The 115,343-nt window shown below is 70.3% G+C and carries 102 protein-coding genes and 1 tRNA gene (1 of these 103 cut by a window edge); 58 read left to right on the forward strand and 45 right to left on the reverse strand.

Translation table 11 applies throughout. The features are described 5' to 3' along the window. Positions 1–58: 58 nt before the first annotated feature. Genes CJ226_RS02865 through CJ226_RS02880 form a run of 4 tightly spaced genes read left to right on the forward strand, consistent with a single transcriptional unit; the run spans position 59 to position 4,160 of the window. On the forward strand, positions 59–985 hold the full coding sequence (locus tag CJ226_RS02865; RefSeq protein ID WP_062633640.1) for an ABC transporter permease: 927 nt from the start codon (positions 59–61) through the stop codon (positions 983–985). Beyond that, entirely contained in the window at positions 978–1,922 is a 945-nt protein-coding gene (locus CJ226_RS02870; RefSeq protein ID WP_062633642.1) for an ABC transporter permease, read from the forward strand. The genes CJ226_RS02865 and CJ226_RS02870 overlap by 8 nt, the downstream gene beginning before the upstream one ends. Next, entirely contained in the window at positions 1,919–3,592 is a 1,674-nt protein-coding gene (locus CJ226_RS02875) for an ABC transporter ATP-binding protein (protein WP_062633645.1), read from the forward strand. The genes CJ226_RS02870 and CJ226_RS02875 overlap by 4 nt, the downstream gene beginning before the upstream one ends. A gap of 1 nt (position 3,593) precedes the next feature. Continuing rightward, positions 3,594–4,160, forward strand: a complete 567-nt coding sequence (locus CJ226_RS02880; protein WP_102208254.1) for a PH domain-containing protein — start codon at positions 3,594–3,596, stop codon at positions 4,158–4,160. A gap of 7 nt (positions 4,161–4,167) precedes the next feature. Here CJ226_RS02880 and CJ226_RS02885 read toward each other — a convergent pair whose 3' ends face one another. Further along, the gene (locus tag CJ226_RS02885; RefSeq protein ID WP_231868182.1) at positions 4,168–4,974 is read right to left on the reverse strand and encodes a CPBP family intramembrane glutamic endopeptidase; all 807 of its coding nucleotides are present in this window, start codon (positions 4,972–4,974) and stop codon (positions 4,168–4,170) included. A gap of 128 nt (positions 4,975–5,102) precedes the next feature. Between CJ226_RS02885 and typA the strand changes: the two genes are divergently transcribed. Then, positions 5,103–7,016: a translational GTPase TypA gene (gene typA / locus CJ226_RS02890; protein WP_025102945.1), complete on the forward strand. Its 1,914-nt coding sequence runs from the start codon at positions 5,103–5,105 to the stop codon at positions 7,014–7,016. A 186-nt stretch (positions 7,017–7,202) separates the two neighbouring features. Next, positions 7,203–8,087, forward strand: coding sequence for a phospholipase (locus CJ226_RS02895; RefSeq protein ID WP_180964517.1), 885 nt, complete (start codon positions 7,203–7,205; stop codon positions 8,085–8,087). Positions 8,088–8,196: 109 nt separating this feature from the next. On the opposite strand, the gene CJ226_RS02900 is transcribed toward CJ226_RS02895, so the two are convergent. Continuing rightward, positions 8,197–8,745: a helix-turn-helix domain-containing protein gene (locus CJ226_RS02900; protein WP_102208255.1), complete on the reverse strand. Its 549-nt coding sequence runs from the start codon at positions 8,743–8,745 to the stop codon at positions 8,197–8,199. A gap of 105 nt (positions 8,746–8,850) precedes the next feature. Between CJ226_RS02900 and CJ226_RS02905 the strand changes: the two genes are divergently transcribed. The 6 genes from CJ226_RS02905 to CJ226_RS02930 all read left to right on the forward strand — a co-directional run bounded on the left by CJ226_RS02905 (position 8,851) and on the right by CJ226_RS02930 (position 13,255). Beyond that, complete coding sequence (locus CJ226_RS02905) at positions 8,851–9,561, forward strand: AzlC family ABC transporter permease (protein ID WP_025102950.1); 711 nt, start codon at positions 8,851–8,853, stop codon at positions 9,559–9,561. Continuing rightward, positions 9,558–9,872 (forward strand): AzlD domain-containing protein, encoded by a 315-nt coding sequence (locus CJ226_RS02910; protein WP_102208256.1) that lies wholly within the window; start codon positions 9,558–9,560, stop codon positions 9,870–9,872. Before CJ226_RS02905 ends, CJ226_RS02910 begins: the two co-directional genes overlap by 4 nt. A gap of 40 nt (positions 9,873–9,912) precedes the next feature. Then, positions 9,913–10,323 carry a hypothetical protein gene (locus tag CJ226_RS02915; protein ID WP_060922743.1) on the forward strand — a complete coding sequence of 137 codons (411 nt, stop codon included), beginning with the start codon at positions 9,913–9,915 and terminating at the stop codon, positions 10,321–10,323. A gap of 9 nt (positions 10,324–10,332) precedes the next feature. Then, the gene (gene fdxA, locus CJ226_RS02920) at positions 10,333–10,653 is read left to right on the forward strand and encodes a ferredoxin (protein ID WP_017203330.1); all 321 of its coding nucleotides are present in this window, start codon (positions 10,333–10,335) and stop codon (positions 10,651–10,653) included. A 9-nt stretch (positions 10,654–10,662) separates the two neighbouring features. Next, positions 10,663–11,775, forward strand: a complete 1,113-nt coding sequence (dapC, locus tag CJ226_RS02925) for a succinyldiaminopimelate transaminase (RefSeq protein ID WP_102208257.1) — start codon at positions 10,663–10,665, stop codon at positions 11,773–11,775. Between the two features lie 190 nt (positions 11,776–11,965). Beyond that, on the forward strand, positions 11,966–13,255 hold the full coding sequence (locus CJ226_RS02930) for a citrate synthase (RefSeq protein ID WP_025102954.1): 1,290 nt from the start codon (positions 11,966–11,968) through the stop codon (positions 13,253–13,255). Positions 13,256–13,334: 79 nt separating this feature from the next. On the opposite strand, the gene CJ226_RS02935 is transcribed toward CJ226_RS02930, so the two are convergent. Then, positions 13,335–14,702 carry a DEAD/DEAH box helicase gene (locus tag CJ226_RS02935; RefSeq protein ID WP_102208258.1) on the reverse strand — a complete coding sequence of 456 codons (1,368 nt, stop codon included), beginning with the start codon at positions 14,700–14,702 and terminating at the stop codon, positions 13,335–13,337. Between the two features lie 237 nt (positions 14,703–14,939). Beyond that, entirely contained in the window at positions 14,940–15,893 is a 954-nt protein-coding gene (dapD, locus tag CJ226_RS02940; protein ID WP_102208259.1) for a 2,3,4,5-tetrahydropyridine-2,6-dicarboxylate N-succinyltransferase, read from the reverse strand. A 66-nt stretch (positions 15,894–15,959) separates the two neighbouring features. On the opposite strand from dapD, the gene dapE reads away from it, so the two are divergent. The 3 genes from dapE to CJ226_RS02955 all read left to right on the forward strand — a co-directional run bounded on the left by dapE (position 15,960) and on the right by CJ226_RS02955 (position 18,499). Next, entirely contained in the window at positions 15,960–17,033 is a 1,074-nt protein-coding gene (dapE, locus tag CJ226_RS02945; RefSeq protein WP_025102957.1) for a succinyl-diaminopimelate desuccinylase, read from the forward strand. Continuing rightward, a complete protein-coding gene (locus CJ226_RS02950; protein WP_062633666.1) occupies positions 17,015–18,232 on the forward strand; it encodes a hypothetical protein in 1,218 nt (405 codons plus the stop codon). Before dapE ends, CJ226_RS02950 begins: the two co-directional genes overlap by 19 nt. Positions 18,233–18,325: 93 nt before the next feature. Then, positions 18,326–18,499 (forward strand): DUF3117 domain-containing protein, encoded by a 174-nt coding sequence (locus tag CJ226_RS02955; RefSeq protein ID WP_071328210.1) that lies wholly within the window; start codon positions 18,326–18,328, stop codon positions 18,497–18,499. Positions 18,500–18,580: 81 nt separating this feature from the next. Here CJ226_RS02955 and CJ226_RS02960 read toward each other — a convergent pair whose 3' ends face one another. Further along, on the reverse strand, positions 18,581–19,219 hold the full coding sequence (locus CJ226_RS02960) for an O-methyltransferase (RefSeq protein ID WP_025102959.1): 639 nt from the start codon (positions 19,217–19,219) through the stop codon (positions 18,581–18,583). Between the two features lie 90 nt (positions 19,220–19,309). Between CJ226_RS02960 and CJ226_RS02965 the strand changes: the two genes are divergently transcribed. Then, the gene (locus CJ226_RS02965) at positions 19,310–19,684 is read left to right on the forward strand and encodes a twin-arginine translocase TatA/TatE family subunit (RefSeq protein ID WP_102208260.1); all 375 of its coding nucleotides are present in this window, start codon (positions 19,310–19,312) and stop codon (positions 19,682–19,684) included. 9 nt (positions 19,685–19,693) lie between these two features. Here the strand turns inward: CJ226_RS02965 and CJ226_RS02970 are convergent, their stop codons facing one another. Genes CJ226_RS02970 through CJ226_RS02985 form a run of 4 tightly spaced genes read right to left on the reverse strand, consistent with a single transcriptional unit; the run spans position 19,694 to position 23,118 of the window. Further along, the gene (locus CJ226_RS02970) at positions 19,694–20,188 is read right to left on the reverse strand and encodes a YcxB family protein (protein WP_102208261.1); all 495 of its coding nucleotides are present in this window, start codon (positions 20,186–20,188) and stop codon (positions 19,694–19,696) included. Positions 20,189–20,210: 22 nt separating this feature from the next. Continuing rightward, entirely contained in the window at positions 20,211–21,332 is a 1,122-nt protein-coding gene (locus CJ226_RS02975; RefSeq protein ID WP_102208262.1) for an Mrp/NBP35 family ATP-binding protein, read from the reverse strand. After that, complete coding sequence (locus CJ226_RS02980) at positions 21,329–21,850, reverse strand: DUF1003 domain-containing protein (RefSeq protein WP_102208263.1); 522 nt, start codon at positions 21,848–21,850, stop codon at positions 21,329–21,331. Before CJ226_RS02980 ends, CJ226_RS02975 begins: the two co-directional genes overlap by 4 nt. After that, entirely contained in the window at positions 21,850–23,118 is a 1,269-nt protein-coding gene (locus CJ226_RS02985; RefSeq protein WP_025102964.1) for a magnesium transporter MgtE N-terminal domain-containing protein, read from the reverse strand. Before CJ226_RS02985 ends, CJ226_RS02980 begins: the two co-directional genes overlap by 1 nt. A gap of 87 nt (positions 23,119–23,205) precedes the next feature. Here CJ226_RS02985 and CJ226_RS02990 point away from each other — a divergent pair, with 87 nt between their 5' ends. Both CJ226_RS02990 and CJ226_RS02995 read left to right on the forward strand, forming a co-directional pair. Next, entirely contained in the window at positions 23,206–23,934 is a 729-nt protein-coding gene (locus CJ226_RS02990; RefSeq protein WP_062633670.1) for a general stress protein, read from the forward strand. Continuing rightward, positions 23,931–24,605, forward strand: coding sequence for an alpha/beta family hydrolase (locus CJ226_RS02995; protein WP_102208264.1), 675 nt, complete (start codon positions 23,931–23,933; stop codon positions 24,603–24,605). Before CJ226_RS02990 ends, CJ226_RS02995 begins: the two co-directional genes overlap by 4 nt. Positions 24,606–24,638: 33 nt before the next feature. Here the strand turns inward: CJ226_RS02995 and CJ226_RS03000 are convergent, their stop codons facing one another. Continuing rightward, a complete protein-coding gene (locus tag CJ226_RS03000; RefSeq protein ID WP_102208265.1) occupies positions 24,639–26,060 on the reverse strand; it encodes an aminopeptidase P family protein in 1,422 nt (473 codons plus the stop codon). Between the two features lie 35 nt (positions 26,061–26,095). Continuing rightward, positions 26,096–27,118 carry an endonuclease/exonuclease/phosphatase family protein gene (locus CJ226_RS03005; protein ID WP_102208266.1) on the reverse strand — a complete coding sequence of 341 codons (1,023 nt, stop codon included), beginning with the start codon at positions 27,116–27,118 and terminating at the stop codon, positions 26,096–26,098. A gap of 114 nt (positions 27,119–27,232) precedes the next feature. Between CJ226_RS03005 and CJ226_RS03010 the strand changes: the two genes are divergently transcribed. Beyond that, a complete protein-coding gene (locus CJ226_RS03010) occupies positions 27,233–28,096 on the forward strand; it encodes a PHP domain-containing protein (protein ID WP_102208267.1) in 864 nt (287 codons plus the stop codon). A gap of 62 nt (positions 28,097–28,158) precedes the next feature. Then, complete coding sequence (locus CJ226_RS03015) at positions 28,159–29,067, forward strand: DUF817 domain-containing protein (RefSeq protein WP_102208268.1); 909 nt, start codon at positions 28,159–28,161, stop codon at positions 29,065–29,067. A gap of 6 nt (positions 29,068–29,073) precedes the next feature. Here the strand turns inward: CJ226_RS03015 and CJ226_RS03020 are convergent, their stop codons facing one another. Next, positions 29,074–30,594 (reverse strand): DEAD/DEAH box helicase, encoded by a 1,521-nt coding sequence (locus CJ226_RS03020; RefSeq protein ID WP_062633681.1) that lies wholly within the window; start codon positions 30,592–30,594, stop codon positions 29,074–29,076. Between the two features lie 193 nt (positions 30,595–30,787). On the opposite strand from CJ226_RS03020, the gene CJ226_RS03025 reads away from it, so the two are divergent. Further along, complete coding sequence (locus CJ226_RS03025) at positions 30,788–31,501, forward strand: ferritin-like fold-containing protein (protein WP_060923156.1); 714 nt, start codon at positions 30,788–30,790, stop codon at positions 31,499–31,501. 1 nt (position 31,502) lies between these two features. On the opposite strand, the gene CJ226_RS03030 is transcribed toward CJ226_RS03025, so the two are convergent. After that, complete coding sequence (locus CJ226_RS03030; protein ID WP_102208269.1) at positions 31,503–31,790, reverse strand: hypothetical protein; 288 nt, start codon at positions 31,788–31,790, stop codon at positions 31,503–31,505. A gap of 7 nt (positions 31,791–31,797) precedes the next feature. Then, a complete protein-coding gene (locus CJ226_RS03035) occupies positions 31,798–32,022 on the reverse strand; it encodes a DUF3107 domain-containing protein (RefSeq protein WP_025102974.1) in 225 nt (74 codons plus the stop codon). 151 nt (positions 32,023–32,173) lie between these two features. On the opposite strand from CJ226_RS03035, the gene CJ226_RS03040 reads away from it, so the two are divergent. Both CJ226_RS03040 and CJ226_RS03045 read left to right on the forward strand, forming a co-directional pair. After that, the gene (locus CJ226_RS03040) at positions 32,174–35,383 is read left to right on the forward strand and encodes an ATP-dependent DNA helicase (protein ID WP_102208270.1); all 3,210 of its coding nucleotides are present in this window, start codon (positions 32,174–32,176) and stop codon (positions 35,381–35,383) included. After that, the gene (locus CJ226_RS03045; RefSeq protein WP_102208271.1) at positions 35,380–38,865 is read left to right on the forward strand and encodes an ATP-dependent DNA helicase; all 3,486 of its coding nucleotides are present in this window, start codon (positions 35,380–35,382) and stop codon (positions 38,863–38,865) included. The genes CJ226_RS03040 and CJ226_RS03045 overlap by 4 nt, the downstream gene beginning before the upstream one ends. Here the strand turns inward: CJ226_RS03045 and CJ226_RS03050 are convergent. Next, a complete protein-coding gene (locus CJ226_RS03050) occupies positions 38,811–40,157 on the reverse strand; it encodes a hypothetical protein (protein WP_257996468.1) in 1,347 nt (448 codons plus the stop codon). The genes CJ226_RS03045 and CJ226_RS03050 overlap by 55 nt on opposite strands. 65 nt (positions 40,158–40,222) lie before the next feature. Here CJ226_RS03050 and nudC point away from each other — a divergent pair, with 65 nt between their 5' ends. Continuing rightward, positions 40,223–41,104, forward strand: coding sequence for an NAD(+) diphosphatase (gene nudC / locus CJ226_RS03055; RefSeq protein WP_102208273.1), 882 nt, complete (start codon positions 40,223–40,225; stop codon positions 41,102–41,104). Then, positions 41,101–42,822 carry an ATP-dependent helicase gene (locus tag CJ226_RS03060; protein ID WP_102208274.1) on the forward strand — a complete coding sequence of 574 codons (1,722 nt, stop codon included), beginning with the start codon at positions 41,101–41,103 and terminating at the stop codon, positions 42,820–42,822. The genes nudC and CJ226_RS03060 overlap by 4 nt, the downstream gene beginning before the upstream one ends. An 820-nt stretch (positions 42,823–43,642) precedes the next feature. On the opposite strand, the gene CJ226_RS03070 is transcribed toward CJ226_RS03060, so the two are convergent. Further along, the gene (locus tag CJ226_RS03070) at positions 43,643–45,043 is read right to left on the reverse strand and encodes a zinc-dependent metalloprotease (RefSeq protein WP_102208276.1); all 1,401 of its coding nucleotides are present in this window, start codon (positions 45,041–45,043) and stop codon (positions 43,643–43,645) included. Positions 45,044–45,161: 118 nt separating this feature from the next. Here CJ226_RS03070 and CJ226_RS03075 point away from each other — a divergent pair, with 118 nt between their 5' ends. The 3 genes from CJ226_RS03075 to CJ226_RS03085 all read left to right on the forward strand — a co-directional run bounded on the left by CJ226_RS03075 (position 45,162) and on the right by CJ226_RS03085 (position 50,352). Further along, positions 45,162–46,253 (forward strand): PDZ domain-containing protein, encoded by a 1,092-nt coding sequence (locus CJ226_RS03075; RefSeq protein ID WP_102208277.1) that lies wholly within the window; start codon positions 45,162–45,164, stop codon positions 46,251–46,253. Positions 46,254–46,327: 74 nt separating this feature from the next. Continuing rightward, entirely contained in the window at positions 46,328–49,234 is a 2,907-nt protein-coding gene (locus CJ226_RS03080) for a UPF0182 family protein (RefSeq protein WP_102208278.1), read from the forward strand. 227 nt (positions 49,235–49,461) lie between these two features. Continuing rightward, complete coding sequence (locus tag CJ226_RS03085) at positions 49,462–50,352, forward strand: N-acetyltransferase (RefSeq protein WP_102208279.1); 891 nt, start codon at positions 49,462–49,464, stop codon at positions 50,350–50,352. A gap of 414 nt (positions 50,353–50,766) precedes the next feature. Here CJ226_RS03085 and CJ226_RS03090 read toward each other — a convergent pair whose 3' ends face one another. From CJ226_RS03090 to CJ226_RS03130, 9 genes are all read right to left on the reverse strand, one after another. Next, positions 50,767–51,087, reverse strand: a complete 321-nt coding sequence (locus CJ226_RS03090; RefSeq protein ID WP_090586853.1) for a hypothetical protein — start codon at positions 51,085–51,087, stop codon at positions 50,767–50,769. Between the two features lie 527 nt (positions 51,088–51,614). After that, the gene (locus CJ226_RS03095; RefSeq protein ID WP_062637304.1) at positions 51,615–52,532 is read right to left on the reverse strand and encodes a carbohydrate ABC transporter permease; all 918 of its coding nucleotides are present in this window, start codon (positions 52,530–52,532) and stop codon (positions 51,615–51,617) included. Positions 52,533–52,540: 8 nt separating this feature from the next. Next, positions 52,541–53,521, reverse strand: a complete 981-nt coding sequence (locus CJ226_RS03100) for a carbohydrate ABC transporter permease (protein ID WP_062637302.1) — start codon at positions 53,519–53,521, stop codon at positions 52,541–52,543. Positions 53,522–53,528: 7 nt separating this feature from the next. Next, the gene (locus CJ226_RS03105) at positions 53,529–54,449 is read right to left on the reverse strand and encodes a phosphodiesterase (protein ID WP_062637300.1); all 921 of its coding nucleotides are present in this window, start codon (positions 54,447–54,449) and stop codon (positions 53,529–53,531) included. Positions 54,450–54,467: 18 nt separating this feature from the next. Continuing rightward, entirely contained in the window at positions 54,468–55,298 is an 831-nt protein-coding gene (locus CJ226_RS03110; protein WP_005052798.1) for a tyrosine-protein phosphatase, read from the reverse strand. After that, the gene (locus CJ226_RS03115; protein ID WP_062637299.1) at positions 55,295–56,647 is read right to left on the reverse strand and encodes an extracellular solute-binding protein; all 1,353 of its coding nucleotides are present in this window, start codon (positions 56,645–56,647) and stop codon (positions 55,295–55,297) included. The genes CJ226_RS03110 and CJ226_RS03115 overlap by 4 nt, the downstream gene beginning before the upstream one ends. Before the next feature lie 50 nt (positions 56,648–56,697). Continuing rightward, the gene (locus CJ226_RS03120) at positions 56,698–57,837 is read right to left on the reverse strand and encodes an ABC transporter ATP-binding protein (RefSeq protein ID WP_062637296.1); all 1,140 of its coding nucleotides are present in this window, start codon (positions 57,835–57,837) and stop codon (positions 56,698–56,700) included. A gap of 102 nt (positions 57,838–57,939) precedes the next feature. Further along, on the reverse strand, positions 57,940–58,530 hold the full coding sequence (locus CJ226_RS03125) for an SIS domain-containing protein (protein WP_005052796.1): 591 nt from the start codon (positions 58,528–58,530) through the stop codon (positions 57,940–57,942). Beyond that, complete coding sequence (locus CJ226_RS03130; protein WP_164743636.1) at positions 58,446–58,919, reverse strand: MurR/RpiR family transcriptional regulator; 474 nt, start codon at positions 58,917–58,919, stop codon at positions 58,446–58,448. The genes CJ226_RS03125 and CJ226_RS03130 overlap by 85 nt, the downstream gene beginning before the upstream one ends. Before the next feature lie 60 nt (positions 58,920–58,979). Here CJ226_RS03130 and CJ226_RS17780 point away from each other — a divergent pair, with 60 nt between their 5' ends. After that, a complete protein-coding gene (locus CJ226_RS17780) occupies positions 58,980–59,330 on the forward strand; it encodes a hypothetical protein (RefSeq protein WP_005052795.1) in 351 nt (116 codons plus the stop codon). 116 nt (positions 59,331–59,446) lie between these two features. On the opposite strand, the gene CJ226_RS03135 is transcribed toward CJ226_RS17780, so the two are convergent. Next, positions 59,447–59,656 (reverse strand): hypothetical protein, encoded by a 210-nt coding sequence (locus CJ226_RS03135; protein ID WP_045245741.1) that lies wholly within the window; start codon positions 59,654–59,656, stop codon positions 59,447–59,449. Positions 59,657–60,024: 368 nt separating this feature from the next. On the opposite strand from CJ226_RS03135, the gene CJ226_RS03140 reads away from it, so the two are divergent. The 3 genes from CJ226_RS03140 to CJ226_RS03150 all read left to right on the forward strand — a co-directional run bounded on the left by CJ226_RS03140 (position 60,025) and on the right by CJ226_RS03150 (position 63,690). Beyond that, the gene (locus tag CJ226_RS03140; protein WP_045245681.1) at positions 60,025–61,278 is read left to right on the forward strand and encodes an ISL3 family transposase; all 1,254 of its coding nucleotides are present in this window, start codon (positions 60,025–60,027) and stop codon (positions 61,276–61,278) included. 183 nt (positions 61,279–61,461) lie between these two features. Beyond that, positions 61,462–62,730 (forward strand): IS110 family transposase, encoded by a 1,269-nt coding sequence (locus CJ226_RS03145; RefSeq protein ID WP_374754502.1) that lies wholly within the window; start codon positions 61,462–61,464, stop codon positions 62,728–62,730. 117 nt (positions 62,731–62,847) lie between these two features. After that, on the forward strand, positions 62,848–63,690 hold the full coding sequence (locus CJ226_RS03150) for a universal stress protein (protein ID WP_102208280.1): 843 nt from the start codon (positions 62,848–62,850) through the stop codon (positions 63,688–63,690). A 15-nt stretch (positions 63,691–63,705) separates the two neighbouring features. On the opposite strand, the gene CJ226_RS03155 is transcribed toward CJ226_RS03150, so the two are convergent. Next, on the reverse strand, positions 63,706–64,581 hold the full coding sequence (locus CJ226_RS03155; RefSeq protein WP_257996472.1) for an aminoglycoside phosphotransferase family protein: 876 nt from the start codon (positions 64,579–64,581) through the stop codon (positions 63,706–63,708). An 87-nt stretch (positions 64,582–64,668) separates the two neighbouring features. Beyond that, positions 64,669–64,742 (reverse strand) — tRNA-Met (locus CJ226_RS03160). A gap of 78 nt (positions 64,743–64,820) precedes the next feature. Between CJ226_RS03160 and CJ226_RS03165 the strand changes: the two genes are divergently transcribed. After that, complete coding sequence (locus CJ226_RS03165; protein ID WP_102208282.1) at positions 64,821–65,630, forward strand: carbon-nitrogen hydrolase family protein; 810 nt, start codon at positions 64,821–64,823, stop codon at positions 65,628–65,630. 10 nt (positions 65,631–65,640) lie between these two features. Here the strand turns inward: CJ226_RS03165 and CJ226_RS03170 are convergent, their stop codons facing one another. Then, on the reverse strand, positions 65,641–66,843 hold the full coding sequence (locus CJ226_RS03170; protein ID WP_102208416.1) for an aminotransferase class I/II-fold pyridoxal phosphate-dependent enzyme: 1,203 nt from the start codon (positions 66,841–66,843) through the stop codon (positions 65,641–65,643). A gap of 95 nt (positions 66,844–66,938) precedes the next feature. Here CJ226_RS03170 and CJ226_RS03175 point away from each other — a divergent pair, with 95 nt between their 5' ends. Genes CJ226_RS03175 through CJ226_RS03185 form a run of 3 tightly spaced genes read left to right on the forward strand, consistent with a single transcriptional unit; the run spans position 66,939 to position 71,230 of the window. Next, the gene (locus tag CJ226_RS03175; RefSeq protein WP_257996473.1) at positions 66,939–68,498 is read left to right on the forward strand and encodes a S1C family serine protease; all 1,560 of its coding nucleotides are present in this window, start codon (positions 66,939–66,941) and stop codon (positions 68,496–68,498) included. Positions 68,499–68,543: 45 nt separating this feature from the next. Next, positions 68,544–69,797, forward strand: coding sequence for a CDP-glycerol glycerophosphotransferase family protein (locus tag CJ226_RS03180; protein WP_102208283.1), 1,254 nt, complete (start codon positions 68,544–68,546; stop codon positions 69,795–69,797). Further along, positions 69,794–71,230, forward strand: a complete 1,437-nt coding sequence (locus CJ226_RS03185; RefSeq protein WP_102208284.1) for a CDP-glycerol glycerophosphotransferase family protein — start codon at positions 69,794–69,796, stop codon at positions 71,228–71,230. Before CJ226_RS03180 ends, CJ226_RS03185 begins: the two co-directional genes overlap by 4 nt. A 9-nt stretch (positions 71,231–71,239) precedes the next feature. On the opposite strand, the gene CJ226_RS03190 is transcribed toward CJ226_RS03185, so the two are convergent. After that, a complete protein-coding gene (locus tag CJ226_RS03190; protein WP_062633817.1) occupies positions 71,240–72,265 on the reverse strand; it encodes a glycosyltransferase family 2 protein in 1,026 nt (341 codons plus the stop codon). 150 nt (positions 72,266–72,415) lie between these two features. Here CJ226_RS03190 and CJ226_RS03195 point away from each other — a divergent pair, with 150 nt between their 5' ends. From CJ226_RS03195 to CJ226_RS03220, 6 genes are all read left to right on the forward strand, one after another. Next, the gene (locus tag CJ226_RS03195) at positions 72,416–73,696 is read left to right on the forward strand and encodes a CDP-glycerol glycerophosphotransferase family protein (protein WP_102208285.1); all 1,281 of its coding nucleotides are present in this window, start codon (positions 72,416–72,418) and stop codon (positions 73,694–73,696) included. Further along, positions 73,693–74,463, forward strand: coding sequence for a biotin--[acetyl-CoA-carboxylase] ligase (locus CJ226_RS03200; protein ID WP_102208286.1), 771 nt, complete (start codon positions 73,693–73,695; stop codon positions 74,461–74,463). The genes CJ226_RS03195 and CJ226_RS03200 overlap by 4 nt, the downstream gene beginning before the upstream one ends. A gap of 58 nt (positions 74,464–74,521) precedes the next feature. Continuing rightward, positions 74,522–75,070 (forward strand): PH domain-containing protein, encoded by a 549-nt coding sequence (locus tag CJ226_RS03205; protein WP_102208287.1) that lies wholly within the window; start codon positions 74,522–74,524, stop codon positions 75,068–75,070. A gap of 66 nt (positions 75,071–75,136) precedes the next feature. Then, a complete protein-coding gene (locus tag CJ226_RS03210) occupies positions 75,137–76,261 on the forward strand; it encodes a 5-(carboxyamino)imidazole ribonucleotide synthase (protein WP_062633718.1) in 1,125 nt (374 codons plus the stop codon). Between the two features lie 120 nt (positions 76,262–76,381). Beyond that, positions 76,382–76,849 carry a 5-(carboxyamino)imidazole ribonucleotide mutase gene (gene purE / locus CJ226_RS03215; RefSeq protein ID WP_062633819.1) on the forward strand — a complete coding sequence of 156 codons (468 nt, stop codon included), beginning with the start codon at positions 76,382–76,384 and terminating at the stop codon, positions 76,847–76,849. Then, positions 76,846–78,300, forward strand: a complete 1,455-nt coding sequence (locus tag CJ226_RS03220; protein ID WP_062633720.1) for an LCP family protein — start codon at positions 76,846–76,848, stop codon at positions 78,298–78,300. Before purE ends, CJ226_RS03220 begins: the two co-directional genes overlap by 4 nt. Positions 78,301–78,478: 178 nt before the next feature. Here the strand turns inward: CJ226_RS03220 and CJ226_RS03225 are convergent, their stop codons facing one another. Beyond that, entirely contained in the window at positions 78,479–79,048 is a 570-nt protein-coding gene (locus CJ226_RS03225) for a hypothetical protein (protein WP_062633722.1), read from the reverse strand. Between the two features lie 142 nt (positions 79,049–79,190). Then, a complete protein-coding gene (locus CJ226_RS03230; protein WP_102208288.1) occupies positions 79,191–80,954 on the reverse strand; it encodes a DUF4012 domain-containing protein in 1,764 nt (587 codons plus the stop codon). 122 nt (positions 80,955–81,076) lie between these two features. Between CJ226_RS03230 and CJ226_RS03235 the strand changes: the two genes are divergently transcribed. Next, complete coding sequence (locus tag CJ226_RS03235) at positions 81,077–82,150, forward strand: glycosyltransferase (protein ID WP_102208289.1); 1,074 nt, start codon at positions 81,077–81,079, stop codon at positions 82,148–82,150. 56 nt (positions 82,151–82,206) lie between these two features. Here the strand turns inward: CJ226_RS03235 and CJ226_RS03240 are convergent, their stop codons facing one another. Both CJ226_RS03240 and CJ226_RS03245 read right to left on the reverse strand, forming a co-directional pair. Continuing rightward, the gene (locus CJ226_RS03240; protein ID WP_102208290.1) at positions 82,207–82,941 is read right to left on the reverse strand and encodes an ABC transporter ATP-binding protein; all 735 of its coding nucleotides are present in this window, start codon (positions 82,939–82,941) and stop codon (positions 82,207–82,209) included. After that, the gene (locus CJ226_RS03245; protein ID WP_062633730.1) at positions 82,925–83,794 is read right to left on the reverse strand and encodes an ABC transporter permease; all 870 of its coding nucleotides are present in this window, start codon (positions 83,792–83,794) and stop codon (positions 82,925–82,927) included. The genes CJ226_RS03240 and CJ226_RS03245 overlap by 17 nt, the downstream gene beginning before the upstream one ends. 184 nt (positions 83,795–83,978) lie before the next feature. Between CJ226_RS03245 and CJ226_RS17970 the strand changes: the two genes are divergently transcribed. Beyond that, complete coding sequence (locus CJ226_RS17970; protein ID WP_102208291.1) at positions 83,979–85,904, forward strand: DUF6541 family protein; 1,926 nt, start codon at positions 83,979–83,981, stop codon at positions 85,902–85,904. A 69-nt stretch (positions 85,905–85,973) separates the two neighbouring features. Here the strand turns inward: CJ226_RS17970 and CJ226_RS03255 are convergent, their stop codons facing one another. Further along, positions 85,974–86,858, reverse strand: a complete 885-nt coding sequence (locus CJ226_RS03255) for a glycosyltransferase family 2 protein (protein WP_062633734.1) — start codon at positions 86,856–86,858, stop codon at positions 85,974–85,976. Between the two features lie 100 nt (positions 86,859–86,958). Here CJ226_RS03255 and CJ226_RS03260 point away from each other — a divergent pair, with 100 nt between their 5' ends. Further along, positions 86,959–87,699, forward strand: a complete 741-nt coding sequence (locus tag CJ226_RS03260; RefSeq protein ID WP_102208292.1) for a glycosyltransferase — start codon at positions 86,959–86,961, stop codon at positions 87,697–87,699. 4 nt (positions 87,700–87,703) lie between these two features. Here CJ226_RS03260 and CJ226_RS03265 read toward each other — a convergent pair whose 3' ends face one another. From CJ226_RS03265 to CJ226_RS17975, 5 genes are read right to left on the reverse strand one after another with little or no spacing between them, the layout of a single operon-like run. After that, the gene (locus CJ226_RS03265; protein WP_146008192.1) at positions 87,704–88,963 is read right to left on the reverse strand and encodes a hypothetical protein; all 1,260 of its coding nucleotides are present in this window, start codon (positions 88,961–88,963) and stop codon (positions 87,704–87,706) included. Next, entirely contained in the window at positions 88,960–89,889 is a 930-nt protein-coding gene (locus tag CJ226_RS03270) for a glycosyltransferase family 2 protein (protein WP_102208294.1), read from the reverse strand. Before CJ226_RS03270 ends, CJ226_RS03265 begins: the two co-directional genes overlap by 4 nt. Next, entirely contained in the window at positions 89,886–90,263 is a 378-nt protein-coding gene (locus CJ226_RS03275; protein WP_062633739.1) for a DUF2304 domain-containing protein, read from the reverse strand. The genes CJ226_RS03270 and CJ226_RS03275 overlap by 4 nt, the downstream gene beginning before the upstream one ends. Then, entirely contained in the window at positions 90,260–91,000 is a 741-nt protein-coding gene (locus CJ226_RS03280; RefSeq protein ID WP_062633740.1) for a glycosyltransferase family 2 protein, read from the reverse strand. Before CJ226_RS03280 ends, CJ226_RS03275 begins: the two co-directional genes overlap by 4 nt. Before the next feature lie 49 nt (positions 91,001–91,049). Next, positions 91,050–93,311 (reverse strand): hypothetical protein, encoded by a 2,262-nt coding sequence (locus CJ226_RS17975; RefSeq protein ID WP_180964518.1) that lies wholly within the window; start codon positions 93,309–93,311, stop codon positions 91,050–91,052. Between the two features lie 107 nt (positions 93,312–93,418). On the opposite strand from CJ226_RS17975, the gene rfbA reads away from it, so the two are divergent. The 9 genes from rfbA (at position 93,419) to CJ226_RS03330 (ending at position 104,877) form a co-directional block, all read left to right on the forward strand. Further along, positions 93,419–94,291: a glucose-1-phosphate thymidylyltransferase RfbA gene (gene rfbA / locus CJ226_RS03290; protein WP_102208295.1), complete on the forward strand. Its 873-nt coding sequence runs from the start codon at positions 93,419–93,421 to the stop codon at positions 94,289–94,291. Then, positions 94,288–95,286 carry a dTDP-glucose 4,6-dehydratase gene (gene rfbB / locus CJ226_RS03295; protein ID WP_062633745.1) on the forward strand — a complete coding sequence of 333 codons (999 nt, stop codon included), beginning with the start codon at positions 94,288–94,290 and terminating at the stop codon, positions 95,284–95,286. The genes rfbA and rfbB overlap by 4 nt, the downstream gene beginning before the upstream one ends. 6 nt (positions 95,287–95,292) lie before the next feature. Continuing rightward, positions 95,293–96,708: a bifunctional dTDP-4-dehydrorhamnose 3,5-epimerase family protein/NAD(P)-dependent oxidoreductase gene (locus CJ226_RS03300; protein WP_062633747.1), complete on the forward strand. Its 1,416-nt coding sequence runs from the start codon at positions 95,293–95,295 to the stop codon at positions 96,706–96,708. A 110-nt stretch (positions 96,709–96,818) separates the two neighbouring features. Further along, positions 96,819–98,876: an acyltransferase family protein gene (locus tag CJ226_RS03305; protein WP_062633749.1), complete on the forward strand. Its 2,058-nt coding sequence runs from the start codon at positions 96,819–96,821 to the stop codon at positions 98,874–98,876. Positions 98,877–98,946: 70 nt separating this feature from the next. After that, positions 98,947–100,083, forward strand: a complete 1,137-nt coding sequence (glf, locus tag CJ226_RS03310; RefSeq protein ID WP_062633751.1) for a UDP-galactopyranose mutase — start codon at positions 98,947–98,949, stop codon at positions 100,081–100,083. A gap of 11 nt (positions 100,084–100,094) precedes the next feature. Beyond that, positions 100,095–101,996, forward strand: a complete 1,902-nt coding sequence (locus CJ226_RS03315; protein WP_062633753.1) for a glycosyltransferase — start codon at positions 100,095–100,097, stop codon at positions 101,994–101,996. 42 nt (positions 101,997–102,038) lie between these two features. Continuing rightward, complete coding sequence (locus CJ226_RS03320; RefSeq protein WP_062633755.1) at positions 102,039–102,830, forward strand: ABC transporter permease; 792 nt, start codon at positions 102,039–102,041, stop codon at positions 102,828–102,830. Further along, positions 102,830–103,585 (forward strand): ABC transporter ATP-binding protein, encoded by a 756-nt coding sequence (locus CJ226_RS03325; protein ID WP_102208296.1) that lies wholly within the window; start codon positions 102,830–102,832, stop codon positions 103,583–103,585. The genes CJ226_RS03320 and CJ226_RS03325 overlap by 1 nt, the downstream gene beginning before the upstream one ends. 98 nt (positions 103,586–103,683) lie before the next feature. Further along, positions 103,684–104,877 carry a polysaccharide pyruvyl transferase family protein gene (locus tag CJ226_RS03330; RefSeq protein WP_146008193.1) on the forward strand — a complete coding sequence of 398 codons (1,194 nt, stop codon included), beginning with the start codon at positions 103,684–103,686 and terminating at the stop codon, positions 104,875–104,877. Between the two features lie 30 nt (positions 104,878–104,907). On the opposite strand, the gene CJ226_RS03335 is transcribed toward CJ226_RS03330, so the two are convergent. From CJ226_RS03335 to CJ226_RS03345, 3 genes are read right to left on the reverse strand one after another with little or no spacing between them, the layout of a single operon-like run. Then, positions 104,908–105,489 carry a hypothetical protein gene (locus tag CJ226_RS03335; RefSeq protein WP_102208298.1) on the reverse strand — a complete coding sequence of 194 codons (582 nt, stop codon included), beginning with the start codon at positions 105,487–105,489 and terminating at the stop codon, positions 104,908–104,910. A 4-nt stretch (positions 105,490–105,493) separates the two neighbouring features. Then, positions 105,494–106,456, reverse strand: a complete 963-nt coding sequence (locus tag CJ226_RS03340) for a glycosyltransferase family 2 protein (RefSeq protein WP_062633763.1) — start codon at positions 106,454–106,456, stop codon at positions 105,494–105,496. Continuing rightward, positions 106,453–108,363: a glycosyltransferase gene (locus CJ226_RS03345; protein ID WP_062633764.1), complete on the reverse strand. Its 1,911-nt coding sequence runs from the start codon at positions 108,361–108,363 to the stop codon at positions 106,453–106,455. The genes CJ226_RS03340 and CJ226_RS03345 overlap by 4 nt, the downstream gene beginning before the upstream one ends. A gap of 145 nt (positions 108,364–108,508) precedes the next feature. Between CJ226_RS03345 and galE the strand changes: the two genes are divergently transcribed. Further along, the gene (gene galE / locus CJ226_RS03350; RefSeq protein ID WP_102208299.1) at positions 108,509–109,498 is read left to right on the forward strand and encodes a UDP-glucose 4-epimerase GalE; all 990 of its coding nucleotides are present in this window, start codon (positions 108,509–108,511) and stop codon (positions 109,496–109,498) included. 10 nt (positions 109,499–109,508) lie between these two features. Here galE and CJ226_RS03355 read toward each other — a convergent pair whose 3' ends face one another. Then, the gene (locus CJ226_RS03355; RefSeq protein WP_102208300.1) at positions 109,509–110,807 is read right to left on the reverse strand and encodes an O-antigen ligase; all 1,299 of its coding nucleotides are present in this window, start codon (positions 110,805–110,807) and stop codon (positions 109,509–109,511) included. Next, positions 110,804–112,219, reverse strand: coding sequence for an O-antigen ligase (locus CJ226_RS03360; protein ID WP_062633770.1), 1,416 nt, complete (start codon positions 112,217–112,219; stop codon positions 110,804–110,806). Before CJ226_RS03360 ends, CJ226_RS03355 begins: the two co-directional genes overlap by 4 nt. 68 nt (positions 112,220–112,287) lie before the next feature. Between CJ226_RS03360 and manA the strand changes: the two genes are divergently transcribed. The 3 genes from manA to CJ226_RS03375 form a co-directional block, all read left to right on the forward strand. Further along, a complete protein-coding gene (manA, locus tag CJ226_RS03365; protein ID WP_102208301.1) occupies positions 112,288–113,415 on the forward strand; it encodes a mannose-6-phosphate isomerase, class I in 1,128 nt (375 codons plus the stop codon). A 154-nt stretch (positions 113,416–113,569) separates the two neighbouring features. After that, positions 113,570–113,887 carry a WhiB family transcriptional regulator gene (locus tag CJ226_RS03370; protein WP_062633774.1) on the forward strand — a complete coding sequence of 106 codons (318 nt, stop codon included), beginning with the start codon at positions 113,570–113,572 and terminating at the stop codon, positions 113,885–113,887. 82 nt (positions 113,888–113,969) lie between these two features. Next, positions 113,970–115,343, forward strand: partial view of a glycosyltransferase gene (locus tag CJ226_RS03375; protein WP_102208302.1) — the start only. It continues 1,587 nt past the right edge of the window; the window shows 1,374 of its 2,961 coding nt (coding positions 1–1,374); it begins with the start codon at positions 113,970–113,972; its stop codon lies beyond the right edge, outside the window.

Consider the following 115,343-nt stretch of genomic DNA (forward strand, 5'->3'; position numbering starts at 1 on the left):
CCGCCTCACAGGCTGTGTTCGGCTCGCTTTCTTTGCCCCTCAGAGAAGGGACAAGCGGATGCTCGGTTACATTCTGAGACGTCTTCTGCAGGTGATCCCGGTCTTCTTCGGAGCCACCCTGCTCATCTATTTCCTGGTGTTCGCCATGCCCGGCGACCCCATCCTCGCCCTCTTCGGCGACAAGACCCCGAACCCGGCTGTCATCGAGCAGCTCCGTGAGCAGTACCACCTGAACGACCCATTCCTCGTCCAGTACTGGTACTACATCACCGGGGTGTTCCAGGGCGACCTCGGGACGACCTACTCCGGTCGCCCGGTGTCGACGGTCCTGGCGGCGACCTTGCCCGTGACGGGACGCCTGGCCGTCATGGCCATCGGCATCGAGTTCGTGCTCGCCATCGTCATCGGCACGATCTCCGCTCTGCGGAAGGGCAAGTTCTTCGACAACGTCTCCCTCATGGTGGCTCTCGTCGCGATCGCCATTCCGATCTTCGTGGTCGCCTTCCTGGCGCAGTACTTCCTCGCCATCCGACTCGGGTGGTTCAAGCCCACGGTCGGAGCGGACAACGACTGGGGCGGACTCTGGCTCCCTGCCATCGTGCTCGGGTTCAGTCTCTACGCCGTGAGTATGCGGCTCATGCGGAGCTCCGTCATCGACACCCTCAATCAGGACTGGGTGCGTACCGCCTACGGCAAGGGGCTCTCGCGCAATCGCGTGCTCCCCGTGCACGTGCTGCGAAACTCCCTCATTCCCGTCATCACCAACTCGGCCACCAACTTCGGTGTCCTCCTCGTGGGGGCCACCGTCACGGAGGGCATCTTCAACGTGCCGGGTGTCGGCAACACCCTCTTCGAAGCGATCCGACGGGGCGAGGGCCCGACGGTCGTCTCGTTCGTCACGGTCTTCGTCATCCTGTACGTCTTGGTGAACCTGCTCATCGACCTGCTCTATGGTCTGCTCGACCCGAGGATTCGATATGTCTGATCCCACGACCCAGAAACACTTCGTCGCCCCTGTCGAGACGGAGTCCATCAACGTCGATGCCGTCCGAATCTCCGACAAGCCGAGCAATCTCTGGCGCGATGCGTGGCGCGACGTGCGCCGCCGCCCGCTCTTCTGGTTCTCGGTGGTCCTGGCGGTGGTCTTCCTGCTCATGGCCGTCTGGCCGACGCTGTTCACATCGACCCCGCCGAACAGCGACTGCCAGCTCTCCAACAGCAACGGGGGCCCGACGGAGGGCCACCCGCTCGGATTCACGTTCCAAGGGTGCGACATCTACGCCCGGATCGTGTGGGGCTCGCAGACCTCGCTCGCGGTGGGCCTCATCGCCACCGTCATCTCCTCGATCCTCGGCCTGATCATGGGAGCCCTGGCAGGTTTCTACGGCGGCTGGCTGGACTCGGTCCTGTCCCGCGTCGGCGACATCTTCTTCGCGATCCCCTACATCCTCGCCGCCGTGGTCGTGATGACGGTGCTGAAGGACGCGCGCTCGGTCTGGACGCTCGCTCTCGCCATCGGCGGGTTCGCGTGGGCCTCCACGGCGCGAGTCGTCAGGGCGGAGATCCTCCGCGTGCGGCAGGCGGACTTCGTCATGGCCTCTCGGGCCCTGGGGCAATCCAAGTTCCGAGTCCTCCTCAGCCATGTCGTTCCGAACGCGATCGCACCCCTGCTGGTCGTATCGACTCTCGGCCTGGCGGCGGCGATCGTCGCGGAGTCGACATTGTCGTTCCTCGGGGTCGGGCTCGGCAGCGAGGTCATGTCGTGGGGTAATGACATCGCCAGGGCACAGGCTTCGCTCCGCGTCGCTCCGATGTCACTCATCTATCCGGCGCTCGCCCTCACCCTCGCGGTGCTCGCGTTCGTCACCCTGGGCGAGCTCATCCGAGACGCCCTCGACCCGAAGGCGAGGGCTCGCCGATGAGCGACCGCACCACCCCACAGATGCCGCTGCTGAGCGTGCGCGACCTCACCGTCGCGTTCCGCACCCAGGGCGGAATGCGCGAGGTCCTGCACGGGGTCACGTTCGACGTGATGCCCGGTGAGACCGTGGCCATCGTCGGCGAGTCCGGCTCGGGCAAGTCGACCACGGCGACCGCCATCGTCGACCTGCTCCCGGGCACGGGAACGATCACGGGCGGGTCCATCACGCTGGAGGGCCGCCCGCTGACAGGGCTGAGTCGGCGCGACATGGAGGCGGTGCGCGGCCGAGACATCGGCTTCGTCCCGCAGGACCCGATGTCGAGCCTGAACCCGGTGTGGAGCATCGGCTTCCAGGTGAAGGAGGCCGTCCGTGCCAACGGCGTCGCCCAGGGGCGCGCCGCGGTGAAGGCCCGGACGATCGAGGTGCTGCAGCAGGCCGGGCTGGCGGATGCCGAGCGGCGCCTGCACCAGTATCCGCACCAGTTCTCCGGCGGTATGCGCCAGCGCGCGTTGATCGGGATCGGGCTCGCGGCCGACCCGAAGCTCCTCATCGCCGACGAGCCGACCTCGGCTCTCGACGTGACGGTGCAGCGGGTCATCCTCGACCACATGGCGTCGCTCACGCGCGACAAGGGCACCTCGGTGCTGCTGATCACGCACGACCTGGGACTCGCGGCCGAACGCGCCGAGAAGATCATCGTCATGAACGGCGGCAACATCGTCGAGGCGGGTCCCAGCCGGCAGATCCTGGAGAACCCGCAGCACCCGTACACGAAGCGACTGGTCGCCGCGGCGCCCAGCGTCGCCTCGCAGCGGATCCAGGCAGTCGTGGAGGACCGGGGCATCGAGACGCTCGACGACCTGGCCGACATCCCGCCGACGGTCCGCGTGGCCGGCCTGACCAAGGACTACAAGATCCGGCAGGGCAACTTCCGCAGCGAGGCGTTCCGGGCGGTGGACGACGTGTCGTTCGAGATCCCCCGGGGAAAGACGCTGGCCCTCGTCGGCGAGTCGGGTTCGGGAAAGTCCACGGTCGCCAAGATGGTCCTCAAGCTGGAGGAGCCGACGAGCGGGACGATCGAGATCGACGGACAGGACGTGTCCCATCTGTCGAACGCGCAGTCGTTCGGACTCCGCCGGCGCATGCAGCCGGTGTTCCAGGACCCCTACGGGTCGCTGGATCCGCTGCGGAACATCGGCAACACCATCGCGGAGCCGCTGCAGATCCACGGCGTCGGCGACCGGGCCTCGCATCGGGCTCGCGTGGAGGAGCTCCTGGAGCAGGTCGCCCTGCCGCAGGCGCTGGCCACGCGCTACCCGAACGAGCTCTCCGGCGGACAGCGGCAGCGCGTGGCGATCGCGCGGGCGCTGGCCCTCAAGCCCGACATCATCGTCCTCGACGAGGCGGTGTCGGCGCTCGACGTGCTCGTGCAGGACCAGATCCTGCAGCTGCTCGCCGAACTCCAGTCGGAGCTGAACCTGACGTACCTCTTCATCACGCACGACCTCGCGGTCGTCCGGGTCTCCAGCGACCTGGTCTGCGTGATGGAGAAGGGCAAGGTCGTCGAGCAGGGGACGGTCGACGAGATCTTCGCGAACCCGCAGCAGGAGTACACGGATCGTCTGCTGCAGGCGATCCCCGGTGCCTCGATCCCGCTCGGCGGCCTCTGAGGTGGCATCTCCCGGACACCCCGAGGGCGCACGGACCTACCGTGCGCCCTCGGGCACCGTCGTCTTCGTCCTCAGCATCCTGCTGGTGCTGTTTCTGCTCGGGGACACCGTCGTCAACGGCAGCGTCGTGCAGGCGCTTCTCGTGGCGCCCTGGCTGCTGCTCGGTCTGTGGATCGTGTACGAGACGGCTTTCGTCTCCTTCGTCCGCGTGGATCAGGACGGGGCCGTGGTGCAGAACCTGCTGCGTCGCACGACCGTCGGCTGGGCGCATGTGCAGGACATCGACATGCGCTGGCAGCTCGAGTTCACGCTGGACGACGGCCGCAGCCTGAGCTGCTGGGGCGGACCGGCGAAGGCGCGTCCGCCCCGTCCGTCCCGCGAGGAGGACGCTGAGGTGAAGGTGCCGTCGGCTCTGCGGGTGCTCACGAGCATCCGCGACCTGTGGAGCGCGGCACCCTCGACGGCGGACGCCCCGATCCGACGCAGCTGGGACGGCCCGGCCCTCATCGCCCTCGCCGTCATCGTGCTGTGGGCCGTCGCGGCGCTCGTCGTCGTCAACCTCGGCTGAGCGCGCCTCAGCCGGGAAGACCGAACAGGGCGGGCCAGGTCGCCGCGGCCCAGGGGTAGCCGACGAACGCCGCCGCGTCGATGAGGAAGTGCGCCACCAGGAACGGCAGCAGCCGACCGGTGCGGTGATAGAGCCACCCGAAGAGCAGTCCCATCGCGAGGTTGCCGATGAACGCGCCGGGCCCCTGATAGAGGTGGTACGTCGCACGGAGCACGGAGGTCGAGACGATGATCGTCCACGGCGACCATCCGAGCTGCCGCAGGCGGGCGAACAGGTACCCGAGCACGACGAACTCCTCCTGGAGCGATGCGCGGGCGGCGGCAAGCAGGAGGATCGGCACGGTCCACCAGTGCGCGTCCAGACCCGCGGGGTTCACGGCCACGAACAGTCCGAGCGCCCGCCCGCCGAGGTAGAGCGCCAGCCCCGGCACGCCGATGGCGAGAACGAGGAGCACGCCGCGGCCGACGTCGCCGGCCACCCGGGTGCCGTCCAGGCCGAGGCGCTCCAGGTGCGGGCGACGGCGCTGCCAGAGCAGGAAGCAGACGAGGAGCACCGGCACCAGGGCGAAGCCGATCGACAGCACCTGGTAGATGAGGTCGAACACCTCCCGGTCGCTGCGGGAGGGGTTGAGGGTGGCGGTCTGATCTGCGAGAGGCGTGTCGTCCGTGAGTCGATAGGCGAGCTGCACGATCGCGTAGATCGCGGACTGGCCCAGTCCCAGGGCGAGCACGATGGCGATCTCCCACCACAGGCGTGCCCGACCCTCACGCGGTTCGTCGCGCCGGATGGGCGCGGTCGACGGCGTCTGCGGCACCGGGGGAGTCGGGTCGGGGAGGGTCACGGGACGATGGTACGACGTGCGTTCAGGAACCCGATCCGCGCGTACGTTATCCTGGAACGTCGGCTTCCCGGCGCAACCCCACACTCTTTGAGGACCCTTGTATGGCGCACGCCCTCCGCTCTGACCTCCGCAACGTCGCAATCGTCGCCCACGTCGACCACGGCAAGACCACGCTCGTCGACGCGATGCTCCGCCAGACGGGCTCCTTCGGCGAACACTCGCACGTGGAGGAGCGCGCGATGGACTCCAACGATCTGGAGCGCGAGAAGGGCATCACGATCCTCGCCAAGAACACGGCGATCACCTACAAGGGCAAGCACGCCGGCGGCAAGGAGATCACGATCAACGTGATCGACACCCCCGGCCACGCCGACTTCGGTGGTGAGGTCGAGCGCGGCCTGTCGATGGTCGACGGCGTCGTGCTGCTCGTGGACGCGAGCGAGGGCCCGCTGCCGCAGACCCGCTTCGTGCTGCGCAAGGCACTCGAGGCGAAGCTCCCCGTCATCCTCCTGGTCAACAAGACCGACCGTCCGGACGCCCGGATCGCCGAGGTCGAGGAGGAGGCGCACGACCTCCTGCTGGGCCTGGCCTCCGACCTCGTCGACGACGTGCCCGACCTCGACGTCGACGCGCTGCTCGACGTGCCGGTGGTCTACGCCTCCGGTCGCGCCGGTGCCGCGTCGCAGAACCGTCCCGCCGACGGCTCGCTGCCCGACAACGACGACCTCGAGCCGCTGTTCGAGGCCATCCTCGAGCACGTCCCGGCCCCGGCCTACGACGACGAGGCCCCGCTGCAGGCCTGGGTCACGAACCTGGACTCCAGCCCCTTCCTCGGTCGCCTCGCCCTGCTGCGCGTCTTCAACGGCACGCTCAAGAAGGGCCAGACGGTCGCGTGGGTCCGCTCCGACGGCTCGACCAGCAACGCCCGGATCACCGAGCTGCTGAAGACGCGCGCCCTGGAGCGCTACCCGGCCGAATCCGCCGGCCCCGGCGACATCGTCGCCATCGCCGGTTTCGAGGACATCACGATCGGCGAGACCATCGCCGACCCCGAGGACATCCGTCCGCTGCCGGCCATCACGGTCGACGACCCCGCGATCTCCATGACGATCGGCACGAACACCTCGCCGCTCATGGGCAAGGTCAAGGGGCACAAGCTCACCGCCCGCATGGTGAAGGACCGCCTGGACCGCGAGCTCATCGGCAACGTGTCGCTCAAGGTCGTCGACATCGGCCGTCCCGACGCCTGGGAGGTGCAGGGCCGCGGTGAGCTGGCCCTCGCGATCCTCGTCGAGAACATGCGCCGCGAGGGCTTCGAGCTCACGGTCGGCAAGCCGCAGGTGGTCACCAAGAAGATCGACGGCAAGGTCTACGAGCCGTTCGAGCACCTGACCATCGACACGCCGGAGGAGCACCTCGGCGCGATCACGCAGCTCCTCGCGAACCGCAAGGGTCGCATGGAGAACATGACCAACCACGGCACCGGCTGGGTGCGCATGGAGTTCGTCGTGCCCTCGCGTGGTCTCATCGGCTTCCGCAGCGAGTTCCTCACGACCACCCGCGGCACGGGTATCGCCAACGCGATCTCGCACGGCTACGAGCCGTGGGCGGGGCAGATCACCACGCGCCAGAACGGCTCGATCGTGGCCGACCGCTCGGGTGTCGTCACCCCGTTCGCGATGATCGCGCTGCAGGAGCGCATGTCGTTCTTCGTGCAGCCGACCGAAGAGGTCTACGAGGGCATGGTCATCGGCGAGAACTCGCGCGCCGACGACATGGACGTCAACATCACCAAGGAGAAGAAGCTCACCAACATGCGCTCCTCCACGGCCGACAACTTCGAGTCGATGACGCCGCCGCGCATCCTCACGCTGGAGGAGAGTCTGGAGTTCGCACGCGACGACGAATGCGTCGAGGTGACTCCGGAGAAGGTCCGCATCCGCAAGGTGATCCTCGACCAGACCGTCCGCGGTCGCGAGGCCTCGCGTCTCAAGCGTCAGGACGCGAACGCCTGATCGCACCGCACTCCTTTCGAGAGGGCCCCACGCCGCCGCCTGGCCGCGTGGGGCCCTCTCTCATGAAAATCCCAGGTGAGGGCTAGTTTTCGTTCAGGTTGATGACGCAGACTCGTTGACTTGCGCCCGGGGCGAGCTCCCGATGAGTCCCCGATATGGGCGTACGACGACCCGAAAGTCAAAGCCTTGCTTCAGAAGACCCGTGCGCTTCGGCGCGCCTCCGACGCGGCAGCCGCTCGCGCCACCGTCACCCGTACACCCCTGATCGCCCTCGGCGCCGCCACGGTCGCGCTCGTCGGCATCACCCTCAGCGTCGGCCTCGCCTCTGCCCCGGCCGCCGGCGCCGAGCGCTCCGACGCCGTGTCCGCCGTCACGAGCCACGACCTCGGCACCGAGCCCCTCAGCCGCATCGCCGATCAGGCCGTCATGACGGTCTCGAACGCGACCGATGCGGTCGCCGCGGCGAAGAGCCTGTCCACGGAGGTCGCCGCGTCTGGCCTCGACGTAGGCGCGGCGGCGTCCGTGGACACCACCGCTCTCGAGGACGACCTGGAGACCCTCGCCGATCGATCCACCCTCCCGCTGGTCCTCATCACCGTGACGGCCGAGCGGGCCGAAGCTGAGACCGAGAAGGTCGTGACGGCCACCGCAGACCTCCAGGAGGCCTTCACGGCCGCGCAGGAGAAGAAGGCGGCCGAGGACGCCGCCCGCGCCGCCGAAGAGCAGGCGGCAGCCGCGGCGGCCGCACTCGCCGCCGCCAACACACCGGACGGCGCTCGAGCCACGGCGCGGCAGATGATGGCGGACCGCTATGGCTGGGGCGGGGACCAGTTCTCCTGCCTGAACTCGCTGTGGAACAAGGAGTCCGGCTGGAACTACCAGGCGTACAACAACGACGGGGGAGCGACCGGCATCCCGCAGGCGCTGCCCGGCAGCAAGATGGCCACCGCGGGTGCCGACTGGCAAACGAACGCCGCCACCCAGATCGCCTGGGGCCTCAAGTACATCGCCGACGCCTACGGCGCCCCGTGCAGCGCGTGGGGACACTCCCAGGCCATGAACTGGTACTGAGCCGCAGAGCTTCTCGTCGACCCGGCCCCTTGTGGGCGAACCGGCCCCTTGCGTACGAACGCAAGGGGCCGGTTCGGCTGCAAAGGGGTGGGTCGAGGGTGTGAGAACCTCAGCGGAGCTCGGAGATGAGCACGGCGCTCGTGCCGGGCGCGATGGCCTCGAAGACGTGCGCGGCGTCGCCGGCATACGTCAGGTAGTCGCCCGGGTTCAGCACCACGGCATCCTCGGGCGGGCCGACCCGCGCCTGCCCGGCGATGAGGATCACGTGCTCGATCGTGCCCGCATGGTGGGGGTCCGAGCGTCGGGGGTCGCCGGGCTCCGCCTGGATGAGGTACACGTCGCGCCGGGCGCCCGGAGGGCTCGCGGAGAGGAGAGTGGCGCTGTACGCGGCGGCGGAGGACGGCACCCCCGCGAGGTCCTCCGCCCGGATCAGTGTCGGGGCGTTGGCCTGCTGGTCGACGAGCACCGCGAAGGGCACGCCGAGCGCGACGCCCAGCGCCCACAGCGTCTCGACGCTCGGGTTGCCGGCACCGCTCTCGAGCTGGGAGACCGTCGCCTTGGAGATGCCGGCCCGCCGGGCGAGCTCGGAGACGGACAGGTTCGCCGCCTCGCGCTCGCGGCGGAGCGTGCGGGCGATGCGGGTGCGGAGATCCTCCATGCGTTCATCATGGCAAACGATCGTTCGCTTGACTATGCATCGGGGCATGTTCAGAATGATGATCGTGTGTTCAGTGAAGCGAACGTCGTGGCGGAGCGGACCTCGATGACCGCCGAGCGTGAGGTGTGGCGCGAGGCGCTCGGCGTGGTGCTCGCGACGAGCGCCTACGGGATCTCCTTCGGCGCGCTCGCCGTGGCGGCCGGCCTCGACGTGTGGCAGACATGCGTGCTCAGTCTCCTGATGTTCACCGGGGGATCGCAGTTCGCCTTCGTGGGCGTCTTCACTGCCGGCGGACTGGCCGCCCTGCCCTCGGCGATCGCGTCCGCCGCCCTGCTCGGGGTGCGCAACGTCGCCTACGGGATGCGCATGTCGCCGGTCGTCGGCGGGGGACCGGCACGACGAGCCCTCGCCGCGCACTTCACGATCGACGAGTCCACCGCCGTGGCGATCGCGCAGGACGACCCGCGCCTGCGCCGGGTGGGATTCTGGGTCACGGGTGTCGGCATCTTCCTCGGCTGGAACCTCACCACGCTCGTCGGTGCGCTGGTCGGCGACGTGCTCGGCGACCCGAAGGCCTGGGGTCTGGATGCGGCGGCGGCCGCGGCGTTCCTCGCCCTGCTGTGGCCGCGTCTGCGTCAACGGCAGGCGGTCGCCGTCGGGATCGCGGCCGCCGTGATCGCGGCCGCCCTCACCCCGTTCCTCCTGCCCGGACTCCCGGTGCTCGTCGCCGCTCTCGTCGCGATCGTCGTCGGATGGTTCAACTGGCTCGGAACGCCGCGACCCGCGGGCGCCGGCGAAGGGGAGGGGTCCGCATGACCCTCTGGAGCGCCATCCTCCTCGCGGCCCTGATCTGCCTCGCGCTGAAGGCCGTGGGCCATCTCGTGCCGCCGAAGGTCCTCGAAGCGCCGCGCCCTGCCCGTATCTCCGATCTCCTCACCGTCGCGCTGCTTGCCGCCCTCGTCGCGGTGCAGTCGCTCGGCGACGGGCAGGCCATCACCGTCGACGCGCGTGTCCCCGCCCTGCTCGTCGCAGCGGGACTCCTCTGGCTGCGGCAGTCGTTCCTCGTGGTGGTGGCCGCCGCCGCCCTCGTCGCCGCGCTGCTGCGGCTGTTCGGTCTCGCCGCCTGACACGTCGTTCCGCCGGATAGCGCCCGGGTAGGATCGGGGGGTGCGCGGGAAGTGGTTGTCGAGGGTGCTGTCCTGGGTGGCTGCTGCCCTAGTGGGTGGGGTCTACGGCGTGGCCGGGACCATCGCACACAGCGTCATGTGGGGGCCGATCCCGATCGGCCTCATTGTCGCCGCCATCGCCTGCGCCGCGATCCTCATCGCCGTCCGTGCGCTCACCCACGACCGGGGAGCGGCCGTGGCCGCCGGTCTGGGGATGCTGGGCATGATCGTGCTCATCTCGGGCGTCGGCCCCGGCGGCTCCGTCGTCGTGCAGGACACCCTCGCCGGGCGCATCTGGACGTATCTCGCCGCCGGCATCGTGCTGCTCGTCATCGCGTGGCCGTCGTTCTCCCGGCAGCCGGTCCGCCCCGCCACGCCGTCCTCGGAGGAACCCGAGGTCCACGGGTCGTAGACTGAGGGGGTGACGTATGTGATCGCCCTCCCGTGCGTCGATGTCAAGGATCGCGCCTGCATCGACGAGTGCCCCGTTGACTGCATCTACGAGGGCGAACGGTCGCTCTACATCCACCCCGACGAGTGCGTGGACTGCGGAGCGTGCGAGCCGGTGTGCCCGGTCGAGGCGATCTACTACGAGGACGACCTGCCCGACGAGTGGCAGGACTACTACAAGGCCAACGTCGAGTTCTTCGACGAGATCGGCTCGCCCGGCGGCGCCGCCAAGGTCGGCGTCTACCCGTTCGACCACCCGATCATCGCCGCGCTCCCGCCGCAGGGCGAGTAGGCCCGCTCCGTGAGCGTCCGCGACCTCGCCGACTACCCGTGGGACGCCGTGGTCCCGTATCGTGAGCGCGCCGCCCGGCACCCGGGCGGTCTCGTCGACCTCTCCGTCGGCTCCCCGGTCGACCCCACGCCGGAGATCATCCGTCGGGCCCTCGCCGCGGCGACCGACGCCCACGCCTACCCTCAGACCGTCGGCACCCCCGCGCTCCGGGAGGCCATCGTCGACTGGTACGCCCGCCGCCGCAGCGTCCCGGACCTCCGGGTCGACAACGTGCTGCCGACGATCGGCTCCAAGGAGCTCGTCGCGCTCCTGCCCACGCTGCTGGGGCTCGGCGCCGGCGATATCGTGGTGCATCCTCGCGTCGCCTACCCGACGTATGAGGTCGGCGCGCGGGTGGCAGGGGCGACACCTCTCGCGGTCGACGACCCGGCGGAGTGGCCGGAGGGCGCCAAGCTCATCTGGATCAACACCCCGGGCAACCCCGACGGCCGCACCTGGACGGTCGACGAGCTCGCCGCGGCGGTCCAGCGGGCGCGGGAACTGGGTGCCGTGCTGGCCAGCGACGAGTGCTACGCCGAGCTCGGCTGGGACGGCCCCTGGACGGACGAGGCCATCCCGTCGGTGCTCGACCCCCGGGTGACCGGCGGCACGCGGGCGAATCTGCTCAGCGTGTACTCGCTGAGCAAGCAGTCCAACCTCGCGGGCTATCGGGCGGCCTTCGTGGCCGGCTGCGCCCGCGTGGTCGGTGAGCTCCTCGCCGCGCGCAAGCACCTCGGCCTCATGCCGCCCGCGCCGGTGCAGCAGGCGATGATCGTCGCCCTCGGTGACGACGCACACGTCGCGGCGCAGAAGGAGCTCTACCGTGAGCGGCGGGCGCTGCTGCTGCCCGCCGTCGAGGCTGCCGGCTTCCGCATCGACGGCTCGCAGGCCGGGCTGTACCTCTGGGCGACCGAGGGGCGCGACGCCTGGGAGTCGATGGCGCGTCTCGCCGACCTCGGGATCCTCGCGGGCCCCGGGCACTTTTACGGCGCCTCGTCGCCTGCGCACGTGCGGCTGTCGCTGACGGCGCCGACCGATCGCGTCGCGGAAGCAGCGCGACGCCTGCGCGGCGCGGATCTGTAGGATCCCTCCCTGGTGCAGCCATCCCTTTGGCGGTTGTCACAGTAGGCCTGCGTGACGACTAGGCTGTAAAGGCGATTCGGTCGGCACCCGGCCCGGCGCTCGGCGCCAGAGATATCGCCAGTTCCGGCTTGATCAAGAACTTGCTGACGCCCGCGATGCCGGGGCGATCAGACAGAAGGAGGAGGTCCGCGTGAGCGCTGCGGCAGACCAGACGGCGAAGCTGACGATCGGCGACACCACCGCCGAATTCCCCCTGGTGCGCGGTACCGCGGGCCACGACAGCATCGACTTCTCGACGCTGACCCGTCAGACCGGTTACACCGGGCTCGACTACGGCTTCGTCAACACCGCCTCCACGAAGTCGGACATCACCTTCATCGACGGAGACAAGGGCATCCTGCGCTACCGCGGCTACCCGATCGAGCAGCTCGCCGGCAGCACCAGCTACCTCGAGGTCGCGTGGCTGCTCATCTACGGTGAGCTCCCGTCCGCCGGAGAGCTGGCCGAGTTCGACGAGAAGATCCGTCGGCACACGCTGCTGCACGAAGACCTCAAGCGCTTCTTCTCGGCGCTGCCGCACACCGCGCACCCCATGTCGGTGCTCTCCTCCGCCGTCGCTGCCCTGTCGACGTACTACGAGGGGCAGACCGACCCGCACAACCCCGAGCACGTCGAGCTGAACACCATTCGCATGCTCGCCAAGCTGCCGGTCATCGCCGCCTACGCGCACAAGAAGAGCGTCGGCCAGGCGTTCCTCTACCCGGACAACTCGCTCGGCTTCGTGGAGAACTTCCTCAAGCTGAACTTCGGCGTGAACTCCGAGCCGTACGAGATCAACCCGACCATGGTGAAGGCCCTCGAACTGCTGCTCATCCTGCACGAGGACCACGAGCAGAACGCCTCGACCTCCACGGTCCGCCTCGTCGGCTCGACGGGAGCCAACCAGTTCGCCTCCGTCTCGGCCGGCATCCAGGCCCTCTCCGGGCCCCTGCACGGTGGTGCGAACGAGGCTGTGCTGACCATGCTCGGCCAGATCCGCGACTCGGGCCAGAGCGTCTCCCGGTTCGTCGAGCGGGTGAAGAACAAGGAAGAGGGCGTGAAGCTCATGGGCTTCGGGCACCGGGTCTACAAGAACTACGACCCGCGCGCCAAGCTCGTCAAGGAGGCCGCGGACGAGGTGCTGAGCTCGCTCGGCGTCACCGACCCGCTCCTGGACCTCGCGAAGGAGCTCGAGGAGATCGCCCTCGCGGACGACTACTTCCGTGAGCGTCGTCTGTATCCGAACGTCGACTTCTACACGGGCGTGATCTACAAGGCGATGGGCTTCCCCACGCGGATGTTCACGGTCCTCTTCGCGATCGGACGCCTGCCCGGCTGGCTCGCCCAGTGGCGCGAGCTCCAGCTCGACCCGCAGACGAAGATCGGCCGTCCGCAGCAGCTCTACACCGGGTCGCCGGAGCGCGCTTTCCCGACGCGCTGAGCGCGGCGCCGCAGACGCCGAAGGCCCCCTCGCACCGGAGTGCGAGGGGGCCTTCGTCGTCGTCAGGCGCGAGCCGGGATCAGCGTCCCTGGCCGCCGCGCGCGCCCTGGCGGCCCTGGCCGCCCTGGCGCTGCGCACCCGGCGCGCCCTGGCCGGCCGAGCGCGGACGGCGACGACGGCGGGAGGGCGGGGTGGTCGCGGTGCTCTTCTCGCCGCCCGCGGGCCGCTGCTTCGCAGAGCGCTGCTGCTGCGGCTGCGGGGGAGCGGGGCGCACGTGCGGAGCCCGCTCGGGGACGAGCTCGGTGACGGCGTCGGCGGTGAGGTTCTCCAGCGGTGCCGTGATCGCGGCCTTGCGCAGGAGGTCCTTCACGTCGCGGCGCTGCTCAGGCAGGACCACGGTGACGACCGTGCCGGCGGCGCCGGCGCGCGCCGTGCGGCCCGAGCGGTGCAGGTAGGCCTTGTGCTCGACGGGCGGATCGACGTGGACGACGAGGTCGACGTTGTCCACGTGCACACCGCGCGCCGCGACATCGGTCGCGACGAGGACGCGGACGCCCCCGTCGGCCGGGTCGGTGGAGAAGGCGCCGAGGTTGCGCTCCCTGGCGTTCTGGGACAGGTTGCCGTGCAGGTCGACGGCCGGGATGCCGGCGGTGGTGAGCTGCTTGGCGAGCTTCTTCGCCTGGTGCTTGGTGCGCGTGAAGAGGATGCGACGGCCGGTGCCCGAGGCGAGATCGCGCACCAGCGCGGTCTTGTTCTCGGGGGAGTCGACGACGAGCACCCGGTGGGTCATCTCGCCGACGGGCACGCTCGCCTCGTCGACCTCGTGGCTGACGGCGTTCGTGAGGAACCGGCGGGCGAGGGTGTCGATGCCGCGGTCCAGCGTGGCGCTGAAGAGCAGGCGCTGACCGTCGGCGGGCGTCGCCGACAGGATGCGGGTGACGCCGGGGAGGAAGCCGAGATCGGCCATGTGGTCCGCCTCATCGAGCACGGTGACCTCGATCGCGCTGAGACGCACGACCTGCTGCTTCATGAGGTCTTCCAGACGGCCGGGGCAGGCGACGACGATGTCGACGCCGCCCTGCAGCGCCTGCTCCTGCGGACGCTGGCTGACGCCGCCGAACACGGTGGTGACTCGAAGGCCGACGGCCTCCGCGAGCGGGGCGACGGTCGCGGCGATCTGGGTGGCGAGCTCGCGGGTGGGGGCGAGCACGAGGCCGCGGGGAAGGCCGGAACGGCGCTTGTGGCCGGAGGCCGCCAGGCGGGCGACGAGCGGGAGCGCGAAGGCGATGGTCTTGCCGCTGCCCGTGCGTCCGCGACCGAGGAGGTCACGGCCGGCGAGCGAGTCGGGCAGGGTATCGCGCTGGATCGCGAACGCCTCGGTCCTTCCGGAGGCGGCGAGAACGGTGGCGAGCTCGGCGGGAACGCCGAGATCGAGGAAGGAAGGCATGCAGAGAACTCCGTCAGCGCACGAGAACGGCGCGGGATAGTGGGGTGAGGTGGGCGAAGACGCAGCGAGTGCGCGTCCGTTCGCCGTGCGAATGGCCAGTTCGGGCTGGAGAGGGGAGCGCGGACGCTCGCTTCGGTCCTCGGAGACCCCTAGACGACGACGATGCTGACCGGCCGGCGGCGCGGGCAACGGAGCCAGTCTACCAGCGGAGACCGGTCGAAGGCTGCAGGCGGGCTGTCAGGCGTGGAGCGCCTCGTTGAGCGTGACGCCGACGCCGGCGCGGCGGACCGCCTCGACGGCACCCGTGAGGGAGTTGCGACGGAAGAGGAGGCCGTCCTGGCCCGAGAGGTCGGCGCCCTTGACGGTCTTCCGTCCGCCCTCGGCCGTCGCAGGACCATCGGCGAGCACGATCTTCGTCCCGGCGGTGACGTAGAGCCCGGCCTCCACGACGCAGTCGTCGCCGAGGGAGATGCCGATGCCGGCGTTCGCGCCGAGAAGCGTGCGGGCGCCGATCGACACGCGATGCGACCCGCCGCCGGAGAGCGTGCCCATGATCGAGGCGCCGCCGCCGATGTCGCTGCCGTCGCCGACCACCACGCCCTGCGAGATGCGCCCCTCGACCATCGAGGCGCCGAGGGTGCCGGCGTTGAAGTTGACGAAGCCCTCGTGCATGACCGTGGTGCCGGGGGAGAGGTGGGCGCCGAGCCGCACGCGCGAGGCGTCGGCGATGCGCACCCCGGCGGGCTGCACGTAGTCGGTGAGACGAGGGAACTTGTCCAGGCCCTGGATCTGGATCCCGGCGCGCTGGAGCTGCGGACGCAGGCGCGCGGCATCGGCGGGGAGCAGCGGGCCGGCATTGGTCCAGGCGACGTTCGGCAGATGACCGAAGATGCCGTCGAGGTTGAGGGCGTTCGGCCGCACGAGCAGGTGCGACAGCGCGTGCAGACGCAGATAGGCGTCCGCGGTGGAGGCCGGGGCGGCGTCCAGGTCGATCGTGAGCTCGACCACCGCGAGGGTGACGTCGCGGCGCTCGTCCGGTCCGGTCTGTGCGTCGAGCGCGGTGCGCGCGGCGACGACCTCGGTCTCGGACGGCGCGGACGAGCGGACCTCCGGGTACCACGCGTCGAGGACCGTGCCGTCGCTCGCGGTGGTCGTCAGGCCGAGTCCCCAGACAGATCGTGCGTCGCTCATGCCTCCACGGTATCGCGCCGACGACGGTGTCCCGTCCCGCATGACGGGCATCAGTAGGCTGGGGGCATGGTGCTCGATCTGACCGCGTCCTCCGCCGACATCACCCGCGCGATCTGCGACGTCCCGAGTGTTTCCGGCGACGAGAAGACACTGGCCGACCTGATCGAGGAGGCCGTGTCCGGTCTGCCGCACCTGGAGGTCATCCGGCACGGCAACACGGTCGTCGCCCGCACGGATCTCGGTCGGGCGCAGCGCGTCGCGATCGCCGGGCACATCGACACCGTGCCCCTCAACGACAATCTGCCCACGCGCGACATCGAGATCGACGGCGTGCCGTATCTGTGGGGTCGCGGCACCGTCGACATGAAAGCCGGGGTCGCGGTGCAGCTCAAGCTGGCCGCCGAGCTCACCGACCCCGCGATCGACGTGACCTGGATGTGGTACGACAACGAGGAGGTCGCGGCCTCCCTGAACGGCCTCGGGCTTCTCGCCGCCGCGCGTCCCGACCTGTTCCAGGCCGATTTCGCCATCCTCGGGGAACCGTCGAACGGCCAGGTCGAGGGCGGGTGCAACGGCACGCTGCGAGCGATCGTGCGGACCACGGGCGTCCGCGCGCACAGCGCCAGGGCCTGGATCGGTGAGAACGCGATCCATCGCGCGGCGCCCATCCTCACCCGGCTATCCGAGTACCGGGCCCGGGAGGTGCTGGTGGAGGGCCTGCTCTATCGGGAGGGGCTCAGTGCGGTCCGCATCGCGGGTGGAGTCGCGGGCAACGTCATCCCGGACGCCTGCGAGGTCGAGGTCAACTACCGCTTCGCGCCGAACAAGTCCGCGGCCGACGCCGAGGCCCACGTCCGGGCGGTCCTCGCCGGCTTCGACGTCGAGATCACGGATGCCGCCGAGGGCGCCCGCCCCGGGCTGGACGCCGACATCGCGCGCCGGTTCGTCGCGGCGGTTGGCGCGGAGCCGCAGCCGAAGTACGGATGGACCGACGTGGCGCGCTTCTCGGCCCTCGGCATCCCGGCCGTGAACTACGGGCCCGGTGACCCGCATCTCGCCCATCACGACGAGGAGCGTGTGCCGCTCGCCCAGATCGACGCCGTCGAGCGGGGTCTGCGCGCATGGCTCACGTCGCACTGACGCTCGCACGGCGCTGGGCGCGGATGCCGCTGGCTCTGCGCATCGGCATCATCTACGTCCTCGCACGGGTCGTGACGACCGGATTCCTCATCGCCGCGGCCTCCCTGTCCACGGTATTCTCGCGCTTCGGCGGCGACGCCGGTCTCGTGGACTTCGTCCTCGGATGGGATGCCCAGTGGTACTGGCAGGTGGCGGTGCACGGCTATCCCGCCGACCTCCCGCTGACCGACGACGGGGAGGTGGCCGAGAACGCGTGGGCCTTCATGCCCGTGTTCGCGTACGCCGCGAAGGCGCTGGGCTTCCTGTTCGGCTCCTGGGGCGCCGGAGCGCTCGTGCTCGCGCTCGTCGCCGGCTACCTGGCCTGTCTCGCCCTGCATCGTCTGCTCCGCGACCGCATCGGGAACGCGGCGGCGCTGTGGGCCGTCGTCTTCTTCGCCGCCGGCCCCCTGGGCGCCCTGTTCCAGGTCGGCTACGCGGAGACGCTCTTCCTGCTGCTGCTCTTCCTCGCGCTGGACGCGACGATCCGCCGGAACTACGCCTGGCTGTACGTGCTGATCCCGGTGCTGGGGTTCACTCGCCCCGGAGTGCTCGCCTTCGCCCTGTACCTCGGCCTGCACGGGATCCTCCGCTGGACGCACCGTCGCACGGATCCGCTCGGGGGCAGGGAGGTCGTGCACATCGTCGCCCTCGGCGCACTGGCGACGGCGACCGGGTTCGCGTGGCAGGTGATCGCCGGTGTCGTGACCGGGGACCCCGGCGCCTACCTCGCCACCGAGCTCGCCTGGCGCCGGCACTGGGTCACCGGGGGCGTCGAGGGGTTCGTGCCCTTCGAGGGCTGGGTGCAGGCATCGCAGTTCTGGTTCGAGCTGTGGGGCCTGCCGGCCGGCTGGGGGCCGGTCGCGCTCATCGTGCTCGTGGTCGCGGCGGCCGCCGCGCTGCTGCTGTCCCCGCAGGTGCGGGCGCTCGGCCCCGACCTCCGTCTCTGGAGCGCGAGCTACCTGCTCTACCTGCTCGCGGTGTTCTTCCCGCAGTCGAGCACGTTCCGCCTGCTGCTGCCCCTCAGCCCGGCGTGGGGTGCGGTCGCGGTGCCCCGGTCACGAACCTGGCGCCTGGGGGTGCTGGCGCTGTGCCTCGTCGGCCAGTGGGTGTGGATCTACCACGTGTATGCCCTCGGCAGTACGTTCTGGCAGGTGCCCTGACGACGCGGGGGAGCGGATTGTGTCCCCGTGACGTCCACGGCGCGGTCGCACCCGATAAACTCGTCCCATACCACCGGAGGAAAGGGAGCCACGATGGCAGCGATGAAGCCGAGGACCGGAGACGGACCCATGGAGGCCGTGAAAGAGGGACGACTCATCATCGTGCGTGTTCCGCTCGAAGGAGGAGGCCGCCTGGTCGTCTCCGTGAACGACGCCGAGGCCAAGGAGCTTCACGACGTGCTCGGTGCCGTCGTGGCCCCGGCCTGATCGTACCTGGTCCGCTGCAGCGCGACCGAAGAGGGCGAGGGATCCGCGGATCCCTCGCCCTCTTCGCGTCGGCGGACCCGGTCAGGCCCGGTCGTCGAGGCGGATCAGCTGCAGCAGGCCCTCGCCCGCGGGCGAGACCGTGGCCAGCACCGCCGAGGATTCCTGCGTCTCCTGGACGAGCGATCGGTAGGCGGAGGTGACGTCGTCGCGCTGGACAGGGTCGGCCACCCGGCCCCCGGCGAGGATGCGCGGCACGAGCACCAGGCCGCCGGTGCGGGCGAGGCGGAGACCATGCGAGACGTACTCGATGACGTTCTCGGGGTCGGCGTCGACGAGGACGATGTCGTACGACGCCTCGTTCATGCGGGGGAGCACGTCGATCGCGCGGCCGGCGATGAACCGCGCGCGGGTGGCGGGCACCTTCGCGTCCGCGAACGCCTGACGGGCGGCGGCGAGGTGCTCGGGCTCGTTGTCGATCGAGGTCAGCACCGCGTTCGGGGCCCCGCGCAGCAGCCAGAGTCCGGAGACACCGGCGCCGGTGCCGATCTCGACGATGGAGCGCGCCGTTCCGGCGGCGGCGAGCACGGCGATCTGCGAGCCGACGACCGCGCTGATCGGGGCCGCTCCGAGCTCCACGGCGTGGGCGCGAGCGCGGGCGATGGTCTCCGGCTCGACGATGGACTCGCGAAGGAAGCGCGCGTTGGCGTCGTGCTCGCTCATGACCTGCCTCTCCCTGCGTGCATGGCTGATGTGTCCAGGGTATTCGCTCACCGCGCGCAGAGCCCGCAGGCGCGGCGGTAGCCTGGTCACATGACGTTCGGCCTCACCTTCGAGAAGCTGCTGCTCATCGGCCTGATCGCGGTGCTGATCATCGGCCCCGAGCGTCTGCCGCGTGCCGCGGAGGCCTTCGCGAGCATCGTGCGCAAGGCCGGCGAGTACATCCGCGACACGAAGTCCCGTGTGCGCGAGGAGATGGGACCGGAACTCGACGACGTGGACTGGCGCAAGCTCGACCCGCGGCAGTACGACCCCCGGCGGATCATCCGCGACGCGCTCCTCGAGGAACCGGAGCCCGCGACCCCCGCGCAGGCGACGGCGACGATCGCCGAGCCGGTGGCCCCGCGCACCGCGCCGCCGAGCTTCAGCGCGGAGGACCGCCCGCCGTTCGACAGCGAGGCGACCTGAGCCGTCCGGTCAGGAGATCCGGGTCCGCAGGGTCGCCAGCTCCTCGTCGCTGAAGAGCGAGCGCGGGATGGCGGTGGCGACGGAGGCGTCGCGCACCTTGAAGATCACGGCGTCCCGTCCGACGCGGAGACTCTGGAACGTGGCGTAGGGGATCTCGGAACGACGACGATCGCTTCCCAGCTGCAGCCGATCCTCTTCGAGTGCGACCCACACGACGCTCTCCACCGGCATCGCGGCCCGCACGGCGCGACGGGCGCTCGAGGTGGTCAGGAGCACCGCGTAGGCGCCCAGTCCCACCGTGACCACGGGCATCCAGGCGACGATCGCGCTGACCTCGGCTCCCGTGGAGAGGAGGTCGTTGAGGGTGAAGACGGAGAGGGCGAGTCCCGCCGCCAGCGCGACCCACATCACGATCGCGACGGGACGGGTGAGCGCGTAGACGGCCGCGTCGCGCGCCATCCTCCGCAGCAGTCCCTCATCCACGGTCACGGAGCGGTGCGGCATCCGTCCATCCTCCCACGCGTGCTCATCCGATCGACAGGGGCAGCGAGCGGCCGGACAGGCCCCGGCCTCGCCGGGCGAGGGCGGCGGCCATCGTGCGGATCGCCTGCGCGGCGGCGTCGTCCGGCGCCGAGGTGACGACCGGGACGCCCTCGTCCCCGCCCTGGCGGAGCGCCGGGCTGAGCGGGATGGAGGCGAGCAGGGGGACCGGCGCGTCGGGCGCGGACAGGGCCTCCGCGACGGCCGCTCCGCCGCCCGCTCCGAAGAGGTCGATGACGGTGCCGTCGGGGAGGGTGTACGCGGACATGTTCTCGATCACGCCGATCACGCGCTGACCGGTCTGTCGGGCGACGAGTCCGCTGCGGATGGCCACGTCGGAGGCCGCCGCCTGCGGCGTGGTGACCACGAGCACCTCGGCGTGGGGGAGGAGCTGCCCGATCGAGATGGCGATGTCCCCGGTGCCGGGCGGCATGTCGATGAGCAGGACGTCGAGATCGCCGAAGAAGACGTCGGTGAGGAACTGCGAGACCGTGCGGTGCAGCATCGGTCCGCGCCAGGCCACGACGGACTCCCCGTCGCGCAGGAACATCCCGATCGAGATGGTCTTCACCCCGTGGGCCACCCGCGGCAGCATGAGGTCGTCGATGCGCGTCGGCTGCGTGCCGGCCGGGATGCCGAGCAGACCGGGGATCGAGAAGCCGTGCACGTCCGCATCCACCAGGCCGACGGCGAGGCCCTGATCGGCGAGGGCGACGGCGAGGTTCGCGGTGACCGTCGACTTCCCGACGCCGCCCTTGCCGCTGGAGACGAGGATCACGCGGGTGAGGGAGTCCGGCCCGAACGGCATGTGCCGGGCGGGGCGACCCGCGCGGAGCCGTTCGGTGAGGGCCTTGCGCTCGGCCGGGGTCATCACGCCCACCTCGACCTCGACGCCCGTGACCCCGGGGACCGCGGCCGCGGCACCGCGCACGTCGCGCTCGATGCGGTCGGCGGCGGGGCACCCCACGATCGTCAGCACGATGCCCACGTGCGCCACGCCGTCTTCGACCGTGATGTCGCGCACCATGTCGAGGTCGCCGATCGGCCGCCGCAGCTCGGGGTCGGTCACCGCCGCCACCGCGGCTCTGACGCTCTCGGCCGGGGTCATGAGGCGGTGCCGCCTGAGGGCTTCTCCTCGGCGTCGCCCAGCTCGGCCAGCAGGGCACGGAGCTCCTGCCGCAGCACGTCGCGGGTGACCACCTGCGCGTTGCGCTCCTCCAGCGACATCCGCAGCGCGACGATCTCGCGGGCGAGGTACTCGGTGTCGGCGAGGTTGCGCTCGGCGCGCTGCCGGTCCTGCTCGATCTGCACGCGGTCGCGGTCGTCCTGGCGGTTCTGCGCGAGGAGGATCAGCGGTGCGGCGTACGAGGCCTGCAGCGACAGCATGAGGGTGAGCGCCGTGAAGCCCAGCGCGGCGTCGTCGAAGCGCACCTCGCGGGGCATCAGCGTGTTCCAGCCGATCCAGAGGATGCAGAAGAGGCTGAGGATGACGAGGAACGCCGGCGTGCCCATGGCACGGGCGACCCATTCCGTGAAGCGTCCGAAGCGGTCGCGCGAGGTGGACCGGGGGCGGGTGCTCGTCCGTCCCGGCGCGTCGAGGCGGGCGGCCCGCTCCTTGCGTGCCATCAGCGCGCCTCCGTCACGGGCGGGGCGACGTCGTCGCTGTCGTGCGTGCGCCAGTCGTCCGGCAGCAGGTAGTCGAGGACATCGTCGATGCTGATCGCGCCGACGAGGCGGTGGGCCGCGTCGATCACGGGCAGGGAGACGAGGTCATAGCTGGCGAGCATGCGGGCGACCTCGGCGGCGGAGGCCGTGACGGGCACCGGCTCGAGGCTGTCGTCGAGGATGGCGCCGAGCCGCTCGTGCGGCGGATAGCGCAGCATCCGCTGGAAGTGCACGAGGCCGAGCAGCCGCCCGGTCGGCGTCTCGAACGGCGGGAGCGTCACGAACACCGCTGCCGCCAGGGCCGGGTGCAGCTCGTGGCGGCGGATGAGCGCCAGGGCCTCGGCGACCGTGGCGTCGGCGGACAGGATGATCGGCTCCGGGGTCATCAGACCGCCGGCCGTGTCGGGACCGTAGCGCAGCAGCATCCGCACGTCTTCCGCCTTCTCCGGCTCCATCCGCTGGAGCAGCTCCTCCAGCTGGGTGGGCGGAAGCTGGGCGAGGAGGTCGGCGGCGTCGTCCGGCTCCATCTGGTCGAGGATGTCGGCCGCGCGCTCCTCGCCGAGGCGGTCGAGGATGTGCACCTGCTCGTCCTCCGGCATCTCCTCGAGGGCGTCGGCGAGGCGATCGTCGGAGAGCTCCTCCGCGACCTCGATCATCCGCTGCTGCGGGAGGTCGAGGAGCGTGTTGGCGAGATCGGCGGCGTGCAGCTCGGAGTACGAGGCGACGAGCTGCTCGGCGGACTGCGACTCGCCCGGTGCGTGCTCCTCGGTGACCTCGCTCCAGGCCGCGAACGTCGTCGGGCCCTTGGCGAACGGCGACGCGCCGGTCTTCGGACGGCGCAGGAAGAGCTGACTGATCGCCCACTCGCCGAGACGGTTCGGCTCGATCGCCACGTCCTCGATCACCGCGGTGCCGCTGCCGTCGGTCAGACTCACCCGCCGGCCCAGCATCTCGGCGAGGACGCGCACCTCGCCGGCGCGGGGAGAGAAGCGCCGCACGTTGATGAGGCCGGTGGTGATGACCTGCCCGGACCGGATCGACGTGACCCGGCCGATCGAGAGGAACACATGGCGCCGGCCGGGGATCTCCACGACCAGTCCGATCACGCGCGGGGCCGCGGTACTTCGATACACGACGACGACGTCCCGGACCTTGCCGAGCCGGTCGCCGACGGGATCGAAGACGGCGCACCCTGCCAGGCGCGCGGCGAAAACCCGTTGTGTGCTCACCCGACCAGCGTAGCCCGCGGCGTGCCGGGGCGGCTGTCGGGGCGGTCGCTCGGCCGGCCGCGAGGCACGACGTGGAAGAATAGCCGGATGAGCATGCTGAATCGCCCCGCGAGCGGCACGGACACCGGTGAGATCGTCGCCTCCATGCGCGACTACGAGAGCGCGCAGAAGGCGGTGTCGAAGCTGATCGCCGGAGAGGTCCCTGCGCGCGACATCGCGATCGTCGGGCAGAGCGTGCGGACGGTCGAGCGGGTGACCGGACGGCTCGGCTACGCCGCGGCCGCGCGCTCGGGCGCGATCAACGGGGTGCTCATCGGCCTCTTCCTGTCGGCGATCCTCGTCCTGGGCAACCCCGAGGTGCCGATCCAGCTGTTCGTCGGCTTCGTCCTCATCGGCGTCGCGGTGGGCATGCTGCTGAGCCTCATCACCTACGCCATCGTGCGTCGCCGCCGTGACTTCGCGAGTGTGACGCAGTTCGCCGCGGATCACTACGAGGTGACCGTGCAGCCAGGGTCGCTGGCGAAGGCGCGGCAGGTCCTCGGCGCGCAGCGGGTCGCCCCCGTGCGTCCTCCGGTGAACCTGGACGAGCCGCCGAAGTACGGCGAGCGGATCCCGCAGGGCGCTCCTGCTCCGGCCCCTGAGCCGGCTCCCGCTCCTGCCCCTGAGCCGACTCCTGAGCCCGGCCCGGCTCCTGCTCCGGCCCCTGAGCCTGCTCCTGAGCCCGGCCCGGCTCCTGAGCCTGCTCCCGCTCCTGAGCCCGGTCTTCCGCCGCGGCCCGCCGACCCGGAGACCGGCACCCCCGGATCCGTGCGGTGACCCTGGAGCCCTCCGCCGTCCGGATCGAGGTCGCCCTGCCCTCAGGTGCGACCCCGGTGTCCGCCGACTGGACGCCGGGCACCCGCGATGACGTCGTGCTGATCGCCCACGGGGCCGGAGCGGGGAAGGACCACCCGTTCCTTGTCGGCTTCGACCGGGCCCTCGCCGCGCTCGGCTTCTCGACGCTGCGTTTCTCCTTCCCGTACGCCGAGCAGGGGCGCCGCATGCCCGGTCCCGCGGCCCACGCGGTCGCGACGTGGGGAGCCGCGGTCGCCGAAGCCCGTGCACGGGCGCCGCATGCGGCCGTGTGGGCGACCGGGAAGTCCTACGGCGGGCGCATGGCGTCCCTGGCCGTCGCGGAGGGGCTCGTCGTGGACGGCCTCGTCTACCTCGGCTACCCGCTCCACCCGCCGGGGCGTCCGGACAAGCCGCGGATCGCCCATCTCCCCTCGATCACCGTCCCGCAGCTCTTCGTGGAGGGCACCGCGGACCCGTTCATCCAGCCGACCGCCCAGCTCGAGGAGGCCGTCGCGTCCTGTCACGACGCGCGGGTGCACTGGGTCGAGGGTGGCGGCCACTCCTTCGAGGTGAAGGGCCGGCGGCGACCACCGGCGGACGTCGCCGCGGACCTGGCGCCCGTGGTCGACGCCTTCGTCAGCGCGCTGCGGTGAGGAGCGGGGCCGCGGCCCCGCTCCCTCCCGTCGTCAGCCCTGCAGGCGCGCCATCCAGGCCTCGACCTCGTCGGCCGTGCGCGGGATGTCCGCGGAGAGGTTGACCGGGCCGTCCTCGGTCATCAGGATGTCGTCCTCGATCCGGACGCCGATGCCGCGCAGCTCGGCGGGCACTGTGAGGTCGTCGATCTGGAAGTACAGCCCCGGCTCGATGGTGAAGACCATGCCCGGCGTGAGGATGCCGTCGTAGTACATCTCGCGGCGCGCCTGCGCGCAGTCGTGCACGTCGATGCCGAGGTGGTGCGACGTGCCGTGCACCATGTAGCGCCGGTGCTGGCCGCCCCTGTCCGCGTCCAGGGCCTCCTCGGCGGTGACCGGGAGCAGGCCCCACTCTGCGGTGCGCTCGGCGATCACGGCCATCGCCGCGGCGTGCACGTCACGGAAGCGGACACCGACCTTCGCCGCCGCGAAAGCCGCGTCGGCGGCCTCGCGCACGGTCTCGTAGACGCGGCGCTGCACGTCCGTGAAGGTCCCGGACACCGGCAGCGTGCGGGTGATGTCGGCGGTGTAGAGGCTGTCCGCCTCCACGCCCGCGTCGACGAGGATGAGGTCTCCCGGCACGACCGTGCCGTCGTTGCGCGTCCAGTGCAGGTAGCACGCGTGCGGCCCGGACGCGGCGATCGTGTCGTAGCCCTCGCCGTTGCCGTCCTCGCGGGCGCGGCGGTGGAAGACGCCCTCGACGACGCGCTCGCCCCGGGCGTGCGCGACCGCGGCCGGGAGCTCACGGATGATGTCGTCGAAGCCCTGCGCCGTGATCGCCACGGCCCGGCGCATCTCGGCGATCTCGAAGTCGTCCTTGATGAGGCGCAGCTCGGAGACGAAACGCGTGAGGGCCTCGTCCTCGTCGAGGACGAGCTCGCCGTCGACCGGGGCGAACTCGTGCAGGTGCGCCGTGGCCACCTGCAGGTCGGCGGCGACGCCGGCCAGCGACGGGCGCGGGCCGATCCAGAACTCGCCGACGGTGGCGTCGGCGTAGAACTCGGTCGTGGTGCGGTCGGCGCGCTCGCGGAAGTACAGGGTGATGTCGTGTCCGTCGGACGTCGGCTCGAAGACGAGCACCGAGTCCGGCTCCGCGTCGGAGGCCCAGCCGGTGAGGTGCGCGAAGGCGGAGTGCGCGCGGAAGACGTAGTCGGTGTCGTTGCTGCGCTGCTTGAGCGAGCCGGCGGGGATCACGAGGCGCTTGCCCGGGAACGCGGCCGAGACGGCGGCGCGGCGGCGCTCGGCGTACGGAGCCTGGGCGCGCGGCGCGGGCAGCGTCTCCGGACGCTCGGCCCAGCCGGTGGAGATGGTGTCGAGGAAGCCCTGCGGGAAGGGCTGCTTGCGGTTGGTCGAGCTGTTCTCGACGGGGGCTTCGACGGTCTCGTCAGCGATCGTGTCGTTTTCTCCGGTGCTCATCCGTCCAGTCTCTCACCTGGAGCCCCCTGGCGTGATCAGCCGGCCGGCTCGAGCTGCACGATGAGGGCGCGATGATCGCTGCCCCCGGCGTCGTCGAGCACGGCGGAGCCCGTGGGGCGCCAGTTGGCCGACGCCATCACGTGGTCGATGGGGGCGCCGGCGAGGGCGGGGACCGAGCTCGGCCAGGTGCCGGACATCCCGTTGCCGGTCCGGGAGGCGACGTCGCGGCAGTACCCGATGTCGCCGCCGTCGATGCCGAGGGAGGCCATGTGATCCACGGTCGCGTTGAAGTCGCCGGCGAGGATGAAGTCACCTGCGGGGCACTGGTCGGCGATCCACTGCAGGTCGCTCTGCCACTGCTGCATCTCCTCCATGCGCGGCGCGACGGCATGCACGGCGACGATGGTGGGGCCATCGCCGTCGATGGGCATGAGCACGGCGCTGGGCACGGATCCGGTGTTGTTGCTCCCGTCCTTCGACGACTCGATGACGGAGTACTCGCCGACCTCCGGAGCCACGAGCACGGTGGTCTGCCACGACTGCGGACCGTCCTCCACGTCCGGGCGGAACTGCACGTGGTGCACCCACATGGGATGCCCCTGCTCGCGCAGCATGAGCGCGATCCGCTCGCCGACCTCCTCGGTGGTTTCGGGCAGCGCCACCACGTCGGCTTCCTGCTCCAGGATCTCCCGGGCGATCTGCTCGGCGGAGACGGCCTCACCCGCCGTGTTCCAGGTGAGCACCCGCAGGCTCGTGTCGGTCCGCTCGGGGAGGGCGGCCACGCCGAACCCCCGCGTCGCCCCGATCACGCCGGTCGCGCCGGCACCGAGCAGCGCGACGATCAGGATGGACGCCGCGAAGCCCCGCAGCGGCCGGGCGAGCAGGAGCAGCAGCGCCAGCACCGCGATGACCAGGAAGCCGCCGAGCACGAGGCCGCGGGCGGCGACGAGCTGAGCGAACGGGTAGGTCTGCTCGAGGCGGAAGAACTGCGGCCACACGACGACCGCCGTCGCGATCGCGAACAGGACGGTCAGCAGGATCCCCAGGAGTCGAAACATCTCGTCCAGCCTAGAAGCGCCGCCTGTGAAGTCCCTGCCTCAGGACCGGCTCGTCGCCGCGATCGGTGTCCGGGATTCCGCGCCACGCGCGTCGGCGCTCGGTACGCTCGGAGGATGCCCGTTCCGCCCGCCGGTCCCGCCGACCTGCACCTGCATTCCAACCACTCCGACGGCACCGAGGCGCCCGCCGAGGTCATGAGACAGGCGCATCGGCACGGGGTGCGGACCGCGGCGCTCACGGATCACGACCGCACCACCGGCTGGGCGGAGGCCGGCGACGCCGCCGTCGCCCTGGGCATGACCTTCCTCCCGGGCATGGAGCTCTCCGCCAAGCACGAATGGCGCAGCGTGCACGTGCTCGGCTACCTCTTCAATCCGGAGGATGCGGCGTTGCGGGCCGAGACCGACCGGATCCGGAACGACCGGATCGGGCGCGCGGAGCGCATCGTCCGCAACATCGGCCGCGACTACGACCTGCACTGGGACGACGTCCTCGCCCAGACGACGCTCGACGCGACGGTCGGCCGTCCCCACATCGCCGATGCCCTGGTGGCCCGCGGCATCGTGCGCGATCGGGGGGAGGCCTTCGACGGCATCCTGCACCCGCGGGAGGGCTATTACGAGCCCCACTACGCGCCGGACCCGCTGACCGCCGTGCGACTGCTCAGCGAGGCGGGAGGCGTGGCGATCATCGCGCATCCCGTGACGGCGGGCCGTGATCGGATGATGCCGATGCCGTACATCGAGCGGCTGCTCGACGCGGGGCTGGCCGGGTTCGAGGTGGACCACCGAGAGAACACGGCCGCCGGCAAGCGGCTCCTTCGCGAGCTCGCGGAACGACACGACCTCATCGTCACCGGGTCCAGTGACTACCACGGCACGGGCAAGCCCAACGTGCCGGGGGAGAACACCACCGCGGAGGCCATGGTGGCCCGCATCATCGACCGCGCCACGGGCACCCCGCCGCGGCGTCCCTGAGCCCGGCGGACTGTCGGCGGTCTCCCGGCGTTCTGTCGACCCCGACCGCTACGGTCCGACGCATGCAACGTGCCACCTCCCTGGAGCGCCGCGTCGATGCGGCCGCCCGCCGTCTCCTCCGTGCGGTGCCGACGACGGGCTTCCGCGCCGGGCTCGCCGAGTTCGTCGTGTTCGTGCTCAAGCAGGCGTGGGCGTGCGTGTTCGGCGCGGCGCTCCTGGTGGTGATCATCGCGGCCCGCCTCTGGTATCCCGCCGACGCGGCCCTCGCCCGCAACGACGCCCTGACGATCGCGGCTGTCCTGATCCAGGTGGCGATGCTCGTGTTCCGGCTGGAGAGCGGACGGGAGCTCTGGGTGATCGTGCTCTTCCACATCACGGGGACCGCGATGGAGCTGTTCAAGACCGACGTCGGCTCCTGGGCGTACGCCGCGGACGGCATCCTGCGCATCGGCGGTGTCCCGCTGTTCAGCGGCTTCATGTACGCCGCGGTCGGCTCGTACATGGTGCGGGTGTACCGGCTGTTCGACCTCGGGTTCACCCGCTATCCGCGGCGGTGGATGACGGCCGTGCTGGCCGCGGCGATCTACGTGAACTTCTTCACCCACCACTGGTGGTGGGACGCGCGGTGGGTGCTCCTCGCCGCCGTGGTCGTGCTCTGGCTGCCCACGATCCTGCACGCGCGCGTGTGGCGCCGCACCATTCGCCTTCCGCTCCTGGTCGTGTTCACCGGCGTCGCGGTGTTCATCTACCTCGCCGAGAACATCGGCACGTGGGCGGGCGCCTGGGCCTACCCGGACCAGGCGGAGGGATGGCAGCCGGTGTCGCTGAGCAAGCTCAGCTCCTGGTTCCTGCTGATGATCATCTCGGTCGTGCTCGTCGCCTGGGTCTACCCGCCGCAGGTCCCGGCCGCGCTCCTGCAGAACGAGGGGCGCCGCACGGAAGACCGTGCGGCGCCCCTCGGACGACGATGATGCGGATCAGGCGCCCGTGACGGGTGCCGCTCCGGTGCCGGAGCCGCCGCGACGACGGCGCCGGCGCCGCGCGGGAGCGGGCTTGCCGTCGTGGTGCTCCTTGCCGGCGCCGTCGTGCGTGCCGGCGCCCTCGGCGCCCCGGTCGGCGGCCTGCGCGGTCGAGCCCTCGGCGGACCCGCCCTCGGCCGCCCCTTCGGCGAAGGTCGAGCCGACGGGCGTGGAACCCGTGCGGCGGCGGCGACGGCGGCGCGTGCCGCCCTCCCCGGTCCCTTCCGCGGCGGCGTCGGCAGCGCGCTCCGGGCGGCGGGAGCGCTCGGTCTTGACCGCCTCCTTCTTTGGCGCGCTCACGAGCCGGCCCTTCGTCCCCTCGGGGATGTCGAGGTCGGTGTAGAGGTGCGGGCTCGAGGAGTAGGTCTCGATGGGCTCGGGCTGGCCGAACTCGAGGGCGCGGTTGATGAGGGCCCACTTGTGCAGGTCCTCCCAGTCGACGAACGTGACGGCGATGCCGGTCTTCCCCGCGCGGCCGGTGCGTCCGGCGCGGTGCAGGTAGGTCTTCTCCTCGTCGGGGATCGTGTGGTTGATGACGTGCGTGACGTCGTCCACATCGATACCGCGCGCGGCCACATCCGTCGCCACGAGCACGTCCTTTTTGCCGGCCTTGAACGCGGCCATGGAGCGCTCACGCTGGTCCTGGCCCATGTCGCCGTGCACGCCGCCCACGTTGAAGCCGCGGTCGGTGAGTTCGTCGACGAGGCGCTGGGCCGCGCGCTTGGTCCGCGTGAAGATCACGGTCTTGCCGCGCCCCTCGGCCTGCAGGATGCGCGCGATGACCTCGTCCTTGTCGAGCGAGTGCGCGCGGTAGACGAGGTGCTTGATGTTCGCCTGCGTCAGACCCTCGTCCGGGTCGTTCGCGCGGATGTGGATGGGGTTGGTCATGAACCGCCGCGCGAGCGCGACGATCGGGCCGGGCATGGTCGCGGAGAACAGCTGGGTGTGCCGCACCGCCGGCACCTTCTGGAAGATCTTCTCGATGTCGGCGAGGAAGCCGAGATCGAGCATCTTGTCGGCCTCGTCGAGCACGACCTCGGTCGCGTTCGAGAGATCGAGCAGGCGCTGGCCGGCGAGGTCGATGAGACGACCCGGCGTGCCGACGACGATCTGCGCGCCGGCCTTGAGCTGATCGATCTGCCCCTCGTAGGCCTTGCCGCCGTAGATGGCGACGACGCTCGTGGAGCGGTTGCTCGTGAGGAGGTCGATGTCCTCGTAGACCTGCACTGCGAGCTCGCGGGTGGGGACGACGATGAGGGCCTTGACGCCCGGCTCCGGGTCTTTCCCGAGTCGCTGCACGACCGGGATGCCGAAGCCGAACGTCTTGCCGGTACCGGTCTTGGCCTGCCCGATGATGTCCTGGCCGGGGAGGCCGAGGGGAATGGTCTGCTCCTGGATCGGGAAGGCATCGACGATGCCCTTCGCTGCCAGTGCGTCGACGATGTCCTGATCGATGCCGAGTTCGGCGAAACTTGTCACTGTGTTCAGATGCCTGTCCGGCGACCTCGCGATCGCCTCGTAAACGGAGCCACGCCGTCTCGTGTGCCACAGGCGCGGGGCCCCGCTCCGACGGCGGGGACACGCCCAGCCTACCGGAGGGGTGGCTCCGGACAGGGAGGACGCCGTCGCCCGAGTATTGTGAACGACGTGGCCGACTCGGGAGGAACACCTCGTGGTTAAGTGGTTCTGGCAGCGCGATGCCGCGCCGCGACGCACCCTGGCGCTGCGAAGCCGCGGCGAGCAGAGCGATGCGACGCGTGTCGACTTCGCGGAGCTGGCGCCCGAGCTCGACCGGTTCCTCGGCCAGGCGGCCTACCTCCAGCTCGGGTACTTCGAGACGCTGACGCGGCTCATCCGCGCGACTCCCGAGCTGGCCGAGAAGGAGTCGCTGTCCCGGGCCGCCGGTGCCGCGCTCACCAAGCACCGGGGCATCGTCGACATCATCGCGGCACGCGGCCAGGACCCGACGCAGCTCATGCTCCCGTTCCGTGAGCACCTGGACGCGTTCCGGCGCAAGACCATCGGGGCGCGCCCGCGCGAGACCCTGCTCGCGGTCTACATCACGGCGGGCATGCTCGACGACTTCTACCTCGCGCTCGCCTCGAGCTACGGCGAGACGGGGCGGCGGGTTGCCGAGATCTTGCGCGAGGACGATGCGCGCCACGAGATCGTCGCGATCATCCAGGAGACGATCGAGAGCGACGAGGAGTGGCGCTCGCTGCTGTCCATGTGGGCACGGCGCCTCGTGGGGGACACCATCCTCGTCTGTCGTGCGGCCCTGCGGCCGGAGCTCCTCGCCGTGGAGGAGGCCCGCATCGAGCCGGTGTACACCGAGCTCATGGGAGCGCACGCCCGCCGCATGGATGCGATGGGCCTCGCGTCCTAGGTCAGATCCCGAGCGCCGCTCGCCTTTGCGCGTCGCCGCGTCGACGCCCTGCGGTGAGAGCCGCGGTCGCCAGCGCCGCGACGACCACCGCGCCGAGGATGCTCGCGAGCCACAGCCAGACGCTGTCCTCGCCCACGCCGGCCCATTGCATGCTCGTGTAGACGATCGCCGAGACGGCCGTCGCGATCGCCGGGGCGAGGGCGACGCCCCGCAGCTCGCGACCGCCGATCAGGAAGTGTGCGGCGATCCCGAGCACGCAGGCGCCGACGAGGGCGAGGAGGATGTACATGCGCGGGTCAGGCGACGAAGCCCACGCGACGCGACTCCTCGGTGCCCAGCTCGATGTAGGCGAGGTTCGCGGTCGGCACGATGTAGGAGTTGCCCTTCACGTCGGCGAAGCTCAGGTGCGAGGCGCTCTGCTCGAGTGCCGCGGAGACCTGGGTGCGGACCTCGTCCGCCGTGGCAGCGGTGTCGAAGCTCAGCTCGCGGCCGGTGTTGATGATGCCGATGCGGATTTCCACGGGTGCTCCTTGCAGGTCGTCGGACTCGCCCAACTCTATCGCGCAGCCGGTGGCGGAGACCGGTGACGGGGGCCGTTTCGCCCTGAGCGCACAACCTGCGAGCAGCCCCGCCCTCGACGCCGATGTCCGCGCCTCCCGATAGCGTGGAGGGATGATGTCGGATGCCGCGCAGCGAGCTGTGATCACGGCGCCGCCGACCGCGTCCGGCGTCGTGATCGGCGCCCCCGGCACGGGTAAGACGCGCACGCTCGTCGACCGGGTCGTGCAGCTCCTCGAGGTCGAGGGGCTGCGTCCGGAGGAGGTGCTGGCGCTCACCCCGAGCCGGCAGGCGGCCACCGCGCTGCGCGACCGCATCGGCGTGCGCATCGGCCAGGCGACGCCAGGGCCACTGGCTCGCTCGCTCGGGTCGTTCGCGTTCCAGCTGGTCCGCGGGGCGATGGTCCGCGAAGGGGCCGAGCCGCCGGCGCTGCTCACCGGCGCCGACCAGGATCGCATCATCGCCGAACTGCTGGCCGGAGATGCCGAGGACGCCCGCATCTCCTGGCCTCCGGCGCTCAGCGAGCCGGTCCGCGCCTCGAAGGGCTTCCGCTCCGAGCTGCGTGCCTTCCTCGCGGAATGCGCGGAGCTGGGGGCGAGTCCGGCGGAGCTGCGCGCCACGGGCGACGCGGTGTGGACGGCCGCCGCCGACTTCGTGGAGGAGTACCGCGCGGTGCTCGACGCCCTGCGGGCCGCGCACCGTGACACCGCCGACCTCCTCAGCGAGGCGGCGGGGATCCTCCGCACCGCCGACGGCGCCACCCTCGGGCCGCTCGCACCCCTGCGGGTGGTGCTCATCGACGACGCCCAGGAGCTCACGCGCGGCGGGATCGGCGTGGTGCGCGCGCTCCGGGAGCGGGGCGTCGCGGTGCAGGCGTTCGGTGATCCCGACATCTCCTCCGGTGCCTTCCGCGGTGCCAGTCCCGAGCTGTTCGCGCAGCTCACCGGCGCGCTCGGCACCGTGCATGTGCTCGACGGCGCGCACCGGCAGCGCCCCCTGCTGACCGCGCTGACGCGCACGGTGACGCAGGCGATCGGGGTGTCAGGACGGGTCGAGCACCGGCGGGCGCCGGCACCGGCGGCGGAGGACGACGAGGCCGAGGTGTCGACCTTCCTAGCCCCGTCGCCCTACGAGGAGTTCGACCGCATCGCCGGGGTCATGCGCGACTGGCATCTCCGCGCCGGGATCCCGTGGGAGCGGATGGCGGTCATCGCCCATGACACCCGTCAGGTCACAGCCCTCGAGACCGAGCTCGCCGCGCGCGAGATCCCGACGAGGGCCGCCGGTGTGCAGCGCCCGCTCGGCAGCGAGGGGATCGTGCGCGACATCGTCGGCATCGTCCGGCTCGCGCTGACCCCGGACGACGAGCGCACGGTGCAGGCCTGGGAGGAGGCGCTGCGCACACCGTTCGGCGGCATGGATGCGATCGCGCTGCGGCGGCTGCGCGCGCGGCTCCGCCACCTCGAACTCGGGCAGGGCGGGTCGACCCCGGCGCGCGAGCTGCTGCGCGCGGCGATGTCGGCGCCGGCCACCCTCACGCTCATCGATGCGCCGGAGTCGCGGACCGCCGAGCGCTTCGCCGAGACGGTCGCCGGCGTCGCCCGTGCGGCGGCGGAGGGCGAGACGATCCACGACCTCCTGTGGCGCATCTGGGAGCAGGCCAGGGCCGTCGACGGGCGGCGGCTGCACGTCGCGTGGCGGGAGATCTCGCTGCTGCCCACCGGCGCCGAGACGGCGCGGTCGCTCGACGCCCTCGTGGCCCTCTTCGACGCGGCCAAGCGCTTCGTGGAGCGCACCCCGAACGAGCGTCCCGAGGTGTTCGTGCGCGACATCCTCGACAGCGAGGTGCCGGAGGACACGCTGTCGTCGCCCGAGCGGCCGGGCACGGTGACGCTGCTCACGCCGGCCACAGCGCTCGGCACGGAGTTCGACGCCGTGGTCGTCGCCGGGGTGCAGGACGGCGTGTGGCCCAACGTGCGGCTGCGGGGCGGGCTGCTCCAGACCTGGCGGCTCGCCGACGCGCTGATCGCGGCGCGCTCTGGCCTGCCGGCGGAGGTGCCCGGCGTGCTCGACCGGCGTCGCGCCGCTCTGCACGACGAGCTGCGCCTGTTCGTGCGGGCGCTCTCCCGGGCGCGCCATCGACTGCTCATCACCGCCGTGGACGACGACGACCTGTCGCCCAGCGCCTTCTTCGGATTCCTGCCGCCGCCGGAGCCGCCGGAGCGCCATGCCTCGGCGGAACACCCCCTCACGCTGCGCGGGCTCGTCGCGCGGCATCGTCGCGTGCTCACCACGGCCCCCGCCGAGCCGGCGCGGCGCGAGGCCGCCGCCCAGCTCGCCGTTCTGGCCAGGGAGGGGGTGCCCGGTGCGCATCCGCACGACTGGTACGGAGTGACGGCGCCGTCGACCGCGGCACCGCTCCGCGATCTCGCAGCGAACGGCGCACGGGTGTCGCCCTCGGCCGTCGAGTCGTACGAGGAGTGCGGGCTCAACTGGGTCGTCTCGGCCCTCGGGGGCGATACGGTCATGCCGCCGACGGCCGGTATCGGCACGATCGTCCACGAGGCGATGGAGCGCGTACCGGACGGCGATCTCGCGCGCATGCGGGAGATCGTCGAGGAGCACTGGCCGGAACTCGACTTCGAGACGGCGTGGATCGGACGCAAGGAGCGCCGCCGCGCCGACCTGTTCGTCGACCGGCTGCACAGCTACCTCGGCGAGGTGAGGAGAGACGGCGGGCGCGTCCTCGGCAGCGAGGTGGAGTTCCGGTTCGCCGTCGACGTGTCCGGTGCGACCGCCGAGCCCACGGTGCACCCGGTGGGAGAGGACCGCGGGCACCGTGCCATCGTGCACGGCTACATCGACCGGGTCGAGGCGTACCCGCCTGGTGCCGGCGAACACGGCCCGGCGCGCGGCCGCGGGTGGCAGACGATGGCCGGCGGGCCGGAGGGGACCACGGTGGTCGTCGACCTCAAGACCGGGAAGACCGATCCGGAGTCGGACGGCGGCGTCGTCCAGCACGCCCAGCTCGCGGCGTATCAGATCGCGGTGCAGGAGGGTCTCGTGCCCGGTGCCGCGCCGGGCTCGCTGGGGGGCGCGCGGCTCGTCATCGTCTCGAAGACGCTGGCCAAGAGCGACTACCGCGTCGCGCATCAGCATGCTCTGGACGCCGAGGCCCGATCGCAGTTCCTGCGCCGGGTCGCGGAGGTCGCCCGCGGCATGTCGGCGGCGAGCTTCACGGCTCAGGTCGAGGCGCACTGCGCCGACACCCAGCGCCGGGTGCATCCGTGCCGCATCCACACCGTGCCGGCGGTGAGCGCATGACCGCAGGACCCGCGGACGCCGTGCTCTCGGCGACCGATATCGCCGCCGCGCTCGGACTCCCGACCCCGACGCCCGCCCAGCAGCAGGTGATCGAGGCCCCGCTCGAGCCCGCCCTCGTCGTCGCCGGAGCCGGCAGCGGTAAGACGGAGACCATGTCGGCCCGGGTCGTCTGGCTCGTCGCGAACGGGCTCGTCCGCCGGGACGAGGTCCTCGGACTCACGTTCACGCGCAAGGCGGCGGGGGAGCTGGCGGAGCGCATCGGCGCCCGCCTCGCCGTCGTCGACGAGTACGGGCGGCGGGGTCTGCTCCCGCACCTCCCGGAGATCGTCGCCGGAGGAGCGCTGCGCCGGGTGGCGGACGCCGCGCCGGGGCGCCAGCGGGAGCTCGTGCGTACGCAGGTCCTCGACGACCTCGCCCGGCAGCACGGCACGGGCGGAGAGCCGGGGGCGGTCCGCACCGCCGACGACCTCCTCATCCGCCCGCGCGTGTCGACCTACAACGCCTTCGCGGACGGCATCGTCCGCGAGCACGCCGCCCGCATCGGCCGGGATCCGGATGTGGCGATGCTGAGCCAGGCGGCCTCCTGGATGCTGGCGCGCGAGGTCGTGCTCCGCAGCGACCTGCCGGAGCTGGAGGAGGTCGACTACGCCCTGGGGACGGTCATCGATGCCGTGCAGCGGCTCGCCGGCGAGGCCGTCGACCATCGGGTCGACCTCGCGGAGGCGGAGCGCCTCGCCGCGGCGCAGGCCGCGGCGTTCGAGCCCTACCGCTCCCACGCCGACGTCGAGAAGGCGGCGGTCAACCTGCGCACCCTCCCGACCCTGACCCGCCTCGTGCGGGACTACATCGCCGAGAAGGATCGCCGCGGCGTGCTCGACTTCGCCGACCAGGTCTCCGGCGCGTACGACATCGTCGAGTCCGCGCCGGACGTCCGCGCCGAGCTCCGAGAGCAGCACCGCGTGGTGCTGCTCGACGAGTACCAGGACACCTCCGTGATCCAGACGCGCTTCCTCGCGGAGCTGTTCCGCGACACGGCCGTCATGGCCGTCGGCGATCCGCACCAGTCGATCTACGGCTGGCGCGGGGCCAGCGCCGACAACCTGTATGCGTTCCCCCGGTCTTTCTCGAGTGCAGGCGGCGTGCGCACCTACAGCCTCATGACGAGCTGGCGCAACGATCGGAGGATCCTCGACGTCGCCAACCGGGTGCTCGAGCCTCTGCAGCGCCCCGGACTCGATGTGCCGCCGCTGGAGCCGCGGCCGGGCGCGGGGGCGGGCACGGTCGCCGTGCGCTACCCCTTCACCGTCGACGACGAGGCCGCCGAGGTCGCGGCCTGGTTCGCCGAGCGCCGCGCCGCCCACGAGGCGACCTCGGCCTCCCCGCACACCGGCGCCATCCTGTTCCGGTCCAAGCGCCACATGCAGACCTTCGCCGGCGCGCTCGCCGCGCAGGGCATCCCGCACCGCATCCTCGGCCTGGGCGGCCTGCTCGCCACGCCCGAGGTCGTCGATGTGGTCTCGACGCTGCGGGTGGTGCACGATCCGACGGCGGGCTCGGCGCTGATCCGGCTCCTCACCGGCCCGCGCTTCGGCGTCGGGGTGGCGGACATGGCGGCGCTCTACGAGCTGGGGCGCGCACTCGCGGAGCGCGACACCGCCCTCATGCCCCTGCCCGAGGAGGTCAGGGCGCGGCTCCGCTCCTCCCGCGGTGCCGACGAGGCCGTCTCCATCGTGGACGCGGTCGACATCGTGCGCGCGGTCCGGGACGACTATCGCCTGCTGGAGGGGATCACGCCGGAGGGACGCGCCCGGATCCGCGCGGCAGGGGAGATGCTGGAGCGTCTGCGTCGCGCGTCGTCCCAGCCCATCCCGGAGCTCATCCGGCTCATCGAGCTGGAACTGCGGCTGGACATCGAGCTCGCCGCCAACGAGACCCGAGGCCCCGCGCGCGTCGCGGCCACCCAGCTGCGGGCGTTCGCCGACGAGGTGCGCGCGTTCCTCGCCGCCGACGAGCGCGGCACGATCGGCAGTCTGCTCGCCTGGCTCGACAAGGCCGAGAGCACCGACGAGCTCATGCCGCGTCCGGAGCCGCCGGAACCCGGCGTCGTGCAACTGCTCACGATCCACGGGTCGAAGGGCTTGGAGTGGGACGCGGTCGCGGTCGTGCGCCTCGTCGTCGACGAGCTGCCGGGACGCGTGTCCGACACCTCCGGCTGGTTCGGCTTCGGCGTCGTTCCCTTCGCGCTGCGCGGAGACCGGGATGCGCTCCCGCGCTTCGTCTGGGATCCGGAGGAGGCGATGGAGGGGGAGACCGACCCTGGCACGCGGCAGAAGCGCGCCCAGGCGTCGCTGTCGGGCGGTGTGACGAAGGCGAATCCGTACGGTGGCGCGCTCAAGCGGTTCAAGGACGCCTACCGGGAGTATCAGCGCCAGGAGGAGCGTCGCCTCGCCTATGTGGCGATCACCCGCGCCAAGAGCGATCTTCTGCTCAGCGGAGCCCACTGGGCGGGCCAGAAGGCGCCGCGCACACCGAGCCCGTACCTCCTCGAGGCCATCGACGTCCTCGGCCACGACGAGATCCCGCCGGTCGATCCCGACGAGAACCCGTACGACGGTCCCGGAGCCACGCTCCACTGGCCGCTCGATCCCCTCGGCGGGCGGCGCGCCGTGGTGACCGCCGCGGCCGCGCTCGTCGAGGAGGCCCTGCACGACGACGCCGCCGTTCCGACTGAGGAGCTGCGCCGGCTCCTCGACGAGCGAGCGGCCCGCCAGCGTGGAACGGACGCGGAGGCTCCCACCCGCGTTCCCGCCTCCCGGTTCAAGGACTACGTCACGGACTACACGGGCACCCTGTCCTCGCTCGTGCGTCCGATGCCGGAGCGTCCGTACCGCCAGACCCGTCTGGGGACCCTGTTCCACGCGTGGGTGGAGCAGCGCTCCGAGCTCGTCGGCGTCGGGACCCGGGTCGATGAGGCGCTCTGGGAGATCGACGAGGACGAGCCCGAGGGCGACAGCGTACCGGGCGCTCCGGGGTCAGGGGCAGCGGCGGATGCCGCCGACCTCGCGGCGCTGCAGCAGACCTTCGAGCGGAGCGAGTGGGGGCCGCTGCAGCCCCTCGCCGTGGAGATCGAGATCGACTTCGCGCTGGGCGCCGGCCTTCCGGGGACGGGTGCCAGCGCCACGGACGCGCACATCGTGATCTGCAAGCTCGATGCGGTGTACCGACGCGCCGACCGCGGAGGACGGATCGAGATCGTGGACTGGAAGACCGGGCGGGCGCCGCGGACGCCGCAGGAGCGCGAGGAGCGCATGCTGCAGCTCGCCCTCTATCGGCTCGCGTACCACCGACGGTTCGGTGTCCCGCTGGAGGACATCGACGTGGCGCTGTACTACGTGGCCGACGACCTCGTCATCCGCGGGGATCGCGTCTACTCGGAGGAGGAGCTCTTCCAGCGCTGGAGCGCCGCCCGCGCCGCGCGCTGAGCCTCCTCGGAGTCGTCGTCGGCCGCGGGGGAGGACGAGGGGGCGGAGTACTCGCCTCGTCCGCTCCCGCGCGTCTCGGCGAACGCGTGGGCGACGCCGGAGAGGTCTTCGGTCTCGATGCTCGCCACCGCGGCGCGGCGTTCCGCGTCCGGCTGCGACGGTGCATCCGCGGGCTCCTCCGCGTCCGTCGACGAGGCCGCCGGGGCGTCGCGGTCGGCGTCGTCCGCCTCCGCCGCCCAGAGCTCCTCGGGGTTGTAGGCGTCGGTCTGCATCGAGGTGTCCACCTCGGGGGCGGCCGCCACCGGCACGCGGTCGAGCGCGTCCATCGCGGAGTCCACGTCCGAGCGTCGATCGCCGGGCGCGCCGAGATCGTCATGGCGGAGGCCGTCGGCGAGAGCCTCGAGCAGCGCCGCAGCGTCCTCCACGATGTCCTCGCGCCGCAGCGCGTCGCCGTGGACGAGCCAGCGCGCGAACTCCAGCTCGGCGAGCAGACGCGCGCGGACCTCGAGCCCGGCATCGGGAGTGCGGTCCATGGCACGGGCGTAGGCGCCGTGCACGTCGGCCGCCGCGTCGGGAGCCGCGGACAGCCAGGAGAGATCGAGTGCCGGATCACCGACCGCGAGACCGTGCCAGCCGATCACGCCGGTGACCTCGGGGCCGCGCTCGGGGTGGTCGTCGAAGAGGAAGGACGTCGCCTGCGCGCCGCCGAGCACGACGGTCGACTCGAAGCGCCAGAGGTCGTCGTCGGCGACGGCGTCCCGCCACCGCACAGTGAGGCGGGCAGGGACGCGTCCGGTGGCGGCCGCGGTGTCGACAAGCCGCTCCAGTTCGGCGCGGCTCTCCTCGGCGCTGCGCATCACGAGCCCGGCGCCGCGGACGACCGACGTCGGCAGCCCGTGTACGGCGGCGATCGCGGCTCCCATGGATTCCGCCGCGCCGCGTCCGGCGGGTACCATCGACGCCTCGATCTGGAAGCCGGGGAGCAGCTCGGTCACGAGCGCACGCCCTTCGCCCACCCTGGTCTCGCCGATGTAGCCGGGGGCGCGGAACGGCAGCATGGCACGCGCACCGTCGGTGAGGGCGCGCAGCGCCAGGGCCTCCGCCGCCAGCTCCCGCGCCGCGTCATCGTCGTCAGCCACGCGGATCGCGAGTTCCCGGCCGTCGGCGAGCGAGGCGACGGCGGAGTCGAAGCGCCCGTCGCCGTCCGCGGTGAGCGCCCGGGTGCCCGTGACCTCCGCGCCGGGAAGTGCGGCCGTCACCGCCGCGGCTAGAGTGAATGGAGAGCGTCCCATGCCCCCAAGGTTAGGTCGGCTCAGGGGCGGTCCCGCCTCCGCCACGCCCGTGAAAGGGGGAGTCGATGAGCATTCCGCGCCCGTTCTTCGACCGCGCCGCCGAACTCCGCGAGGAGGAGGGCGTGCTCGAGCGTCTGCGCGACGACGCGGGCTCGCGCGTCGTCGTCGTCCGGGAGGGACGTGTGCGCGTGGCGGCCTCCGCGCTGCTGCGCGTCTCGCCGGACGAGGTCGCGGACGGGACTTGGGCGCTGCTCGGCCGGGATGCCGACGGCGCGGCGCTCCTGCTCGCCGCGCTGCCGCCGGAGACCGATGCCCTCGACACCGCGCCCGACGAGATCTGGCTCGGGCTCCGCGACCTCGGCGGGCGCCTGGACGCGGGGGAGTCCGAGGTCCTGGTCGCCGCCGTCGCCCTGGCCGGCTGGCTCCGCGACGCCCCGTTCTGCCCCACCTGCGGCGGAGGGACGGAGCTGCGCACCGCGGGCTGGTCTCGACGGTGCCTGGTGTGCGGGCGCGAGCACTTCCCGCGGACCGATCCCGCCGTGATCGTCGCCGTCGAGAGCGCGGACGGCGAGCGGCTGCTGCTCGGCGCCAACGCCAACTGGGGCGGACGCATGTACTCCTGCTTCGCGGGTTTCACCGAGGCGGGCGAGTCCCTCGAAGCCACCGTGCACCGGGAGATCGAGGAGGAGTCCGGCGTGCGGCTGTCGGCCCTCCGCTACGTCTCCTCGCAGCCGTGGCCGTTCCCGCGGTCGCTCATGGTCGGCTTCCGGGCGGTCGTCGAGGACGACGCGGCGGCGCGCCCGGACGGCGAGGAGATCATCGACGTCCGGTGGTTCACGCGGGCGGAGATCGGCTCCGCGCTCGCGGGGAACGGTCCGGTCGGACTCCCGGGGCCGGCCTCGATCGCGCGGGCCCTCATCGTCGACTGGTTCGAGGAGCGCCCGTGAGCGCACTCGATGCCCTCGACGAGCGGCAGCGAGCGGCGGCCTCGGTCCTGCGGGGCCCAGTGGCGGTGCTCGCGGGGGCCGGGACGGGCAAGACCAGGGTCATCACGCATCGCATCGCGCACGGGGTGGACACGGGCGCCTACTCGCCGTCGCGCGTGATGGCGGTCACGTTCACCGCGAAGGCCGCCGGCGAGCTCCGCGGCCGCCTGCGTGCGCTCGGCGTCGAGGGCGTGGCCGCCCGCACCTTCCACGCGGCGGCCCTCGCACAGCTCAACTTCTTCTGGCCCACCCTGGCCGGTGCGCCCGCGCCGTCGATCATCGACAACAAGGTGCGCCTGCTGGGCCAGGCCGCCGATGCCATCCGCCTGCGTCCGAGTACGGCGACGCTGCGCGACATCGCCGCGGAGATCGAGTGGCGGAAGGTCTCGATGGTCTCGATCGACCGGTACGCCGAGCTCGGTCGCCCGATCAGCGGGATCGACCCCACGCAGCTCGTGGAGCTGATGCGCGGCTACGAGGCGCTCAAGGACGAGCGTCATCAACTCGACTTCGAGGACGTGCTGCTCGCCTGCGCGGGGATGCTGGAGACCGAGCCCCGGGTCGCGGCCGCCGTCCACGAGCAGTACCGGCACTTCACCGTCGACGAGTTCCAGGACGTGTCGCCGCTCCAGAACCGGCTCCTGGAGCTCTGGCTGGGCGATCGGCACGACATCTGCGTGGTCGGCGACGCCAGCCAGACGATCTACTCGTTCGCCGGGGCGGAGCAGCGCTTCCTGCTCGAGTTCGAGCGGCGGCACCCCGACGCGACCGTCATCCGTCTCGAGACGAACTACCGGTCCCAGGCCCCCATCCTGACGGCGGCGAACGCCTTGATGCACGGCAGGCCCGGCGCGCTGGAGCTGGTCCCGGCCCGGGAGCAGTTCACGGCGGAGCCGCCGACGGTCACCGCGTACGACACGGAGGCCGAGGAGGCCGCGGGCATCGCCGCCGGCGTCGCGGCCCGGATCGCCGGGGGCGCGTCCCCGGCGGAGATCGCCGTGCTGTATCGCGCCCATGCGCAGTCCGCGGTGCTCCAGCAGGCGCTCGCCGCCGAGGGCATCGCCACCTCGGTGCTCGGCGGCACGCGGTTCTTCGCCATGCCGGAGGTGCGCCAGGCGATCCTCGCGCTCCGTGCGGCGGCGGTGGCGCCGACCGAGCAGGGATTCCTGCCCGGGGTGCGACGGGTGCTGCGCGAGCTGGGGCTCACCGAGGAGCCTCCGGCGGCCGGGGGAGCCCAGCGCGACGGGTGGGAGGCGCGGCGTGCCATCCTCCGTCTCGCGGAGGAGGCGGGGCCGGAGACGACTCTGCGGTCCTTCAGCGACGAGCTCATGGCCCGCGCGAAGGATCAGCACGAGCCGACGATGCGGACGGTGACGCTGTCGACGCTGCATGCCGCGAAGGGCCTGGAGTGGCCGCACGTGTACCTGGCCGGATGGGCGGAGGGGTCTCTGCCGATCTCCTACGCGACGACGTTCGAGGCCGTCGACGAGGAACGGCGTCTGGCCTACGTCGGGGTCACGCGGGCTGCGCGCACGCTGGAGCTGTCGTGGGCACGGACGGCGGGGCGCGGCGAGCGGGCGCCGTCGCGGTTCCTGGCGGAGATGGGCACGACGGCGCGCGGCACAGGCATTCTGCGCGAAACCGCACCGAACGCCACGCGATCCCGCCGTCCGCGCTGACCCTGGCGATGCGCGCCGGATCGGCCGCGCGCAGGAGATGCGCGGCGACGGCCCCGGCGGCGGCCACCCTGGCGAGCGTGAGGCGTCCGGGGTCGCGGCCGACGAGCTGACCGTGCAGGAGCGCCCAGGCCGGATCGCGAGCGGTGTCCTCGGCGTCCCGGCAGCTCAGACACGGCGTGACCCCGGGGATCACGAGCGGCCCCACGGTGATGCGCGCGGGCTCGACCGCGACGGGCAGGTGCGGGTGGTCGGCGCGCAGCATCGGGGCGAACTGCACGGCGGCCGCCGCGCCGGGGACGAGGACGACGGCGACCGCCGTCGACCCCCGCTCCTCGGCCGTCGCGAGCGGCACGCCCTCGTCCTCGAGCGTCTCGCACAGCCGCCCCTCCGCGCGCGTGTCGGTGAGGCCGAGCGCGGAGACGCGCGCGGCGCGCGGCGGAGCGGGCTCGTCCTGCAGCGCCGGTTCGACGACGGCCAGCAGCCGTCGCGCCTCGGACCACGGTGCACCCGCGCGGTGCGCGATGACGTCGAACGCGCTGCGCCGGAATCCTCGGCGCATGCGGCTGAGGAGCCGTTCGACCCAGGGTGCGGAGGCCGGGACCCGGATGCCGGGGTCGTCGCCGATCTGGAGGGTCGTCCCATCGCGCCAGAGCAGCGGGAACGCGGGATCGAGACGGGTCAGGGTCGTCGGGGTGAGCGGCACCCCTCGATTCTGCGGAGCCGCGCGACGCCGCAGACCGGTTCGAGGGATCGGTGGAGAAATCGGCGGGCTCCGCCCGGTCGGGGAGGGAGAGTGCCCAGCCCCCCCCGATGACCGGACTCAGACCGGGCGCTCGCCCTCCGGAGCGTCGTCGTCGCCGTCCTCGCCGCTGCCCTGGGCCGGCGTCTCCCCGGAGAAATCGTCGCCGTCCAGCAGGCGCGCGAGCGCCTCGTCGAACTCGTCCGCCTCGGGCTGCTCCCCGCGCTCGGCGGCCTGCAGACGTGCGATCAGCGCCGTCGGGTCGTCGATGTCCTCGGCGGTGGGCATGAGGTCGGGGTAGTCCCACAGGGAATCCCGGGCGGCGACGCCGACGGCGTCCGTGACCGCACGCCACATGGCGGACGCCTCGCGGATGCGCCGGGGGCGGAGCTTGAGCCCGACGAGCGCGCCGAGGGCATCCTCCGCCGGGCCGCCGACCGCGCGACGGCGGCGGGCCGCCTCGGCGATCCTGCCGCCGTCGGGCAGCCGGGTGGTGGCCTCCGCCGTGACCACGTCGACCCAGCCGTCGATGGTCGCGATGAGGTTCTCCAGGCGGGCGAGGGCCTCGCGCTGCGCCTCGGTCTGCGTGGGCAGGAGGGCGCCGCCCTCGATCGCCGCGCGCAGCTCCTCGGGGTTCGAGGGATCGAGGCGGCTCGCCACGTCCTCCAGGGCGTCGACGTCCACCGTCACGCCGCGGGCGAAATCGGTGATCTGCGCCATCACGTGCAGATGCAGCCACTTGGCGTGACGGTACAGGCGGGCGTAGGCGAGCTCGCGGGTGGCGATGTAGAGCGCGATCTGGTCCTCGGGGATCTCGAGCCCCTCACCGAAAGCCGTGAGGTTCTGCGGGATCACGGCGGCCGTGCCCGCCGGCAGCACGGGGATGCCCACGTCGCCGCCGGAGACGACCTCGAGCGAGAGATTGCCGAGCACCTGCCCGAACTGGGCGGCGAAGACGGAGCCGCCGAGGCCCCGCATCAGGCGTCCCGCACCCTGCACGACACCGCGCATCTCCTCGGGGACCTGGGTGTCGAGCGCGGCCGTCAGGGCGTCGGCGATGCTCGTCGAGACGGGGCCGGCGATCTCCTTCCACACCGGCAGCGTCTTCTCGACCCACTCGCCGCGGGTCATCGCCACCGGGGGAGCGGCGAGTTCGGAGATGGTGGTCACCTCGCCCAGCCACAGGTTCGCGAGAGCGAAGGAGTCGGCGAGGGAGGATCGCGAGCCGTCGGCGATGCCCTGGCCCTCGCGGTTGGCGATGTGGAGGGCCTGCCGGAGCGAGTTCTCCCACGGATCGCCGCCGAAGGCACCCTGGAGCTGCGCCATGATCGTCTGCATCATCGCCGGGTCGAAGGTGAAGCCGTCCATCCCCTGGAAGGCGCCGCGCAGCGCCTCGGGGTCGATGTCGCCGCCGCCCTGGTTCGAGAGCATCCGTCGCAGGAACTCCTGGAAGTCCTCCGGGTTCGGTTCGTTGTCTGCCATGTCGCTCGCCCTCTCAGCACGTCTGAAGCCGTGGCATCTACGCTAGTCACAGGTTTCAGTGCGCGACCCCGAAGCGGGCAGATCGCTGTACGCCGCTCGCGAACGACGGAGGATTGCTGTGGAACGACCGCGCGCAGGGAAGCTCGGACTCGGGGTCTGGGCGCTGGTGGTCGCGCTCGCGGCGCTCGCCGTCCTCACGTTCCTGCCCTCGCCCTACGTCATCCAGCGCCCCGGTCCGGTGTACGACACCCTCGGCACCGCGAAGAACGCGGACGGCGAGCAGGTCCCGCTCATCAGCGTGGAGGGGACGGAGACCTACGAGACGGGCGGAACGCTCGACCTCACCACCGTCCAGGTCGTCGGCAACCGGGAGCGCACGCCGAGCTGGTTCGAGCTCGCCCTCGCCTGGATGGACGCGTCGCGGGCCGTCGTGCCGCTGGACGCGGTCTTCCCCGAGGGCGTCACCACCGAGCAGCGGGACGAGCGCAATGCGATGCTCATGGTCGACTCGCAGCACGAGGCGACGGCCGCCGCGCTGAACGAGCTCGGCTACGACACGGGAGCCGAGGTCGTCGTGGTCGATGCGGTCGAGGGGTCGCCGGCCGACGGTCTGCTCCAGGCGGACGACGTGATCACCGCGATCGACGGCACGCCCGTGACCTCGGCCACCGCGCTGCGCGAGGCCATCCAGGAGGCGGGCGGCGATCCGGTCGCGCTCACGGTGCGCCGCGACGGCGACGAGCAGGCCGTGGAGATCACGCCGGAGGAGCAGACCCAGGACGGCACGACGACGTGGCTGATCGGCATCACGCTGCGCACGGACTACGACTTCGAGGTCGACGTCACGATCCAGCTCGACAACGTCGGCGGCCCCAGCGCGGGGATGATGTTCGCTCTCGGGATCATCGACACCCTGACGCCGGGCGAGCTGAACGGCGGCAAGGAGATCGCGGGTACGGGGACGATCGACGCCGAGGGGACCGTCGGGCCGATCGGAGGCATCCGCCAGAAGCTCTACGGCGCCCGCGACGCCGGTGCGGACTACTTCCTCGCCCCGGAGGCGAACTGCGACGAGGTCGTGGGGCACGTGCCGGACGGCCTGCAGGTCATCCGCACCGCGACCCTCGACGAATCGCTCGCGGCGCTGGAGGTCATCGCCGAGGACGGCGACGTCGACGCGCTGCCGACCTGCGACATCCCGGCCACCTGAACCGGCGCGGGTCGTGACCCCGCCGTGACCGGTGTGACAGCCCGCCCACAGCGAGCGGTGCCTAGGATGGAGGGGTGACCTCGACCCCAGCCCAGCCCCCGGCCACGCCTCGAACCTCCCGACGCATCCTCGGAATCTCCCTGGTGATCATCGCCGCGCTCATCGCGGCGTTCTTCGTCTTCGCGTCCCTCTACACCGAATTCCTCTGGTTCGACCAGGTCGGGTTCACCGGCGTGCTCACCACGCAGTGGATCGCGACGGCGGTGATGTTCGTCGTCGGCTTCCTCGGCATGGCCGTGCCGCTGTTCGTCGTCATCCAGCTCGCCTACCGGCTCCGCCCGGTCTACGTCCGGCTGAGCTCGCAGCTCGACCGCTACCAGGAGGTCATCGAGCCGCTGCGCCGCCTGGCGATGTGGGGCATGCCCATCTTCTTCGGCCTCTTCGCGGGGTTCGCGGCGGCCGGCAACTGGAAGACGGTCTGGCTGTGGGCCAACGGCGTCGCCACCGGTGAGGTCGACCCGCAGTTCAAGGTCGACACGGGCTTCTACATGTTCGCGATGCCGTTCTACTCGATCCTCCTCGCGTTCGTCTCGGCCGTCCTGCTGCTCAGCCTCCTCGTCACCGCACTCGTGTCCTACCTCTACGGCTCGGTGCGCGTCGGCCAGGGCGAGCTGCGCATCTCCAAGCCGGCCCGCATCCAGCTCGCGGTCATCGCCGGTCTCTACCTGCTCGTGCAGGCCGCGAGCCTGTGGCTGGACCGCTACAAGACGCTCGTCGAGCCGGACGACCGCATCACGGGTGCCGCCTATACCGGCGCCAACGCGACCATCCCCGGCCTCGGCATCCTCGCGATCATCGCCGCCGTCGTGGCCATCCTGTTCTTCGTCACCGCCGTCATCGGCCGCTGGCGCTTCCCGCTCGCGGCGACCGCACTGCTGATCGTGGCCTCCCTCGTCATCGGCATCGGCTACCCCTGGGTGGTCACCACCTTCCAGGTGAAGCCGAACCAGAACGCCTACCAGGCCGAGTACTACCAGCGGAACATCGAGGGCACGAAGGAGGCCTACGGCGTCGCCGACCTCGAGACCACGGCCTTCGAGGCCGAGACCGACGCCGAGGCGGGCCAGCTCCGCGCCGACGCCGAGACCACCGCGTCGATCCGCATCATGGACCCGAAGGTCATCCCGCCGACGGTCCGCCAGCTCGAGCAGTACCGCGGCTACTACCAGTTCCAGACGACCATGGACGTCGACCGCTACGAGATCGACGGCGTGAAGCAGGACACGGTCGTCTCCGTCCGCGACCTCGACATGTCGGGCCTCGGCGACGGTGACAACTGGAACAACCGGGTCGCGGTCTACACGCACGGCTACGGCCTCGTCGCCGCGGCGGGCAACCAGCGCACGACCGACGGCGAGCCCGTCTTCCTCGAGCGCGGCATCCCCACCTCGGGCTTCCTGTCCGAGCAGGGCGACTTCGAGCCGCGGGTCTACTTCGGCGAGAACTCCCCGGAGTACTCCATCGTCGGCGCCCCCGAGGGGGCCGACCCGGTCGAGATCGACTACCCGCGCGGTAAGGACGGCTCGAGCGAGACGAAGACGACGTTCACCGGGAACGGCGGGCCGAAGATCGGCGACAGCTTCACCAAGCTGCTCTACGCGCTCAAGTTCCAGTCGGAGCAGATCCTGTTCTCGAACCTCGTCAACGAGGACTCGCAGATCCTCTACGACCGCGACCCGAAGACCCGCGTGCAGAAGGTCGCGCCGTACCTCGAGCTCGACAGCGACCCGTACCCGAGCGTCGTGGACGGCCGCATCGTCTGGATCGTGGACGGCTACACGACGAGCTCGACCTACCCGTACTCGACGAGCGTGAGCCTGTCCGACGCGATCGCCGACTCGAACGTGCCGACGCCGTCGCTCGCGATCGACGACATCAACTACATCCGCAACTCGGTCAAGGCCACGGTCGACGCCTACGACGGCTCGGTCACGCTGTACGCCTGGGACGAGGAGGACCCGGTCCTGAAGACCTGGCAGAAGGTCTACCCGTCCACCCTCAAGCCGATCAGCGAGATGTCCGGCGAGCTCATGAGCCACGTCCGGTACCCGACCGATCTGTTCAAGGTGCAGCGCGACATCCTCGGCATCTACCACGTCGACAAGGCCGGCTCGTTCGCCCAGCAGGACAACCGCTGGCAGACGCCGAACGACCCGCGCAGCGACGCGATGCTGCAGCCGCCGTACTACCTGACCATGCAGATGCCGGGTCAGGACGAACCGCGGTTCTCGATGTTCTCCACGTTCATCCCGGCCTCCCAGGGCGCGGGTGGCAGCCGTGACGTGCTGATGGGCTACCTCGCCGTCGACTCGGATGCCGGCGCCGAGAAGGGCGTGAAGGCCGAGGGGTACGGGCAGCTGCGCATGCTCGAGATCGACACCGACACCACGGTGCCCGGTCCCGGTCAGGTGCAGAACACCTACAACTCCGACACGGCCGTGGTCCCGCAGCTCAACCTGCTCCAGCAGGGGGAGTCCGAGGTCATCTACGGCAACCTGCTGACCCTGCCCGTCGGTGGCGGTCTGCTCTACGTCCAGCCGGTCTACGTGCAGTCGTCCGAGGGCACGCAGCTGCCACGTCTGCAGAAGGTGCTCGTCGCCTTCGGTGACCGGGTGGCCTTCGAGAACACGCTCACCGAGGCGCTGGACACGCTGTTCGGCGGCGACTCCGGCGCGACCGGTGGTGACGACGAGGTCGAACCCACCGATCCGGGCACGACCGATCCCGACACCGGCGAGACGCCGACCACGCCGACGCCGACGGACGAGCAGGCCGATGCCCTGGCGAAGGCGCAGCAGGCGCTGCTCGACCGCCAGGCGGCTCTCGCCGAGGGCGACCTGGAGAAGTTCGGCGAGGCGGACAAGCGCCTCACCGCGGCCGTCGAGAAGCTCCTGGAGCTGGAGGCCGCCGCGGGAGAGTGATCCTCCCACGCACACGAAAGGGCACCCCCCACGGGGTGCCCTTTCGTGTTTCCGGAACCCGTGGTGCGCCGGAAGCCGGTCCGCCGCACCAGGCGCTCGCGCAAGATCAGGCGCGACTCTGCCCGGTGGCCTGATGCGGCGCGGGTGCATGGTGGTGAGCGTGTTAGCGTGGGGTTGTACCGCACCCGGTGGCGGCCTTCATTTCCTGATTCAACTGGAGGCCCGCAATGCAACACCCACCCCGCGCTCGATTCTTCCGTCGCGACGACAGAGACCAGCTCACAGACCTGGTCAACGCACACCTCTCGACCGTGATCCCGGGAGCCCGCGTCTCGGTCAACACCGTTCTCAGCGCCCTCGAGCGTCAGCCGGACGAGTACGTCCTCGACCCCTGGGTCACTGAGCGTGCGACCATCGTCGTCGAGCAACGCGAACGTCTCGTCGCGGCGGCGCATCTGCAGCGGTTCTCCGGCGACACCCGCGTGAGCGACGACTATCGCGACGCGGGGCTGATCCAGTTCGCGCTGGCCTTTCCGGACTCCGATGATCCTTCGGCCTTCGATGTGCTCCTGCGCGCGTGCGTGGTCCAGCTCCGGAGTTGGCGTGTGGCGGCGGTGTACGCAGAGGGACAGCTCCCGTTCCCGGGAGTCACCGGGATTCCCGATTCCTGGCCCCACGTGCGCGAAGCCTTCGCGAGGGCGGGGTTCGTGCATGCGGGAACGACCGAGGTCGTGCTGATGGCGACGCCGACCGAGCTCGTGGGAGCGGGAGCCGGAAGCGAGGGGATCACGGTGCGCCGCGAGCTCGGTCCCGGCGGGGTCCGTTTCGTCGCACGCACCGACGGTACCGACACCGGGTACCTCGAACTGGACCTCACGGTCGGTCGCCCCGAGCGCCACCCCGTCGGCCCCGTGCTGGCGGAGGTGTCCGATGAAGATGCCGAGGACCCAATCGTGCGGCGCGTGCTCCTGGCAGAAGCCGGCCGGTGGCTGCTGGTCGGGGGCGTGCACGCCGTCCTCGTCGTCGTCGATGGCGAGGACGCGCAGGAACGGGCCCGATGGACAGGATTCCGGGAGGTCACCGAGAGCTCCCGGGGTTGGCGGTACGTCGGCGAGTAGTCGCCCCGCGCATTCAGGCACTCGCGCCGCTTCAGGCGACCCCCTGCCCGCGGGCCTGATGCCGCGCGTGTGCCTGGTTTCGCGCGCCGCACGCCAGGACAGGCGGTCTCGTGGCAGCAGGCGGGCCCGCGAGGTCAGGCGACCTCTGGGCAGAAAGCCTGAACTGGCGCGAGTGCCTGAGTAGGCGGAGGGTTTTGTGGCTCTTCGGACATTCGGTGGGGGTCATGGGGTGAGGGCATGTACCTGATGCCCGAGCCGACAGCCAACCGGACAGCTGTGTTGGTCTAACGCGGTGCCGTGCGATCGATTCAATGCGAGTGCCCGCGCCTCCACAACAGTGGGCGGCGGCTTCAACTCAGAAGCGCGACCCCGAGCCCAGTCGCAGGCCCGCGCCATTGCGATGGGTGCGGCTCGTCAGTTGGCGCCGGGGAGTCCTCGGGCTAGCGGGGACTGCAGCGGTGTGAGATGCGGGATCGGGATCGGCTTCGAACGCGTCGAGGCGACCTTCCCGCTCCGCTGCGCCATGGCAGTCAGTCGAACGTCTTCGCGCGTCGCGTGATGGCTGGCTCGCAGACCCGGCCGCATCCAGATCGCCTCGTACCCGCCGCTCGCCGCGCGCTCCACGTAGGCGATCAAGCGCTCGGCGCTTGCTTCGTCGATGCCGGCGTCGCACAGCCGCCAGGCGCCCTGGCCGAGCGGCTCGAACACCAGCCTTTGTTGATCTGCGGTGATCATCAGTACCTCCAGATCAACAATGCGCTGACAGCCGTCGTCTGCATCCCCCCTTGACAACGACCCTGGCTAACGCACGTCCGGGCGCGCGACGAGGGAAGCCTGCACGTCGAATACGACGACGACGGTGCTCCGGAGCACGAGTACGCCGTACATGAGGTGACGCTAGTCCCGGTCCTTCTGCAGTGCTCCGTATATGAGTTGGTTCTCGACGGCGCATCCGATGAGCTCGCCGGACTCCCGAACGTTGAAGAGCGGGTCGGCGATTCGATCTACACCGACGCAGAGGACTACTACGTGACGGGACTGTGGGGCGACGATTGACTCGTGCGAGCGCGCGGTAGAAGCTTGGTCGGTCGTACGCGGCGCCAGCTTCGGCCAGCCATGGGAAGTCAACGAGTAGGGGCACGCTTGACGACGCCCGGAAGATCGCCCGCGACCTCCCGCTTGCGTTCGTCGCCCGCAAGGGGATCGGTGCAAGACGTCGCTGCTTTGGGTGGCTTGGTCAGTTCAGCCGTAGGGACGGTGCCTCACTTGAGTCCTGATCGCACGAAGGCGTCGACGACGTATCGCTGGAGGAACACGTAGATGAGCAGCACGGGCACGCAGGCGAGCCCGGCGGCGGCCATCGTCGCGCCCCAGTTGTTTTCCTCGGCGCTCAAGAAGCTGCGCACGCCGACCTGGATGAGTGCATCGCCCTGGCGCATGATGAGCGTCGGCCAGAGGTATTCGTTCCACGCCGAGATGAACGCCATGATCCCGAGCGCGGCGAGCGCCGGCTTCATGTTGGGCACGACGACGGTCCAGAGCGTGGCCCAGCTCGAGCGCCCGTCGAGGTGTGCGGCTTCGATCAGCTCGCGGGGGAAGGCGCGCATGTGCTGCACCATGAGCAGCACGGCGAAGGCTCCGGCGAGCTGGGGGATCACGACGCCCCCGACGGTGCCGAGCAGGCCCATCTGCGACACGAGCACATAGTTGGGGATCATCGTGACCTGGAACGGCACGAGCCACGACCCGATGAAGAGGAACATGAGCAGCTTGCGCCCGCGGAAGTCCCACATGGCGAACCCGTAGGCGGCGAGCACGGCGATGAGCAGCTGCGCCACGGCGAGCATGATCGACATCGCGAAGGTGTTCCACAGCATGTTGCCGATGGGGATGGTGTTCCACACGTAGGCGAAGTTCTCGAGGCTGAGCGGCCAGGGCAGCAGCGTCTGGTCGAGCGCGTTCTCGGGGGCGCGGAAGGCGGTGGCGAACATCCAGTACACGGGGAAGACACTGAACAGCGCGAGCATGATCAGCACGACGTGGCCGGCGATGGTGCCGAGGCGGGTGCGGGATGCCACGGCGACATCTTCCGCCGAAGCGGAAGCCGCCCGCACGCGAGCGCCCTTGTGCAGCACGGTGTCGGCGGCGAGCGCCGGCCCGGTGACGGTGACGAATGACATGGGTGGTCCTAGTTGTCGTAGAAGCTGAGCCGCTCCTGCAGCTCGAGGAAGATGAGTGCGATCACGCCGAACCCGACGAAGAAGATCACCCCGGCCGCCGACGAGATGCCCACGTCGAAGTTCTGGAACCCGAACTGGTACAGCAGGTAGTAGATGTTCGTGGTTGAGTTGGTGGGCCCGCCCTGGGTGAGCAGGTCGATGATCGGGTAGGTCCACTGCGCGGCGAGGAGGATCGTCATGAGCGACAGGAAGACCAGGGTCGGTGAGAGCAGCGGCAAGGTGATGCGTCCGAAGATGCGGCCGGCGCCGGCACCGTCGAGTGCGGCGGCTTGACCGTATTCGGGGCTGATGCCGGCGAAGCCGGCGGCGATCACGAGCACGCCGAAGCCCAGCATCTGCCACCCGACGATGACGATGACGGCCCAGATGGCGAGGTCGGGGTCGCGGAAGACGTTCGGCATGTCGACGCCGAAGTGCGCGAGCACGGTGGCGAATGCCCCCTGCTCGGCGAACAGCCACCGCCACACGGCGCTGGTGGCGACGGGGGTGATGAGGAACGGCACGAAGATCAGCGCCTGATAGAAGGTGCGCATTCGCCCCCGCACCTGCCGTGACATGACGGCGATCGCGATCGGCAGCACGAGCGAGAAGACGAAGAACGCGGCGATGTAGACGACGGTGTTCAGCAGCGCGGTGTGCAGCTCGGGCAGCGCCAGCACCTCGGCGTAGTTCGACCCGCCGACGAACGTCTTGGGGCTTGTGGGCAGCAGGTTCCAGTCGTAGAACGACAGGCCGAACGTCTGGGCGAGGGGACTGTAGGTCCAGAGGATGAGGAACGCGGTGCCCGGCAGCACATACAGGTAGGGCAGCAGGCTCTGGGGCCGAAAGCGCGAGCGGCGCACGACGGGCGCGGATGCCTCGGCCGGAGCCGCGCCCGCTCCCTCGGCCGGCGCAGCGGCGGCCGAGGGAGCGGAGACGGTGACGAACATGGGCTGACTACTCTCCCGCCGACGCGTTGACGGCGGCCGCGTTGACGGCGGCGAGCTGCTCGTCGGGGGTCATGTTCATGAACGCCTCGAGCATCTCGGGAGTCATCTCGTAGACGGTCGGGAACTGCCCGATCGGCACGACGGAGTGCAGCACCCGGTCGCCGTAGACGTGCACGAGGTTGTAGGACTGGCCGCCGTCCTGGCCGCGGGCACCGGGGTAGGCGACGGCGAGGTCCTGCGTGTAGCAGGTCGCCGACGCGACCGACACGGGCACGCCCGCGAACGTGCTGGTGGTCGAGTAGTGCAGGTGACCGCCCAGGATGCCGCGCACGTCGGTGCCCCGGATGACCTCGGCGAGGCGCTCCTGGTCGCGCAGCTCGATCAGGGCGATGAGCCCGATCGGGCTCGGCACGGGCGGGTGGTGCAGCGCGATGAGGGTGCCGTCGGGCGCGGGGACTTCGAGCTCGCGGCGCAGCCACGCCAACTGCTCGTCGCTGATCTCGCCGTGGTGCTGCCCGGGCACCGTCGAGTCGAGCGCGATGATGCGCAGACCGTTGACGTCGTAGACGCGGTCGACGGGCTCGGACTGGTCGGCCTCCTCGTCGAGCAGGCCGCGGCGGAACGCGACGCGCTCGTCGTGATTGCCCATCACCCAGATCACCTGGGCACCGAGCTTCTCGGCGGCGGGCTCGACGATGGCCCGCAGGCGCTCGTAGGCGTCGGGGCGGCCGGTGTCGGCGAGGTCGCCGGTGAACACGATCGCTTCGGGGCGGGCGTTGGCCTTGGTGAAGCCGTCGAACAGCTCTGCGAGGTTCTTGTCACTGTCGATGCGCTCGTGCAGCAGGTCGCCGTCGCCCACGAAGTGGGTGTCAGAGACATGCAGGATGAAGTGCTCGGGAGCGGGATGCTGGCTCGCGATGTGCGACATGGTGTGTGTTCCTTCCGATCAGACCGCGGTGGCGGCGGGGTCGATGATCACGGCGGTGAGACGCTCGAGCTCGGTGGGGGTGAGTCCGTGGGCGAGGAGGTAGGCGCTGATCGACCCGTGCTCGCGGTCGATGCGCTCGAGCAGCGCCTCGAGCACCTCGGCGGGGCTCTCGGTGATGAGTTCGACCATTCCCGCGGTCAGTTCGATGCCGCGCTGTTCGAAGACGGCGGTCATCGCGTCTGACCACTCGCCGCGCAGGTTCTCGGCGGTGGCGGCGTAGTCGGCCACGACGTCGTCGCGGTCGACCCCGGCGGCGGCGAGCGCGAAGGCCACGACGAGACCGGTGCGGTCTTTGCCGGCGGTGCAGTGCACGAGCACCGCGTCGTCGTCGTCAGCCGCGATGATCACCCGGATCGCGTCGACCAGCTGCGCCCCGCGCTCGTCGACGATGTGGTCGTAGACGGGCACGAGTCCGACGTGCGTGGTGGCCTGCGCGGCCGGGTCGGCGTCGTCGAACACGGGCAGGTGGTGCACGGTGACCTCGAGCCCGTCGACCGCGCTCGGCGCTGTGGCGCGCTCGTCGCCGCCGCGCAGGTCGATGATGTGGGCGACGCCGATCTCGGCCAGCCGGTCGCGACCGGTCGCGTCGATGCGGTGCAGAGCATCTGACCGCAGCAGCTTGCCCCACCGGCTGGTGCCGCCGGCTGCACGGTAGCCGCCGGTGTCGCGCAGGTTGTAGAGGCCGGCCACGGCGTGGCGACGCTCACGAGGCGCCGCGGTCGCGGCATCCGGCGACGAAGCGGCCGCGGCATCCGTCGCCGAAGGCGTCAGGTCGAGGTCGATGGTCATTCGATCAGCCCCTGCGCGCGCTCGGCGGCCTCGGTCATAGTGGCGGCCGGGTCGGCGCCGTAGAAGACCGCGTCTTCGATGGCGGTGGCGAGCACCTGGTCGACCTGGGCGTAGCTGTCGCCGGGGTACGACACCCACGGCTCGAGCGCGTCGAGCTGCTCGAGGTTGGGCTTCACGAGCGGGTTGGCTTCGACCCAGTCATAGAGCGGTCCGCCCTCGTCGGCCATGCTGCTGCGCAGCGGTAGGTACCCGATCTGGGTCGAGATGATCTCGTAGGCGCGGGGGCTGGTCATGAACTGCATGAGCTCCCACGCGGCGGCCTGCTTGGCGGGGTCGGTGGCGAACATCGCGAGGAACGAGCCCGAGTTGGTGGGCACGACCGCCTGGTCTCCGAACGCGGGCAGGGTGTGAGCGTCGAGGGTCCAGCCACCGGCCTCGGCGCCCATCATGAACGCGCCCTGCACGGCCGAGCTGTTGACGTGGATCGCGGTCTTCCCCTGCGCGAACGCCTCGTACTGGCTGGTGAAGTCCTCGTTGGTGAGCACGCCGTCCTCGTACATCTCGGTGAAGGTCGCGACCGTATCGATCGCGGCGTCCGAGCCGAACTCGATCGTCGTGCGGTCATCGCTCAGCACCTGGGCGCCGTTCGAGAGGAAGAGGCCCTGCATGCACCAGCTGCCGCCGGTGACCACGCACGACACGCTCATCGAGGGGGCACCGGTGGACTCGGTGATCTGCGCGGCGGCGTCGGCGACAGCATCCCACGTCGACAGATCGACGGTCTCGGGGTCGAGGCCTGCGGCGGTGAACTGGTCTTCGTTGATCCACAGGATGGGAGTCGAGAAGACGTAGGGCAGGCCGTAGGTGGCGTCGTCCCAGTCGGCGAGCACGGCGGCGCGCTCGTGGTAGGGGTAGTCGCCCCCGAACTGATCGGCGAGGCCCTCGTCGCCCACGAGGGTGCTGAGGTTCTGCGCGCCGAGGGTGGTGGCGGCGAAGTCGAGCTCGTTGAAGGTCAGCTGCGCGATGTCGGGCGCTTGCCCGGCGAGCAGCTGCTGCTGCACGCTCGCGGCGGTGCTGGTCGACGGGCTGGGCTGGCCGACGACGGTAATGTTCGGGTTCTCGTCCATGAACTCGTCCAGCAGCTGGTTGATGGCATCCGAAAAGGTGCCGACGTTCGCGAGGTTGTACGACTCGAAGACGATCTCGACCTGCTGGTCGTCGGTCAGCTCGGTGAGCGAGCCGGATGCCGCGGGCGCGCTGCCTGCGGCAGAGCCGGCGCATCCGGCGAGGGCGGCGGCGCCGACGATCGCCGCGGTGGCGAAGACGGCGCGACGGGCACGGGTGTTCATGATTTCTCCTGGGTAGGGGTGAGGGGCAGAACGAAGGGAGGGAAGGCGGCTCAGGCGGTGACGAGCTCGTGCGCGGCCGGGTCGGCCACGGGTGCATCGGCGACCCACTCGAGCCGGCGGCCCGAGGCCCGGTCGAACAGGTGCACGTTCTCGGGCGCGGCGGTGAGCACGATGTCGTCGCCGGGGGTGGCGATGACCTCGCGCGAGGTGCGCACGTAGACCTCGCGCCCGGCGACGAGGCACGTGACGATCTGCTCACCGCCGAGGTTCTCGACCAGGTCGATGCGGCCGGCGATGCGCACGCCCCGGGTGTCGGATGCCGCGTGCGCAGACGCGATCGTGAGCTTCTCGGGCCGCACGCCGAGCACGACATCGAGGTCGGGCACGTCTCCCGGCCACAGGCCGCCGGCGATGCCGTCGGCGGTGACGGCGATGCTGCCGTCGATCGTGACGATGCGGGCGTCGACGAGGTTCATGGCCGGGCTGCCGAGGAAGCCGGCGACGAACACCGACTCGGGCCGGTCGTACACCTGCTCGGGGGTGCCGTACTGCTCGATGCGGCCGGCGTTGAGCACCACGATTTTCGTCGCCATGGTCATGGCTTCGACCTGGTCGTGGGTGACGTAGACGAACGTGGCGCCGAGGCGCCGGTGCAGGGCGGTGAGCTCGTGGCGGGTCTGGGTGCGCAGCTTCGCGTCGAGGTTCGACAGCGGCTCGTCCATCAGGAACGCCTTGGGGTTGCGCACGAGGGCGCGGCCGACGGCGACGCGCTGGCGCTGCCCGCCCGAGAGCTCTTTGGGCTTGCGGTCGAGCAGGTGGCCGATCTCGAGGCTGTCGGCGACCTCCTGCACGCGGGTCGCGATCTCGGCGGCGCCGAGGCGCTGCGTCTTGAGCGGGAACGCGAGGTTCTTGCGCACGCTCAGGTGCGGGTAGAGCGCGTAGCTCTGGAAGACCATCGCGAGGTCGCGCTTCTTCGACGGGAGGTCGGTGATGTCGTCGCCGTCGAGGTGGATGCGGCCGGCCGTGGGCTCGAGCAGGCCGGCGATCATGCGCAGCAGGGTGGTCTTGCCGCAGCCCGAGGGGCCGAGCAAGACGACGAACCCGCCGTCTTCGATGATCAGGTCGATATCACTGACGGCGGCGGTGCTCTTGAAGGAGCGACCGACACCAGAGAGCTGGATCGTTCCCATGAGTCGCCTTCTGCAAGCGACCTGACGAACCGGGGCCTTCCCGCGAAATCCGCTTGCAGAGCTATTGCAATCGAGGAAAGTGAATTTCCTGCAAACGGAGTGTCAACGCCCATCGCCGTGGTCGATAACGTCTGGCACGTCGGATGCCTCGGCGTCGGAGCCGTCGTCGGCGACGATGTCGAGCACCTCTTCGCGCACCGCGAGGCGCGCGCGGTCGGCGGCGTCGCTCATGCGGTCGGCGACGGCGATCTGCAGGGCGTTGAGCACGAGCAGCTGTACGAGCCCGCTGCCGAGAATGCCTTGATCCCACGCCTGGAAGCGCGCACCGGCGACGAGCAGGTGGTCGGCGCGGGTGGTGAGCGGGGTACGGGCGAAGCTCGTGACCCCGATCACGGTGGCGCCGGCGTCGACGGCGGCGTCCGCAACCGCGAGGGTCACCGAGTTGGCGCCACTCGAGCTGACGATGAGGCACACATCACCGGGGGCGAGCACGCGGGCGGTGAGGTGGGCGACCACGCCGTCAGCGGGCGCTTCGCAGGGCCGGCCGTTGACGGCGAACGCGACGGCCGACGCCTGGGCGGCGGCGTGCGAGGCGCCGGTGCCCGAGATCAGCAGGCGCGGCGCGCGGGCGATGGCGTCGGCAGCGGCGTCGAACGCGACCGGGTCGATCGAGGCGAGCGCGGTCTGCAGCATCCCACCCGCCCCTCGGCCAGCCACCGCAGAAAGCCCTCGGTGCCGGCGGGTGCGTCGGGCGCGGCGGTGGCGTCGGCGGCGAGGTCACGCACGAGCAGCATGCGCAGGTGCTGAAAGCTGCGCAGCCCCAGCGCCTGGGCGGTGCGGCTGACGGTGGCCGGCGACGTGTTGGCGGCTTCGGCGAGGTCGGCGCCCGACATGTCGACCACGTCGTGGGGTCGCTCGGCGCAGATGCGGGCGACGCGCTGCGCGCTCGGTACGAGCGACGGCAGGATCGAGAGGATGTGGTCGATGGTTCCGCCGAGCGGCGGCTCGTTGAGGGGCGAGTTCATGTAGCCGGTGATCACCTTTCGGGTTCGCCGCACATCGTATGGGCGCAATGCGACCACGACCCCAACCATAGGTGAACGCAGCGTTCATCGCCTCCGCTATCCGCGAAAGGCAATTTCATGACCTCCCTGCGTCCGCTCGAGCTCCCGAACAGTGCCATGCCCGCAAGGAAGTCGGCCAAGGGTGACTCGACCGAAGACGCCCACCTCGAGCGCCGCGATGGCGCCTACGATGACCGTCCGTGCGAGCCAGAGCCACGTGATCTGTCGATCCCGGCGGTCAAGCGCTCGAACGTTCCGCACGTCGATGTTCCGCTGGCGGGGGCGCCGGGGCAGCAGACACCGGTAACCAACGACGCGAAGAAGCCTGCCACGACGATGACGCCCGCAGCGCGGAACCAGAGGGCGGGGGCGACGCGCGAAACTGATCCTGCTCATGGCCCGATCAGACCGATGGCCACTCAGACGTGAAAGGGGAGACATCGCGCCCGGGCCGAACCGTCGCACGCTGACGTCCCCTCACCGCGCAGTGCCCGCAAGGGGATGGTAGATGGGCGAGCAGTTCTGGGACTCTGGTCGACGATTCTTCAGCTCGCCTGTGGAAGTCCCTGGGACAACGCCTGTCGGATTCTCCAAACAGGAAAACCGCTGAGCTGCGCAATCAAGTCCACATCGAACTCGTGCTCGAAGTAGGCCACCCGCACCGCCCGGATGCGCGACGGATTGTCACCGAAAGCCAGTGTGAACTCGGTGGCGTAGCGCTCCCAGACGCTGAACTCATACCCCGGTGCCGTCACGATGCATTCACCTCATCCCGGGTGCAACTCTCAGGAGTGGTCGCGGTGCTAATGCGATGCTACGACACCCGTGTTAACGCCAGGACACAAGGAGATTCCGGGAAAGCTCGCTACGCACGGTGTGCACCGATACGGGGATGGCCCGCCCGGGGTGCATGGTTCACACCGGGGTGACCAAGGGAATTGGGGGCTCTTCGGACATGCGGTGGGGGTGAGGCTCGCCGGGTGATGGTCGGCGGGTAGGGGTCGAGGTCCCCGAGGATCAGTAGCGCCAACTGCTGATCCATCACGAGGACCTCGACGTGCTTCACCCTACTTCGGGGTGCGCTGACGCGCGCTCTGCCGCTGATCCGTGTTACCGCTGCGATCTGCTGGTCGGTCTCGACGGCGTCCATGTCGAGCACGTTGACCGCCGCGACGGGCTGCTGATCGTCACCGTTTCGACACCGGCGGCGCCGACCGGGTGCCCGTTGTGCGGGGTCGTGGCGATCGGTCGAGGGCGCCGCCGTCGAGTGTTGCATGACGTGCCGGGCGTGACGCGGGTGCGGATCGTCTGGCGGCAACGGGTCTGGCGATGCGGCGACGTGGGCTGTGCCAAGAAGACGTTCGTGGAGCAGCTTCCCTCGCTGGTCGCTCGGCGCGGGTCGCTCACAAGGCGAGCCGTCGACTGGGCGATCGGGCAGCTGCGCCGCGAGCACGCCACGATCGAAGGACTACGTCGTCAGCTCGGGACATCGTGGAAGACGGTGTGGCGGGCTGTTGAGCCTGAACTGGTGCGGTTGGCAGCCGACGAGTCCCGGTTCGAGAACGTGACCACGCTCGGCGTCGACGAGCACATCTGGCATCACGTCGACCACCGCAAGCGGGGCCCGAAGGAACTGACCGGCATGGTCGACCTCAGCCGCGACAGCACCGGGAAGACGCGGGCCAGGCTGCTCGACCTCGTGCCGGGCAGATCGGGGAAGGCATACGCGTCCTGGCTCAGCGAGCGGGGCGAAGCGTTCCGAAAGAACGTGAAGGTGGCGGCGCTGGACCCGTTCGCGGGCTACAAGACTGCGATCGATGACACGCTCGAAGACGCGGTCGCTGTGCTGGACGCGTTCCATGTCGTCAAGCTCGGCACCGCCGCCGTCGACGAGGTCCGCCGCCGCGTCCAGCAAGACACCCTCGGGCATCGCGGTCGGAAGGGCGACCCGCTCTACGGGATTCAGACCATCCTCCGTGCCGGGGCCGAGAACCTCACCGACAAGCAGCGGATCCGGCTGACCGCGGCAATCGAGGCCGATCCTGCGCACGACGAGGTGTTCGTCGCGTGGCAGTGCGCACAGCAGCTGCGCTCTGCCTACCACGCGAAGGACCTGACCGAGGGGCGGCGGATCGCCGAGAGGGTGGTCGACACGTTCCACACCTGCCCGATCCCCGAGATCGCCCGCCTCGGCCGCACCCTCCGCCGCTGGCGTTCAGCGTTCCTGGCGTACTTCACCACGAGCCGCGCGAACAACGGCGGCACCGAGGCGATCAACGGGATCATCGAGCTCCACCGCCGCCTCGCCCGCGGCTATCGCAACCGCGAGAACTACCGCCTCCGCATGCTCCTCACCGCCGGCGGACTCACCCCATGACCCGTTACTTTCTTCGTGACCCGCTCGGCGGCCATGCTGGGCGGTGGCGGCCTGCCGGGCCCGGCATGATTGCTGCCCCCTGTCCTCGATGATCCGGGGGGTGTTGTCACCGGGCCTGGTTGGCGGTGTGTGATCGCTGATAGGGGCTGGACCCGAGCATGCTCGAGGCCGTTCGTAACGTGGATGCCGAGACGCGCCGCCGCGGACGCCGTCACGAGTGAAGCGGAGGACGAAGTGGTCACCAGCATCGACAGATACGACGAGGTCGACGTGTTCGTTGGGCTCGACGTCGGCAAGGGCGAGCATCACGCGGTCGCGCTCGACCGGGAAGCCAAGCGACTATTCGACCGAGCACTCCCGAACGACGAGCGCCAATTGCGGGCGGTGATCGACCAGCTCGCCTCGCATGGCGTGGTGCTGCTGGTCGTAGATCAACCCGCGACGATCGGTGCACTCCCGGTCGCGGTCGCGCAAGCCGCAGGTGCTCTCGTTGGTTACCTGCCGGGGTTGGCGATGCGGCGCATCGCGGATCTGCATCCCGGTGAGGCGAAGACCGACGCGAGAGACGCGGCGATCATCGCCGAAACGGCCCGCACCATGCCGCACACGCTCCGGTCGATCCAGGTCGCCGACGAGAAGGTCGCGGAGCTGAGCATGCTCTGCGGGTTCGACGACGACCTCGCCGGTCAGATCGTCCAGGTCTCCAACCGGATCAGGGGTCTGCTCACCCAAATCCACCCGGCGCTGGAACGCGTGCTCGGGCCGCGGCTGGATCACCCCGCGATCCTGGACCTGCTGCAGCGCTACCCGTCGCCGGCGGCGATGAAGACTGCGGGTGAGAAGCGGCTAGGGAACCGGCTGCTGAAGAACGCGCCCCGCAAAGGTCGTGTCTGGGCGGCAGAGATCATGACCGCGCTCGGCGAGCAGACCGTCGTGGTGACCGGCACCGACGCCGCCGCGCTGGTGCTCCCCAGGCTCGCAGAGCAGCTCCAGGCGTTGCGACGGCAGCGTGACGAGATCGCCATCGAGGTCGAGAAGATCGTCGACGCTCACCCTCTTCAACCGGTCCTGACGAGCATGCCCGGAGTCGGCGTCAGGACCGCAGCCCGGCTCCTCACCGAAGTCACCACCAAGACCTTCGCCACTGCCGGGCACCTCGCCGCCTACGCCGGCCTCGCACCCGTGACCCGACGATCCGGCACCTCGATCCGCGGCGAGCATCCCTCCCGGCGCGGGAACAAGATCCTGAAACGGACCATGTTCCTCTCCGCGTTCGCCGCACTCCGAGACCCCGAATCACGCGCCTACTACGACCGCAAGATCGCCCAAGGCAAACGCCACAACCAGGCCCTCATCGCCCTAGCTCGACGCCGCTCCGACGTCCTCTACGCCATGCTCCGCGACGGCACCCTCTACCAACCGCGACCAGCCGAACCCGCCCTCGCCGCTTGACAGAGGACATAGGGGCACCCCCCCCACCGGATGTCCGAAGAGCCGGTTTTGTCCGGGACGAACCGTCGCGCGGGGAGGGGGTGGCATGGGAGGGTGGAGGGGAACAGGGAGGGTGCCGTGGCTGAGCGCATCGTTGTGGGAGTGGTGGACACGTCGGCGGGACGACGAGCATTGGAATGGGCCGCGCATCGCGCCCGGTCGCGGAAGGCCTCGCTGCTCCTCGCGAGCGTCGTCGGGGGAGCGGTCGGCGCCGTCGGGGAGGGCCCTGTGGTCGACGCTGCGATCGCGGCGGCACGGAGTCTGCTGGAGGAGCACGCGGAGACGCTGAAGGCCCAGGGGCTGGACGTCGACATCGTCGTGCTCCGCGGCGACCCTGTCCGTCAGCTCGTCTCGACCACCGCGGGCGCGAACCTCCTCGTGATCGGCAGCGACTTCCGTCCCGATGACGCGGACAGTCCGCGGCGCGGGGCCCACGGGCTGCGCATCGTCGCCGACTCCTCCTGCCCGGTCGTGGTGATCCCCGACATCGAGACGAGCGACCGTCGCGGTGTCGTCGTCGGGGTGGACGGGTCTCCGACCTCGGAAGCCGCCGTCGCGTTCGCCGCTGCCGAAGCCGACCGTCTCCGCGAGCCCCTCGTCGCGGTGACGGTATGGACTCCCGTCCCCCTCCCGCGCGGAGCGAGGGCGTATCCCGAGCAGTACCTCTCCTCCATGCAGGAGCTGTCCGAGGAGACCCTCGCCGTCGCTCTCGGTGGATTGCGCTCGACCTATCCGGATCTCGAGATCCAGCCCCGAGTCGAACGCGGATATCCGTCCGAGGTCATCAACCGCGCCGCCGCCACTGCCAGCCTCGCCGTGGTCGGCTCGCACGGACGGGGGGCGGTCGCCCGCTTCCTGCTCGGCTCCATCAGCCACGAGGTGCTCGCGGCGCTCGTGGCGCCCACCGCCGTCGTCCGCTGACCGGGGGCCGCAGGCCTAGAGCGGGCTGGTCAGCACCTCGTGGAGCACGCGGCGGCTGTCGTCGCCGCCCGGCCCTGACCCGTCGGAGAGAGTCACCAGGGCCTTCCAGAGTGCCCAGCCGCGAGCCCGACGCCAGGTCGCGGCATCGAGGTCGACGGCGTCGCGGAAGGCGGCGCGCGCGTCCCCGTCGAAGTACGTCCATGCCATGACGAGGTCGCAGGCGGGATCGCCGACGCCGCAGGTGCCGAAGTCGATCATCGCCGACAGGCGGCCGTCGCTGACCAGCAGGTTGCCCACGGCGACGTCGCCGTGGAACCAGACCGGCGAGGCCTCCCACGCGCTGCTCGTCGCGTCGAGCCAGACGCTCCGGCAGAGCTCCGCGTCCAGGGTGCCGTCCAGCCGCTGGAGCGCGGCGTGGACCTCATCGCTGTAGACGCTCGGATGCGAACCGCGGAAGAACGAGTGCCGACCGGCCGCCCAACCCGCGTCCACGGGAAGGGATCTCACGGTGCGGAGAACGGCCCCGAGATCCACGGCGAGGCGAACGCGATCGAGCCGTGCGGCGCGCTCGACGGTGTCGCCGTCGAGCCACCGGCGGATCGACCACGGAAACGGGTAGCCTCGGCCGGGCGCCCCCAGCGCCACGACGGAGGGAACGGCGACGGGAAGCCTTCCGTCGAGGAACTCGAGCGCTCTGCTCTCCTTCTGCACGGCCGCGGCGTAGGCCTCGGCACGAGGAAGTCGCACCGACAACTCGTCACCGAGACGGAACGTCCTGTTGTCCCACCCCTGACGCGCCACGGCGCGGACGGGAAGGTGCGCCCCGCGGGGGAACTGCTCCGCGATGAGGTCGGCGACGAGCCGCTCATCGATGTCGACCGGTCGGTTCACCCCTCGATACTCGCAGAGGTCGGCTCCCGCCAGAGGCGAAAGGCCCTCCGGCCTGGGATTTCTCCCGGCCAGAGGGCCTTCCATTTGTTGCGGGGACAGGATTTGAACCTGCGACCTCCGGGTTATGAGCCCGGCGAGCTACCGAACTGCTCCACCCCGCGGCACAAGAGATAACTTATCACGGATCCGGGGAGCCGTCGAATCGAGCGCGGTGGCAGCGGGTGCGAGAGGATGGCGTCATGTCTGAGAACACCGCCGTGCCCGTCGCCGTGTGCCAGTTCGCCCCCACGGATTCCCGCGAGGCCAACCGGGAACGGATCGCGGAGCTGGCGACGGAGGCCGCGCGACTCGGGGCGAAGCTGATCGTGTTCCCGGAGTACTCGAGCTACTTCGTCGATCCGATGGACGAACGCCTCGCGGCGAATGCGGAGGGTCTCGACGGCGAGTTCGTGACCGGGCTGATCGGTCTGGCCGCGGAGCTCGCCGTCGTGATCGTCGCGGGCGTCACGGAGAAGGCTTCGGACGAGGGGCGCGTGCGCAACAGCGTCGTCGCCGTGCGCGGCAACGGCATCCTCGCGGTCTACCGCAAGCAGCACCTCTACGACGCGTTCGGGCAGACCGAGTCGGACTGGGTGGAGCCGGGGGAGATCGGCGAGCCCGCGGTGTTCGAGGTCGGCGGACTGCGCTTCGGGCTGATGACCTGCTACGACCTGCGGTTCCCCGAGCTGTCGCGGCTTCTCGCGGTCGCCGGTGCCGATGCGCTCGTGGTGCCCGCGGAGTGGGTGCGGGGACCGCTCAAGGAGCAGCACTGGACCACTCTGCTCGCCGCGCGGGCCATCGAGAACACGGTGTTCGTGATCGCCGCCGACCACCCGGCGCCGATCGGCGTGGGGCACTCGCGCATCGTCGACCCGCAGGGCGTCGTCCGTGCCGGCATCGGCTCCGAGCCCGGAGTGGCCCTCGGCGTGGTCGACGGCGCGGCGATCGCCCGCGTCCGTGCGACGAACCCTTCGCTGCGCGCGCGACGCTACGCCGTGGTCGCGCGCTGATCCGATCGGTTCAGGGGCGCAGATCCGCGAGACGGGCGGAGGCCTCCTCCAGCACCTCCACGCGCTTGCACGCCGCGAAGCGGATCAATCCCGCGAACTCGGCGCGCCGGGCGGGGGACACGAAGGCGGTGAGCGGGATCGCGACGACGCCGGCACGGTCCGGGAGCGCGCGGCAGAAGGCCGCCGCATCGGCGCCGCCGAGGGCCGTCGCATCGGCCACCGTGAAGTAGCCGCCCTGCGGTGCGTGGACCGTGAAGCCGGCGGCGCGGAGACCGTCGCCGAGGATCGCGTGCTTGCGGGCGAGCACGGCGGCCGCGTCGGTGAAGAACGCGTCGTCGAGGCGGAGCCCGACGGCGACGGCGGGCTGGAAGGGGGCGCCGTTGACGTAGGTGAGGTACTGCTTGACGGTCAGGACGGCGGTGATGAGCGCGGCGGGGCCGTGCACCCAGCCGATCTTCCACCCCGTGGTCGAGAAGGTCTTGCCCGCCGATGAGATGGTGAGCGTCCGCTCCGCGGCACCGGGCAGGGTGGCGATCGGGACGTGTGGCGCGTCGAAGGTGAGGTGCTCGTACACCTCGTCGGTGACGATCACGGCGTCGTGCCGCGCGGCCAGGCGCACCACCTCGTGGCGCACCTCCTCGTCGATGACGGCTCCGGTGGGGTTATGCGGGTCGTTGACGAGGATGATCCTGGTGCGGTCCGTGACGGCCTCCGCCAGCTGATCCAGGTCGGGCTGGAATCTGGGCGCCCGCAGGGGCACCGTACGGAGCCGAGCACCCGCGAGCGCTACTGCGGCGGCGTACGAGTCGTAGTAGGGCTCGAAGACGACGACCTCGTCCTCCGGCCCGTCGATCAGGGCGAGCAGGGTCGCGGTGAGGGCCTCGGTGGCGCCGGCGGTCACGATGACCTCGGTGTCCGGGTCCACCTCGAGTCCGTAGAACCGCCGCTGGTGCTCGGCGATGGCCGTCAGGAGGTCGGGGAACCCGCGTCCCGGCGGGTACTGGTTGACCCCGTCGGCGATGGCGGCGCGCGCGGCGTCGAGCACCGCCTCCGGGCCGTCCTCGTCCGGGAATCCCTGCCCCAGGTTGATGGCACCGGTTCTAACCGCCGCGGCGGACATCTCTGCGAAGATGGTGGGCGCGACGGTTCCGTCCGCGTCGAGCAGACCGGCACCGGCCGCCGTGCGACGCCATGCGCCGGGGATGACACTCATGAAGAACAGGCTAAGGCCATAGCGGAAACTCACGCTGGGCATAAGGAACGCACAGGGATGCGGGGCATCCTGGAGGGGCGTTGAAGGAGCACACCATGAACCAGGACAACCCGCAGGACCGCCCGGCACCGGCGTCGGACGACGCCGTGTCGGCCGGACACACCCGCCAGATCCCCGAGACCCCGCAGAGCGCGCCGTCTCCGGCCGCCGACACCCCCGTGGGCACCGCGGCCGCCTCCGCCCCGGTCGCCCCGCAGGGCCACCACATGCCGCCGACGTTCGCCTCGCACGCCGCCGGCGCCCCGACCGTGGCACCCGTGCCGCACGGGCTGGCCGCGCCCGGTCCCGCCGCGGCGGGCGTGCCGGGCGCCGCATTCGGCGTCCCGGCGCAGGACACCCGGCCGCTCGACGGCACGGTGCCGCCGGCCGAGGGCACTCCGACCGCCACGAAGGAGAAGTCGCGCGGCGGAACCCGCGTGGCGGCGTTCATCGTTGCGGCCGCCCTCGTCGGCGGCGTCGCCGGCTTCGGTGGCGGCGCCCTGCTCACCGGACTGCAGGACTCTCCGTCCACCGGCACTGCCCAGGGCCCGCAGACCGTCACCGTCAACAACCCCGGCTCGGTCAACGAGACCACTGCGGTCGCGACCGAGGCCCTGCCCTCCGTCGTCACCATCGAGGTCGCCGGATCGCAGGAGGCCGGCAGCGGCTCGGGTGTCATCATCAGCAAGGACGGCTACGTCCTCACCAACACCCACGTGGTCACCCTCGGTGGGGCGGCGGCCGATCCGACGATCCGCGTCACGACCTCGGACGGCCGTATCTACGACGCCACCGTGGTCGGCACGGACCCGATCTACGACCTCGCGGTGATCAAGCTCACCGATGCGGAGGGCCTCACGCCGATCGAGTTCGCGGACTCGTCGAAGCTCAACGTCGGCGACACCGCCGTCGCGCTCGGCGCCCCGCTGGGCCTGGCGAACTCGGTCACCACCGGCATCGTCAGCGCACTGAACCGCAGCATCCAGATCGCCTCCTCCGCTCTGCCCGACTCCTCCTCCGAGGACGCCCCGCAGCAGCAGGCGCCGGAGGACGGCCAGAGCGAAGGCCCGTTCCAGTTCGATCTGCCCGGCAACAGCGGGCAGCAGGCCACCGAGTCGATCTCGATCGCCGTGATCCAGACGGACGCCGCGATCAACCACGGCAACTCGGGCGGCGCCCTCGTCAACAGCAAGGGCGAGCTGATCGGCATCAACGTCGCCATCGCGAGCTCGGGCAGCTCCGAGGAGTCGGGCTCGATCGGCATCGGCTTCGCCATCCCGTCCAACATCGCCAAGCGCGTCGCGGACGAGATTATCGCCGACGGCGCGGCCACCCACGGTCTGCTCGGGGCATCGGTCCGCGATGCCTCCGGCGTCGAGGGCGCGACCGAGGCCGGTGCGTACATCGCCGAGGTCACCGATGGGGGCGCGGCCGCGGCCGCCGGTCTCCAGGCCGGTGACGTCGTGACGAGCTTCAACGGGGTGCCGATCACGAGCGCGACCGACCTGACGGCTCAGGTCCGCGCGGCGGCGGCCGACAGCACGGCTGACGTGACTTACGTCCGCAACGGCAAGCAGAGTCAGATCGAGGTGACGCTCGGCACGCTCGCCGGCTGATCGCCCCGTCAGAGAAGGACGCCACCCGCGCGATAGGCTCGCCGGGTGGCGTCCTTCTCTTTCGGCACCGGCAACGCGGCCAAGCTGCTCCGGATCCCGCTGTACGCCCTCGGTCGCCTGGGCACCCTCGTCGTGCCGCGCGGCCGGCGATGGGTCTTCGGATGCGGCGCCGGCGTCGGCGACGGTGCGCTCGCCCTGCACCGGTATGCGGCAGGGGAGGGGCATGACACCCTCTGGCTGACCGGGTCGGCGCGCGAAGCGGCAGACGCCGAGGCCCTCGGCCTGCGGACCGTCCCGCGGGGCGGCCTCCGCGGCTGGTGGGCCACCGCCCGCGCCGGCGTGCTGGTCGTGACGCACGGCCTCGGCGACGTGAACCGCTACGGCAACGGCGGTGCTTTCGTCGTGCAGCTGTGGCACGGCATCCCGCTCAAGCGCATCGGACTCGACTCCCCGGCCACGACGCAGGTGCCGGCCGTCCCCGGCGCCCCGATCCTGCGGCGCCTCGTCGGGCTGCTGTATCGCGGCGCCGCGCAGCGGATCCGCGTGCTCCCCGCGGCGTCGCACCGGGCCAGGGCACGCCTCGAGTCCGCGTTCGGACTGAGCGACGACCGGGTCGTGGTCACGGGGGAGCCGCGCGTCGACGTGCTGTCGAGCGGCGCACCCCAGGAACGCCGCGCCCACGCACGGGCTCTGCTCGCCGAGGCCGTGGGTGTGATCGGCGACGCCGACCGCGTCGTGCTCTACGCGCCGACGTGGCGGGACGGCGCCCCCGATCCGTCCGTGCCGACGGCCGAGGAATGGATGCGGATCATCCAGGTGCTGGAGGAGCACGACGCCGTCCTCCTCGTGCGCTCTCATCCGCTCGGCGACGGCAGCTACGCGCCGCCCCTGCCGACGACACGGGTGCGGGCGCTGCCCAGCACGGTCGTCAGCGACGTCACGCCGCTCCTTCCCGCCGTCGACATCCTCATCACCGACTACTCCTCGCTCGCCTACGACGTGGGCCTCCTCGCCATGCCGGTCGTCTTCCTCGCGCCGGATGTGGCGGAGTACGCCCGGACCCGCGGTTTCTACGGCCGCTTCGAGGAGGTCGCCGCGTCGGGCGTCGCGACCGGGTGGGAGCCCGCACTCGCGCGGCTGGCATCGCTGCTGGGCGACGCGGCCGCGTTCGACGAGGCCGCCGGGCGTTCCGCTACGCTCAGCGCGGAGATGCACGCGTTCCGCGACGGCCAGAACACCCGTCGGGTATACCGCGCGATCCGTGCGCGGGGAGTCCCCGCGCCGAAGGGAGCAGCATGACGACGGCCCGCATCGATGACACGGCACAGGCGCTGGTCATCGCAGGGACCGGGCAGCGTCCGACGAGCGCCGAGCTCGTCGGACCGCGAGCGCGGGTGGAAGCCCGCCTCATCGGCGGGGGAAAGACCTGGAAGGCGACGTTCGTGCTCCGTGCGTCGCGATGGGGCGGTCCGGAACTGCCTCTGCCGTCCGGGAGATACGAACTGCGTATCGACGGCGTCGATCTGACGGACCTCCGTCTCGCGCCGGTCGTCCTCCCGGGGGTGCGGGTCGTCCTCGACGGCGCCGTCGTCCGCATCGGGCCTCCTGTCGACCCGGTGTACGACACGGCGGAGGGACGCTCCACACTCGAGGAGCGCTACGTGGCGCAGGCCGGCGGTACAGAGAACGCCGTGTTCTTCGAGAGCTTCTACGGCCGGAGCGTGGGCTGCAACCCGCGCGCCATCGACCGGGAACTCGCCCGGCGTGCCCCGCAGGTCCGCCGATACTGGAGCGTCGTGGACCTGTCGGTCCAGGTGCCGGACGGCGCGATCGCGGTGATCGAGGGCAGCCCGGAATGGTGGCGCGCCCGCGGCGCCGCGCGGCTTCTCATCGTGAACGACTGGATGCGGCGCCGCTTCGCACGCAAGCCGGGGCAGAAGGTGCTGCAGACCTGGCATGGCACGCCCCTCAAGCGCCTGGCCCTGCATCGTCCCGGCTTCGACCCCCGCCGGATGGCGGCGGTGGTCAAGGAGTCGCGGCGGTGGGATGTGCTTCTCGCGCAGAACACGTACGCCGCACGGATCCTCCGCAAGGCCTACGCGTTCTTCGGGCGGCCGATCTGGATCGACGGCTATCCGCGCAATGATGCGCTGCGCACGGGGGACCCGGTCGCGGTGCGCGCGGCGCTCGGGATCGGGGCGGACGAGCGCGTCCTGCTCTACGCGCCGACCTGGCGGGACGATCGGGCGGAGATGGTCGACTTCGTCGATCCCGAGCTCCTGGCGCGGCAGACGAACGCGGTCGTGCTGGTGCGCGGTCACTCGCGCACGCTGGGGGAGGGCAGGGACCGTGCCGGCGCTCGGGTGATCGACGTGACCGGCTACCCCGAGACGTCGCAGCTCCTGCTCGCCGCCGACGCCCTCGTCACGGATTACTCCTCCGTCATGTTCGACTACTCCGTCACCGGCAAGCCGATGTACTTCCTCGTGCCTGACCTCGACCACTACCGCGGCCAGCTCCGGGGCTTCTACTTCGACCTGGCGGAGCGCGCACCCGGCCCTCTGGTCCGCACCCAGGACGAGCTCGTGGCGGCGATGGCGGACGAGGGTCATCGGGAGCGGTACGCGGAGCGCTATGCGGCGTGGCAGCGGCAGTTCAACGCGCTCGACGACGGTCGGGCCGCGCAGCGGGTGGTCGATCGGATCCTCGACCTGGGATTCCTGACCGCCTGACGGTCGGCCTCAGGGCAGCGGGGTGTTGCGCGTGCCGAGCCGGGACGCGTCCACGGTGTCGCCGGCTCCGCGCAGCACACCCCCGAGGAAGCCCAGGCCCCACGAGAGATGCATGGTGGGCAGCACGAGGAGCGTCCACAGGCGCTGCCGCACGCCACCCCCGCCCGGGGCGAGGGCCACACCGATCACGAGCAGCACGTAGAGCGCGAGCGGGAGGTAGACCAGGCCCGAGGCGATGAGGGAGGCCGCGCCGGACACGACCCCGGTCAGCTGCAGGATGCCGAGGACGACGGCGAGCACGACGAACAGCAGGAGCACCGGCGGGGCGAAGTAGCGCAGACCGTTGCGGCGCCCGAAGCGGCGCACCAACTCTCCTCGCCAGGCCCCCGTCGCGCGGAACTGCCTGGCCAGTCGCAGCCAGCTCTCCCGGGGCCAGTAGGTCACCGCCAGCTCGGGGTCGAACCACACGCGGTGACCGGCCTGACGGATGCGCAGGTTCAGCTCCCAGTCCTCGCCGCGGCGGATGGACTCGTCGAAGAGACCGACCTCGTCGAGGACCTCTCGTCTCATCACGCCGAGGTAGGCCGACTCCGCCTCACCCTCGACCCGGCCGCCGTGATACGCGCCGCCGCCGAGGCCGACGGGGGAGTTGTACAGCCGGGCGACGGCCTTCTGGAACGGGGTGCGACCCTCCGCGTGCATGACGCCACCGACGTTGGCGGCCCCCGTGCGGTGCAGGGTCTGCAGGGCACGGGCGGCGTATCCGGGGGCGAGCTCCGAGTGGGCATCGACCCGGATGACGGTGCGGTAGCGGCTGGCCCGGATCGCGGCGTTGAGCCCGACCGGGATGTGCGCGGCGGGGTTGTCCACCAGCCGGATCCGGTCGTCGGCGGCCGCGAGGCGGCGGGCGAGGTCGGTGGTGCCGTCCGACGACGGTCCCAGCGCGAGGACGAGCTCGGTCGGAACCCCCACCTCCTGGGCCAGCACCGAGGCGACAGCGTGCTCCAGGTAGGCGCGTTCATTCAGCACCGGCATCACGAAGGACACCCCGGTGACGGGGGCGGGGGATCCGTTGGCGGGCACACGTCGATCATGTCACGCGCGCCTCCCCGCGCTCTCCCAGGCGGAGCATTGGGACCCCGGGGCGCCCAGGGGGACGACAGCGGGACGAACTATCCTGGAGGGATGGGTGCACTGTCTGACGCGAAGAAGGCCTATCGGCTCCTGCGACGGGCGCTCGCGTCCCGGTCCGCGGTGCAGCGCGTCCGTCGCCGCCTCGCGGCCCAAGAGCCCTACCCCGCCGATCACTTCCGGGTCGCGGTGTATTTCGCCGACGGCGCCGTGAACATGTACCAGATGCGCCAGTGGTACCGCCCGCTCGCCGCGCTCGCGAAGCGCTGGCCCGTCGTGGTGCTGGCCCGCCAGGCGACCGGAGCCGAGATGCTCCTCGAGGAGGACGCCCCGCCCGTCGCCTTCGTGCCGACCGTGCGCGATCTCGAGCGTTTCCTCGCCACGCAGGACATCCGCGTCGTGCTGTACGTCAACCAGAACACCCGCAACTTCCAGATGTTCCGCTACGGCCGCCGCTGGCACGTGTTCATCAACCACGGCGAGTCCGACAAGATGTACATGACCACGAACCAGTACAAGGCGTACGACTACGCCTTCGTCGCCGGGCAGGCCGCCAGGGACCGTCTCTCGCGCACGCTGTGGGACTACGACGTGGAGCGCCGCACGATCGAGATCGGCCGCCCGCAGGCGGACCACTATTCGGGCTCGCTTCCCTACACGCCGGACGACCGCCTCGTCGTGCTCTATGCGCCGACCTGGGAGGGGGACCGCCCCAGCGCGCATTACGGTTCCATCGCCTCGCACGGCGAGCGTCTCGTGGCCCGGCTCCTCGCGACCGGGAATCACCGTGTCATCTACCGGCCGCACCCCCGGAGCGGCGTCGTCGATGCGGCCTACGGGGCGGCGCACCGGCGCATCATCGCCGCGATCGCCGCCGCGAACGCGGCCGATCCGACCGCGCAGCACGTGTACGACGACGGCCCCGAGCTCGGATGGCAACTGGCCGCCGCCGACGTCGCCGTGGTGGACATCTCGGCCATGGTGTACGACCGCCTGGCGGCAGGCAAACCGCTCCTGATCACGCGACCGGTCGACGAGGAGGCCGCTGTCGACACCGCGGGGTATCTGTCCGACTGCGAATGGCTGTCGGCAGAGGCCGCAGACGACATCGTCGCCGAGGTGGAGCGCGTACGTCAGGACGAGGCGGCCGTCGCGCGGCTGCAGATGTGGGTGCGCCACTACTTCGGCGACACGACCGCCGGCGTCGCCACGCAGAAGTTCCACGACGCCGTCGACCGTCTCATGAGGGAATGGGAGCGGTGGCGCGAGCGCGAGATCGGGGCCGTTCGCGGTGATGAAGACGACGACGATGAAGCGGGCGACGAGGACGCATGAGCAGCGACTTCCCCCGATCCGGTGCGCTCACACCACGCCTTGAGGTGGTGGACGCGACGGGGTCGACGAACGCCGACCTGCGCGCGCACGCGGACGACGTCGATGCCTGGCCGCACCTCTCGGTTCTCCTGACCCGTGACCAGACGGCCGGCCGGGGGCGGCTCGAGCGCCGTTGGGTCGCTCCTGCGGGTTCGGCGCTCGCGGTGTCGGTGCTGCTGCGCGATCTGCCCACCGAGCCCGCAGCGCGAGGCTGGATTCCGCTCGCGGCGGGCGCGGCCATGACCGAGGCGGTCTCCGCCCAGCTGCCTGAGGCCGCCGTCGTCCTCAAGTGGCCCAACGACGTCCTCGTCGACGGGCGCAAGATCTGCGGCATCCTCGCCGAGGCGAGTCCGCACGCCGTCGTCGTCGGCGCCGGTGTCAACACCGCCATGACTCCGACGCAGCTTCCGGTGCCGACGGCCACCTCGTTCGCGGTGCAAGGCGTCGTCGCCGACGAGGATGAGATGCTCCGTTCCTACCTGTCGGCGCTCGACCGCTATCTCTCGGCGCTCACCGCAGCGGACGACGCGATCGCGAGCGGCCTGCATGCAGCGGTGACCCGGTGGTGCGCGACGGTCGGTCAGACCGTTCGGGTGTCGCTCCCCGGCGACTCCCTGCTCGTGGGCACGGCCGTCGGCATCGACGCCGACGGGCGCCTGCGCGTCGCGGCGGAGGGCACCGTGCACGCGGTCTCCGCCGGGGACGTCGTGCACGTCCGTCCCGCGTGAGGCGGGGACACGCCGCCTCACGGACGGTGTTGGTGGCGATCCCGGGCACAATGGGGGTGTGACCCAGCCCGTGACGCTCGGCGGACGCCCGCTGATGCCGCCGCCCGGCGCTCCCGCCGAGGAGCTGCTGATCGCGCGCTTCCGTGGCCACGCCCGTCGGCTCTTCTGGTCGGCGGCCGTGCTCATCGCCACCTTCGGGGCGACCGCCTACTTCTACGGCAATCTCCCGGCCGGCTTCGAGGACTGGATGCTGCTCGCCGCCGCCGGAGTGGTCATCCTCGTCGCGGCCGTGATCCCGTTCCTCGTCTGGTACTCCCGGACCATGACGATCACCACCCGTCGGGTCATCGCCGCCCAGGGTCTGGGCGCCCGCAACCGCCGCGAGATGTCCCACGCACGCGGCTACACGATCAGCGTGCGTCGCGGCCCGCTGCAGCGGATGTGGGGCTGCGGGACCATCACGCTCTCGAACGGTGTCGACGCTCCCGTGCGTCTCGCGAACGTGCCGAACGTCACCCTCGTGCACGAGACGCTGGCCGACCAGATCGAGGTCGGCCAGATCCTAGCCCATCGCGACGCCCAGGCGAGCGGCGACGAACTGTCCTGACCCACCGGGGTGTCCCCGGTGCCCTCGCGCGTGCGGAAGAATGGGCATGACGAATGGAGGCGGCACATGGCGCTGCGCGTGGGCGTGATCGGCGGAGGACAGCTGGCACGGATGATGATCGCTCCGGCGGTCGAGCTCGGACTCGATCTGCGGGTCCTCGCCGAGGAGGAGGGGATGGCCGCGGGGCTGGCCGCCACGGCGGTCGGCGACTACCGCGATCTCGAGACCGTTCGTGCCTTCGCCGCCGAGGTCGACGTCCTCACCTTCGACCACGAGCACGTGCCGCAGGAGGTCCTGCGGGCCCTCGTCGCCGAGGGCGTCGCCGTGCATCCGGGCCCGGACGCCCTCCAGTTCGCGCAGGACAAGCTCGTCATGCGCGCGCGCCTGGCGGAGCTCGGCGTGCCCCAGCCCGAGTGGGCACCGGTCCGTTCGGCAGAGGACCTGCAGCGCTTCCTCGACGACCACGACGGTGCGGCCGTGGTGAAGACGCCGCGCGGCGGCTACGACGGCAAGGGCGTGCGCGTCGTGCGTTCCGCCGCCGAGGCGCAGGACTGGCTGGACGCGCTGGACGACACCGACGCGCTCCTCGCCGAGGAACTCGTGCCGTTCGTCCGGGAGCTCGCCCAGCAGGTCGCACGGCGCCCCGGGGGAGAGATGATCTCCTATCCGGTCGTGGAGACCGTGCAGCGCGACGGCGTCTGCGCCGAGGTCATCGCCCCGGCCCCCGCCGCCACCGACCGACTCACCGACGTCGCCGAGGGCATCGGGCGTCGCATCGCCGAGGGCCTCGGCGTGACCGGCATGCTCGCGGTGGAGCTGTTCGAGACCGAGGATGAGCGGATCCTCGTGAACGAGCTCGCGATGCGTCCGCACAACAGCGGCCACTGGAGCCAGGACGGCGCGATCACGGGGCAGTTCGAGCAGCATCTCCGGGCCGTGGCCGATCTGCCGCTGGGGAACACCCAGCCGCGCGCCGCCTGGTCCGTGATGGTGAACATCCTCGGCGGTCCCACGGAGGGCACGCTGGGGGATCGCTTCGAGGCGGCGATGACCGCGCACCCGGACGCGAAGATCCACACCTACGGCAAGGCCCCTCGTCCCGGCCGCAAGGTGGGGCATGTCAACGTCGCCGGGGACGACCTCGACGATGCGGTGTACGAGGCCAGGGCCGCAGCGGCCGCGTTCGACTGAGTCGGCGGCAGGACACGGGAAAGACGTGTGCCGCTCGGGGATTCTCCCAGCGCGAGACCGTAGCCTGATCTGGTGACCGAGCCACTGCACTCCTCCGCCACCCCGTTGGTCGGCGTCGTCATGGGATCCGACTCCGACTGGCGCGTCATGAGCGACGCCTCCCAGGCGCTCACCGACTTCGGGATCCCGCACGAGGTCGAGGTGGTCTCCGCCCACCGCACGCCGGACAAGCTCATGTCGTACGCCCGGGAGGCCCGGTCCCGCGGGCTGCGCGTCATCATCGCCGGCGCCGGCGGTGCCGCTCACCTCCCCGGCATGCTCGCGTCCATGACAGCGCTGCCCGTCGTCGGGGTGCCCGTGCCGCTGGCGTATCTGGACGGCATGGATTCGCTCCTCTCGATCGTGCAGATGCCCGCAGGGATCCCGGTCGCGACGGTCTCCATCGGCGGCGCCCGCAACGCGGGTCTGCTCGCGGCCCGGATCCTCGGTGCCGCGGACGACGAGCTCGCCGACCGCGTCGAGGCCTACGCCGTCGACCTCGAGGCTCAGGTCGAGGAGAAGAACGATCGGCTGAAGGGCTCGCTGTGACCCTTGCGCCCCCGCGCGCGACGCGGCGCCCGCTCATCGAGACGCGGCCGCTGCGGCACCCCGACTCCGGCGATGCCCGGCTCATGTCGAAACGCGCCTGGTGGCTCGTCGGGCTCAACGTCCTGCTCCCTGGGTCGGCCCAGGTCCTGGCCGGGAACCGCCGTCTGGGGCGGTTCGGTCTCGGGGTCACCCTGACCACGTGGGTCCTCGCGATCGTCGCCCTCGGTCTCGCGCTGTTCGCACGCCCCGTCTTCCTCTGGCTCACGATCGGCGGCGGCCTCGTGTCCGCGGCCCTCCTCACCCTCGTGCAGGTCTTGCTCGTCGGCGTCGTCGTCCTCTGGGTCGTGCTCACCTTCGACACGCTCCGCCTCGTCCGGCTCGTGAAGGTCCCCGCCCCGTCGCGGTTCCTGATCCCTGTCGTCGCCCTCGTCCTGCTCGGGCTGGTCGGCGGGGTCACCGGTTATGCGGCGACGGCTGTGGGCTCCGTGCGTGGAAGCGTCGGCGCCATCTTCGGGCAGAGCGGCCCGAGCCTGCCGCCGAGCGACGGCTACTACAACATCCTGCTGCTCGGTGCGGACAGCGGTGACGGGCGCGACTCGATGCGATTCGACAGCATCTCCGTGGTCTCCGTGAACGCCGAGACCGGCGCGGTCACCATCACCGGCATCCCGCGCGAGCTCCCGCACGCCCCGTTCAGCGACGGCAGCCCGATGCAGGAGCTCTATCCGGACGGATTCCAGGGCTACGCGTCGTCATCCTGCGGCTGGAACGGCTGGATGAATCACGTCCGGAACGCCGCCGAGGTGTGCCGCGAGGACAAGGGGACCGGACTCTACCCCGATGCGGAGGCCGCCGGCTCGGCGCCCGGCATCGAGGCGACCAAGGACGCGGCGGAGGGCGTGCTCGGCATCGAGATCCCGTACTACGTGTTCGTCGACATGCACGGCTTCGCCGACCTCGTGGACGCGCTCGGCGGCGTCGACATCACCGTCACGGAGCGCCTGCCCAAGGGCGGCCCGCCCGAGGGCTGGTCGGGAACCGACGTGAACGAATGGGCGATCGGCTGGATCGAGCCGGGTGCGCAGCACATGGACGGCGACACGGCGCAGTGGTACGCCCGCTCGCGGTACACGACCAGCGATTGGGACCGCATGAAGCGGCAGCGAGAGCTGCAGGAGGCGATCCTCGCCCAGTTCACTCCGCAGACCGTCCTCACCCGGTTCAACGAGGTGGCGGCCGCGGGGACGGCGCTCATCAGCACCGATCTCCCCCAGGGCAAGCTGCCGGAGTTCTTCGATCTGATGCTCAAGGCGAAGGAGCAGCCGGTCCAGACCGTCGAGCTCACGCCCGAGAACGGTGTCGACGAGTTGGACCCGAACTACGACTTCATCCACGAGCTCATGCAGGAGAAGCTGCATCCGCCGACGGAGACGCCGACGCCCACTCCGTGAGCGCGCCCCGGGCATGACGCAGCCCACGGGCGATGTTCCCGGGAACATCACCCGTGGGCCGTCCGGTGCATGACCGGATGCGCCAGACGACGGTGATCGGAGGGGGAGGGATCACCGTCGTCCAGCCGACCACCGCACGAGGCGGCAGCCTGGCTCAGGCGCGCGTGCGGCGCGCGGCTCAGGCGCGCTTGCGGCGCGCGGCTCCGACGGCGACGAGGGCACCACCGGCGACCAGAGCGACCGCTCCACCGCCGAGGACCCAGGGCGATACGGATCCACCGGTGAGGGCGAGTTCCATGCCACCGCCGGTGAGCGGGAGCTCCGTGCCGGCGGGCGCGGCGACTCCCGGATCGTGGTCGCAGCTCGATGCGGCCGTGTTCCCGTGCGACACCGTCACCATGGCGGTGTACGGTCGCGAGCCGGCGAAGTCGAGGGCATAGGCCCCCTGTCCGTCGGAGGGCGGGCGGAACGTCACCGTCAGGCTGCCGTCGGAAGCGGCGGTGTTGCCCGAGATGGCGGCGGCACCGGCGTTCCGGCCTGACACGGACACGCCCACGGTCTCCGACGGCTCGAAGAACCCGGCGCCGAAGGCGACGGTGGAGACCTCGCAGGTGTCGATGATCGCGTCACCCACCTTCGCGCTCGGCGGAGACGGGTACGAGTCGCTCGGCGCGGCAGAGGCGACGGTCGGCGCGGCCAGGATGAGCGCGCCAGCGGTAAGGCTGATGGCAGCCAGTTTCTTCAGCATGATTTCTCCCCAGAATTTCACGCGGAATCGCCTCCGGATACACCCCTGCATCCGACTGCGCGAGGCCCCCTGCCCCCACGGCAGGTTCACGGACCCCGGTTATTCCCCAGTGAGATGACAGTACCTCATCCGTCGGCGGATGTCACGAGCCGCAGCGCAGGGTGTCGCGGATCAGCTTCGGATCGACGATCAGCGGCGTGTGCCGCACTTCCGTCAGCCGTTCTCCCGCGCCCTCGCCCTGGAACTCCACCGTGACGGTCGTGGACTCTCCCGGTGCGAGCAGCACCTCGTGCTGCACGACGGCCCGGTCCTCGATGGTGGTCGTCTGGACGCCCTCCTCGGCGCCGTCACGATCGATGTGCGAAGGGAGCGCGCCCTGGGGGCCGTAGACGGCGATCAGCGTGCGCACGCTTCCCGGGGGAACCCCGTAGACGCCGTCGCCGGTGACGTACGGCGGCAGCGCGGTGGCGGCATCGGCGGGTGCGGTGTTCGTCCAGGTCACGCGCACCTGCGTCGTCGGCGCTCCCGCGCAGGTCCCGACCGCCGTCGCGATGGAGGCACGGGTGTAGTAGTCCATCTTGCCGCCCGTGCCGTCGTTGAAGAGCACGCCCACTGCCACCGAATCGGCGGCGTCCTGGGGGAGCGCGCCCCCCAGGGCGCTCGCCGCGAGGAGGGCCTCCTCCGGCTCGTGCGCGCTCCAGAGGCGGATGCGTCCTTCCCCGGCGGCGTCCGCGAGGGCGCGGACCAGCTCCTGTGGCTTCGCGTTCGACAGTGCGGCGCCGAAGAGCCCGCCGGCGGCCTGCGCGAAGATGTCGTCCTGGACGGCGGGATCGGGGACCGCGGCGTAGATCTCGGAGAGCAGGATGCCGGTCACGGTGTCCGCCGTCGCGGTGAAGGGGCCGAACGTCAGGTCGCCGGTGGCCTGCATGAGATGCGCCGCCACCAGTGCGTCCACGGCGATCACGCCGTCGACCTTTCCGCCGAACCGGCCTTCCCATCGGGCCGCGATGGTCTCGCCGGCCTCGCGGAAGTCCGGGATGCTCGTGATGTTCTGCAGATAGCGGCCGGGGCGGTCCTCGAAGAGGGCGACGGTGCTGTCGCTGAGCGGAAGCGCGGCGTCCAGCGGGGGGAAGTCGCGCGTCGAGGCTTGCTGCTGCAGGGTGATCCTGCCGTTCTCGGCCCGCAGCAGTGCGATGGAGCCGACGATCCCACCCGACGACCGCAGCTCGGCGTTGTTCTGCATCGCGAGCACGTAGGTGCGCGGACCATCGCCGCCCAGCATCGGTGGCAGGAGCACGGATGCGCCGTGCAGGGCCCCCACCGCTGTCGCGGCCTGGGTGACCGCGTCACGCATCTCCCGGACCGCGTCGGCCAGGGGCGGGAGGGTGGCATCGGCGTCGATCCGCCGCGCGCGGTCCTCCGCCGAGGTCACGGCCGCGCTTGCCGTGCCGAGGGGTTCCTCGATCTCCGCGAAGGGGGCGAGATCGATCGCCCCGCCGGAGAGGCCGAGGCTCGAGAGGTCGATGTCGTCGGCGACGTCGAGGAGGGGACCGAGGGCGTCCGAGGAGACCTCGTCGGCGATCACCGCGATCTCGCTCACCGCGCGAAAGTTCGGACCGATCCACGGCAAGACGGCGAAGGCCTGCCATACCGGATCTCCGGTCAGAGACCGCGCGGATTCCGCATTCCGGGCGATGCGATCTGCGACGGGCGCCACGCCGTCCAGATCGCCGGCGGCGATGGACTGCTTGAGCTGGCTCGTGGCTTTCGCGACCTGCTGCAGGTTGTCCACCGCGCCGATCCCGCGCACGGTGACCCAGCCGATCGCCAGGACGATCAGCGTGACGAGGAGGCCGATGGTCCACCCGACCCACCGGCGCCGGACGGGAAGTCGACCATCGCTCATGCTGGCATTCAAGCATGCAGGGGCATGGGGGTGAGAGCCCCATGCTGTGGGAACGCTGAGTACTGACCGCCGAAGGCGCTGCGCTCCGCAGATGCTCGGCGTCCCGCCGTTAGCCTGAAGGCATGGGTGCTCGGCTGCGTGTTGTTCTCGATCAGCTGGTGCATGTCGTCGACCCCGACCAGGCATGGGCGTCGAGAGACCTCGCCACGGGTCTCGTCCAGACAGCGCCGCCGAACTGCGCGGTGGATGCGATCGTCCCTGCGGGGGCTGAGGTGGCGCTCCCGGGGATCGGCGATGTGCGCAGCCTCCCGATCGGGCGTCGGGAGCTCGCGGCCTCGTGGCAGCTCGGCATCGCTCCGGGCGTGGGCGGCGGGCTCATCCATGCGCCCACGCTTCTCGCCCCTCTCGTGCGCCACGATCGCGTGCACGACAACGATCAGACCACGGTCACCCTCTGGGACCTGCGTGCCTGGGAGGCGCCCTCCGAGCTGTCTCGCGCCGCGGTGGCCTGGCACCGGGGCATGGTGCGGCGGGCTGTCCGACACGCCGACGCGGTGGTCGTCCCGTCGCATGCGATGGCCGAGCGCCTGTCCGAGCTGACGAAGCTCGGGGATCGCCTCCGCGTCATCGCCGGCGCGTCCCCTCGAGACCTGAGAGTCCCGGTGGACGCCCGGCGGCGTCGCGAGGAGCTGTCGCTTCCCGAGGACTACGTCGTCCTCGCGGGCCCGGAGCAGACCCTGTCCGCCGGCTTCCGCGGGGCGGTCGCTGCAGGGCTGGACGCCGTGGTGCTCGGGGCAGGGGAAGGCGCGGAACCCCGCCTCGCCGAGGTCGCCGCGGCCGCCGGACTCCCGGAGCGCCGCGCCCACATTCGCGGCACCCTGGACGGCGCCGACCGCGCCGCCGTGCTGTCCGGCTCCCGGGCCTTCATCGCCACGGACCCGACCTCCGCCTGGCCATGGCGCGCGGTCGAGGCCATGACCGTGGGCGCGGCCGTCGTCGCCGTCGACAGCGGCGCGCACCGCGACGTGATCGCCGACGGCGGGTTGCTCGTGTCGGCGGAGGACATCCCCGACGCGGTCGCGGATGTCGCGGGCGACGCGGGCGACCGCCTGCGTGTGCTTGCCGCGGACCGTGCGCGCGCGTTCTCCTGGGACAGCTCCGCGGAACGCGTCTGGGCGTTGCACGCCGATCTGTGATGAGGTCCGGACCACCGGTCACGCCGGCGGAACCGCCTCGCGGCTGATGACGTCGGTCAGGCGCGCATCAGCTCGACGGCGTGCTTGCTGTCGCCGTCGAAGGCGACCTTCCCCTGCTGAATGACGATGCCGCGCTCGCAGAGGTCCGACACCATGTTCAGATCATGGCTCACGACGACGAGGGTCTTGCCGTCGGCGTGGAGCTCACGGACGCGTTGGATGCACTTGCGCTGGAACGGCTCATCGCCGACGGACAGGATCTCGTCGATCAGGAGGATGTCCACCTGCGTGTGGATGGCCACCGAGAAAGCGAGTCGGAGGAACATGCCCGAGGAGTAGTGCTTGACCTCCGTGTCGATGAACTTCTCGATCTCGCTGAACTCGACGATGGCGTCGAACTGCTCCTGCGTCTCCTTCTTCGACATCCCGAGGATCGCCGCGTTCAGGTAGATGTTCTCGCGACCGGAGAGGTCGGGGTGGAATCCCGCGCCGACCTCGATCAGACCGGCGACGCGGCCGCGGGTGCGCACGGACCCCTCATCGGGCCGGAGGACCCCGGAGATCAGCTTCAGCATCGTGGACTTGCCCGAGCCGTTGAAGCCCATGAGGGCCACCGCTTCCCCCTCGCCGATCGAGAAGGAGACGCCGTCGAGCGCCTGGAACTCCGACGTCAGCGGTTTGCGGCGCATGGCCGCGACGAAGGTCTCCTTGATGGAGTGGGTGTGACGGAGCTTGAAGTGCTTGTGCACGTCCTCGACGAGGATGCGAGGCGTGTCAGAGGTCCTGGGCAAATCGACCCTCCAGACGGCGGAAGACGAGCTCCCCGATGATGACGATGACGGTGGAGACGGCGAGCGCGATCAGCGCGTGCTCCCACAGCGCGGGCAGCGGCTGGGCGTTCGCCGGGTCGAGCGCGTGCCAGATGCTGTAGTGGAACAGCTCGACGGCGCCGGTGATGGGGTTCAACGCGTACAGGTTGAACAGCCATTCGGGGACGTTGTCGGCCACCATCTGCCACTGGTACATCACGGGCGACGCCCAGATGGACACCATCACGATGATCTCGACGAAGCTCTGGGCGTCGCGGAACGTGACGTTGATCGCACCGAAGAGCATGCCGAGGCCCGTCGCGAGCAGAGCGATGATCACGAGGCCGAGGAGCAGCGCGGCGATGCCGAGGACCGTCGGCGTCCAGCCGTAGAACAGCGCGATGACGATGACCACGATGATCTGCGGGATGGTGTTGATCGCCGCGACCATGGTGCTCGCGATCGGGAACATCTGCCGCGGGAAGTAGATCTTCTTGATGAGCGCAGCGTTGTCGACGAGCGACCGCGTCGCGTTCGAGAACGACTCGTTGAAGAAGGTGACCGCCGTGATGCCCGACAGCAGGTACAACGGGTAGTACTCGATGCTGTCGTTGAGGCGGAGGAAGACGCCGAGGGCGAAGAAGAAGACCAGGAACTGGATCAGCGGCTTCACATACGACCAGAGCCATCCGAGGACGGACCCGCGATAGCGGATGCCCACCTCCTTGCGGATGATCAGACTCAACAGGTAACGGCGTCGGAAGACGTCGAAGAGCCCGTTGCTCGCTCCTGGCTGCGTCAGCTTCTGGTCCATCGGCGCAGAAATCTGGGACACGGCCGTCTCATCACCTCCGTTGGGCGTTCTGGTCTGTCGAACGCCTCACCAATCATAGGTTGTCGGCGGACGCGGGTTTCTCAGGCAGCATCGGCGCGGAGTGTCGGGCTGTGCTCAGCTGATTCTCGCTAGGATCGACGCCGGCGGTCGATATCCGAGCGTCGAAGAGGAGGGCGCGGCGTACATGGCTTGGATCGATCTCGGGCTCAGCGTGCTCGCCGTCGTCGGCGTGGTCCTCATCCCGGGGCTTCTCGCCTCGTTCGCGCTCGGGTTCCGCGGCCTCGCCGCCGTCGCCCTCGCCGCACCGGCGGGGACCACCGTGATCGTGCTCGCCTCGATCGCGGCCCCGATGCTCGGGCTGCCGTGGGGAGCGCTTCCCGTCGCGATCGTCGCGCTGGGGATCCTCGGTGTCATCATCGTGCTGCGGTTGACCCTGCTTCGTTCCCGTGCGGCGCGTCCGGTGCCGCGCGCCCTCTCTCGCGCCGGTGTCCTCGCGCTCATCGGAGCGGTGCTGATCGCCATCATCCAGTTCCTCATCGTGATCGGCGCACCGGACAACTTCTCGCAGACGTTCGACAACATCTTCCATCTGAACGCCATCCGGTACGCGCTGGACACCGCTTCTGCCTCGCCGTTGACGGTCGGAGCAATGACGACCGCCCCCAGCGGGAACCTTCCGTTCTATCCCACGGGGTGGCACGCGGTCGCGGCCCTTGCGGTGCAGCTGACCGGTGCGAGCATCCCGGTGGCGTCGAACGCCGTCATGATCTTCTTCGGCGCTTTCGTCTGGCCGGTGTCGATGCTCCTCCTGACGCGGTCGCTGTTCGGCGCGTCGACCCCTGTGCTCGTGACGGGGGCTGCCGTCAGCGTCGCGCTGCCGGCCTATCCTCTGCTGCTCGTGGAGTACGGGGTGCTCTTCCCGTACATGATGGCGCTGAGCATGATCGCCGTGCCCGTCGCCTTCATCATCGATGCCTCCGCGATGACGATATGGACCCAGCGGTGGGTCCTTCTCCTCGGCGCGGCGGGCACCGTTCCGGCGATCGCCATCGCGCACCCGAGCGGCCTCGTCGCGCTGCTGCTCTTCGTCGCGCTCGTCCTCGCCGTCCGCTGGGTGCAGCTGATGCGTTCGGAGGCGTCATCACGGTCCAAGATCATCGCGACCGTGGCGATCCTGGTGCTCGGAGCCTTGCTCGCCGTCGCGTGGTACGTCCTGCGACCGTCGGCGGACGCGAGGACGTGGGGCACGACGGAGACCGTGGGGCAGGCCGTGGGCGAGGTCTTGACCGTCTCGGTCTGGGCGGCGCCGGTCAACCTCGTGGTCGCGGCGCTCGTCGCCGTCGGCGCGGTCGTCGCGGTGCGCCGTCGCTCGGCGAGCGACATGATCGCGCTGTCCTTCCTCTTCGCCGCCGCCGCGCTCTACATCGTCGTCTCCGCGCTGCCGTACGCCCTCCCGCGGGACATGCTGACCGGCGTCTGGTACAACAACGCACCGCGCCTGGCCGCGCTGCTCCCGATGACCTGGGTGCCGCTGGCGGCGATCGGCGGCCACCGTCTGTGGACGCTGCTGAGCCCCCGGCTCGCGCGGATGTCTCCCCGTCTCGCTCGCGGAGTCGGGGCGACCGTGGCGGTGCTCGTTCTCGTGGTCGTCCCGCAGGCGGCGACCATGCGGCAGGCGGTGGCGAGCGCGCAGGGCGCGTTCGCGGTCACCGACGGCTCCCGCCTGGTGACGACGGACGAGCTCGCGCTCCTGGAGCGTCTCGACGCCCACGTACCGGAGGACGCCGTGATCCTCGGGAGCCCCTGGACCGGAACAGCGCTCGCGTATGCACTCGCCGATCGTCAGGTCGTCATGCCCCACACGCTCATGGACGTCACCGAGGACATGTCGGTGGTGTTGGATCGACTGGATTCCGCGCGCCCGAGCGACGCGCTGTGCGGAGCGCTCGACCGGCTGGGGGCGGAGTACGTCCTCGATTTCGGCGAGCAGGAGATCAACGACGGCGTGCACGTGTACCGGGGCCTGGACCGGCTGGAGTCCTCAGACGCCGTCGAAGAGGTGGACGCGGTCGGAGACGCGGTTCTCTACGAGATCGTGCTGTGCGACTGAAGACCGCCCTGAGCCGCTGACGAGGCCCAGGGCGTACGGCGGGTGCCCGTCTCGGACGGGGTCCTGCGCTCAGCGCCAGATGTGCCTCATCAGCGCCTTCACCGAGCCTCCCGGTGTGCGAGCAGCTTTGAGGAGGAGCGACGCGGCGTTGAGGCGCGAGGTGAGGTGGCGGCGGGCGAATCGGGCAGCCCGCGGCCAGCCGAGCCGGTCGAAGCTCTCCGCTTCGGACAGGAAGAACGAACGCTCCTCGTCGAAGCGCCGGCCATCGAGGGCGCGCACGGACGAATCGGACTGAGAGTGCCGGCGGTAGTCGAAGACGACATCCGTCAGCAGTGCCATCTTGCCGCCCTGCTTGACGATGTCCAGGATCAGGGCGAGATCCTGGACGACATCGAGACCCGTGCGGAACCCGATGCGCTGGACGACCTCGGTGCGCCACACGATGGAGGGGAAGTAGGCCCAGTCGCCGCGCATCAGGCTGGCCGCCAGGTCTTCGCCCCCGATCGCGGCGCCGTGACCCTCGACGCGAGGAGTGATCAGCTTCTTCACCCGGTCCACCAGAGGAAGGACACGCGACCCGTTCTCGTCGATGACCTCGACTCCGGGCTGGATGAGGTCGACGTCGTAGCGCTGCGCGGCATCCGCGACGGTGGCGAGGTAGTCCGGGCGCATCACGTCGTCGGCACCCATCATCACGAACCAGTCGGCCTCGACGAGCTCGACGGCCTTGCGATAGTTGCCGTTCGCGCCGAGGTTCGTCTCGTTGCGGAGGTAGGTGACCCGCGGATCGCGCATCTCGCCGAACCAGCGAGCGGGCTCGGGGTCGGGGTATCCGTCGTCGATGACCACCAGACGCACGTCCGTGAAAGACTGGTCGAGCACACTTCGCACCGCGAGCTTCATGAGCGCGACATCGCCGTAGTACGGGAGCATGACGTCGATGGCAGCGGTCATTGGGGTCTCCTCCTTGGGGGCGCGGGTGCGCTTCGACGCGTAGGCACGCGAACCACTAGTCTAGTGTGTACTTCCTCAATGACCCCGTTGGACAGGACCCATGCTCCACCGCAGTGACCGTCCGATGGTGAGCGTCTGCATGGCCGCGTACAACGGTGCTGCGTTCATCGTCGAGCAGATCTCGTCGATCCTCGCTCAGCTCGCCGAGGGGGACGAGCTCATCGTCATCGACGACTGTTCGCAGGACGAGACCGTGGAGCTGGTGCAGGGTATCGGCGACGCCCGCATCCGATTGATCCGCTCCGAGCGGAACAACGGGTACATGCGCACGTTCGAGCGTGCGATCGCGCTGGCCGAGGGGGACGTCATCTTCCTCTCCGATCAGGACGACGTCTGGCTGCCCGGCCGGGTCGACCGCATGATCGAGGCCCTCGACGACGTCGAATTGGTGGTGTCGAACTTCGGCTCTTTCGGCGGGGCACTCACCGCAGTGCAGGCTCGACGGCTCAGGGCGGTCGACAGCACGCGGTGGCGGCGCAACATCTTCTGGATCTGGTTCGGGACACGCCCTTACTACGGCTGCTGCATGGCCTTCCGGTCCGATCTGCGCGAGCGCATCCTGCCGTTCCCGTCGTACCTGACCGAGACCCACGATCAGTGGCTCGGCTACGTGGCGAATGCCGATCACTCGGTCCGCCATCTCGAACAGGACACCATCTCGCGGCGCATTCACGACGCCAATTCATCGAAGACCGGTCGGAGCCTCGGGACGATCCTCCGGGCCCGGATCATGACCGGCCGCGCGATCCTCGAAGCTTTCCGGCGACGCGTCAAGGCCTAGACGGTCACCGCGTCGTCTCGTCGGAGCGCAGGCGGCGCTGACGCAGCGTGCGAAGCAGGACGACGATCTGTACTCCGGCGACGATGAGCTCGGTCGCCGCCACGGCGCTGGCCACGCCGGGGAGCGAGTGCAGCAGCGCGGCAACGGCGACGGCGGGGATGCCGACCACGGCGCCGACGACCGTCGACGTGGCGAGGAAGTCGGTGCGTCCCAGGACGACGAGACAGGCATATCCCACGACAGCCGAGAGAGCGACGCCGAAGAAGGCGAAGCCGAGCGGTACAGACACCTCCAGTGGCACGTCGATGTGGAAGAACGGGGAGACGACGGGCGTGAGGAGCGCGACGCAGATTCCGCCCACTGCTCCGATCACCGAGCCCGCGAGGAAAGCGATCCGCGCGCGGCGGTCGACTTGCGTGGGATCGGCGGGCACCCAGCCCTGGAAGAACTGCTGGATGGGGAGGAAGGCCAGCACCGCGTAACGGAAGAAGCGGTCGGCGATGAGGTACACCGGCAGGCCCTGAGGGAAGAAGGTCGTGAGCAGGAGAACCGGCATCGCCACGTAGACGGCGCTCGTGACGGCGGTCGTCACTGCGTGTCGCTGTTCGGCCAGGGTCTGCCAGAAGCGAAGAGGGGGCGCCTCGGCGTGCGGCGTCCGGCCTCGTCGGACGATGAAGAAGTACGACAGGGCCACGGCGAGCCCGGTGCCGGCCAGCTGGCCGAAGGGCACGACCCAGGCTTGACGTGTCACCGCGGCCATCCACACACCGGCCACCGTGCCGAGGGCGCTCGGCAGCGCCTCGAGCACGAAGAAGGCGCCGGGACGCGCGATGCCCGTGAAGTACCAGCCCGCGCCGAGCGCGGGGAGGACGTAGGCCAAGGCTCCCAGCACGGCGAGGAGCAGATCCCCGCGCAAAAGGAGAGCGAGGAGCACGGTGACGACGGGAACGGTTGCCAGGTAGAGGATGCCGCGGATCCGGAATGACGAGCGGTAGAAGCCCACGCGCTGATCGGGGGAGAGGCTGGCCACGATGCTGGGGCCGGTGGCACCCCAGCCGAATGCGACGAACACGGCGGCCAACTGTCCGGTGGTCTGCAGGACACCGATCGAGGCCCAGCCCTCGTCGTCGAGCGCGAGGACAAGGATCGGAATCGTGAAGATGCCGATCACCGAGCTCAGGAGGATCGAAGCGGAGAATCCGCCCATCCGCTGGATCGGCACCAGGGCACGACGAAAGCGCGATGGCGTCTCGGGTGCACTCATCGCCGTCGCCGAGCGAGGGCGCGGAGCGTCTTCTCCGGGATGCGCCCGAGTCGCATGCGCATGCCGTCGCCGAGGCCGTGGACGGTCGCGATGAACTGCGCGTCGCGGTCGGAGGAGAGCACGATGCCGAGAGCCGTCACCCAGAACAACGCGAGGGTGCGTCGGGTGAGCCAGCCGAGGTTGCCACGGCGATGGAGCCGCCACAGGACGAGGCCGTTGCGCACGGCGTAGTACGTGCGAAACGGCGCGTGGTAGTAGTGGTTCCGCTTCTTGCCGAAGAGCGTCAGATGCCTGCCGAAGACCATCACCGGGATCTTCTCGCCAAGGCTGTGATCCATATCGGCGCCGGGCAGCACCCAGAATTCGTAGCCGGCGCCGCGGGCCCGCAGCGTGAACTCGGTGTCGACGCCGTCGATGAAGAGGCGCTCGTCGAAACCGCCGACCTCGTCGAACACCGCCATGGGCACGACCTGCCCGGACTGGATCGGGTCGCGTGGGTGCGGCGTCCCCGGTGTGGTGGACACCAGGAACTCTCCGAAGCGGGCCGGGGAGACGGCGGCGACGCGGAATCCGCGCGCCTGGAGCCGGTGGAGATGCTGCAGGGCCTCGCGGACGTACTCCCCGGGGAGGGAGGAGTCCTGGTCCATCGTCAGGACATGAGTGGCGCCCAGCTCTCGGGCCTTGTCCAGTCCCACGTTGAGAGCGGCCGCGATGCCGACGTTCTCCTCCAACTCGATCGTGACCACGTCTGGGTCGCGGAGATCGAGGCGGCCCAGGCTGTGCGAACCATCGTCGACGACGATGACCTTGTCGACCTGCGCGTTGAGGGACGCGATCCGCTCGACCAGATCATCAGGCGCCCGGAAGGCCGTGACGACGGCGACGGGCCTCGGGGGTGTGTCGGTCGTGCCGTTGATGTCCGTCATTCCTCACCCGCCGTGCGCTCGTCGAGAGCGTCCATTCGATCGTGCAGCTGGTCCAGCCGGGCTCGGGCGATGGCAGACTCCTCGGCCAACCTGCGGATCTCGTCCTCCGCGCGGGACAGCTCCCAGGACAGGTGCAGCGTCACGCCGAGGAGGAGCAGGATGGCCAAGGCGAAGAGCAGATTCGCAGGGAGCTGGACGCCGATCAAGGCCGTGGCCCAGAGGAGCAGTTGCGGGAAGAGGCCGAGGATCAACACGCAGAGGGCGATGAGGATCCACAGAACCGCGTACTTCTCCTGGATGCGGCGAGTGAGGAGCATCCAGCCGACCAGTCCCAGAGCGATGAGAGAGAGGACGATGCCCAGGACGACGATCATCGGGCAACGGCCTCCGTGTCGGGAAGGGGTTTCGAACGACGCAACATCGACAGCCCCAAGGCGAAGAGGGAGCGAAGGAGGTAGACCGAAGCGCCGATCGGACCCTGGCTCGGGGTGCCGTGCGCGCGAGGACGCATCGCGACGGGCACCTGCGTCACCCGGAGGCCGGCGTGACAGGCCGCGACGAGCGAGTCGATGGTGTCGCCCAGGTACTCGGCCGGGTAGTACCGCACGTACTGTGCGATGGCCCGGGAGTTCGCGGCGCGGAAGCCGCTGGTGACGTCGGTGAGACGGACCTTGGCCACCCGCGAGACAGCGCCGGCGAGGAAGGTCATCGCCCAGCGGCGCGGCCCCCGCACCGAGTAATCGCCCACGTCCGCGAAGCGGGCGCCGATGGAGATGTCTGCGACCTCCAGACCCGCGAGGACCCGCGAGATGTCCGCGGGGTTGTGCTGACCGTCGGCGTCCACCTGGATCACCCGCGAATACCCCTCGCGCTGCGCGTACGTGAAGCCGGTTCGCATCGCGCCGCCGACCCCTACGTTGAACGGGAGGGAGAGCACCGTCGCCCCGGCCGCGTGGGCGGCAGCGGCGGTGTCGTCCTCCGAACCGTCGTCGACGACGATGACGTCGTAGTGCTCGTCGGTCTCACGGATCGCCTGGACGGTCGAGCCGACGATGCGTCCTTCGTTCCAGGCCGGAACGATGATGAGGACGCGGTCCGACTCAGAGCTCATAGTGCCTCGATCCTATCCGATGCGCGCGTGCACGCCGGGAGGAAGGGGGTCAGGGCAGAGGGGAGCCGATGACGTAGGAGCTCGCGAAAGCGGCGTCGAGACTGAGGATCGGCGGAACCGCGCCACCGCCCAGCCGGACCAGGGTCGCCATGCTCTGAACGTGGTGGAGGGAGGCGTTCGCGTAGCGATAGACCTCTGGGCGGCCTTGGAACTGCACGAAGTCCTCGTTCTCCGTCAGCAGAGGTGCTCCGACGGTGAAGCTCGAGAAGCGGCCGCCGGGGAGCGTGCGGAGCGGTGGCGTCTTGCCGCCGCCGAGGGCGGTGAGCGTCGCGGCGCTGCGCACGTGATGCAGGGCGCCCTGCGTGTACCGGTAGACCTCGGGACGTCCCTGGAAGTTCACGAAGGCGCCCTCGGGCACGTACTCCGCCCCGACGCCGAACCACGACGTCGTCTCCGGCGCCCAGCTCAGGAGCGCCAACGGACGCGACCCGTTCAGCGCGGTCAGATCGGCGGGCGTCCGCACGTAGCGGAGCGCGCCGCTCGCGATCACGTAGACCTCCCCGGTGCCTCGCGGCTGCACGAAGAACGGGGCGCTGACCGTGTCGCTCGCGATCCTGAAGGCGCTGCATTCCGCCTCCGCGACGACGAACGGGACCATCCCACCGAGGTCGCTCCCGGTGATGCGATGAAGGGAACCCGCCGCCGCGAGATAGCGTGTCTGACCGCACTGGATGACCGGGCTGAGGCCGCCGGGCACCCGCTGATGCGCATCGAGCGCGCCGTTGGGGACGGTCGTGAATGTCGATGCCCCGAACTCGGAGGCGAGCCCGAAGGAGGGGACATAGGCCAGGCGGTCCTGCGGGAGCGTGAGATAGACGCGGTTCTCCGCCGCGGTCCTGACCAGCGTGCCGGCGGGGGCGATGATGCGGCCGTTCGGCACCGCATTCGCGACGGCGGGCGTCATGGAGGCGACGTACGCCGGCGCGCCGCCGGTCACGGAGTTCCACGCGTCGACGGTGGCGATGTAGCGCTTGGTCCCGCCCTCCATCAGGTAGACCTCGGGAGCCGAGCCGGAACGGATGTAGTTCCCGACCTCGGCGCCGGTGCTGAACGCATCAGCGACCGCACCGGTGAGGTTCACATAGGAGGAGAAGTCGTATCCGAAGCGGGCGACCTGGCCGGGGTCGACGAACCGGTGCTTGGTGCCGTCGGCCTCGAGCAGGTACAGCGTGCCGGTGCGGGGGTCGTGGACGTACCGGGTGATCGGCCGTCCCTCCGGCAGTCCGTTCAGGTATGCCGGCGAGACGACGGTGACCCCGCCGTATCGCGCGGAGAACGGGGCGAGATCCTCAGCGGAGCGCACGTGGTACTTCACGCCGCCCATCAGCATGTAGATCTTGTCTCCGCCGGGCACCATGATCGTGCCGACGGTCGGCCTCTTCGAGATCTGCGTCGATCCGAACCAGTCGGTGAAGTAGTTGTGGAAGTTGCGGTTGCCGTAGGCGGAGCATCCGTCGCCTTCGCCGTAGCCGGCGCGCAGCGCGGCCGCGTTGGGCTGGTAGGGCGTGTAGTAGTAGAGGGCCGAGGTCGCCTCGTTCTCGACGTAGACCGGACCCCGGCCGCATGCGGCGTTGGGGTTGTAGAGGATGTTCCATGTCCTGCCCGGGGCGTAGTACGTGAAGTATCGGCCCTCGGTGTAGATCTTCATCTGTCGGCCCGCGCCGTAGATCTGATAGAAGAACCCGGCGAAGGCGGGATCGCACGGGGCCGTGTCCGGACAGCCTTGTCCGAGTGCCATCGTGTAGCGCCAGGAGCTCGGCCACGTGTGGGTGACGAGGCCCTGCTCCTTCTGCAGCATGACGATGAAGACCTGCGGGTTGATCCCGCAGGATTGGGCGACCTTGGCGATGATCGTGGCCGCCGACTCGTTGGCGGCGCCCTGGTAGCCGTTGCAGTAGGCATCCGCCGCGCGGTTGGGCGTGTTCTGCCGATAGTCCTTGAGGCAGACGTAGCCGGACTGGCACGACGACACCTTGGAACGGAAGAAGGAGTCGATCGATGCGGCGCTCATCGTCGTCGTGTCATAGAAGACGTCGTTCGAGATGATGTTGCCGGCGCGAAAGCCATCGGTCACGAGAGACTTCACCGGCCCCGCTGCAGCGGTCGCCGTGAGGGATGTCGCCGCGGGTGCGTCGGCGTTCTGAGGGGTCGCGGCACCTGCCGGGGTCGCGATCAGGACGGAGATCGCGAAGACGATCGCTGCGACGCCGGAGAGCAGCGTGCGCGGGCGTGGGGTGGGGGAGCCGTTCACAAGCCCATTGTGGCGGAAAGGGGCTGATGGTGCCACTGTGGTTGGCGTGACGCAAGTCAACATGCCGTGTTCCGCGGCTCTTCGTCGAGGTGTGGCACGATGTTGGGGTGAAAGGCATCATTCTCGCGGGAGGATCGGGCACTCGTCTGCACCCGATCACTCTGGGCGTCTCCAAGCAGCTCATCCCCGTCTACGACAAGCCGATGGTCTACTACCCGCTGTCGACGCTGATGCTCGCCGGCATCCGCGACATCCTGGTGATCACGACGCCGCACGATGCTGCTCACTTCGAGCGGCTCCTCGGTGACGGGTCCCAGTTCGGGATCAACCTCACCTTCGCGCAGCAGCCGTCTCCGGACGGCCTGGCCCAGGCGTTCACGATCGGCGCCGACTTCATCGGCGACGACAGCGTGGCCCTGGTGCTCGGCGACAACCTCCTGTACGGACCGGGGCTGGGCAGCCGGCTGCAGCGGTTCCGCGACATCGACGGCGGCGCGATCTTCGCCTACTGGGTCGCGGAGCCCGAGGCGTACGGCGTCGTGGAGTTCGATGCGGACGGCACGGCGGTGTCCCTCGAGGAGAAGCCCGCCCAGCCGAAGAGCAACTATGCGGTGCCCGGTCTGTATTTCTACGACAACGACGTGGTCGAGATCGCCCGCAACCTCGTCCCGTCGGCGCGTGGCGAGTACGAGATCACCGATGTGAACCGTGCGTACCTGGAACGCGGGAAACTGCAGGTCGAGGTGCTCCCCCGGGGGACCGCCTGGCTCGACACCGGCACCTTCGACCAGATGACCGATGCGGCCGAGTACGTCCGCACCATGGAACGACGGACCTCGCTGAAGATCGGCGTTCCGGAGGAGGTCGCCTGGCGACAGGGCTTCCTGAGCGACGACGAACTCCGGGCGCGCGCCGAGAAGCTCGTCAAGAGCGGCTACGGCGTCTATCTTCTGGACCTTCTCAAGAGAGGACACGCATGACTCGCCTGCTCGTGACGGGAGGTGCCGGATTCATCGGATCCAACTTCGTGCACTATGTCGTCGAGAACACGGACCACACGGTGACCGTCCTGGACGCGCTGACCTACGCCGGCAATCGCGAGTCGCTTGCCGGGCTGCCGGAGAACCGGGTGGAGTTCGTCCACGGGGACATCACGGACGCCGAACTCGTCGACCGGCTCACCGCCGAAGCGGATGCGGTCGTGCACTACGCGGCGGAGTCACACAACGACAACTCCCTGCACAGCCCGCGCCCGTTCCTGGACACGAACATCGTCGGCACCTACACGCTGCTGGAAGCCGCGCGTCGTCACGAGCGTCGTTTCCACCACATCTCGACCGACGAGGTGTACGGGGACCTGGAGCTCGACGACCCGCAGCGGTTCACGGAGCAGACCCCGTACAACCCCTCGTCTCCGTACTCGTCCACCAAGGCCGGCAGTGACCTGCTGGTGCGCGCCTGGGTGCGGTCCTTCGGGGTGCAGGCGACGATCTCGAACTGCTCGAACAACTACGGCCCGTACCAGCACGTCGAGAAGTTCATCCCGCGGCAGATCACCAACGTCATCCGCGGCATCCGTCCCAAGCTGTACGGCGCAGGGGAGAACGTCCGCGACTGGATCCACGCGAACGACCACTCGTCGGCCGTGCTCACGATCCTCGAGCAGGGACGGATCGGGGAGACCTATCTCATCGGTGCCGACGGCGAGCGCAACAACAAGCAGGTCGTCGAGCTCATCCTCGAGGAGATGGGTCAGCCGCGCGACGCATACGATCACGTCACCGACCGCGCAGGACACGATCTGCGCTATGCCATCGACTCCACCAAGCTCCGCACGGAGCTGGGCTGGACGCCGGAGTACGCGGACTTCGAGTCCGGCCTCGCGGCGACGATCCAGTGGTACCGCGACAACGAGGCGTGGTGGGCGCCGTCCAAGGACGCCACCGAAGCCTTCTACGCGACGAAGGGGCAGTAGGCGACGGTGGGCGACATCGAGTTCGGCAAGAAGCTCGCGCAGATCGAGACCGGAATCCCCGGTCTGGTCCTGTTCGATCTCCCCGTGCACGGGGACTCACGCGGCTGGTTCAAAGAGAACTGGCAGCGTGAGAAGATGACCGCGATCGGACTGCCGGACTTCGGCCCGGTTCAGAACAACGTCTCGTTCAACGACGCGGTCGGGACCACCCGCGGCATCCACGCCGAGCCCTGGGACAAGTGGGTCTCCGTGGCCACCGGACGCATCTTCGGGGCATGGGTCGACCTGCGGGAGGGACCGACGTTCGGTGCCGTGTTCACGGCCGAGATCGATCCCTCGAAGGCCATCTTCGTCCCGCGCGGCGTGGGCAACTCCTACCAGACGCTGGAGCCGGACACGGCGTACACCTACCTGGTCAACGACCATTGGTCGGCCGACGCGTCCTATTCGTTCCTCAACCTCGCCGACGAGAGCGTGGCGATCGATTGGCCGATCCCGCTCTCCGAGGTCGAGATCTCGGAGAAGGATCGGACACACCCCCGCCTGGCTGATGTCACGCCCATCGGCGCCCGCAAGACGCTCGTCGTCGGCGCGGGCGGCCAGGTGGGACGGGCGCTGCGGACCGAGCTCGGCGACCTTCCGCACATCGAGTGGACGACCAGGGCCGAGTTCGACCTCGGTGACCCCGGAATCGCGACATCGCGACGCTGGCGGGACTACGACACGATCATCAACGCCGGCGCCTACACCGCCGTCGACCTCGCCGAGACGGCGGACGGACGGAGGGATGCCTGGGCCGCGAACGCCTCCGGTCCCGCGACATTGGCCCGCATCGCCGGGGAGTACGGTCTCACCCTGGTCCACGTGTCGAGCGACTATGTGTTCGACGGCTCGGCAGACCGCGCGTACCGCGAAGACGACGCGGTGTGCCCGCTGGGTGTGTACGGGCAGTCCAAGGCGGCGGGTGATCTCGCGGTCACCACCGTCCCCCGGCACTACGTCGTGCGTACCTCGTGGGTCATCGGCGACGGGAAGAACTTCGTCCGCACGATGGCGTCGTTGGCAGAACGCGGCATCGCGCCGAAGGTCGTCGACGACCAACGGGGCCGCCTCACCTTCGCGACCGAGATCGCGCGAGCCATCGTCCACCTCCTCTCGACCCGCGCACCGTACGGGATCTACAACGTCAGCGGCGCGGGCGAGCCCCGCACGTGGGCGGAGATCGCGGGCGACATCTTCGCACTCGTGGGCGCCGATCGTTCGCACGTCACCGGAGTGAGCACGGCGGAGTACTTCGCGAGCGCCGAGGGCCCGGTCGCGCCGCGGCCGTCCAACAGCGTGCTCGACCTCGCGAAGATCGAGGCGACCGGCTTCGTCCCGATCGACGCCGGGGCGCAGCTCGAGGACTACCTCCGGGGGTGAGCGCACCCGACGTGAGCGTGTGACGCCGGCGGACGCCTGGGCTAGGCTGGATCGGAGCCTCCACCCACCCGAACCCGTGGAGGCCTCCGCCGTCTGACCGAGGTTTCCGCGTGCCCCCAACGAGGACAGTCCCTGATCTCCGCGGTGCCGGCTACCGCGCCGACATCGACGGTCTGCGCACGCTCGCGATCGTGCTCGTCGTCATCTACCACGTCTGGTTCGGTCGTGTCTCGGGCGGCGTCGACGTCTTCCTGATGATCTCGGCGTTCCTGCTGACCGGCTCGCTCGCGCGCCGGGCGGAGGCCGGGACCCCGCTGGCGTTGCCCCGATTCTGGATCCGGCGATTCCGGCGGCTTGTGCCGGCCGCCGCAGCGACGCTGCTCGCCGTGCTCGCGGCGGCCGCGGCGTTCTTCCCACCCACCCAATGGACGCGCATCTGGAACGAGACCTGGGCCAGCCTCTTCTACGTGCAGAACTGGCAGCTGGCCTTCTCGGCGGTGGACTACTACGCACGCGACAGCTCAGAGACGAGCCCGTTGCAGCACTTCTGGTCCCTGTCGATCCAGGGCCAGGTCTTCCTCCTCTGGCCCCTGCTCATCTTCCTGGTCGCCCTTCTCCTCCGGCGGCGCCGGGACCTCGTGCGGCCGACGCTGGTCGGCGTCTTCCTCGTGATCTTCGTCTGGTCGCTGTGGTTCTCCATCGTCGAGACGCGGGCGGATCAGGCCTTCGCGTACTTCGACACGCGGACCCGGCTGTGGGAGTTCGCCGCGGGATCGCTGCTCGCGCTGCTTCTCCCTGCCATCCGTCTGGGCGTCGTCGCCCGCGCCGTGCTCGGGTGGACGGGCGTCGCGGGGATCGTGCTGTGCGGGATCCTGCTCGACGTCAGCGGCCGGTTCCCCGGCTTCCTGGCCCTGTGGCCCGTGCTGTGCGCCGCCGCGGTGATCGTCTCGGGCGTCGGCGACACGCGGGGCGGGCCGGCGTCGTTCCTGGCCTCGAAGCCGATGACCTTCCTCAGCGGGGACGCCTACGCGCTCTACCTCGTGCACTGGCCGATCCTCGTGACCGGAATGGTCCTGTGGGATGTCGACCGCGTGGGGCTCGGGGCCGGAACCCTAATCATCCTGTGCTCTCTCGTGGCGGCGCGTCTGCTCTCGCGAGGGATCGAGAGGCCGCTCCGCGAATCGTCGAGGACAGGACGCGCCGGTTCCCTCCGGGGTCTGGCGGTGATCGCCGCGTCCGTCGTCGTCGTCGCCGGCGTGACGGGGACATGGCGGGGGACCCAGGAGCTCCGGGCAGCGGAGATCGCCGCCGAGGTCGCGGACTCGCACTATCCCGGCGCCGCGCAGGTCGGCGCGGCGATCGACATCGCCGGCGGCGAGCAGCCGCTGATTCCGCTGCCGACGGCTCTGGAGGACGAGTGGTCGCTGGTCGGACCGGCCTGTGAGGGCGCCCTCGCCCCGAAGTCGGAGATGATCCGAACATCCTGCAACCAGAACGTCGGCGCGGAGACGGCGGAGCACCGCGTGCTCGTGATCGGCGACTCGCATGCGCAGCAGCTGTCGATTCCGCTGAACGCCCTCTTCGAGGACGACGACGACGTGGCCGTGATCACCCTTCTCCACGGCGGCTGCACGGCGGGCCTCTTCGAGGAATCCCGCAGTCTCAGCCTCGACTCCTGCGAGACCTGGGTGCGCGCGGCTTTCGACTATGCGAAGGAGATCTCGCCCGACGCCGTGTACATCGTGGTGACAAGGGCCGACGCGAGCGCGCCGGAACGACTGCTGCGCGGGGTGGAGGACGTCGTCGCGGAGATGCGCATGGCAGGGATCCCCGTCATCGGCGTGCGGGACAACCCTCGATTCTCGATCGACATGTACCAGTGCGCCATCGACGCGTCCGTGGACTGCGCGGTTCCCCGGGAGGAGGTCCTGGCGGCGGAGAATCCCGCGGAAGCGCTCGGGAACGACATCACGCTCGTCGACTTCACTCCGTGGCTGTGTCCGTCCGATGTGTGCGAAGCGGTCATCGGCAATGTCGCCGTCTACATCGACGACAACCATCTCTCCGGGACCTACGCCCGAACCCTCACCCCTGTGCTGGAGCAGATCCTGGCCGAATCCGGCGATGGCAGCCGAGCCCTCAGCGTGATCTCACCCACTGACGGCTAAAATGTGGAAGCGCGTGCCTGTCGCGATGCACGCGCATCACACGTCGCTCAGCATCAGGAAAGTTGTCTCTATGGATCTCCTCGTCGTCGGTTCGGGTTTCTTCGGACTCACCATCGCTGAACGGGCCGCACAGGCAGGACGCAAGGTCACGGTCATCGACCGTCGCCACCACATCGGGGGCAACGCCTACAGCGAGGACGAGCCGGAGACCGGCATCGAGGTCCACCGCTACGGCGCTCATCTCTTCCACACCTCGAACCCGACCGTCTGGGAGTACGTCAACCGCTTCACGACGTTCACCGATTACGTGCACCGCGTGTACACGAACCACAAGGGCGTGGTCTTCCCGCTCCCCATCAACCTGGGGACGATCAACCAGTTCTTCAACGCCGCCTACTCGCCGGACGAGGCGCGCGCGCTGGTGCACGAGCTCGCGGGAGAGTTCGACCCGAAGCAGGCGCAGAACCTGGAGGAGCGGGGGATCGGCCTCATCGGACGCCCGCTGTACGAGGCATTCATCCGGGACTACACGGCCAAGCAGTGGCAGACCGACCCGAAGCAGCTCCCCGCGGAGATCATCAGCCGTCTCCCGGTCCGCTACACGTACGACAACCGGTACTTCAACGACACCTGGGAAGGGCTCCCGACCGACGGCTACACGGCGTGGATCGAGCGGATGGCCGACCACCCCAACATCGAGGTGAAGCTCAACGTCGACTTCTTCGACGAGGCGCAGCCGTTGAACAAGAAGGCCGTCGTGGGTCAGCTGCCGATCGTCTACACCGGCCCGGTCGACCGCTACTTCGACTACTCCGAGGGCGCGCTGTCGTGGCGGACCCTCGACTTCGAGGAGGAGGTGCTCCCGACCGGCGACTTCCAGGGCACCTCGGTGATGAACTACGCGGACGAGGACGTGCCCTACACGCGCATCCACGAGTTCCGTCACTTCCACCCGGAGCGCGCCGATCGCTACCCGACGGACAAGACGGTCATCATGCGGGAGTTCTCCCGCTTCGCGACGCGTGACGATGAGCCGTACTATCCCGTGAACACGCAGAGCGACCGGGAGGGTCTTCTCGCCTACCGGGAGCTCACCAAGGGGGAGCAGGACGTGCACTTCGGTGGCCGCCTCGGCACCTACCAGTACCTCGACATGCACATGGCCATCGGCTCCGCCCTGTCGATGTGGAACAACCACCTCGCGTGAGGGAGGACACCATGGCCGAGGAAGCGAAGAACTACGTCGCCGTCAACCACACGGTCTTCCCGGGGGAGGGCGTCGCCGAGGTGTCGGCGCTGTACGTCGATACGGGGTCAGGGGACGGCTCTCAGCCCGGTGAGGCGTACGAGATCGTCAGTCGTCGCAGCATCAAGGTCTATGCGCATCGTCGTGTGTCGCTGAGCACGTTCTTCAACGCCTTCCCCGCGAGTGACTGGCAGCACTCCACGCCGGTCCGTGCCGTGCGGCTGGTGGCGACGGTCGAAGGGCGCGGACTCATCTCCGTGTACAAGTCCAGTGCCCGAGGACGCGCGTCGGCGCTCGCTTCCAAGACCTTCACGGATGAGACCGTCACGTTCGATCTCCCCGTGACGTCGTTCATCGACGGGGGCTTCTACTGGTTCGACATCGCGGCGGGAAGCTCCGACGCCACGCTGGTCTCCGCCGAGTGGCAGGTCGCCGCCCCGGAGGACTGGAAGCCGGGAACCGCCACGGTGGGGATCACCACGTTCAACCGCCCGTCCTACTGCCTCAACCAGATCGTGGCCGTCGGCCAGAATCCGCACGTCCACGAGGTGTTGGACCGTGTCGTGGTGGTCGACCAGGGTACGGACCTCGTCAGCGACCAGCCGGGATTCGCGGAGGCGGCTGCCAGGCTGGGTGACAAGCTGGCGGTCATCCGACAGCCCAACCTCGGCGGGTCCGGAGGGTTCTCGCGAGCGATGCTCGAGTCCCTCGACGACGGCAGCGACTACGTGCTGCTCCTCGACGACGATGCGATCTCCGAACCGGAAGCCATCGTACGGGCGGTGCGCTTCGCCGACTTCGCCACCGTCCCGACCATCGTCGGGGGCGGGATGCTGCACCTCGATGACCGCTCCGTGCTCTACACGCAGGGCGAGGTCTGGGATCAGCGGAAGTCCTGGATGCGGCCGTCGGGGGAGAGCGAGTACGATCACGACTTCGCCGAAGAGCCCCTGCGTTCCACGCCGGAGCTGCATCGCCACCTCGATGCCGACTTCAACGGCTGGTGGATGTGTCTCATCCCCACGAGGATCCTCCGCGAGATCGGACTCTCCCTCCCCGTCTTCCTGAAGTTCGACGACATCGAGTTCTCGCTCCGGGCCCGCGACCACGGCTATCCGACGGTGTGCCTGCCGGGCGTGGCCGTGTGGCACATGGCCTGGCACGACAAGGACCCCACCCGCACCTGGGAGGAGTATTTCATCCACCGCAACCGGGTGGTGACGGGGTTGCTGCACTCCCACGTCCGCAACGGGGGCTCGCTTCCGCTGGTCTCGTTCCTCGGCGACATCAAGCTGCTGTTCATGCTGCAGTACTCCGCGGTGCGCCTGCGGCACGAGGCGCTCCGCGACGTCTTCCGCGGTCCGGGGCAGCTCCCGGACCTGCTGCCGCGGAAGCAGGGCGAGATCCGTGCGCTGCGCGCGCAGTACATCGACTCGAAGGTGGTCGAGGACTTCGCGACCTTGCCGCCGGTTCGCCGGTCCTCCGTGGCTCTGCTCGGCGGCGTCAGCAAGCCGACGAACCCCATCGCGGCGCTGATGCTGGCGGCGCGGGTCGCCGCGCGGCAGCTGTTGGTCCGTCAGGCTCCGGGCAGCCGGCGCAACCCCGAGCGCATCATCTCGGCGCAGGACATCACGTGGTGGCGGTTCGCCGACATCGACTCGGCGCTGGTCACGTCGCCGGACGGCATCGGCGTCGCGTGGTATCAGCGTGACCGCGCGACGATGCGTCGTTTCCTGTGGCGGAGCATCCGACTGCATCTGCGGCTGGCCCGCGGATGGAAGCAGCTCGCCGAGGAATACGCCGACGGCGCCCCGCAGATCACCTCTCCCGCGAAGTGGCGTGAGCTCTTCGACGCCGCGCAGAGCGGCGATTGACGCCGCGAGCCCGCGACGCGACATGACGGACACAGGAACACGATGAGCGTTTCGACGGTGGGGGCGCCCGGCACGCCTCGGCGCTACCTCCACTCGCTGTGGCTGCTGTCCGCGCGCGACCTCCGGGTCCGGTATGCCACCAGCATGCTCGGCTACCTGTGGTCTGTGCTCGACCCGCTGGTCATGAGCGCCATCTACTGGTTCGTCTTCACCGTCGTCTTCCATCGCACCGTGGGGGAGGAGCCCTACATCGTGTTCCTCCTCACGGCGCTCCTGCCGTGGGTGTGGTTCAACACCTCGATGTCCGACTTCACCCGCGCGTTCCGGAAGGACTCACGCCTCGTCAGATCGACCGCGATCCCGCGGTCGATCTGGGTCAACAGGATCGTCCTCAGCAAGGGCATCGAGTTCCTCTTCTCGCTGCCCGTCTTGGCCCTGTTCGCGATCGCCACGGGCGCGCCGGTGGGCTGGGGGCTGCTGTGGTTCCCGCTCGCCGTGGTTCTCCAGGCGACGCTCCTGGTCGGCCTGGGGCTCCTGATCGCACCGCTGTGCGTGCTCTACACCGACCTCGAGCGCACGACCGCGCTCGTTCTGCGGGCCCTCTTCTACGCCACGCCGATCATCTACGGCATCTCGGATCTTCCTGCGCCCTTCGACGTCATCGGCGCGTTCAACCCCCTCGCGGGCATCTTCACGCTCTACCGCAACGGTTTCTTCCCCGATCAGTGGAGCACGGGTCCGGTCCTCATCGGCATCGCGATGACTCTCGCTATCCTCGCGCTCGGCATCTTCGTCTTCCGTCGGCTCGAGCGCACAGTTCTGAAGGAGCTCTGATGGTTGAGGAGCGGACACCGAAGGTGGCGATCGCGGCGGACGGGCTCGGTGTGCGGTTCCGCCGCAATCGACGGGGCCGTCGGAGCTTCAAGGACCTGTTCGCGGGAGCATCGCGACGGTCCCGTCCGGACGAGTTCTGGCCGTTGCGGAACGTCTCCTTCGTCGTGGAGCCGGGAGAGGCGATCGGCGTGGTCGGGCGCAACGGGCAGGGCAAGTCCACGCTGCTGCGCCTCGTCGCGAAAGTCCTCCTCCCGGACGAGGGCACGGTCACCGTCAACGGTGGCGTCGCTCCGCTCATCGAGATCACCGGCGGTTTCGTCGGGGACCTCACCGTGCGGGAGAACGTGCGCCTCACCGCGGGGCTGCACGGCATGTCCCGCGCCGAGGTGTCCCGGCGCTATGACGACATCATCGCGTTCGCGGAGCTCGCGGGTTTCGAGGACACCCCGTACAAGCACCTCTCCAACGGGATGAAAGTGCGCCTCGCTTTCGCCGTCGTCTCCCAGCTCGAAGAGCCGATCCTGCTCGTCGACGAGGTGCTCGCGGTGGGCGACAAGGCGTTCCGCGACAAGTGCTACCGCCGTATCGACGAGCTTCTGGCGGACGGACGGACCCTGTTCTTCGTCTCGCACAACGAGCGCGATCTCCGCCGTTTCTGCACCCGGGGGCTGTACCTGGACCGGGGAGGGCTGGTCCTCGACGGGCCGATCGATACGGTGCTCGATCGCTACAACGCGGATATGGGTCGCGCGTGAGTGCCGCGCTCCGCCCATCCGGACGGTAGGCTCGACGGAGCAGAGACGGGCTCACCCGACCGACTCGCCCTCACCTCCCGACCTGAGGAGATGCTTCCGTGCCGTCGTTACCCGTGCGCGCCGCGCGCACCATCCGCCGTATGGGCGAGCAGGTCTTCCGCGCTCCGCAGGCGCCCCTCTACCTCGTCTCCGCGGGCGGACAGCCCAACTTCGGGGATGAGTTCATCACCCGGTCCTGGCTCGACTGGCTCGCCGAGCATCAGCCGTACCGCGAGGTGTGGCTCGACACGATCGAGCCGGGGAGGGCCGCTCACCTCTTCCGGGACACCCACCCCCGTCTGAAGACGACGAACACCCTGTGGCACGCGACGCATACGGGGCCGGCGGACGACCACGAGGCCGCTGCTTCCCGGATGCGCGGATTGATCCGCGAGTTGGGATCGCCCCGATACGACCTCGGTCTGCGGGACCTGCGCGGGATGGCGTCCATCCATCTCCTCGGCGGTGGGTACATGAACTCCATCTGGCCGGAGAACTTCGGGATCATCGAGGCCCTCGTCACGCTCAAGGCGGAGTGGGGCATCCGCCTCTTCGCGACGGGGCAGGGGCTGCTCCCGCATGAGGGGGAGACCAGAGAGTGGCTGCGCGCGCGCCTGCAGCAATTCGATTACGTCGAGGCCCGGGACGAGGCGAGTGCCCAGGCCTTCGGCGTGGTGCAGGGCCTGGATGACGCCTTCCTCGCGTTCGCGAACGACCGGCCGATCTACGCGCCGCCCGAGGGCCTTCCCGACACCATGGTCCTCGTGCAGGGCGACATGGCCGACCCCGACACGGATGAACGGCTGGACCGGCTCGTGACGCGGTTCATGGCCGCGCGGACGGACCCGCTCGCCGTCGGTTTCGCGGAGGGGATCCCTCCCGAGGACCACCGTCGTGCCGCGCCCTTCGTCGCCGACGGGTCGCCGTTCTTCCCGTTCCTGCGGATCTGGGATGAGGGATTCCCCGCCCGGGAGGGGCAGGAGTGGCTGACCACCCGCTTCCACTTCCATCTGCTCGCTGCCGCGGCGGGGGCGAGAGGCACCGTCGTCAACGCTCGACCCGGGTACTACGACATCAAGCATGCGTCGCTCCAGGAACTCGGCACAGGATGGGCGAGCTCCGACCTCGGCGACGGGGGTACGCCCGAGAGCGAGGCCCTCCCGACGCCGACGGGCGATCCCGATTTCCCCGCGCGGGCACAGGAGTTCGGCCTGCGGAAGGCAGAGCTGGCCGCACACCTCTACCTCCGCTGACCGGCGGCACCCGCGGCGCGCGGCCGGGCCCTAGGCGCCGAGGAGCTCCCGGAGATCGTCGAGGCGGGCACGAGCGGCCTCGAGGGCGGCTGCGGATTCGGAGCCCGTGTCCGCCGCGCGCAGCTCGTCCAGCCGGCTGCCGTACGCGCCCACCGCCTCACGCCACGAGTCCTTGAGCGATGCCGGAGGATTCGCCTCGGACATGCGCTGCGCATCGATCTGCAGCTGTTCGACGATCGAGGCGACGTCCTGCGCCGTGCCCCCGGCCTCGACGAATCCGAGTCCGGTCGCCGCGTCGTCGAGGAGCGGCGTCATGCGATCACGGAAGAGTGCGAGATCGGGGTCGCTCGGGGGCGGCGGCGACGTCACCGGCGACGGAGAGGGGGCGGTCGGCGTCGAGCTCGGAGACGATGAGGGCGTCGCGGTCGCGGAGGGCGTGGCCGTGGGGGAAGGCTCAGGGGCCGGCGCCGTCGTGCGGGGAAGCAAGAGCGCGAGGAAGACGACGACGATGACCACCAGAACGACCGTCAGCCCCACGATGAGAGCGATTCGGCCGCGATTGCTCGACGCCGTCGCGCGACGGTCGTCGTGGCCGTCCAGATCCGTGCTCATCGCCTCACGCCTCCAGGGGTGCCATCGGCTGCCAGGCGCGGTCTCGGCCCAGCCGCCCGCCGTCGCGGAGCCCGCGGAAGAGGTTGCTCGTTCCTCGCACGGTCCGCTCCACGAAGAACAGCCGGATGAGCTCCTTCGCGAAGGTCATCGTCGTGCCCAGCCCGAACAGGAACGGGTTGTAGACGCCGTGCACGCGGTAATACTGCTTGATGAAGGCCCGGTTGCGCATGATGTAGTAGCGATAGGCGTTGCTCGACGCGTTCATGTGCCGGATGCCCATGTCCCACTGCTTGATCTCGCGCGTGCGGCGCAGGACGAACTCGTCGACGATGACCGCGGTCGTCAGCCGTGACGCGAGCCAGCCGTACATCTGATCGTCCCAGTAGATGAAGAACCGCGGGTCGGGCAGACCGATCTGCTGCACGATCGAGCGGTGGATGAACATCCCCTCGAAGCACCCGCTGTTCATCTCCTTGTAGCCCGAGGAGTCGAACCCTGCGGGGGCGAACGGGATCGGGATGCCCATGCGCTCGGCGATACGGTACTGCCAGTAGAACTCGCTCCCGTCGTAGTCGTAGCGTCGTCCCTGGATGCTCTTGAACCGGGGGGCCCAAGCGCCCATGCGCGCGAGGCCGTCGGGGAGCACCTCGACGTCGTCGTCCATCATCCAGACCCATTCGGCGCCGAGGTCGTACGCGGTGCGCATGCCCTCGCTGAAGCCGCCCGAGCCGCCGGTGTTGACGTCGAGTCGGCGATAGACGAGCTCGGTGCCGATGTCGTCGCGGAAGGACTCGACGACGTCGGTGGTGTCGTCCGAGGAGGCGTTGTCGATCACGACGATGTGGCCGGGTTTCGGATCCATCGCGGTGATGCTCGTCAGCAGACCGGAGAGCAGGTGCGAACGATTGAACGTCACGATGACGATCGCGGTGGTGGTGGGGTCGAACGCGGGGGACTCGACGGTCATTCCTTCTCCTCGAAGATCTGCTGCCAGGACGCCGGTGACACGAGGTCGGGCAGCGCCTCGCGGTACTGCTGCTGGAGTTCGGGCCAGCGCCGCCGCAGCGCGGCGTGCAGCCGCACGGACTCGCGCAGCATCCGGCGATACGTGGCCCTGTCTCGGGTGTAGATGTTCTTGCCGGAGCCGTCGGCGGCGCTGACGAGAGCGCTGTCGAAGTGGGGGACGCGCCACCAGTGAGCATCGTCCTTCCCGAACTCGACCTCGGGTCGGGCGACGTTCGCGGGGTGCGGGCGGTGCACCCAGTGCGACAGGAGTGTCTTGAGGGTGAACCAGCGCAGCCGCAGACCGGTCGGGCTGTCGAGCTCGTTCTTCGGAAGGAGTTTGTACACCTGACGTCCCCGACGCGAATGCAGAATCCTGGCGGGATCGCGGTGGACCACCGTCTCGGGGTACTGGTCGGCGAGGGCTCGGGCGGCGGGCATCGCCGTCCCCAGATTCCGGCGCATGTGCTGTGGACCCGAGAGCACGTCCCTGAGCGCCTTCGCGCGCAGGGCCACCGGGTAGTACTGCATCATCATGAGGTGCTTGAGGTCGACACGGCGGCTGTGCACGAGCAGACGTCCGCCCCGCGGCGCGCGAGAGTGCAGCAGCGCGGCGACGATGCGGTTGCGGGCGTGGAAGTAGGCCTGCCAATCGATCGTGTCGTCTTTGTTCACCCAGGACACGTGCCAGAGGGCGACGCCGGGCATCGAGACCGTCGGGAAGCCCGCTTCCCCCGCGCGCAGGCAGAACTCGGCGTCGTCCCACTTGATGAACGCGGGAAGCGACAGCCCGACCGTGCGCACGGCCTCCAGCGGGATGAGGCACATCCACCAGCCGTTGTAGTCGGCGTCCATCCGCATGTGCAGCAGCGGGGACTGGCGCAGGTTCGACGCGCCGAAATCGTGCGGCATCTTCTCCTGATAGAGGTTGCGCCACATGAAGGGCGCCTCGTCGACGACTTCGGCCCAGCCGTGCAGCTTCGGCCGATCGAGGAGATCGAACATGTGTCCGCCGACGAGGACGGGTGTGGTCGCGTACTGCCCGAACACGATCGAGCGACGGAGAGACTCCGGCTCGATGCGGACGTCGTCGTCCAAGAGCTGAACGAAATCGGTCTCGGGCCGGCGCAGCGATTCGTGCATCGCGCGGGCGAAGCCGCCCGACCCGCCGAGGTTGCTCTGGCGGATGACCTGCAGCGTGGCGCCGAGTCGTTCGCTCACGGCGGCGAAGCCGTCCTGATCCGTGACGAGCTGGGTGCCCTGGTCGACGAGGAAGATGCGGTCGACGAACTCGAGGGCGTCCGGAGACGCCGCGAGAGCCCGCAGCGTCTCGACGCAGTAGTCCGGCTTGTTGTACGTCGTGATGCCCAGCGATGCCTTGCCGGTGCGGGCGGGCTCGTGCTCGGTGGTCCACTCTGCGCCCTCGAGAACGGCGGGCTTCTCATCGGCGACGATGTCGAACCAGATCCACCCGCCGTCGCTGTACTGGGTGAGGTCGAGATCGAAGGACGTCGTCGCCTCGCCGGTGACCTCGCGGGTGGCGACGCGCTGGCGGATGCCGGAGCCGTTGGAGCGATAGACGAGGAGGGTCGCTGGGCCCGTGGTACGCACGGTGAGCCGCACGTCGCGCACGCTCGTCCAGTGCTGCCAGTAGGAGGCGGGGAAGGCGTTGAAGTACGTGCCGAGGGAGACGCGACGTCCGGCGACGATGCGCGCGCGGTGACGACCGAGGATGTTCCCCAGGTGCGCACGGCTGGAGACGCGGACGGGCTCGTCCTCGATCACGGACCATGTCTCCGGGTCGGCGTACAGCGGGAGCAGGTCGGGGTCGCGATCGAGCGGGAAGACGACGTTCTGAAGGACGTGGGCCACAGGGAGGTTCTCCGTTGTTGGTGCCGCGGCCGCTGCCGGAGGGCAGCGCAGACTCGACGGACACTCAGTAGCCTACCGTTGGTCGCCTTCGGATCGGCGGAGAGCCCTGCCCGCGCAGACGGCGGGCGTGGCTAGACTGACCGCGATGAAGGTACTGATCACCGGCGGGGCCGGCTACATCGGATCGACCGTGGCGACCGCGTGCCTGGAGGCCGGGATCGAGGTCGTGCTGCTGGACGACCTCTCCACGGGCCTCGCCGCTTTCGGGGCGGGGCGCGAGCTGTACGTGGGCGACATCGCCGACGCGGCGGTCCTCGACCGCCTGCTGGGCGATCATCCGGACATCGACGCGGTCGTGCACTGCGCCGCGCGTGTCGTCGTGCCGGAGTCCGTGGCGGACCCGCTCGGGTACTACGACACCAACGTCGGCCGGTCGATCGTCCTGTTCCGGCGTCTCCGTGATGCCGGCATCCAGCGCATCGTCTTCAGCTCGTCCGCCTCGATCTATGCGGGGGAGACGGGGGACGGGGTCGACGAGAGCGGCCGCATCGCTCCCTCCAGCCCGTACGCCACCACCAAGGCCATGGTCGAGCAGATCCTCGCCGATGCCGCGGCCGCGGGCGACGTCCGGGCCATCGCTCTCCGCTACTTCAATCCGATCGGCGCCGACCCGCAGCTGCGCACCGGCCTGCAGAACCCCGAGCCGACGCATGCGCTCGGGAAGATCATGCAGGCGCGGGCGGCCGGCGAGCCCTTCACGATCACGGGGACGGACTGGCCGACCAGGGACGGCTCGGGCCTGCGCGACTACGTGCACGTCTGGGACCTCGCGCTCGCGCACGTCGCCGCGGTGACGCGGTTCGACGAGGTCGCCACGCCCACCGAGCCCTACCGGGTGATCAACCTCGGCACCGGCGACGGGGTCACTGTCCGTGAGCTCGTGCAGGCGTTCGAGCGGGTGACCGGCGCCCCGCTGCCCGTCGTCGAGACGGAGCGGCGCCCGGGGGACCAGGCCGGAGCCTTCGCGATCGTGGATCGCGCGCGCGAGGTCCTGGGCTGGCGCGCGGAGCGCTCCGTCGACGACGGCGTGCGCGACGCACTGGCCTGGGCCGAGAAGCTCCCGACGGTCCGCTGAGCCCGACGCCTCACTCCCGCGGGCGCAGCGTCGGGATGGCGCCCGTATGGGCGGCGTCGATGTTCTCCCGCCACGACCGGGACTGTCCGGCCCGCAGCGCGCACAGCACGAGCATGAACCAGCCGGCGTCCACGAGCGTGAAGCTCTCGAACATCGAGTCGACCGCCAGGGTGACCAGCGTGATGGGCGTCCACGCGTAGACGACCGAGCGGCGCACGCTCGCGACCAGCCAGGACCGGATCAGCGCGATGCCGCCGAGCAGGAGGAAGAGCACAAGGCCCGCGGTGCCGAGCTGCAGCAGCACGTCGAAGAACGCGTTCAGCGCGCTCTGGTGGCGGTCATCGAGCTGGAAGTTGATGAACGTGAACGGGTACTCGCCCCGCGCCCAGTCGCCGAACCATCCCCACCCCGTGATCGGCTTGACCGCGACGAAGTCCAGGATCATGTTCCAGAGCTCCGCGCGCATGGAGAAGTCCGACCCGGCGTCGAGGAGGGCGATGATCTGGTGGCGCAACGCGAACGCCACGGTGAGGGCGAGCGCGACGAGGATCCCCAGGGTCCACTGCACGACGTTGCGACGCGCCGGCGGGGTGTGCCGGACGATGGTGAGGGCGACGGTGACGACCCCGACCGCGCCGGCGAGCACCAGCACGGTGGGCGACGCGGACAGGAACGCGAGGCCGCAGGCGAGGGCGATCGAGCCGACGGCGAGGGGCGGGTCGACCGACTGCGTGCGCCATTCGATCACGAACGTGATGAGGGCGAGCACGGCGATGAAGCCGAGCATGTTGCGACTGCCGAACAGGCCCTGGATGGGTCCGCCGGCCGCGAGGTTGCCCTGGATGTCGAGGAACGCGAAGGGGAGGTCGAGGAGGATCCCGGACAGGATCTCGACCCCGAGCGAGATGCCGAGGAGCACGCGGAACGTGTCGCCCAGCGCCCGGACGGTCTGCAGCGTGTCGCGGACGTGCCCGATGGTGATGGCGAGGAAGGCGTAGCCGAAGAGCGACAGCCAGCCCAGGATCGTGTCGGAGCGGTCGGTCGTCCACAGCAGGCTCACGAGGGCCCAGGCCAGGAAAGCCACGAGCGAGGACGGCGCGATCCGCAGCGGGGACAGCTCCTCCCGCCGCACCCACAGGATCGCCGCACCGAGCAGGCACAGCGCGGTGATGACGGTGGCGAGCGTGACCGCCGAGGTCATCCGCTCGATCGCGAACGAGCCGAACACGGCCAGCAGCGCCGCGAGCGTGAACGCCCTGGCCATCTCGGCCGACTCGAGGAGGCGGGCGAGGGGATGCCCCGTCGTCACGGCACCCGCCGCGGCGTCGCACCGCGCTCGAAGACGAGGTCCCGTTCGCCGACGCCGACCAGCGGCACCGACTTGAGCTTGAAGGACAGGAGCACCAGGAGCAGCCAGCCCCACAGCATGATCGGGGTGGACTCCGTGAGCCCCTGCACCAGCAGCACCACGGTGAACAGGCTGGGCAGCAGCGTCAGCGGAGAATAGGGGCGCCGCGCGTCGAGATCCCATCGCGGCCGGTCGACGGCGAAGAACCAGGAGCGCCAGAGCAGGCTGCCGTACGCGACGGCCATCAGCACGAGGCCGACGATGCCGAGCTGCAGCAGCACGTCCAACCACATGTTGTGGGCGTGGAAGACGGTGATGCCGTGGTCGACGATCCAGCCGTCGAAGGCCGGGTCGGTGGGCACCCAGGGGCTCGAGAACCCGTTGCCGATCACGGGGTGCTCCGCGACGCGCTCCAGGACCTTCTCCCAGATCGTGCTCGACCGGCCGGTCAGATCCGCGCTGCGGCCGAGCAGGCCGAGCAGCGGTTCGCGCAGCAGCCAGAGCACGAGGGCGCCCACGGCGGTCGACCCGATCGCGACGACGTAGATCCGGGTGCGCCCGCCCGGTGAGGCGGCGCGCCGCATGAGCAGGGCGACGAGGAGCACGACGGCGGCGGCCCCGGCACACACGAGGGCGGTGGCCGACGCCGTGCGGAACAGGAAGTACGCGGCCAGCAGCATCCACAGCGCGAGCGTCGTGCGCCAGCGCGACCTCGCCGCGAACAGCACGCCGAAGGTGAGGAGGGCGAAGAGCGACACGATGCCGAGCAGGTTCGCGTTGCCGAGGATGCCCTGGATGCGCCCTCCGTCGAAGAGGTTGTCGCGGACCCAGTACCACTGCGGGTCGATCTTCCCCGGCGGGAGGTCGACGAAGTTCGGAAGCAGGGGGCCGTGCAGGACGAGCGAGACCCAGAGCTCGAGGGCGAGGGACAGCCCCAGGATCCACTTGAACGCGGAGGACAGCGCGCGGACGATCTCGTGCCACGTGAGCACGTGCGCGATGAAGAGGCCGTTCACGGTGACCGCGGTCAACAGGACGCCCGTCGCCACGGTCGGCACGCGCCACTGCGACCAGACGACGGAGAGGAGGGCCAGGGCCGCGTAGCCGAGGGCCGCCCACGGCAGCCGGCGCCAGCGGAACGGCTGCGGACGGTTCCGGGCCAGCATCGGGATCCCGATCGCCAGCGTGGCCGCGGTGAAGAGCGCGAGCACGATCGCCGCGCCGACCTCCCCCAGCAGGTTGTAGACCGCGGAGTGGGCGAACGCCACGAAGAGGACGGCGATGACGTACCCGCGCAGCAGGAGGTGCCCCGTGGATTCGCGCTCGGGCGCGGTGGGCGGGGCGGCCACCGGGTGCTTGGTGTACTGGGCCATCGCGACTCAGGCTACCTCGACGGACCCGGATCCGACCCGTCCGTCGCCCCGGGCTCTACGCTGGGGGCATGCTGCGCAGCCTCACGAACGTGCCCCGCGACTACGCCTGGGGGTCGCCGTCTCTCCTCGCCGAACTCGAAGGGCGCGTCCCGTCCGGGGCGCCGGAGGCCGAGGTGTGGTTCGGCGACCACCCGGGCGACCCTGCCGACGTCGACGGCGGAGGGACGCTGGACGAGGTGACCGGTGGCACGCTGCCGTACCTGCTGAAGCTGCTCGCGGCCGCGCGGCCGCTGTCGATCCAGGTGCACCCGACGAAGGAGCAGGCGAGGGCCGGCTGGGCGCGGGAGAGCGCCCTGCCGCTCGACGACCCGCGACGCAACTACCGCGATGACAACCATAAGCCGGAGCTCCTCGTCGCCCTCAGTGAGCGCTTCGAGTCGCTCAGCGGTCTGCGTCCGGTCGCCGACACCCTGCGTCTGCTCGACGCCCTCGACGACGTTCCGGGGGTGCGGTCCCTGCGCGAACGGCTCTCGGGCGCGGCAGACCCGCTCGGAGACGCGATCGGGTGGCTGCTCGGGGGAGAGGCGCAGACCGCGGTGGACGAGGTCATCGCCGCCGTCCGCCGTGCCGCAGACGGACCAGCGGGAGCGGAGCACCCGTCGCTGCGCGCCGTCGCCGCCATCGCCGAGACCTCGCCCGGAGATCCGGGGGTCGTGGTCGCTCTGCTCATGAACCATCTCGTGCTGCGTCGCGGCGAGGGCGTCTTCCTGCGGGCGGGCCTGCTGCACGCGTACCTCTCCGGTCTCGGCGTGGAGATCATGGCGGCCAGCGACAACGTGCTCCGCGGCGGCCTGACGCCCAAGCGCATCGATGTACCGGAGCTGCTCGCGATCCTGGACACCACGCCGGGCGAGGTGCCGGTGCTGCGGCCGGCGGGCGACGAGGCCGTGACGACGTACTCCGTGCCGGTGCCGGACTTCGCCCTCCGGCGCGTGCGCCTCGACGGCGCACCGATCACCGTGGAGGTGGAGGGCCCGACGATGGTGCTGGCCACCCGTGGTGCGGTCCGCGTGACCGCGGAGTCGGGAGCGGACATCGCGCTCCGGATCGGCGCGGTGGCCTTCGCGGATGCCGAGGAGCGCCGCCTGACGCTCTCGGGCACGGGGGAGGCCTTCGTGGCCACCCCCGGGCACTGATCCGCGCGGGGGCGACACGCCGAGAGACGTCCATGAACCTTCAAGAATCGCTTGAGGGTTTACGATCCGCGACTTGACCGGAGCGAATGACACGGGTGTAATTAGGTGAGCACGGCCCGCCAGGGGGGCGGTTTTTGAAGGGTTGGAGGTCGAGATGACGGGATACCGTTCCGATGTGCCGGAGAACTGGTTCGTCGATCCGGTCAACCTCGGTGTCCCCGGGGTCCGCCGGTCCGATCCGGACGACGACAACGCCCTCGCGTGGCAGAGCGACGCCCTGTGCTCGCAGACCGACCCCGAGGCCTTCTTCCCGGAGAAGGGCGGCTCCACGCGCGACGCCAAGCGCATCTGCACCTCGTGCGACGTGCGCGGCGAGTGCCTCGAGTACGCGCTGGCCAACGACGAGCGCTTCGGCATCTGGGGCGGTCTCTCCGAGCGCGAGCGTCGCAAGCTCAAGCGCCAAGCCAGCTGAGCTCCCGTCAGCCCGCGGCTTCGTGGGCGCGCCGGGTCAGGTCCGCTTCCCTGCCTGACCGCGCGCATAGGCTGGCCACGTCATGCCAGCCCGAGTCCATGCCCTCATCGTCGCGCGCCCCGGCCCCTCCGCCCGCGCCCAGCTCCTCCGCACGCTCGATGCCGTGCGCGCCCAGACCCTTCCCCCTGCGGCTGTCACGCTGATCATGTGCGGCGACGCCGCCACCGCCCGGGAGAGCGGAGCGGTCGCCGCCACCGTCGAGGGCATCATCGAGGCGCGGCCCTCGACCTCCTTCGCCGAGGCCATCGACCTGGCACGGCCCCGCATCCTCGACGGCTCGGCGATCTGGATCCTCGCACAGGACACGGCGCCCCACCCGCGCGCGCTGGAGCGCCTCACCGGCATGCTGGAGCGCTCGCCGTCCGCCGCGATCGTCGCCCCGAAGCTCGTCGCGACCGACAACGACCGCGAGATCGTATCCCTGGGCGTGAGCATGACCACGTTCGGTCGCGCGGTGGAGCTCGCGGCGGGGGAGTTGGACCAGGGGCAGCACGATCGGATGGACGAGGCCCTCGGCGCCGACATCCGCGGCCTGCTGATCCGCGGCGAGGTGCGCGAGGCTCTGCGCCCCGACCCCGCCCTGGCCGGCGCGGACGAGGGTCTCGATCTCGGCGTGCGCGCTCGGCTCGGAGGCGGTCGCGTCGTCCTCGCTCCCGCGGCCAGGGTCTCCGCGGCACCGGACGGCCCGGCAGCGCTGCCGACCGGACGATCCCGCCGTGCCTTCGTCACCCGCCTCGCGCAGCTGCATCGGCGTCTCGCGTACGCCCCGACGGTCGCGGTCCCCCTGCACTGGCTGACCTTCCTGCCCCTCGCGCTCTGGCGCTCCCTCACCCATCTCGTCGGCAAGCGGCCGGAAGCGGTGTCCCCGGAGTGGGGCGCGGCGCTCACCGCCATGGTCCGGTTCGGGGCGGTAGCGCGTTCCCGCGCGCGGATCCGCTCCTTCCGCTCCTCCACCTGGGCCAGTATCGCCCCCCTGCGGGTCACGCCCGCGCAGCTGCGACGGCGGCTCGACGACGGGCACGGCAGCGAGCACGGAGCCGTCAGCGAGCTGCGGTTCTTCTCCGGCGGCGGTGCGTGGGCGGTCCTGGCCGCACTCGTGGTGAGCATCGTCTCCTTCACCAGCCTCCTCGCCTGGCCGGCCCTGGGCGGGGGCGGCCTGCTTCCCCTGCGGGAGACGGTCGGGGCGCTGTGGAGGGACGCCGCCTGGGGGATGCGCGGGGTCGGGCTGGACGTCGTCGGACCCGCCGATCCGTTCGCCGCCGTCGTCGCCCTGCTCGGCTCGTTGTGGCCGGGTGCGCCCTCCTTCGCGGTGGTCCTGCTGTGGATCCTCGCGCTGCCGCTCGCCGTCCTCGGCGGGTGGTTCGCGGCGACACGCGTGACCGATCGTGCCGGCCTG

The sequence above is a fragment of the Microbacterium sp. UMB0228 genome, assembly GCF_002871415.1.
GTDB lineage: Bacteria > Actinomycetota > Actinomycetes > Actinomycetales > Microbacteriaceae > Microbacterium.

Bases quoted from the DNA above. Each gene is read 5' to 3' on its own strand.
- CJ226_RS02865 (WP_062633640.1), top strand. From the start codon at position 59: ATGCTCGGTTACATTCTGAGACGTCTTCTGCAGGTGATCCCGGTCTTC.
- CJ226_RS02870 (WP_062633642.1), top strand. From the start codon at position 978: ATGTCTGATCCCACGACCCAGAAACACTTCGTCGCCCCTGTCGAGACG.
- CJ226_RS02875 (WP_062633645.1), top strand. From the start codon at position 1,919: ATGAGCGACCGCACCACCCCACAGATGCCGCTGCTGAGCGTGCGCGAC.
- typA (WP_025102945.1), top strand. From the start codon at position 5,103: ATGGCGCACGCCCTCCGCTCTGACCTCCGCAACGTCGCAATCGTCGCC.
- CJ226_RS02900 (WP_102208255.1), bottom strand. From the start codon at position 8,745: ATGGAGGATCTCCGCACCCGCATCGCCCGCACGCTCCGCCGCGAGCGC.
- CJ226_RS02905 (WP_025102950.1), top strand. From the start codon at position 8,851: ATGACCGCCGAGCGTGAGGTGTGGCGCGAGGCGCTCGGCGTGGTGCTC.
- CJ226_RS02910 (WP_102208256.1), top strand. From the start codon at position 9,558: ATGACCCTCTGGAGCGCCATCCTCCTCGCGGCCCTGATCTGCCTCGCG.
- CJ226_RS02935 (WP_102208258.1), bottom strand. From the start codon at position 14,702: ATGCCTTCCTTCCTCGATCTCGGCGTTCCCGCCGAGCTCGCCACCGTT.
- dapD (WP_102208259.1), bottom strand. From the start codon at position 15,893: ATGAGCGACGCACGATCTGTCTGGGGACTCGGCCTGACGACCACCGCG.
- dapE (WP_025102957.1), top strand. From the start codon at position 15,960: ATGGTGCTCGATCTGACCGCGTCCTCCGCCGACATCACCCGCGCGATC.
- CJ226_RS02950 (WP_062633666.1), top strand. From the start codon at position 17,015: ATGGCTCACGTCGCACTGACGCTCGCACGGCGCTGGGCGCGGATGCCG.
- CJ226_RS02955 (WP_071328210.1), top strand. From the start codon at position 18,326: ATGGCAGCGATGAAGCCGAGGACCGGAGACGGACCCATGGAGGCCGTG.
- CJ226_RS02960 (WP_025102959.1), bottom strand. From the start codon at position 19,219: ATGAGCGAGCACGACGCCAACGCGCGCTTCCTTCGCGAGTCCATCGTC.
- CJ226_RS02965 (WP_102208260.1), top strand. From the start codon at position 19,310: ATGACGTTCGGCCTCACCTTCGAGAAGCTGCTGCTCATCGGCCTGATC.
- CJ226_RS02970 (WP_102208261.1), bottom strand. From the start codon at position 20,188: ATGCCGCACCGCTCCGTGACCGTGGATGAGGGACTGCTGCGGAGGATG.
- CJ226_RS02975 (WP_102208262.1), bottom strand. From the start codon at position 21,332: ATGACCCCGGCCGAGAGCGTCAGAGCCGCGGTGGCGGCGGTGACCGAC.
- CJ226_RS02980 (WP_102208263.1), bottom strand. From the start codon at position 21,850: ATGGCACGCAAGGAGCGGGCCGCCCGCCTCGACGCGCCGGGACGGACG.
- CJ226_RS02990 (WP_062633670.1), top strand. From the start codon at position 23,206: ATGAGCATGCTGAATCGCCCCGCGAGCGGCACGGACACCGGTGAGATC.
- CJ226_RS03000 (WP_102208265.1), bottom strand. From the start codon at position 26,060: ATGAGCACCGGAGAAAACGACACGATCGCTGACGAGACCGTCGAAGCC.
- CJ226_RS03005 (WP_102208266.1), bottom strand. From the start codon at position 27,118: ATGTTTCGACTCCTGGGGATCCTGCTGACCGTCCTGTTCGCGATCGCG.
- CJ226_RS03010 (WP_102208267.1), top strand. From the start codon at position 27,233: ATGCCCGTTCCGCCCGCCGGTCCCGCCGACCTGCACCTGCATTCCAAC.
- CJ226_RS03015 (WP_102208268.1), top strand. From the start codon at position 28,159: ATGCAACGTGCCACCTCCCTGGAGCGCCGCGTCGATGCGGCCGCCCGC.
- CJ226_RS03030 (WP_102208269.1), bottom strand. From the start codon at position 31,790: ATGTACATCCTCCTCGCCCTCGTCGGCGCCTGCGTGCTCGGGATCGCC.
- CJ226_RS03040 (WP_102208270.1), top strand. From the start codon at position 32,174: ATGATGTCGGATGCCGCGCAGCGAGCTGTGATCACGGCGCCGCCGACC.
- CJ226_RS03045 (WP_102208271.1), top strand. From the start codon at position 35,380: ATGACCGCAGGACCCGCGGACGCCGTGCTCTCGGCGACCGATATCGCC.
- CJ226_RS03050 (WP_257996468.1), bottom strand. From the start codon at position 40,157: ATGGGACGCTCTCCATTCACTCTAGCCGCGGCGGTGACGGCCGCACTT.
- nudC (WP_102208273.1), top strand. From the start codon at position 40,223: ATGAGCATTCCGCGCCCGTTCTTCGACCGCGCCGCCGAACTCCGCGAG.
- CJ226_RS03070 (WP_102208276.1), bottom strand. From the start codon at position 45,043: ATGGCAGACAACGAACCGAACCCGGAGGACTTCCAGGAGTTCCTGCGA.
- CJ226_RS03085 (WP_102208279.1), top strand. From the start codon at position 49,462: ATGCAACACCCACCCCGCGCTCGATTCTTCCGTCGCGACGACAGAGAC.
- CJ226_RS03090 (WP_090586853.1), bottom strand. From the start codon at position 51,087: ATGATCACCGCAGATCAACAAAGGCTGGTGTTCGAGCCGCTCGGCCAG.
- CJ226_RS03095 (WP_062637304.1), bottom strand. From the start codon at position 52,532: ATGTCATTCGTCACCGTCACCGGGCCGGCGCTCGCCGCCGACACCGTG.
- CJ226_RS03100 (WP_062637302.1), bottom strand. From the start codon at position 53,521: ATGTTCGTCACCGTCTCCGCTCCCTCGGCCGCCGCTGCGCCGGCCGAG.
- CJ226_RS03105 (WP_062637300.1), bottom strand. From the start codon at position 54,449: ATGTCGCACATCGCGAGCCAGCATCCCGCTCCCGAGCACTTCATCCTG.
- CJ226_RS03110 (WP_005052798.1), bottom strand. From the start codon at position 55,298: ATGACCATCGACCTCGACCTGACGCCTTCGGCGACGGATGCCGCGGCC.
- CJ226_RS03115 (WP_062637299.1), bottom strand. From the start codon at position 56,647: ATGAACACCCGTGCCCGTCGCGCCGTCTTCGCCACCGCGGCGATCGTC.
- CJ226_RS03120 (WP_062637296.1), bottom strand. From the start codon at position 57,837: ATGGGAACGATCCAGCTCTCTGGTGTCGGTCGCTCCTTCAAGAGCACC.
- CJ226_RS03125 (WP_005052796.1), bottom strand. From the start codon at position 58,530: ATGCTGCAGACCGCGCTCGCCTCGATCGACCCGGTCGCGTTCGACGCC.
- CJ226_RS17780 (WP_005052795.1), top strand. From the start codon at position 58,980: ATGACCTCCCTGCGTCCGCTCGAGCTCCCGAACAGTGCCATGCCCGCA.
- CJ226_RS03145 (WP_374754502.1), top strand. From the start codon at position 61,462: ATGCCGAGACGCGCCGCCGCGGACGCCGTCACGAGTGAAGCGGAGGAC.
- CJ226_RS03165 (WP_102208282.1), top strand. From the start codon at position 64,821: ATGTCTGAGAACACCGCCGTGCCCGTCGCCGTGTGCCAGTTCGCCCCC.
- CJ226_RS03170 (WP_102208416.1), bottom strand. From the start codon at position 66,843: ATGAGTGTCATCCCCGGCGCATGGCGTCGCACGGCGGCCGGTGCCGGT.
- CJ226_RS03175 (WP_257996473.1), top strand. From the start codon at position 66,939: ATGAACCAGGACAACCCGCAGGACCGCCCGGCACCGGCGTCGGACGAC.
- CJ226_RS03185 (WP_102208284.1), top strand. From the start codon at position 69,794: ATGACGACGGCCCGCATCGATGACACGGCACAGGCGCTGGTCATCGCA.
- CJ226_RS03190 (WP_062633817.1), bottom strand. From the start codon at position 72,265: ATGCCGGTGCTGAATGAACGCGCCTACCTGGAGCACGCTGTCGCCTCG.
- CJ226_RS03195 (WP_102208285.1), top strand. From the start codon at position 72,416: ATGGGTGCACTGTCTGACGCGAAGAAGGCCTATCGGCTCCTGCGACGG.
- CJ226_RS03200 (WP_102208286.1), top strand. From the start codon at position 73,693: ATGAGCAGCGACTTCCCCCGATCCGGTGCGCTCACACCACGCCTTGAG.
- CJ226_RS03210 (WP_062633718.1), top strand. From the start codon at position 75,137: ATGGCGCTGCGCGTGGGCGTGATCGGCGGAGGACAGCTGGCACGGATG.
- purE (WP_062633819.1), top strand. From the start codon at position 76,382: ATGGGATCCGACTCCGACTGGCGCGTCATGAGCGACGCCTCCCAGGCG.
- CJ226_RS03225 (WP_062633722.1), bottom strand. From the start codon at position 79,048: ATGCTGAAGAAACTGGCTGCCATCAGCCTTACCGCTGGCGCGCTCATC.
- CJ226_RS03230 (WP_102208288.1), bottom strand. From the start codon at position 80,954: ATGAGCGATGGTCGACTTCCCGTCCGGCGCCGGTGGGTCGGGTGGACC.
- CJ226_RS03235 (WP_102208289.1), top strand. From the start codon at position 81,077: ATGGGTGCTCGGCTGCGTGTTGTTCTCGATCAGCTGGTGCATGTCGTC.
- CJ226_RS17970 (WP_102208291.1), top strand. From the start codon at position 83,979: ATGGCTTGGATCGATCTCGGGCTCAGCGTGCTCGCCGTCGTCGGCGTG.
- CJ226_RS03255 (WP_062633734.1), bottom strand. From the start codon at position 86,858: ATGACCGCTGCCATCGACGTCATGCTCCCGTACTACGGCGATGTCGCG.
- CJ226_RS03260 (WP_102208292.1), top strand. From the start codon at position 86,959: ATGCTCCACCGCAGTGACCGTCCGATGGTGAGCGTCTGCATGGCCGCG.
- CJ226_RS03265 (WP_146008192.1), bottom strand. From the start codon at position 88,963: ATGAGTGCACCCGAGACGCCATCGCGCTTTCGTCGTGCCCTGGTGCCG.
- CJ226_RS03270 (WP_102208294.1), bottom strand. From the start codon at position 89,889: ATGACGGACATCAACGGCACGACCGACACACCCCCGAGGCCCGTCGCC.
- CJ226_RS03275 (WP_062633739.1), bottom strand. From the start codon at position 90,263: ATGATCGTCGTCCTGGGCATCGTCCTCTCTCTCATCGCTCTGGGACTG.
- CJ226_RS03280 (WP_062633740.1), bottom strand. From the start codon at position 91,000: ATGAGCTCTGAGTCGGACCGCGTCCTCATCATCGTTCCGGCCTGGAAC.
- rfbB (WP_062633745.1), top strand. From the start codon at position 94,288: ATGACTCGCCTGCTCGTGACGGGAGGTGCCGGATTCATCGGATCCAAC.
- glf (WP_062633751.1), top strand. From the start codon at position 98,947: ATGGATCTCCTCGTCGTCGGTTCGGGTTTCTTCGGACTCACCATCGCT.
- CJ226_RS03315 (WP_062633753.1), top strand. From the start codon at position 100,095: ATGGCCGAGGAAGCGAAGAACTACGTCGCCGTCAACCACACGGTCTTC.
- CJ226_RS03320 (WP_062633755.1), top strand. From the start codon at position 102,039: ATGAGCGTTTCGACGGTGGGGGCGCCCGGCACGCCTCGGCGCTACCTC.
- CJ226_RS03325 (WP_102208296.1), top strand. From the start codon at position 102,830: ATGGTTGAGGAGCGGACACCGAAGGTGGCGATCGCGGCGGACGGGCTC.
- CJ226_RS03335 (WP_102208298.1), bottom strand. From the start codon at position 105,489: ATGAGCACGGATCTGGACGGCCACGACGACCGTCGCGCGACGGCGTCG.
- CJ226_RS03340 (WP_062633763.1), bottom strand. From the start codon at position 106,456: ATGACCGTCGAGTCCCCCGCGTTCGACCCCACCACCACCGCGATCGTC.
- galE (WP_102208299.1), top strand. From the start codon at position 108,509: ATGAAGGTACTGATCACCGGCGGGGCCGGCTACATCGGATCGACCGTG.
- CJ226_RS03360 (WP_062633770.1), bottom strand. From the start codon at position 112,219: ATGGCCCAGTACACCAAGCACCCGGTGGCCGCCCCGCCCACCGCGCCC.
- manA (WP_102208301.1), top strand. From the start codon at position 112,288: ATGCTGCGCAGCCTCACGAACGTGCCCCGCGACTACGCCTGGGGGTCG.
- CJ226_RS03370 (WP_062633774.1), top strand. From the start codon at position 113,570: ATGACGGGATACCGTTCCGATGTGCCGGAGAACTGGTTCGTCGATCCG.